The 115,343-nt window shown below is 47.7% G+C and carries 109 protein-coding genes, 1 tRNA gene, 1 other RNA gene, 1 pseudogene and 2 other annotated features (2 of these 114 only partly in view); of the genes and pseudogenes, 85 read left to right on the forward strand and 27 right to left on the reverse strand.

What is annotated here, in order from left to right:
- The 3 genes in view from ku to ligD are tightly spaced (each overlapping or abutting the next) and all read left to right on the forward strand, a layout consistent with a single transcriptional unit that may run on beyond the window.
- Positions 1-395, forward strand: partial view of a non-homologous end joining protein Ku gene (ku, locus tag EWH91_RS01285; RefSeq protein WP_129928197.1) — the 3' portion only. 424 nt of this gene lie to the left of the window's left edge; 395 of the gene's 819 nt are visible here — the last part of the coding sequence; its start codon lies beyond the left edge, outside the window; its stop codon occupies positions 393-395.
- The gene (locus tag EWH91_RS01290; RefSeq protein WP_129928198.1) at positions 392-1,348 is read left to right on the forward strand and encodes an ATP-dependent DNA ligase; all 957 of its coding nucleotides are present in this window, start codon (positions 392-394) and stop codon (positions 1,346-1,348) included. Before ku ends, EWH91_RS01290 begins: the two co-directional genes overlap by 4 nt.
- Entirely contained in the window at positions 1,341-2,261 is a 921-nt protein-coding gene (gene ligD / locus EWH91_RS01295) for a non-homologous end-joining DNA ligase (RefSeq protein ID WP_240697217.1), read from the forward strand. Before EWH91_RS01290 ends, ligD begins: the two co-directional genes overlap by 8 nt.
- A gap of 131 nt (positions 2,262-2,392) precedes the next feature.
- On the opposite strand, the gene EWH91_RS01300 is transcribed toward ligD, so the two are convergent.
- From EWH91_RS01300 to EWH91_RS01335, 8 genes are all read right to left on the reverse strand, one after another.
- On the reverse strand, positions 2,393-3,289 hold the full coding sequence (locus EWH91_RS01300) for a cation diffusion facilitator family transporter (RefSeq protein ID WP_129928199.1): 897 nt from the start codon (positions 3,287-3,289) through the stop codon (positions 2,393-2,395).
- A gap of 214 nt (positions 3,290-3,503) precedes the next feature.
- Entirely contained in the window at positions 3,504-5,072 is a 1,569-nt protein-coding gene (locus EWH91_RS01305; RefSeq protein ID WP_240697218.1) for a DUF4153 domain-containing protein, read from the reverse strand.
- A 240-nt stretch (positions 5,073-5,312) separates the two neighbouring features.
- Positions 5,313-7,319 carry a fructose-1,6-bisphosphatase gene (locus EWH91_RS01310; RefSeq protein ID WP_129928200.1) on the reverse strand — a complete coding sequence of 669 codons (2,007 nt, stop codon included), beginning with the start codon at positions 7,317-7,319 and terminating at the stop codon, positions 5,313-5,315.
- A gap of 223 nt (positions 7,320-7,542) precedes the next feature.
- A complete protein-coding gene (gene scfB, locus EWH91_RS01315; RefSeq protein ID WP_129928201.1) occupies positions 7,543-8,952 on the reverse strand; it encodes a thioether cross-link-forming SCIFF peptide maturase in 1,410 nt (469 codons plus the stop codon).
- 164 nt (positions 8,953-9,116) lie between these two features.
- Positions 9,117-9,266: a six-cysteine ranthipeptide SCIFF gene (gene scfA, locus EWH91_RS01320; protein ID WP_129928202.1), complete on the reverse strand. Its 150-nt coding sequence runs from the start codon at positions 9,264-9,266 to the stop codon at positions 9,117-9,119.
- A 186-nt stretch (positions 9,267-9,452) separates the two neighbouring features.
- Positions 9,453-11,876 carry a Xaa-Pro dipeptidyl-peptidase gene (locus EWH91_RS01325; protein WP_129928203.1) on the reverse strand — a complete coding sequence of 808 codons (2,424 nt, stop codon included), beginning with the start codon at positions 11,874-11,876 and terminating at the stop codon, positions 9,453-9,455.
- Between the two features lie 893 nt (positions 11,877-12,769).
- A tRNA-Arg gene (locus EWH91_RS01330) sits at positions 12,770-12,843 on the reverse strand.
- A 96-nt stretch (positions 12,844-12,939) separates the two neighbouring features.
- The gene (locus EWH91_RS01335; protein ID WP_240697228.1) at positions 12,940-13,587 is read right to left on the reverse strand and encodes a TIGR01906 family membrane protein; all 648 of its coding nucleotides are present in this window, start codon (positions 13,585-13,587) and stop codon (positions 12,940-12,942) included.
- Between the two features lie 280 nt (positions 13,588-13,867).
- Here EWH91_RS01335 and EWH91_RS01340 point away from each other — a divergent pair, with 280 nt between their 5' ends.
- Positions 13,868-15,031 carry an iron-containing alcohol dehydrogenase gene (locus EWH91_RS01340; protein ID WP_129928205.1) on the forward strand — a complete coding sequence of 388 codons (1,164 nt, stop codon included), beginning with the start codon at positions 13,868-13,870 and terminating at the stop codon, positions 15,029-15,031.
- Between the two features lie 258 nt (positions 15,032-15,289).
- On the opposite strand, the gene EWH91_RS01345 is transcribed toward EWH91_RS01340, so the two are convergent.
- Both EWH91_RS01345 and EWH91_RS01350 read right to left on the reverse strand, forming a co-directional pair.
- Positions 15,290-15,640, reverse strand: a complete 351-nt coding sequence (locus EWH91_RS01345) for a YolD-like family protein (RefSeq protein WP_129928206.1) — start codon at positions 15,638-15,640, stop codon at positions 15,290-15,292.
- Entirely contained in the window at positions 15,637-16,863 is a 1,227-nt protein-coding gene (locus EWH91_RS01350; RefSeq protein ID WP_129928207.1) for a DNA polymerase IV, read from the reverse strand. The genes EWH91_RS01345 and EWH91_RS01350 overlap by 4 nt, the downstream gene beginning before the upstream one ends.
- 170 nt (positions 16,864-17,033) lie before the next feature.
- Between EWH91_RS01350 and EWH91_RS01355 the strand changes: the two genes are divergently transcribed.
- The 16 genes from EWH91_RS01355 to EWH91_RS01430 all read left to right on the forward strand — a co-directional run bounded on the left by EWH91_RS01355 (position 17,034) and on the right by EWH91_RS01430 (position 37,135).
- Complete coding sequence (locus EWH91_RS01355) at positions 17,034-18,278, forward strand: aminopeptidase (RefSeq protein WP_129928208.1); 1,245 nt, start codon at positions 17,034-17,036, stop codon at positions 18,276-18,278.
- A gap of 85 nt (positions 18,279-18,363) precedes the next feature.
- Positions 18,364-19,401: a tetratricopeptide repeat protein gene (locus tag EWH91_RS01360; protein WP_129928209.1), complete on the forward strand. Its 1,038-nt coding sequence runs from the start codon at positions 18,364-18,366 to the stop codon at positions 19,399-19,401.
- A 178-nt stretch (positions 19,402-19,579) separates the two neighbouring features.
- Positions 19,580-20,908, forward strand: a complete 1,329-nt coding sequence (tig, locus tag EWH91_RS01365) for a trigger factor (RefSeq protein WP_129928210.1) — start codon at positions 19,580-19,582, stop codon at positions 20,906-20,908.
- A 459-nt stretch (positions 20,909-21,367) separates the two neighbouring features.
- Positions 21,368-22,642 carry an ATP-dependent protease ATP-binding subunit ClpX gene (clpX, locus tag EWH91_RS01370; protein ID WP_129928211.1) on the forward strand — a complete coding sequence of 425 codons (1,275 nt, stop codon included), beginning with the start codon at positions 21,368-21,370 and terminating at the stop codon, positions 22,640-22,642.
- 166 nt (positions 22,643-22,808) lie between these two features.
- Positions 22,809-24,521 carry an ATP-dependent protease LonB gene (gene lonB / locus EWH91_RS01375; RefSeq protein WP_129928212.1) on the forward strand — a complete coding sequence of 571 codons (1,713 nt, stop codon included), beginning with the start codon at positions 22,809-22,811 and terminating at the stop codon, positions 24,519-24,521.
- 172 nt (positions 24,522-24,693) lie between these two features.
- Positions 24,694-25,287, forward strand: a complete 594-nt coding sequence (gene yihA / locus EWH91_RS01380) for a ribosome biogenesis GTP-binding protein YihA/YsxC (RefSeq protein WP_129928213.1) — start codon at positions 24,694-24,696, stop codon at positions 25,285-25,287.
- A 168-nt stretch (positions 25,288-25,455) separates the two neighbouring features.
- Positions 25,456-26,835, forward strand: coding sequence for a glutamyl-tRNA reductase (gene hemA / locus EWH91_RS01385; RefSeq protein ID WP_129928214.1), 1,380 nt, complete (start codon positions 25,456-25,458; stop codon positions 26,833-26,835).
- A gap of 45 nt (positions 26,836-26,880) precedes the next feature.
- Positions 26,881-27,813, forward strand: coding sequence for a hydroxymethylbilane synthase (gene hemC / locus EWH91_RS01390; RefSeq protein ID WP_129928215.1), 933 nt, complete (start codon positions 26,881-26,883; stop codon positions 27,811-27,813).
- 5 nt (positions 27,814-27,818) lie between these two features.
- Positions 27,819-28,607, forward strand: coding sequence for a uroporphyrinogen-III synthase (locus EWH91_RS01395; protein WP_165364205.1), 789 nt, complete (start codon positions 27,819-27,821; stop codon positions 28,605-28,607).
- On the forward strand, positions 28,604-29,590 hold the full coding sequence (gene hemB, locus EWH91_RS01400) for a porphobilinogen synthase (RefSeq protein WP_129928217.1): 987 nt from the start codon (positions 28,604-28,606) through the stop codon (positions 29,588-29,590). Before EWH91_RS01395 ends, hemB begins: the two co-directional genes overlap by 4 nt.
- Positions 29,591-29,594: 4 nt before the next feature.
- Entirely contained in the window at positions 29,595-30,887 is a 1,293-nt protein-coding gene (gene hemL / locus EWH91_RS01405) for a glutamate-1-semialdehyde 2,1-aminomutase (RefSeq protein ID WP_129928218.1), read from the forward strand.
- 174 nt (positions 30,888-31,061) lie between these two features.
- On the forward strand, positions 31,062-32,831 hold the full coding sequence (locus EWH91_RS01410) for a flavocytochrome c (protein ID WP_129928219.1): 1,770 nt from the start codon (positions 31,062-31,064) through the stop codon (positions 32,829-32,831).
- Between the two features lie 174 nt (positions 32,832-33,005).
- Positions 33,006-33,680 (forward strand): DUF421 domain-containing protein, encoded by a 675-nt coding sequence (locus EWH91_RS01415; protein ID WP_129928220.1) that lies wholly within the window; start codon positions 33,006-33,008, stop codon positions 33,678-33,680.
- 91 nt (positions 33,681-33,771) lie between these two features.
- Positions 33,772-35,181 (forward strand): LysM peptidoglycan-binding domain-containing protein, encoded by a 1,410-nt coding sequence (locus tag EWH91_RS01420; protein WP_129928221.1) that lies wholly within the window; start codon positions 33,772-33,774, stop codon positions 35,179-35,181.
- Positions 35,174-36,091 (forward strand): hypothetical protein, encoded by a 918-nt coding sequence (locus EWH91_RS01425; protein ID WP_129928222.1) that lies wholly within the window; start codon positions 35,174-35,176, stop codon positions 36,089-36,091. The genes EWH91_RS01420 and EWH91_RS01425 overlap by 8 nt, the downstream gene beginning before the upstream one ends.
- An 18-nt stretch (positions 36,092-36,109) precedes the next feature.
- Positions 36,110-37,135 (forward strand): protein kinase family protein, encoded by a 1,026-nt coding sequence (locus EWH91_RS01430; RefSeq protein WP_129928223.1) that lies wholly within the window; start codon positions 36,110-36,112, stop codon positions 37,133-37,135.
- Positions 37,136-37,139: 4 nt separating this feature from the next.
- On the opposite strand, the gene EWH91_RS01435 is transcribed toward EWH91_RS01430, so the two are convergent.
- Positions 37,140-37,319, reverse strand: a complete 180-nt coding sequence (locus EWH91_RS01435; RefSeq protein ID WP_129928224.1) for a hypothetical protein — start codon at positions 37,317-37,319, stop codon at positions 37,140-37,142.
- A 364-nt stretch (positions 37,320-37,683) separates the two neighbouring features.
- Positions 37,684-37,934: a binding site (T-box leader), on the forward strand.
- Between the two features lie 129 nt (positions 37,935-38,063).
- Between EWH91_RS01435 and EWH91_RS01440 the strand changes: the two genes are divergently transcribed.
- The 18 genes from EWH91_RS01440 to obgE all read left to right on the forward strand — a co-directional run bounded on the left by EWH91_RS01440 (position 38,064) and on the right by obgE (position 56,744).
- Positions 38,064-40,703: a valine--tRNA ligase gene (locus EWH91_RS01440; RefSeq protein WP_129928225.1), complete on the forward strand. Its 2,640-nt coding sequence runs from the start codon at positions 38,064-38,066 to the stop codon at positions 40,701-40,703.
- 86 nt (positions 40,704-40,789) lie between these two features.
- A complete protein-coding gene (locus tag EWH91_RS01445) occupies positions 40,790-42,118 on the forward strand; it encodes a bifunctional folylpolyglutamate synthase/dihydrofolate synthase (RefSeq protein WP_129928226.1) in 1,329 nt (442 codons plus the stop codon).
- A gap of 147 nt (positions 42,119-42,265) precedes the next feature.
- Positions 42,266-43,957, forward strand: coding sequence for a sensor domain-containing diguanylate cyclase (locus tag EWH91_RS01450; protein ID WP_129928227.1), 1,692 nt, complete (start codon positions 42,266-42,268; stop codon positions 43,955-43,957).
- Between the two features lie 120 nt (positions 43,958-44,077).
- Positions 44,078-45,073, forward strand: a complete 996-nt coding sequence (locus tag EWH91_RS01455; RefSeq protein WP_129928228.1) for a hypothetical protein — start codon at positions 44,078-44,080, stop codon at positions 45,071-45,073.
- 169 nt (positions 45,074-45,242) lie between these two features.
- Positions 45,243-45,929 carry a RadC family protein gene (gene radC, locus EWH91_RS01460; protein ID WP_129928229.1) on the forward strand — a complete coding sequence of 229 codons (687 nt, stop codon included), beginning with the start codon at positions 45,243-45,245 and terminating at the stop codon, positions 45,927-45,929.
- Between the two features lie 103 nt (positions 45,930-46,032).
- Positions 46,033-47,076 carry a rod shape-determining protein gene (locus EWH91_RS01465; protein ID WP_129928230.1) on the forward strand — a complete coding sequence of 348 codons (1,044 nt, stop codon included), beginning with the start codon at positions 46,033-46,035 and terminating at the stop codon, positions 47,074-47,076.
- 39 nt (positions 47,077-47,115) lie between these two features.
- The gene (gene mreC / locus EWH91_RS01470; protein WP_129928231.1) at positions 47,116-47,973 is read left to right on the forward strand and encodes a rod shape-determining protein MreC; all 858 of its coding nucleotides are present in this window, start codon (positions 47,116-47,118) and stop codon (positions 47,971-47,973) included.
- Positions 47,974-47,978: 5 nt separating this feature from the next.
- A complete protein-coding gene (mreD, locus tag EWH91_RS01475; RefSeq protein WP_129928232.1) occupies positions 47,979-48,488 on the forward strand; it encodes a rod shape-determining protein MreD in 510 nt (169 codons plus the stop codon).
- A 71-nt stretch (positions 48,489-48,559) separates the two neighbouring features.
- Entirely contained in the window at positions 48,560-49,249 is a 690-nt protein-coding gene (gene minC / locus EWH91_RS01480; protein ID WP_129928233.1) for a septum site-determining protein MinC, read from the forward strand.
- 25 nt (positions 49,250-49,274) lie between these two features.
- Positions 49,275-50,072 carry a septum site-determining protein MinD gene (gene minD / locus EWH91_RS01485; protein WP_129928234.1) on the forward strand — a complete coding sequence of 266 codons (798 nt, stop codon included), beginning with the start codon at positions 49,275-49,277 and terminating at the stop codon, positions 50,070-50,072.
- A gap of 136 nt (positions 50,073-50,208) precedes the next feature.
- Positions 50,209-50,961 carry a M23 family metallopeptidase gene (locus EWH91_RS01490; RefSeq protein ID WP_129928235.1) on the forward strand — a complete coding sequence of 251 codons (753 nt, stop codon included), beginning with the start codon at positions 50,209-50,211 and terminating at the stop codon, positions 50,959-50,961.
- Positions 50,954-51,811 (forward strand): site-2 protease family protein, encoded by an 858-nt coding sequence (locus EWH91_RS01495; RefSeq protein ID WP_129928236.1) that lies wholly within the window; start codon positions 50,954-50,956, stop codon positions 51,809-51,811. The genes EWH91_RS01490 and EWH91_RS01495 overlap by 8 nt, the downstream gene beginning before the upstream one ends.
- Positions 51,812-51,890: 79 nt before the next feature.
- Complete coding sequence (locus EWH91_RS01500) at positions 51,891-53,021, forward strand: ribonuclease E/G (protein WP_129928237.1); 1,131 nt, start codon at positions 51,891-51,893, stop codon at positions 53,019-53,021.
- A gap of 672 nt (positions 53,022-53,693) precedes the next feature.
- Positions 53,694-53,785: a sequence feature (ribosomal protein L21 leader region), on the forward strand.
- Between the two features lie 17 nt (positions 53,786-53,802).
- Positions 53,803-54,111 (forward strand): 50S ribosomal protein L21, encoded by a 309-nt coding sequence (rplU, locus tag EWH91_RS01505; RefSeq protein WP_129928238.1) that lies wholly within the window; start codon positions 53,803-53,805, stop codon positions 54,109-54,111.
- 11 nt (positions 54,112-54,122) lie between these two features.
- On the forward strand, positions 54,123-54,479 hold the full coding sequence (locus tag EWH91_RS01510) for a ribosomal-processing cysteine protease Prp (RefSeq protein ID WP_129928239.1): 357 nt from the start codon (positions 54,123-54,125) through the stop codon (positions 54,477-54,479).
- Positions 54,466-54,762: a 50S ribosomal protein L27 gene (rpmA, locus tag EWH91_RS01515; protein WP_129928240.1), complete on the forward strand. Its 297-nt coding sequence runs from the start codon at positions 54,466-54,468 to the stop codon at positions 54,760-54,762. Before EWH91_RS01510 ends, rpmA begins: the two co-directional genes overlap by 14 nt.
- A 162-nt stretch (positions 54,763-54,924) precedes the next feature.
- Entirely contained in the window at positions 54,925-55,479 is a 555-nt protein-coding gene (locus EWH91_RS01520; RefSeq protein ID WP_129928241.1) for a Spo0B C-terminal domain-containing protein, read from the forward strand.
- Entirely contained in the window at positions 55,461-56,744 is a 1,284-nt protein-coding gene (obgE, locus tag EWH91_RS01525) for a GTPase ObgE (RefSeq protein ID WP_129928242.1), read from the forward strand. The genes EWH91_RS01520 and obgE overlap by 19 nt, the downstream gene beginning before the upstream one ends.
- A gap of 104 nt (positions 56,745-56,848) precedes the next feature.
- On the opposite strand, the gene EWH91_RS01530 is transcribed toward obgE, so the two are convergent.
- Positions 56,849-57,385, reverse strand: a complete 537-nt coding sequence (locus EWH91_RS01530) for a transcription repressor NadR (RefSeq protein WP_129928243.1) — start codon at positions 57,383-57,385, stop codon at positions 56,849-56,851.
- A gap of 266 nt (positions 57,386-57,651) precedes the next feature.
- Here EWH91_RS01530 and EWH91_RS01535 point away from each other — a divergent pair, with 266 nt between their 5' ends.
- From EWH91_RS01535 to yajC, 9 genes are all read left to right on the forward strand, one after another.
- Positions 57,652-59,346 carry a LysM peptidoglycan-binding domain-containing protein gene (locus EWH91_RS01535; RefSeq protein ID WP_165364206.1) on the forward strand — a complete coding sequence of 565 codons (1,695 nt, stop codon included), beginning with the start codon at positions 57,652-57,654 and terminating at the stop codon, positions 59,344-59,346.
- Between the two features lie 90 nt (positions 59,347-59,436).
- Positions 59,437-60,018, forward strand: coding sequence for a YhcN/YlaJ family sporulation lipoprotein (locus EWH91_RS01540; protein ID WP_129928245.1), 582 nt, complete (start codon positions 59,437-59,439; stop codon positions 60,016-60,018).
- Positions 60,019-60,230: 212 nt separating this feature from the next.
- Complete coding sequence (locus EWH91_RS01545; protein WP_129928246.1) at positions 60,231-60,956, forward strand: YebC/PmpR family DNA-binding transcriptional regulator; 726 nt, start codon at positions 60,231-60,233, stop codon at positions 60,954-60,956.
- 145 nt (positions 60,957-61,101) lie between these two features.
- Positions 61,102-61,692: a Holliday junction branch migration protein RuvA gene (gene ruvA / locus EWH91_RS01550; protein WP_129928247.1), complete on the forward strand. Its 591-nt coding sequence runs from the start codon at positions 61,102-61,104 to the stop codon at positions 61,690-61,692.
- Positions 61,693-61,707: 15 nt separating this feature from the next.
- Complete coding sequence (gene ruvB, locus EWH91_RS01555) at positions 61,708-62,712, forward strand: Holliday junction branch migration DNA helicase RuvB (RefSeq protein WP_129928248.1); 1,005 nt, start codon at positions 61,708-61,710, stop codon at positions 62,710-62,712.
- Between the two features lie 27 nt (positions 62,713-62,739).
- Positions 62,740-62,916, forward strand: coding sequence for a DUF2905 domain-containing protein (locus EWH91_RS01560; protein WP_483315813.1), 177 nt, complete (start codon positions 62,740-62,742; stop codon positions 62,914-62,916).
- Between the two features lie 22 nt (positions 62,917-62,938).
- Complete coding sequence (gene queA / locus EWH91_RS01565) at positions 62,939-63,985, forward strand: tRNA preQ1(34) S-adenosylmethionine ribosyltransferase-isomerase QueA (protein ID WP_129928250.1); 1,047 nt, start codon at positions 62,939-62,941, stop codon at positions 63,983-63,985.
- Entirely contained in the window at positions 63,982-65,124 is a 1,143-nt protein-coding gene (gene tgt, locus EWH91_RS01570; RefSeq protein WP_129928251.1) for a tRNA guanosine(34) transglycosylase Tgt, read from the forward strand. The genes queA and tgt overlap by 4 nt, the downstream gene beginning before the upstream one ends.
- Before the next feature lie 22 nt (positions 65,125-65,146).
- Entirely contained in the window at positions 65,147-65,485 is a 339-nt protein-coding gene (yajC, locus tag EWH91_RS01575; RefSeq protein ID WP_206184242.1) for a preprotein translocase subunit YajC, read from the forward strand.
- A gap of 161 nt (positions 65,486-65,646) precedes the next feature.
- Here the strand turns inward: yajC and EWH91_RS01580 are convergent, their stop codons facing one another.
- The gene (locus EWH91_RS01580; protein ID WP_129928253.1) at positions 65,647-66,030 is read right to left on the reverse strand and encodes a TIGR04086 family membrane protein; all 384 of its coding nucleotides are present in this window, start codon (positions 66,028-66,030) and stop codon (positions 65,647-65,649) included.
- Positions 66,031-66,192: 162 nt separating this feature from the next.
- Between EWH91_RS01580 and EWH91_RS01585 the strand changes: the two genes are divergently transcribed.
- A complete protein-coding gene (locus EWH91_RS01585; protein WP_129928254.1) occupies positions 66,193-66,723 on the forward strand; it encodes a YetF domain-containing protein in 531 nt (176 codons plus the stop codon).
- Here the strand turns inward: EWH91_RS01585 and spoVB are convergent.
- Positions 66,720-68,273 carry a stage V sporulation protein B gene (gene spoVB / locus EWH91_RS01590; protein WP_129928255.1) on the reverse strand — a complete coding sequence of 518 codons (1,554 nt, stop codon included), beginning with the start codon at positions 68,271-68,273 and terminating at the stop codon, positions 66,720-66,722. The genes EWH91_RS01585 and spoVB overlap by 4 nt on opposite strands.
- Positions 68,274-68,479: 206 nt before the next feature.
- On the opposite strand from spoVB, the gene EWH91_RS01595 reads away from it, so the two are divergent.
- The 10 genes and pseudogenes from EWH91_RS01595 (at position 68,480) to ssrS (ending at position 80,865) form a co-directional block, all read left to right on the forward strand.
- Entirely contained in the window at positions 68,480-68,773 is a 294-nt protein-coding gene (locus tag EWH91_RS01595; RefSeq protein WP_129928256.1) for a post-transcriptional regulator, read from the forward strand.
- 75 nt (positions 68,774-68,848) lie between these two features.
- Positions 68,849-71,090: pseudogene (gene secD, locus EWH91_RS14395) on the forward strand (protein translocase subunit SecD).
- A 34-nt stretch (positions 71,091-71,124) separates the two neighbouring features.
- Positions 71,125-71,478 (forward strand): LapA family protein, encoded by a 354-nt coding sequence (locus tag EWH91_RS01610; protein ID WP_129928259.1) that lies wholly within the window; start codon positions 71,125-71,127, stop codon positions 71,476-71,478.
- 51 nt (positions 71,479-71,529) lie between these two features.
- On the forward strand, positions 71,530-73,881 hold the full coding sequence (recJ, locus tag EWH91_RS01615; RefSeq protein ID WP_240697219.1) for a single-stranded-DNA-specific exonuclease RecJ: 2,352 nt from the start codon (positions 71,530-71,532) through the stop codon (positions 73,879-73,881).
- Positions 73,871-74,383 carry an adenine phosphoribosyltransferase gene (locus tag EWH91_RS01620; protein WP_129928261.1) on the forward strand — a complete coding sequence of 171 codons (513 nt, stop codon included), beginning with the start codon at positions 73,871-73,873 and terminating at the stop codon, positions 74,381-74,383. The genes recJ and EWH91_RS01620 overlap by 11 nt, the downstream gene beginning before the upstream one ends.
- Positions 74,384-74,532: 149 nt before the next feature.
- Positions 74,533-76,698, forward strand: a complete 2,166-nt coding sequence (locus EWH91_RS01625) for a RelA/SpoT family protein (protein ID WP_129928262.1) — start codon at positions 74,533-74,535, stop codon at positions 76,696-76,698.
- A 23-nt stretch (positions 76,699-76,721) separates the two neighbouring features.
- Positions 76,722-77,171 (forward strand): D-aminoacyl-tRNA deacylase, encoded by a 450-nt coding sequence (gene dtd, locus EWH91_RS01630; protein ID WP_129928263.1) that lies wholly within the window; start codon positions 76,722-76,724, stop codon positions 77,169-77,171.
- A gap of 372 nt (positions 77,172-77,543) precedes the next feature.
- The gene (gene hisS / locus EWH91_RS01635) at positions 77,544-78,812 is read left to right on the forward strand and encodes a histidine--tRNA ligase (RefSeq protein ID WP_129928264.1); all 1,269 of its coding nucleotides are present in this window, start codon (positions 77,544-77,546) and stop codon (positions 78,810-78,812) included.
- A 10-nt stretch (positions 78,813-78,822) separates the two neighbouring features.
- Positions 78,823-80,595 (forward strand): aspartate--tRNA ligase, encoded by a 1,773-nt coding sequence (gene aspS, locus EWH91_RS01640; RefSeq protein ID WP_129928265.1) that lies wholly within the window; start codon positions 78,823-78,825, stop codon positions 80,593-80,595.
- An 86-nt stretch (positions 80,596-80,681) separates the two neighbouring features.
- Positions 80,682-80,865: non-coding RNA, 6S RNA (gene ssrS / locus EWH91_RS01645), on the forward strand.
- Positions 80,866-80,958: 93 nt separating this feature from the next.
- On the opposite strand, the gene EWH91_RS01650 is transcribed toward ssrS, so the two are convergent.
- Genes EWH91_RS01650 through EWH91_RS01685 form a run of 8 tightly spaced genes read right to left on the reverse strand, consistent with a single transcriptional unit; the run spans position 80,959 to position 88,127 of the window.
- Positions 80,959-81,486 (reverse strand): hypothetical protein, encoded by a 528-nt coding sequence (locus EWH91_RS01650; RefSeq protein ID WP_129928266.1) that lies wholly within the window; start codon positions 81,484-81,486, stop codon positions 80,959-80,961.
- The gene (locus tag EWH91_RS01655; protein WP_129928267.1) at positions 81,483-81,998 is read right to left on the reverse strand and encodes a PilN domain-containing protein; all 516 of its coding nucleotides are present in this window, start codon (positions 81,996-81,998) and stop codon (positions 81,483-81,485) included. Before EWH91_RS01655 ends, EWH91_RS01650 begins: the two co-directional genes overlap by 4 nt.
- Positions 81,995-82,957, reverse strand: a complete 963-nt coding sequence (pilM, locus tag EWH91_RS01660) for a type IV pilus biogenesis protein PilM (RefSeq protein ID WP_129928268.1) — start codon at positions 82,955-82,957, stop codon at positions 81,995-81,997. The genes EWH91_RS01655 and pilM overlap by 4 nt, the downstream gene beginning before the upstream one ends.
- Positions 82,958-82,975: 18 nt before the next feature.
- Entirely contained in the window at positions 82,976-83,737 is a 762-nt protein-coding gene (locus tag EWH91_RS01665) for a prepilin peptidase (RefSeq protein ID WP_129928269.1), read from the reverse strand.
- Positions 83,738-83,756: 19 nt separating this feature from the next.
- On the reverse strand, positions 83,757-84,155 hold the full coding sequence (locus tag EWH91_RS01670) for a prepilin-type N-terminal cleavage/methylation domain-containing protein (RefSeq protein ID WP_129928270.1): 399 nt from the start codon (positions 84,153-84,155) through the stop codon (positions 83,757-83,759).
- Between the two features lie 16 nt (positions 84,156-84,171).
- Complete coding sequence (locus tag EWH91_RS01675; protein ID WP_129928271.1) at positions 84,172-85,380, reverse strand: type II secretion system F family protein; 1,209 nt, start codon at positions 85,378-85,380, stop codon at positions 84,172-84,174.
- Between the two features lie 6 nt (positions 85,381-85,386).
- Positions 85,387-86,421, reverse strand: coding sequence for a type IV pilus twitching motility protein PilT (locus EWH91_RS01680; protein WP_129928272.1), 1,035 nt, complete (start codon positions 86,419-86,421; stop codon positions 85,387-85,389).
- A 41-nt stretch (positions 86,422-86,462) separates the two neighbouring features.
- Positions 86,463-88,127 carry a GspE/PulE family protein gene (locus EWH91_RS01685; RefSeq protein ID WP_129928273.1) on the reverse strand — a complete coding sequence of 555 codons (1,665 nt, stop codon included), beginning with the start codon at positions 88,125-88,127 and terminating at the stop codon, positions 86,463-86,465.
- 116 nt (positions 88,128-88,243) lie between these two features.
- Here EWH91_RS01685 and EWH91_RS01690 point away from each other — a divergent pair, with 116 nt between their 5' ends.
- From EWH91_RS01690 to EWH91_RS01700, 3 genes are read left to right on the forward strand one after another with little or no spacing between them, the layout of a single operon-like run.
- Positions 88,244-88,660 (forward strand): type IV pilus modification PilV family protein, encoded by a 417-nt coding sequence (locus tag EWH91_RS01690; RefSeq protein WP_240697220.1) that lies wholly within the window; start codon positions 88,244-88,246, stop codon positions 88,658-88,660.
- 20 nt (positions 88,661-88,680) lie between these two features.
- Positions 88,681-89,148, forward strand: coding sequence for a type II secretion system protein (locus tag EWH91_RS01695; RefSeq protein ID WP_129928274.1), 468 nt, complete (start codon positions 88,681-88,683; stop codon positions 89,146-89,148).
- Entirely contained in the window at positions 89,141-90,364 is a 1,224-nt protein-coding gene (locus EWH91_RS01700; protein ID WP_165364207.1) for a polymer-forming cytoskeletal protein, read from the forward strand. Before EWH91_RS01695 ends, EWH91_RS01700 begins: the two co-directional genes overlap by 8 nt.
- A 67-nt stretch (positions 90,365-90,431) precedes the next feature.
- On the opposite strand, the gene EWH91_RS01705 is transcribed toward EWH91_RS01700, so the two are convergent.
- Positions 90,432-91,127 carry an RsfA family transcriptional regulator gene (locus EWH91_RS01705; protein WP_129928276.1) on the reverse strand — a complete coding sequence of 232 codons (696 nt, stop codon included), beginning with the start codon at positions 91,125-91,127 and terminating at the stop codon, positions 90,432-90,434.
- 90 nt (positions 91,128-91,217) lie between these two features.
- Positions 91,218-92,555: an AAA family ATPase gene (locus EWH91_RS01710; RefSeq protein WP_129928277.1), complete on the reverse strand. Its 1,338-nt coding sequence runs from the start codon at positions 92,553-92,555 to the stop codon at positions 91,218-91,220.
- A gap of 207 nt (positions 92,556-92,762) precedes the next feature.
- Between EWH91_RS01710 and cymR the strand changes: the two genes are divergently transcribed.
- The 21 genes from cymR (at position 92,763) to EWH91_RS01815 (ending at position 112,202) form a co-directional block, all read left to right on the forward strand.
- Positions 92,763-93,185 (forward strand): cysteine metabolism transcriptional regulator CymR, encoded by a 423-nt coding sequence (gene cymR, locus EWH91_RS01715; protein WP_129928278.1) that lies wholly within the window; start codon positions 92,763-92,765, stop codon positions 93,183-93,185.
- A 22-nt stretch (positions 93,186-93,207) separates the two neighbouring features.
- On the forward strand, positions 93,208-94,374 hold the full coding sequence (locus EWH91_RS01720) for a cysteine desulfurase family protein (RefSeq protein WP_129928279.1): 1,167 nt from the start codon (positions 93,208-93,210) through the stop codon (positions 94,372-94,374).
- Positions 94,371-95,504: a tRNA 2-thiouridine(34) synthase MnmA gene (gene mnmA / locus EWH91_RS01725; protein WP_129928280.1), complete on the forward strand. Its 1,134-nt coding sequence runs from the start codon at positions 94,371-94,373 to the stop codon at positions 95,502-95,504. The genes EWH91_RS01720 and mnmA overlap by 4 nt, the downstream gene beginning before the upstream one ends.
- Before the next feature lie 173 nt (positions 95,505-95,677).
- Positions 95,678-96,352, forward strand: a complete 675-nt coding sequence (locus EWH91_RS01730) for a tetratricopeptide repeat protein (protein WP_129928281.1) — start codon at positions 95,678-95,680, stop codon at positions 96,350-96,352.
- 23 nt (positions 96,353-96,375) lie between these two features.
- Entirely contained in the window at positions 96,376-98,679 is a 2,304-nt protein-coding gene (gene recD2, locus EWH91_RS01735; RefSeq protein ID WP_129928282.1) for an SF1B family DNA helicase RecD2, read from the forward strand.
- Positions 98,680-98,791: 112 nt separating this feature from the next.
- Positions 98,792-98,989, forward strand: a complete 198-nt coding sequence (locus EWH91_RS01740) for a hypothetical protein (protein WP_129928283.1) — start codon at positions 98,792-98,794, stop codon at positions 98,987-98,989.
- Positions 98,990-99,058: 69 nt separating this feature from the next.
- Positions 99,059-100,120 (forward strand): AI-2E family transporter, encoded by a 1,062-nt coding sequence (locus tag EWH91_RS01745; protein ID WP_129928284.1) that lies wholly within the window; start codon positions 99,059-99,061, stop codon positions 100,118-100,120.
- A 412-nt stretch (positions 100,121-100,532) separates the two neighbouring features.
- Positions 100,533-103,175, forward strand: coding sequence for an alanine--tRNA ligase (gene alaS / locus EWH91_RS01750; RefSeq protein ID WP_129928285.1), 2,643 nt, complete (start codon positions 100,533-100,535; stop codon positions 103,173-103,175).
- Between the two features lie 35 nt (positions 103,176-103,210).
- Positions 103,211-103,477, forward strand: coding sequence for an IreB family regulatory phosphoprotein (locus tag EWH91_RS01755; RefSeq protein ID WP_129928286.1), 267 nt, complete (start codon positions 103,211-103,213; stop codon positions 103,475-103,477).
- The gene (gene ruvX / locus EWH91_RS01760) at positions 103,474-103,911 is read left to right on the forward strand and encodes a Holliday junction resolvase RuvX (RefSeq protein ID WP_129928287.1); all 438 of its coding nucleotides are present in this window, start codon (positions 103,474-103,476) and stop codon (positions 103,909-103,911) included. The genes EWH91_RS01755 and ruvX overlap by 4 nt, the downstream gene beginning before the upstream one ends.
- Complete coding sequence (locus EWH91_RS01765; RefSeq protein WP_129928288.1) at positions 103,904-104,218, forward strand: DUF1292 domain-containing protein; 315 nt, start codon at positions 103,904-103,906, stop codon at positions 104,216-104,218. The genes ruvX and EWH91_RS01765 overlap by 8 nt, the downstream gene beginning before the upstream one ends.
- A 134-nt stretch (positions 104,219-104,352) precedes the next feature.
- Entirely contained in the window at positions 104,353-105,444 is a 1,092-nt protein-coding gene (gene mltG, locus EWH91_RS01770; RefSeq protein WP_129928289.1) for an endolytic transglycosylase MltG, read from the forward strand.
- Positions 105,445-105,463: 19 nt separating this feature from the next.
- On the forward strand, positions 105,464-106,120 hold the full coding sequence (locus tag EWH91_RS01775; protein ID WP_240697221.1) for an O-methyltransferase: 657 nt from the start codon (positions 105,464-105,466) through the stop codon (positions 106,118-106,120).
- Positions 106,121-106,139: 19 nt separating this feature from the next.
- Positions 106,140-106,787 (forward strand): uridine kinase, encoded by a 648-nt coding sequence (gene udk / locus EWH91_RS01780; RefSeq protein WP_129928290.1) that lies wholly within the window; start codon positions 106,140-106,142, stop codon positions 106,785-106,787.
- A gap of 82 nt (positions 106,788-106,869) precedes the next feature.
- Positions 106,870-107,340 (forward strand): transcription elongation factor GreA, encoded by a 471-nt coding sequence (greA, locus tag EWH91_RS01785; RefSeq protein WP_129928291.1) that lies wholly within the window; start codon positions 106,870-106,872, stop codon positions 107,338-107,340.
- 140 nt (positions 107,341-107,480) lie between these two features.
- Positions 107,481-108,101, forward strand: coding sequence for a YrrS family protein (locus EWH91_RS01790; RefSeq protein WP_240697222.1), 621 nt, complete (start codon positions 107,481-107,483; stop codon positions 108,099-108,101).
- A gap of 172 nt (positions 108,102-108,273) precedes the next feature.
- Positions 108,274-108,915 (forward strand): class I SAM-dependent DNA methyltransferase, encoded by a 642-nt coding sequence (locus tag EWH91_RS01795; RefSeq protein WP_129928292.1) that lies wholly within the window; start codon positions 108,274-108,276, stop codon positions 108,913-108,915.
- Between the two features lie 15 nt (positions 108,916-108,930).
- The gene (gene mtnN, locus EWH91_RS01800) at positions 108,931-109,638 is read left to right on the forward strand and encodes a 5'-methylthioadenosine/S-adenosylhomocysteine nucleosidase (RefSeq protein ID WP_129928293.1); all 708 of its coding nucleotides are present in this window, start codon (positions 108,931-108,933) and stop codon (positions 109,636-109,638) included.
- A 137-nt stretch (positions 109,639-109,775) separates the two neighbouring features.
- Positions 109,776-110,693: a PLP-dependent cysteine synthase family protein gene (locus EWH91_RS01805; RefSeq protein ID WP_129928294.1), complete on the forward strand. Its 918-nt coding sequence runs from the start codon at positions 109,776-109,778 to the stop codon at positions 110,691-110,693.
- A gap of 32 nt (positions 110,694-110,725) precedes the next feature.
- Entirely contained in the window at positions 110,726-111,859 is a 1,134-nt protein-coding gene (locus tag EWH91_RS01810) for a bifunctional cystathionine gamma-lyase/homocysteine desulfhydrase (protein ID WP_129928295.1), read from the forward strand.
- A gap of 109 nt (positions 111,860-111,968) precedes the next feature.
- Positions 111,969-112,202 carry a YrhC family protein gene (locus EWH91_RS01815; RefSeq protein ID WP_165364208.1) on the forward strand — a complete coding sequence of 78 codons (234 nt, stop codon included), beginning with the start codon at positions 111,969-111,971 and terminating at the stop codon, positions 112,200-112,202.
- 182 nt (positions 112,203-112,384) lie between these two features.
- Here the strand turns inward: EWH91_RS01815 and EWH91_RS01820 are convergent, their stop codons facing one another.
- Together EWH91_RS01820 and sigK are read right to left on the reverse strand one after the other, a co-directional pair.
- On the reverse strand, positions 112,385-112,681 hold the full coding sequence (locus EWH91_RS01820; protein ID WP_129928297.1) for an acylphosphatase: 297 nt from the start codon (positions 112,679-112,681) through the stop codon (positions 112,385-112,387).
- Between the two features lie 104 nt (positions 112,682-112,785).
- Positions 112,786-113,487, reverse strand: a complete 702-nt coding sequence (sigK, locus tag EWH91_RS01825; protein ID WP_129928298.1) for an RNA polymerase sporulation sigma factor SigK — start codon at positions 113,485-113,487, stop codon at positions 112,786-112,788.
- Positions 113,488-113,670: 183 nt separating this feature from the next.
- Here sigK and EWH91_RS01830 point away from each other — a divergent pair, with 183 nt between their 5' ends.
- Positions 113,671-113,763 carry a YjcZ family sporulation protein gene (locus EWH91_RS01830; protein WP_129928299.1) on the forward strand — a complete coding sequence of 31 codons (93 nt, stop codon included), beginning with the start codon at positions 113,671-113,673 and terminating at the stop codon, positions 113,761-113,763.
- Between the two features lie 125 nt (positions 113,764-113,888).
- On the opposite strand, the gene sda is transcribed toward EWH91_RS01830, so the two are convergent.
- A complete protein-coding gene (gene sda / locus EWH91_RS01835) occupies positions 113,889-114,035 on the reverse strand; it encodes a sporulation histidine kinase inhibitor Sda (protein WP_129928300.1) in 147 nt (48 codons plus the stop codon).
- 369 nt (positions 114,036-114,404) lie between these two features.
- Here sda and EWH91_RS01840 point away from each other — a divergent pair, with 369 nt between their 5' ends.
- Both EWH91_RS01840 and yqeH read left to right on the forward strand, forming a co-directional pair.
- On the forward strand, positions 114,405-114,905 hold the full coding sequence (locus EWH91_RS01840) for a YqeG family HAD IIIA-type phosphatase (RefSeq protein ID WP_326407513.1): 501 nt from the start codon (positions 114,405-114,407) through the stop codon (positions 114,903-114,905).
- 6 nt (positions 114,906-114,911) lie between these two features.
- Positions 114,912-115,343: the start of a ribosome biogenesis GTPase YqeH gene (gene yqeH, locus EWH91_RS01845; RefSeq protein ID WP_129928302.1), read on the forward strand. It continues 669 nt past the right edge of the window; the window shows 432 of its 1,101 coding nt (coding positions 1-432); the start codon lies at positions 114,912-114,914; its stop codon lies beyond the right edge, outside the window.

Consider the following 115,343-nt stretch of genomic DNA (forward strand, 5'->3'; position numbering starts at 1 on the left):
TCATTCGTTCCAAGCAGCATCTGGCTGCTATACGCAGTTATGGAAACGGCATGTTGCTCGAAACCCTGTATTATCCGGATGAAGTACGTCATATGAATGAGGTTCCCGGACTCGGGGATGTGACAATCCAGAATGACGAAAAAGAGCTCTCGATTGCCGGGCAGTTGATCAGCCAGCTGACGGCCGCATTCGAACCGAAAAAATATAAAGACGATTATCGGATGAAACTTGAGAAACTGATACAGGACAAAGTTGCCGGTATTCCGCCAGAAAAGAAAAAGGCTCCCGCAGCGCAGACCAGTGTTGTCGATCTCCTGTCGGCGCTGGAGGCCAGCGTCAGAGAATCAAAGCCGAAGAAAAGGGCAGGCGGACGCAGGAAGAAGACAGTCGGATGAAATGGGACCCGATCATCCCTTTTGAACCGGTTATGTCCGATGAAATACCTGATGGAAAGGAATGGATTCATCAGGTCAAGTGGGACGGCGTCAGAGTACTGGCTTATTTTTGGGGAACAGAAACACGTCTGTTTAATCGACACGGGAACGAACGGACGGCAGTCTTTCCTGAAATTGCACGAGCACAGGATTACCTGTCCGCATCATCGGCCATTGTTGATGGAGAAGTGATCGCTCTGGATACATCTGGAAAACCTTCTTTCCATGAAGTAATGAGGCGTGACGGGATCAGTCGTATGGAAAAAATACCTGTTCTTCGCCAGAAAGTTCCGATTACCTATATGATTTTTGATTTAATCTATCGCGATGGCGAGTGGATTGATCAGGTTCCACTCGAAAGAAGATGCGACATGCTGTCAGATGTGCTGATCGAGACCGGCCAGGTCCGCAGGGTCACTTCTGAAGAGGACGGATTTGCTCTATATCAGGCTGTGAAACAGCAGGGCATGGAGGGCATCGTATCGAAAAATCTGAACAGCAAATACTTGATCAAGGGGAAAAATGGGTCATGGAAGAAAATCAAAACGGAGCGGGATCTCATTGCCGTAATCGGTGGTGTGACGCGGCGGTCATCCCGGTTCAATGCGCTGATGCTTGGTCTCTATAACAGACAGGGCCAGCTTGTTTATATTGGTCGTGCGGGGCCGGGCAGACTTTCGGAACAGCAGTGGCAGATCTTTACCAATCATGTCGGGCTGATCAAAACCTCTGTCTGCCCGTTTAGCAACCCGCCGGAAGCCATCAAAGATGTGCAGTGGCTGAAACCGGATCTGACCGTTAAGGTGGTCTACAGGGAGTGGACGCGGGGAGGCAATCTTCGGCAGCCGGTGATTCAGGCGATTACCGGACATCAGGCCGCGGCCGGCCTGTTTGAGGATGAGTCGCATGAATAAAGAGGCACAGATGTTACTTGAAGAGGAAATCAACATCACACATCCGGATAAGATCATCTGGGCTGATCCTGAGATTAACAAGGTTCAGTTTCTTTCCTACCTTGTCGCGGTCGCACCGGTCATGCTGCCTTTTTTAAGGCAGCGGGCGCTGACGGTGATTCGCTTCCCTCATGGAGCGGAGGGCCCGTCTTTTTTTCAAAAAAACTGTCCGGATTATGCGCCGGATTACGTGATGACGGCAGTTTACAGAGAAACACGGGCCATACTCTGTAACAATTTACGAACGCTGATCTGGCTGGGAAATCAGCTGGCTCTCGAATATCATCTTCCCTTCAGTCGTGTGGATTCATCCGGACCGGTGGAAATTGTCTTTGATCTGGATCCACCGGATGATTCGAAGTTTGCCCTTGCGATTAAGGCGGCGCAGGAAATGAAATCCATCTTTGACCGCCTGAATATTCGAAGCTTCCCTAAACTTACCGGAAGCAGAGGGCTGCAGATTCATATCCCTCTCCGGCCGGCATCATTGACGTATCAGGAGACGCGTCTGTTTACATCATTTGTCGCGAGCCTTCTCGTTGACGCTTATCCGGACCTGTTTACGACAGAAAGGCTGAAGAGGCGACGTGGCGGGAAGCTGTATATTGATTATGTGCAGCATGCGCCTGGTAAAACCATGATCTGCCCGTATTCATCACGTGGAAAGGCGGGCGGGAAAGTCGCAGCACCCCTGTTCTGGGAGGAGGTCAACGAACAGCTGCAGAGGAATCGATATACCATTCCAGAAATGTTGAAAAGGATCAAACACAAGGGCAACCCGATGGCGGGTTATTTTGAAACTGACAATCAAGTCCTGATTCATATTGTATGGAAACTGAAAGAAAAAACTTTTCAAAATAATTTTACACACTAATATGGTAAAGTGATAAAATATATGCTATAGTATATGAGCAATAAATAAAGCAATACCCCCCATATGAGGACCCGCCGGTTCTCTTTTTTCTTTTCAAAATTCGGCGAGGGCAGGGAGGCAGAGGGAAGGCGTCACTGCTGAACCGGACGACTTTTCGGAAGATTTGGCTCCACGTGAACCGTGGCTGAAAAAATGCCATGTTTCTTCTCCAGGACCTTCTCAACTTCTGTTGAAATATCATGTGCATGGGTCAGTCCGGATTCGGGATTGACCAGAATGACCACATCAACAATGGTATTATTTCCATAGTTCCTTGCCTTGATCGTCCGGACGTCATCCACTTCAGAGATAGAACGGATCGTTTCTGTATATTCATTGATCTTTTTTTCATCAAATCCATCGGATAAATTAAAGGATGATTCTCTGAAAATATCCCAGCCGGTTTTACAGATCAGGATGCCAACAAGTATCGCGGCAACGGTATCCAGCCAGGGAAGATGTAACTGAGATCCGAAAACACCGACAGCAGTCCCGATGCTTACCCAGGCATCAGACAGATTGTCTTTCGCAGCTGCCATGACCGAAGAGCTGTTGATTTTTCTGGCAAGTTTTTTATTATAACGGTAAACCAAATACATAATGACTGCGCAAAAAATACCTGTCCATGCAGCTGTGACGTCAGGAATGGTCTGATCACCTGCAAAAATGGACCGAATGCTGTCGTATAGTACATTCAGTCCAACAGCGACCATGATGAATGAAGCAACCAGTGAAGCGATGGTTTCACTGCGCCAGTGTCCATAAGGATGATCACTGTCCGCGGGACGGCGGGACATTTTTAAACCAATCAGCACAGCAAGCGATGCAGCAATATCAGTCGCATTGTTCAGACCGTCTGCGCTTAAAGCCCTCGAATTCATGAAGAACCCGATAATCAGTTTGAGGCACGACAGAACAAGGTAAGCCATGATGCTGATCACTGCTCCCCGTTCCCCACGCTTCAAATTCATATATTTATCCTGAATCATACGAACACGTCCTCAGCTTCGCTAATCTCTCCACATATTACCAGTATGGCTGTGGGTGTGTCTACGGGAACTTTTTTTCTGATGCTTATCAAATTCACCATGCTGAAAAATATTTGCCTGCAGGTAACAAAAACTCCCTGCAGCAGGTGCAGGGAATCTCTATTATATCATGACTGACGTGAGTTTTTAACTTCAATCCAAACCGTTCATGATTTCAGGGCTCCTGGTATTCCACATGGGATTCATAACCGGGATGGAAGGTGAAATGGTATCCGGACAGGATTTTTCGTGCTCTTTCCTTTGAGAGGTTGAATGACTGCCAGGGCAGATCAGCGTCAAGGCGCTTTTTACGCTCCAGCAATTCATTTTCCATTCTTGCCGAGACACGTTCATCTTTTGCACCAAGCAGTCGGACAAGCTCCGGTACAGCATCATCTGACAGGGTCCCAAGATAGACGGTATCTATTTTACCGGTCATCTGGTATCGGTCAATGTTGTAGTTGGCAATCAGAGCATCTATGTTCAGATAATTAATAAGAACAAAAGCCGTAACAGAACTCAGGATCAGCCCCTTCCACAAATTGATGTTTTTCCTCCAGATACGGACCAGAGTGAGGATGAGCAGGACAAAGAGAAAGATCATAAAGGCATGCGTCAGAATGCGTAAATACGTAAAACCATACATCATTTCATACAGGTACATTCTGATGAATGCGGAAAGCAGCATGATGCCTGTGCACAGAACAAGAAGGGACTGAAAACTTTTTAAAACCAAGTTCATGCCTGTGCTGCTTTTTCTGGTAAAGTAAATCAGGATAATCAGAATGGTAAAATTAATCAGTGTGACCAGTATCAGTTCAAAGAACCCGCGTCGGGCGTATTCGGCATAAGTGAAATGATCCGGGAGCGAGAAGGAAAAGCCGCTGAACAGATAGGAGAACTGGATCCAGGTAAACAGCAGGTAGATCATATTGATCATACTCAGCATGGTCACAGAGATGACAGGATCCAGACCGCTATCCGTGACCGTCTGTCTTTTCTTCGGAGACCGATCTGCACCGGAAGGAATAATCAGGCTCCACAAATAACTGAAGGTCAGGATCGCTACCCCCGCAGCAAATAGAAACTGTGGTAACCAATCATTAAAATTTAAATGAAAGAAAAACCCGGGAAGCCGGTTAACCAGACGTTCAAACTCAATGTCTGCCGATGCGAGAAGCGAGACAATAATGACCAGCAGAGGAACAGTAGCTATCACGCCCAGTATGACCTTCAGAAATGTGCTGTTTTTCTTCAGGCCCGATCGCGAACGAATGAATCCGGCAATGATCCGAAAGGGAAGCGCAATATAGGCGAACGGCCGATAGAAAAAGCCATAGAGTACATCTCTGATGAAAAAGAAGGAAGACCATTGCTCACTGGCTCTGCCGCTGATCAGTGTCGTCTGAATGACAATAAGTATGGGTATGGCAATAAAATTCAGTGCATGGAACAGCGGATTTGAGAAGATGAGCCAGGTCAGTGACAGCAGGCTCACCGGAATCAGCAGCAGCCAGCCGAAATCCGGCCTGATCCTCATGCCCTTACCGGCGTTCAGGAAAAATGCGCCATAAAAGGCGATCACAAAAATCGGATAAGACAATCCCGGATTTTTATCAAAAAAGAGGACATTCGCCAGAATACCGATAAGAGCCGCACTGACAATCAGTATCCAGCATCGTTTTTGATGAAGGGCAGCAGGTTGCATGTCTCCGTCTGTCTTTTGTGTTTTAAGAGGGTTCAATGTGTGACACTCCTTTACATGTCATTTTCAGGTTTAAGCTATGAGCAGAATTATTTTTCAGAACTGAGTATAACATATTTTATGTTGAAAAACAGTATAAATTTATTGATAAACGATAATTATATATTGAATATAAGCAAACAATGGGACAAAAAAACTCCGGGGATGGCTGAGCATCCCCGGAGTCAGATGAATATACGTTTATTTTATCCCGCATGAAACGGCAGTGCTGCTTCAGGGTCAACGAACATGGCCGGGTGCAGGATCACTGCCCGTAAAACCCTCACTGATTGATGTTTTACTTATTTTGGAATATTTATATTTTAAAAGATCTTTAAGGATTAAGATCTGTTCTTTCAGCGCTTTGCCGGTATTTGTTTCTGCAACTTTTTTTCGACGCAGTTCACGGTCGACCAGCCTGCGGACGGACAGGACATCGGAACCGGTTCGCAGGACATCGGCTTTCGATGAAAAGTGCTGATGGGCGACAAGCTGCATACCGTAAGAGTTATAAAGAAGCGTGTATCCGGCGATCCCCGTCTTTGGCTGATAAGCTTTAGAAAATCCACCATCAATGACAATCATTTTACCGTTTGCCTTAATTGGATTTTCTCCGTTTTTTTCTTCAACCGGTGTATGGCCGTTGATGATGTGCCCCTCATCTGGATCCAGATGGAATTCTGCCAATATCTTGCGGCAGACTCCTTCTTCAGCGCGCAGACGGTAATAGGGATTTTTCTTTTCCACATGCGTTTCTTTTTCACTGATAAAATACCGTTCGAAGGTGGTCATTTCCCTTTTCCCGAAAAGTGATGAATTCTCACCTGTCCATAAATACCAGACCATGTCGGTTGCCAGATCATCCGTCTTCTCAGGGTGCGCGAAGCACTCACGCAGGTTATGTTCAAAAAGATCAAGCAGCTCTTTTCCTGCGTATGTTTTTCCTTCAATGGTCATCTTTTTCATACTGCCATCTTCGTTGAGCGGGATGCACCCGTGGATCAGCAGATTGCCGTTATATTTCAGATAAAGGCTGCCTTTTCTGACAAGAAACTGCATATGTCTGGCGAGTTTTTCAGAATGCTGCACAGAGAACAGCAGTTTATCAATAACTTTTTCTTCTTCATCGAGCAACCGTTCAGGATGTTCAGGGTCAATAGTGGAAAAACAGGTGTTCTTCAGCTTCCATGTTTTACCGCCCAGTTCAATGGTATCACGATTGTAATCTACTTTCTCCAGAACCAGACGGCGCTGCATTTGAAAATCTGGCCGGCGCTTAATAATTGGCATTTCCAGTTTAAACTGGATGATAGAGATAGCCTGATGCATCTTAGTAATCTGCAGGATCTCATTTTGGGTCAGCTGACCGTCATCCGGTCCCAGTTTTGGCCGAAATGCCGGATTGTCATCATAGTATTTTTCTGCCAGATTGAGCAGCGGGATCAGATTGATTCCGTACACATCCTCAATAATATCCAGATTATTATATCTGGCACATATGCGGAGAATATTGGCCAGGCAAACCTTTGATCCGGAAAAAGCGCCGATCCACAGGACGTCGTGGTTTCCCCACTGGATGTCTACTGAGTGGTAATGCATCAGGGTATCCATAATCTTATCCGGATCCGGCCCCCGGTCATAAATATCGCCTACGACATGGAGATGATCGACCACCAGTCGCTGAATGGTGTACGCAAGGCCAGTAATCAGTTTACCAGCTTCACCGAGTGACAGAATGCTCTGGATGATTTTCGCATAGTAGCTTTTTTTGTTGGAAAATTCATCGGTTTTATATAAGAGTTCCTCTGTAATATAGACGAATTGTTCAGGAAGGGCTTTGCGAACTTTGGAGCGGGTATACTTCGATGAGGCGAAAGCGACCAGACGAATCATTCGGGCAATCGTCTGACTGTACCACTGATTCAGTTCGTCTTCAGTTCTGATACTGCTTCTGATCAGTTTGAGTTTTTCCTCCGGATAATAGACGAGGACAGCAAACTCATTCATCTCTTCTTCAGACAGTTCATTCTGGAATAAATCCCTGATTTTCTGTTTCACATTTCCTGATCCGTTTCGGAGCACATGCTGGAACGCATGAAATTCGCCGTGCAGATCACTGACAAAATGTTCCGTTCCCTTTGGCAGGTTTAATATCGCCTCCAGGTTGATAATCTCAGTAACGACTTTCTCTTCACAGTCATATTTCTCAGCAAGTAAATCAAGATACTTTTTATACTTTTTATCCAATGGCCAGCCTCCTCATTTTTGCCGAAAACAAGCTGTAAACGATTACACTGTCTTTCATCATCTATTATACAAGGAAAACAGGGTCAGAGGGTAAAATATGATATAACAATGATCAAAATGTGTTACCAGACTTTAACCGGAAAAATGAAAATAAAAAAACACCGGGCAGATTGCCGGTGTCAGGTATGATTCTATTTCAAGGTGTCCGTATCTCGCCGGGCAGTCAGGCTTCAGTTGCCCTTTGCTTCTGATCCTTCATAGCCTTCAGCGATTCAGCTGCTTTAATCATCATGGCACATTCGATCCGTTTACGGAAAACGTCACAGCTGAAAGAAAAATTTCCGTTCAGCGAACCGGTGGCATGGAGTGCATTAGCCGGACATCCGCCGCTGCAATACAATTTCGCCCAGCAGTCCCGGCATTCCGGTTTGCTGTAGCAGGTGACCTGTTTGAACCGGTTCTGAATCTCCGGCTTTATGATCCCGTCCCAGATGTTGCCCATGCTGTAGGCCGGGTCGCCGACAAACTGATGACACGGGAATAATTCACCCCATGGTGTGACCGCGAGATACTCTGTTCCGGATCCGCACCCGGAAATCCTCTTATGGATGCAGGGACCTTCCGTCAAATCCAGCATGTAGTGATAGAAGATGAAGCCGTGGCCCTGTTCTTCGCGTCTGAGCATCTCTTCAGCAAGCAATTCGTACTGGTGGTAAATCTCCGGAAGGTCTTCCTGCTTCAGGGCATAAGGTTCCTTCGGGTCGCAAATGACCGGTTCCATGGAGAGCCGTTTGAATCCCAGGTCAGCCATATGGAAAATGTCATTAGTAAAATCCACATTATTATGAGTAAATGTACCGCGTACGTAATATTCTTTATCTCCGCGCTTTTTGACGAAGTTTTGGAATTTCGGAACAATATAGTCGTAGCTGCCTTTTCCATTAACCGTTTTACGCAGCCGGTCGTGGACTTCCTTCCTGCCGTCAAGGCTCAGAACCACATTGTGCATTTCCTTATTCAGAAAATCAACGATCTCGTCTTTCAGCAGCATGCCATTCGTCGTCAGGGTGAAACGGAAAGTTTTGCCACATGCCTTTTCCTTGCTTCGGGCGTAGGCAACCAGCTGTTTGACTACTTTCCAGTCCATCAGCGGTTCACCGCCGAAGAAATCGACATCGAGATTTCGATGGAAACCACAGTTTTCAAGGAGAAAATCAATCGCCCGTTTACCGACTTCAAAGCTCATGATTGCCCGTGCGCCATGATATTTTCCCTGACTGGCAAAGCAGTAATCACAGGACAGGTTGCAGGTATGGGCCACATTCAGACAGAGCGCTTTAATATACGTTTTTCGTTTACTCAGATCGAAGGACAGATCTTTGTATGCATCTTCGCTAAACAGCTGTCCGTTTTCTTTCAGTTTGCCGACTTCATTCCATGTGTTCCTTATCTCCTCCTTCGTGACGTCTTCATGTCCCGTATATTTCTCCATCAGCTGCGAAATAATTTCTTCAGCGGTGTGATGTGAGTACAGGGCAATGACATCATAGGCCAGGTCGTCGACAACATGTACGGCTCCGCTGTAGGTATCAAGAACAATATTGTACCCGTTCAGTTTATATTGGTGAATCATAAGTGGTGTTGGACTCCTTTATGAAGAAAAATCTGCCGGCCGGCAAGTCGCGGGCGTTGCCGGGGGCTTTGTTTTTCGAATACTTTTTTGACAATGTGATTCTTCTTATGGGATGAAAAACAGCCGTCTGCCGCAGATCAGGCAGACGGTTTCGCAAAGACCACTTATTTACCTGCCGGTTCAGCACATTTCTGATTAGCAACGCCACAGGAGGTTTTGCATGCAGACTGGCAGGAAGTCTGGCATTCACCATGGCCGCCATGTTTCATCGATTCTTTCAGATCCATCGTGTTCAGTGAGATGATTCTTTTCATCGGTTCGTCCCCTTTGATTAAAAACATTTTTATATCTTCACCCGAACAGTTTCCAAAGCAGCATGATCGTTGCTGATGGAAACCATTAACATTCATTATACAAAAGGGGACCGCTTCGTTCTGTGATTTTTCACATAGAAAAAGCAGCCGGTGAGGAATTTTATCGGCTGCTCAGTTCATTTTTGATTATTTGAAAGGAATCGTAAGAAAACTGTGGTCCAGTGCCAGTGAATAACGCAGAGGCTGGTTACCGCGCACAGTCATGCCGAAATCAGTGGCATAGACGATCAAGCCCAGACGGTGACCGGTAACCAGTTTATGGAAGGTCGGCTGTAATTCAGTGGCTATATCATAGAACTGATCCGGCTTCAGCTCATCCACCTTCCAGGTGTTTTCTCTGTTTTGCAGATTGATATGACCTTTTGTGATCATTTTGAAGGGAGTGGGAAACCTGGCTAATGTGAATTCACGAAGCCTGTCCTCACGCCAGTGATAGCCCAGATCCAGGCGCTGAATCGGGGAAGGTGAAGCATTCAGCCGGCGCGCTTCACCGTAGTCGACCAGCTGAAAACTGAGCAGGCCGAACGGGCGGTTCGAAGCGACCCGGACATGAACGCCGACCTTTCCATCAATGATTCTGTCCCTGGTCATTTTTTCGGACTTAAGCAGCAACCGGTTTTCACTCAGCGGGTTTTTCTGATCATCGAGAATATCATGGGACCATTGATCAACATGCGCACAATAGCGATTAAAGACCTCCTCGGGCAGCTGATCTTTAAATGACAGAATCTGATGTGAATCGGGCTCTGAGGCCAGCTTTCCCGGGGAAAAATAAAGGGTGGATTTTTGCAGATCCGGTTCAGACCAATCCGGATAAGCATGCCAGGTTTCCGGAACGACATTATCCTGTACGATAACCGGCGGCAGAAGCTCTTTTACCCCGTTTGAGATGCCATACAGTTCGTGGCTGATCCAGAGATTAACGATATCTGTGTAATCAATAGAACGAAAGGCATTGATATAAATATGCTGTCCCTGATGCAGAATGATTTTTTTGCATACCGGGACATGACGCAGTTTCTGCCATAATTGTTCCGCCTGGCGGGGTTTGACGTTCCAGTCGTTCAGACCATGGACCATCAGAACATCGCATTTGATCTTTTGAACATTGTTTAAGTAATTACGGGCATCCCAGAAGGTATTGTAGTTGCCCGATTCACGGTCCATATCCCTGGCCATTTGCTTCATTTGTTTTTCAAAGAAGTTTTTTATGTTTAACTGGTAATCGGCGGCGGATTTCATCCTGCTTAATGTTTCAATAGCCAGCACATCCGCGTCTTCTCCGGGAAAACCGCCGGGAGCCAGGGTCAGGCCGCCGGCGCGGTAATAATCGTACCAGGAAGAGATAGCTGCTTCGGGAATGATTGTTTTCAGGCCTTCAACACCGGTTGCAGCGGCTGCCGTAGCCAGCGTTCCCAGATACGAACGGCCGGTCATGGCGACAGAACCCGAGCACCACCAGGCATCGATTGCCATGTTATCGGTGCGATTGGTAAACGCCCGTCGCCTGCCGCTTAGCCATTCGATCACATCAATCGTCGCCTCTGTCTGCTGTGGGTCCCCGCAGGTCTGTATCCCGTCTGAATCCCGTGTACCGATTCCCGCAGAATAAACGACGGCGAACCCGCGTGCCAGAAAATAATCATTTAATGTATATGACCATTCATGACTGAATGTTTCACATGTGTCTTTTGTTGTTCCGGCAACCGGGCGCGGGTCGGGCAGTGAACATTTTCTGCCCTTCCAGGCAATATCCTCATAGTGAACGTCATCCGGCTTTTTTTCTGTAAGAGGGACATTCACATTATGGGTCGCTTTCTTCCCGGCTTCATCATTGATTCCCTGATTGTAAGGACTGGCAGTATAGAGGACGGGGACTTTGAGCCCTTTGTTTGTATCCTCCGGGCGGATGATTTCGACTTTGAGTAAATCACGCATACCGTCCTGATCGGCGTCAACAGAGGATTCGACATAGACGACCTCGCGAATCAGTCGGGAGGTATCGAAGACGGCCTGGGCTTTTCCATTAAAGAACAGGGGCTTTCTGTCAGCCGGTAAATCATAAAATGGGACGAAATATCCCTGATTCGTCAACTGATCCAGAAAGGTCTGTCCTCCCTTAGTATGGGTGGTCAGAAGCAGGTACCAGGCATCCAGTAACCGATCTGTATCCCATTCTCCCCTGGCATGAAGATAGGGCAATTGTATTTTCTCCATAGCCGCCAGCGGATCCTCTATATCATAGTCGATATCTGCGAGGAATCCGCACAGCTGAAGAGCGACAAGATAGAAGACTTTCCGGGTGACAGGCTGACCTGAGCTCAGGTAATCTGCCAGATTGATATCAGGGGCTGCGAGAATATTTTTCAGTTTGGCGTCAAAGGCACTTTCTCCTTTGACATTTAAAAAAGCTTTGCGCAGTAATAAACGATATGCAGCTGACGGCGTTGAAGCAGCCTGAACTGAGTCATCAATAAAATGAATGCGCTGCAATTCTTCAATCACCATCTGATGATCGGCGTTAAGCCTTGCAAATTGATTATTTTTCATTGAAAAGAACTCCTTATGTATTAGTCCTGATGGAGTTATTATAGCATGCAGCAGGACCTTCCGGCTTTCATGCCAGGTGAACCGGATTTCAAATGCAGTTAAATGATGAGATAACTCCATTCATATTGAGGATTTGTACAGTAGGGGAGGCCTGCTGAAGCGTTCGGGACTATAGAAATTGACGGACTAAGTTGCCTTTTGTTCCTGCCACCTGGGCGGCAGGAACAAACCCAGTGATACCGCTGAATGTCCAGATGGCTAATTTATTATTGCAATCTATCTATTAAATATATTTCTCTTATCGCGTGAAAAAAACAAAAAAGGGAGTGATCGTAATGAAAGTACACAACGTCCTGGCCAGAATGTGCAAGTGGCTGCGCGATAGAGTGAATAAAAATGGCTTGCATGGAAACAGACACGAATCTTCATGGAGGGATGGTGAAGAATGGTTCGCGGTACCGCGAACGTCCTGGCTCTTTTTTGATTTCCAAATAAAAAACGTACGCTATTTCTTGCTATCATATCGATGCGGAACAAAAGTCCCATGGTTTCTCGGGAGACGACCATGGACTTTTTCAAAAAGAAATAGGGTCAAAGACCAACGCTTATAAAATCCGAATCAGAAGAGACTTTCCTGATGGTGAAGACGATGCATTTATCCCGTTGCACGCGTACTTAAGCAGTTAACAGAGACGGTGAATCAAGGGATAGAGTGAGAAAAATGGTAATGGAAAATAAAATACTCTCCGGGGAAATGGGCTATATCTATCTGGTCACTTGAAAAGGTGCATGATGTCACTAAAAATAAAATTCTGCACCAATTCGCTCCCAACACCTCTTTCAACCAAATAATGGAAAAATAAAAAAGCCTTATGTATCAAGGCTTTCCACGATGCCCAAGCAGGGATTCGAACCCTGGACCCACGGCTTAGAAGGCCGTTGCTCTATCCAGCTGAGCTACTTGGACAAATTATCTTTATGTTAACGACCTTTATTATTTTAGTGTTTCGTTGAACGTCTGTCAATGTATTCTCAAATTTTTTGTCATCCGGCCTGATCCGGTTTATTTTTTGCTCAGCTTTTTTCCTGCGATAAGCAGGATGATCATCCCGATGGCAATAAGGCCAAGGATGAGCAGTGCGGCATGCAGAAAGAAGGTCTCCGGGAGAATGGTGATGACCGGGTCTGAAGCCGCATCGAAAATCCAGTAATCATTTGTAAAAAATATTTCGTGAAAAACGACAAAGGCTGTGTTGAAATCCAGTACAAATGCAATCAGCGGGATCACCGTAAACAGAGCTAAAGCAGTTGCCGTGATTTTCAGAAAGAGAAAATCCTTCTTCTTAATATTAACATACAGACCGATTGCACTGATGATCCCGGTTATGGCGATAAGCAGATAGATGGCGGTAAAGATCCGCTTCACATCCTGAAAGTGGATCGCTCCATGGGTTGAATAGTCCAGGGACGGAAGATGAAACTCCTGAGGAACCGGATTCAATAGAAAATTAATCATGTAATTGTAATTTTCAGTTATCGTATCCCGGTCGAGGCCGGATTGCTCTTCAATATTCAGATAACCGATATCAAAATAATAAAGCGGCTTAAAAAGAAGTGTAATCTGAACAGCTGTACAAATGATAAAAAGGGCGAGGCTGAAAGAGAGCAGCAGCTGATAGATTCGGTAAGCGGAAAAAGGCAAAGTGGACACATCCTTAGCCATGAATGGTGATGCAATTTTGATAGAAAGCTATTCTGTTCTATATGATACCAGAAACAGCACGTGAAGAGAAATAGCCTGGTATGATCGTAAATGTGAACGAACCTTTATGTGTAAAATATTTCCCGGTGGGGGATTTAGCAGAAAGTCATAACGTATATGTACTAATGGATGGGCCGGGTTGCAGAGGACCTCCTGACAGATGACCGGGTCGCATCACAGCGGTATAATAAAAGTATGACTGTTACTATGCAAAACGGGGGAATGTGTTTTGGATCCATTTATTTTTCATAATCCGACAAAGCTGATTTTCGGAAAGGGCCAGCTTGAGAAACTGAAAACAGAAATACCGAAATACGGCAGAAGAGTGCTGCTTGTATATGGCGGCGGCAGTATTAAACGGACCGGACTTTACGATCAGGTAAGGGCGATCCTGGACGGCCTGCACGCTGAAGTATCTGAGCTGCCCGGAGTAGAACCGAATCCGAGACTGACAACGGTTAAACGAGGCATTGATATCTGTGCGACAGAGGACATCCAGTTTCTTCTGGCAGTCGGCGGCGGCAGCGTTATCGACTGCACGAAAGCCATTGCGGTTGGCGCACGCTTTGACGGCGACCCGTGGGAATTTGTCACCCGGAAAAAGCCGGTTTACGATGCGCTTCCTTTTGGAACGGTGCTGACGCTTGCCGCAACCGGATCGGAAATGAATCCTAATTCAGTCATTACGAACTGGGACACGCATGAAAAATATGGATGGAGCTGCGCTTATTCCTATCCGGCATTTTCCATTCTCGACCCGACGTTTACCATTTCTGTACCAAAGAATCAGACCATTTACGGTATGGTCGATATGATGGCCCATGTTTTTGAACACTACTTTCACCAGGCGAAACATACCCCTCTTCAGGACAGAATGTGTGAGTCTATTCTGCAAACGGTCATGGAAGAAGCACCTGAACTGGTTAATGACCTGCATAATTATGAACTCCGTGAAACGATCCTGTACTGCGGCACGATGGCACTGAACGGCATGGTGTCGATGGGTTTCAATGGCGACTGGGCATCGCATAATATTGAGCATGCTGTATCCGCGGTATATGATATTCCGCATGGCGGCGGACTCGCAATCCTCTTCCCGAACTGGATGAAACATAATGTGGATGTAAACGTCAATCGTTTCAGGCAACTGGCCGTACGTGTTTTTCATGTCGATCCGCAGGGAAAATCAGACCGTGATACAGCCCTCGAAGGGATTGAAGCACTGCGCCGTTTCTGGTCGTCCATAGGTGCACCGAGCCGCCTCGCCGATTATGATATTGATGACAGCAAGATTGATCTGATTGCCGACCGGGCCATGGCCAGAGGTAACTTTGGCCAGTTTAAGCAGCTGGACCGTGAAGATACGCTGGCCATCCTTCGCGCGTCGCTCTGATCTTTTTTCCCGCCTGAACGGGCAGGTCTGCCTCAGGGTCATGAGGGGAAACGAACATGCTCGGGTGGGGGGGATCACTGCCTGAAGCAGCCCAATGAATCCAACGAACAATCAGGAGGGGATGCGTGCAGACTAAAAACGGGGACGTCCTGTTGCAACGCCCGCCCAAGCACGTCCTGCGCGCTCGAAGCCTCCCTGCTGATTGAAGCTTCATTTTATCAGGCCGTTCTGATCATAAGGACGGTTTTTGACACTGACTTATTCTTTGAGGCAGATCCCTGTGATGTCCCGGAATGCGACTTTCCATGAGACGCCAAAGTGGTCGCTGATCTCAATTTCACGGAAAGGACCGTCCGGAAGCCGGAGTTGTCCGGACATCTTTCTGATAAATCCATCTTTATAGTATGAGACGGTGGCAGGTATCTTCCCGGCAGCTGCCCGGGCGATCTTCTGCCCGATTTCTTCCCTTTCCTGTTCATCAAGAAGCGGGCGCTCTATTTTTTCATTATCCCGGAGATGGTTTCGGAGTGCCTGAACATGTTCCGGAAGCATCATCCGACTGGACTCCCAGCGCAGATTTTGTCCCGGAGTCAGTTTATTTTTTTTCATTTATAATGCCCCCCTATTTTTGATGCACGTGCCCGTAACTGACTGGAAGGCAGCAGTGAAGGCCCGCGGAAAATCGCTGTTCTCCCGTATTTTCGGTATATCGTATCAACGGCGGCACTCAGACGTTCTTTTTCGTCCAGCCGTCCGAAAAGATCCAGCTGGCAATTGTCGGCAGGCTGAAGTTCAGACAGGGTGACGGAGGCGGCACGTACCGGCAACCGGTCCCAGTTCTCTGTGAACAGCCGGTTTGCCGCCCGGTAAATATCCATACCGAAACGGGTGGCAAAAGGCAGCCTGGTCTGCCGGTGAAAACCGGTATGGCGGTCAAAACTGCCGGAGATGCCGACGGATACCACGCATCCCATGTAATTTTTCGAACGTGCCCGGTAGGCCACTTCTTCACTGAGTTCAAGCAGAATCACACGAATATCTTTAATGTCCGGATAGTCGTAAGGCAGCGTCATATGATGTCCGACAGCCTTCTGTCCGCTGAAGGTGCCGCAAGAGACAGGGGAAGAATCGATGCCATGGGCGGTCATCCACAGCAGTTCACCGTTCACCCCCCATCTTTTGCGCAACAGGCCGAGCGGATAACGGGCCAGATGGCCGATTTTCCTCAGGCCCATGCCGATCAGATGACGCTCCATCCGATGGCCGACGCCAAACAGTTCACCGACCGGAAGTGGCCACAGGCAATGTTCCAGATTATCGTGATTCAGCTCGAAAATACCCGTTTTATTCTTTTTACCAAAATGGTCGCAGGCCATCTTGGCCAGAACCTTATTGGGCCCGATACCGACTCTGGCGTAGATGCCGGCCTGGTTCAGTATCGTCTGCTGGATTTCCCGGGCGGCTGCATGCGGTGATGTATAGAAATGCATGCTTCCGGTCATGTCGATAAATTGTTCGTCAATGGAGTAGGGCTCAACAAGATCGGTAAATTGTTCGAGAATCCGGGTAATCTGTATGGAAACATCAATATAATGCTGCATCCTCGGTCTGCAGATCACAGCCTGCGGACATTTGGCAAGCGCCTGCCCGAGCGGCTCGGCAGTGGAGACACCATACGATTTGGCAAGAGGGCAGGCCGCAAGCACAATGCCGCTCCGCTGCTCCGGATCACCGGCGACAATCAGTGGTTTGTTTCTGAACTCCGGGTGATCCGCTTTCTCACAGGAAGCATAAAATGTCTGCATATCTACAAGAAAGATCACACGATCCATTTTCAGTCCCCCGAATAAATAATAATTTTATTATACACGAATATATGTTCCTTATGACAGGAAAATAAAAACATATGTTCCTGATGCACGAGCGATCATCGATTGCTTCTCAGTTTTCTGTTCAAATCAAGTCGGTTATAATAAAAGGAACATACATAGAGGTGGATCATATGGAAAAATATAGGGAAGAACTCAGGAAATTTGCACGGCTCGCGGTAAAAACCGGTGTCAATCTTCAGAAAGGGCAGGGTCTTGTCATCGCTGCACCAATCGAAGCTGCCCGTTTTGCAAATAAGGTCACGGAGGAGGCCTACAAGGCAGGAGCCAGAGATGTTCACCTTGAGTGGCTTGATGATACGACCCGGCTGCTTCGTTTTCAGCATGCGCCGCTTGAAGCACTCAAAAATCCCGCGCCCTGGAAATTCTATGCGGAAAATGAAGCGGTGAAAGATAATTATGCCTTTTTGAGCATTTATGGACCGAATCCGGATCTTCTGGAAGAAGTGGACGGCGCACGTGTGGCTGCCTATATGCGTTCAGCCGGCAAAAACAGTGCGACGTTCCGGGAGTATATGATGAACAACAGGGTCCAGTGGTCGATTATCGCCTATCCGACTGTTGCATGGACGAAGAAGGTCTTTCCGGATCAGCCGATCGCCAGGGGACAGGAACTGCTGATGAAGGAAATTCTGCGGATCAGCCGTGTGGCAGGTCATGAAGATCCGGTTGCCGCGTGGAAGGAACATGACAGAAAACTGCACACAGTCAAGGATTTTTTAAACGCACGAAAATTCAAAAAGCTGATCTACAGCGCGCCGGGAACCCATCTGACGATCGGTTTGCCTGAAGGACATATCTGGTGCGGCGGCGATGAATCGAGCGAAGCCGGCGTGCCGTTTAACGCGAATATTCCAACTGAGGAAGTGTTTACCCTGCCGGATAAACGGGGGGTAAACGGAACCGTATCCAGTACGATGCCGCTGAACTACGATGGCAAGGTGATTGATCACTTCTCTGTGACGTTTAAAGACGGAGCTGTTGTTGCTTTTAAGGCGGAGAAGGGTGAAGAGGCACTGAGACATTTGATCGAGGTGGACGAGGGATCCTGCCGGCTTGGTGAAGTGGCTCTGGTCCCGCATCATTCTCCGGTATCGGAATCCGGACTGATTTTTTACAATACGCTGTTCGATGAGAACGCATCCTGTCATCTGGCACTGGGCAAAGCCTACCCGACCTGTGCAGAAGGCGGGAGCACGATGGATCAGGCGCAGCTTGATCAGGCCGGTATCAATAACAGTATTGTCCATGAGGATTTCATGGTCGGGTCCGAAGCACTTGATATTGACGGGGTACAGACGGATGGAACACAGATACCTGTGTTCCGCAAAGGTGAATGGGCTCTGCCCATGAACTAAAGAATGGGTACGTACGCCACATTGCGAAGCACCAGCGAAACTGATATTCTAAAAACAACCATAAAATGGAACGGGACGGGACAGGATGAAAAGAAACAGAAAAAAAAGACCGGTACGGCATGACGGCAATCTGGTCCTTTTTCCCGATCTTGAAAGCCGGCTTCTAAACAAAGCGATGACCCTGGTCGAAGAAAAAAAATACAGGGAAGCGCGCCCCCTGTTCGGCAAACTTCTGAGGCTGAATGTTCATGATATCAAGGGCCTGTACGGATGGGCGATCTGTTCGGTGGAACTCGGGGAATACAGCCAGGCTGAAGGTGCCGTCCGACAGCTTCTGACCGACGGTGCCCCTTATTATTATGATGTGTTCAGACTCTATCTGACCATTTTAATCGAGAAAAAGGATTATCATATGGCCCTTCATGAAATCCGGAAAGTGAACAAAGAAAAGGACATGTCCGCCGATCTTCAGGAATTTCTCAGACAGATGGAAAAGCTTTGTGAGATTCGTCTGAATGAAAAACAAAACAGGGGTGGAGCGCCCGGACGGACCGCGAAAAGTCCTGATGATGCTTCACTGGATTTATCCGGATTTAAGCAGGCAGATCAGAAAACCCAACTGCTGCTTGCCAGGAATCTGGCGAATCAGCTGAACCGTAAGAGCCTGCCGAAAGTTGAGCAGTTTCTGCTTGACAAAAATCAGAATTCCGAAATCAAAACGATGCTGATGTGTGCTGTTAAGGAGAGTGGTTTGGTTGACGGGATTAATGTGTGGAAGTTCGGGAAAGTGTATCATGCAACGTTCAACGAAAATTTTTTGAACAAAACCTTTGCCGGACGGGTTGAAAAACATATTCGGGACGTGCTGGATTCCGAAAATCCGACACTGGCTGATCTGGCGGCGGACGTGTGCCGTTTCTTCACCATGCAGATCTATCCCAGACCTTTTGACCCCCCGTCAATCAATGTATGGGCCGCTGTATTTACTGTTCAGGCTGCAGAGGCAGGAAACATGCAAAAGGATATTGCCGGTATGCTTAGACTGTTTGACGTTCAGGAAAGTGACTTTCAAAAAGCCTGTTCCATGATTAGCGACGTTGAGCGTTTCGGAATAAATGAATAAGGACGGGTGCGATTTCGTTCATTTCGGTTTTTCAGAGAAGGGACTTATGTTATAATAGCGTAGTTGCATTGTTTTACTGTTATTGTGGGTATTTATTGCGCGGCGGATGTCCGCCTGAAAAGGGGAAGATACAGCTCTGCTGCAAAGAATGAAGATAGATGTTGGAGGTAAGAATGAAATGACTGTAGAAGCAAAATGGGAAAAAACAAAGGGCAATGTGGGTACGCTGACATTTGGAGTCGATGCCGACAGTTTTGATCAGGCACTTGACAAAGCCTTTAAAAAAGTAGTGAAAAAAGTCACTGTCCCGGGTTTCCGTAAAGGACGCGTCCCGCGCGGTCTGTTCGAACGCCGTTTCGGGGTTGAAGCGCTGTATGAAGATGCCATTGATTTTGTTCTGCCGTCTGCTTATTCCGAAGCTATTGACCAGACGGGAATTGAACCGGTGGACAAGCCGCAGGTTGATGTGAAAGAAATCGGCAAGGGCAAAAAGCTCGTCCTGAAGGCTGATGTTACGGTAAAACCTGAAGTAAAACTCGGCGACTACAAAGGCCTTGAAGTAGAAGACAAGAATACTGAAGTCACTGATGCAGATGTGGACCACGAAATCAGTCATCTCCAGGAACGCTATGCGGAACTGGTTGTTAAGGATGACGGTAAAATTGAAAAAGGGGATACCGCGGTCATCGATTTTGACGGATACGTTGACGGTAAACCTTTTGAAGGCGGCAAAGCGGAAAATTATTCTCTTGAAATTGGTTCCGGTTCCTTCATCCCCGGCTTTGAAGATCAACTGATCGGTCTCGGGGTCGATGATGAAAAAGATGTCAACGTGACATTCCCGAAAGATTATCATGCAGAGGAGCTGAAAGGGAAAGAAGCGACCTTTAAGGTAAAGGTTCACGAAATCAAGCAGAAACAGCTTCCGAAGCTGGATGACGAATTTGCCAAGGACGTGGACGATGATGTGGATACCTTCGATGCTCTGAAGGAGAAAATTAAAAATCATCTGAAAGAACACAGAGAACAGGACGCAGTAAACAGCAAACGTGACAGCGTTGTTGAGCAGGCCTCTGAAAACGCTGAGATCGACATTCCTGAAGTTATGATTACCAATGAACAGGATAACATGCTGAAGGAATTTGAACAGCGTCTGAAAGCACAGGGTCTGTCACTCGATATGTACACAAAATTGTCAGGTACAAATAAAGATGCACTTCGTGACCAGATGAAAGCAGACGCCGAAAAGAGAGTACGCGCCAATCTGACACTTGAAGCGATCGCCAAAGCTGAAAATATTGAGCCGGCTGAAGAAGAAGTAGAAGAAGAACTGAAGAAACTGTCTGAATCCTACAAAATCAGTGTTGATCAGCTGAAAAAAGCACTCGGAAGCAATAATTTTATTAAGGAAGAACTCCGGCTGCGCAAAGCGGTTGATCTGCTCGTAGAATCCAGCAAACCCAAGCCCGCTGATAAAGCTGAAAAGAAAGCCGAAGAAGAAAAATAAATATGCACAGCGAACCTGTGCCGGATACATTGAGATAAATGGACAGACGCGTCTGTATGCGCCTGTCCATCTTCTTAAATGACCATCCCTTCAGAACCAGGTTCTGTGGGTCAGTTATCTTTCTGTTCCATGCTTTCAGATCACAGACCTGTGGGTAAAGGGGTACATATTGTTTGAAACAGGGCATATGGCTTATCGGGATAGTTTTTTTATGTTACAATGCCTACATACAGAAAACAGGCTGACATTGAGGCCGCGTTTTCCGGCTGTACAAAGCAGGGTAAAACAGGCAGCAGGTAATCCATACCTGCAAAATGTTTTATCGCTGACAGGGAAAGAATAATGAACAATGAATCAGCGTACGCTTATGCTGATGGAAGTGTGCCGGCGATAGAAAGAAAGAATGCTTCGCTCTTGTCTGGAGTTTGAAATGGCACAGAAATGATGAGGGGTGAAAACATGTTTAAATTTAATGAAGAAAAAGGACAGCTGAAATGCTCATTCTGCGGCAAAACACAGGATCAGGTCCGCAAGCTTGTCGCCGGACCGGGCGTTTATATTTGTGATGAATGCATTGAATTATGTACAGAAATTGTTGAAGAAGAACTGGGGACGGACGATGAAGTTGAATTCAAGGATATTCCGAAGCCGCAGGAAATCTGCTCGATTCTTGGGGACTATGTCATCGGTCAGAAAGAAGCCAAGAAGAACCTGTCTGTAGCCGTTTATAATCACTACAAAAGAATTAATTCAAAACAGAAACCGGATGATGTTGAGCTTTCTAAGAGTAATATCATGATGATCGGTCCTACCGGAAGCGGGAAAACCCTTCTTGCCCAGACACTGGCCCGCATTCTTAATGTACCGTTTGCGATTGCCGATGCCACATCGCTTACTGAAGCAGGGTATGTCGGTGAGGATGTTGAGAATATTCTGCTGAAGCTGATACAGGCGGCGGATTATGATGTTGAGAAGGCCGAAAAGGGCATTATTTATATCGATGAAATCGATAAGATCGCCCGCAAATCGGAAAACCCGTCCATTACAAGAGATGTTTCCGGTGAAGGGGTACAGCAGGCCCTTCTGAAGATTCTCGAGGGCACAGTGGCCAGTGTACCGCCGCAGGGCGGGCGTAAACATCCGCATCAGGAGTTCATCCAGATTGATACCACGAATATCCTGTTTATCTGTGGTGGTGCTTTTGACGGGATTGAACAGATCATCAAACGTCGTCTTGGCAAAAAGGTGATCGGCTTCGGAGCTTCCTCGAAGGCTCAGGATCTGGAACGTGATGACGCTCTGAAACATGTTCTTCCTGAAGATCTGCTTAAATTCGGTTTGATTCCTGAATTTATCGGCCGTCTGCCCGTCATTACCACATTGAGACAGTTGGACGAGGGTGCGCTCGTCGACATTCTGACGAAACCGAAGAACGCGCTTGCCAAACAATACAAAAAGCTGTTTGATCTGGACAATGTCGAACTCGAATTTTCTGAAGATGCACTGCGTGCTATTGCCAAACAGGCGATTGAACGGAAAACGGGTGCCCGCGGGCTGCGTTCAATTATTGAAGGTATGATGCTTGATGTGATGTATGAACTGCCTTCACGGGACGACATCGAAAAATGCGTCATCACCAAGGAAACGGTGGAAGGAAAGGAACGTCCGACACTGCTCCTGAATGATGGAACCACTGTCATTAAAAATCTGGAGTCACCGAAAGAGAGTGCCTGATAAGGGCAGGTATATTTTCACAGAAGGGCCGGGGAAAAGGATTTACAGATCCGATATCCCGGTCCTTTTTTGTTTAGCTCCTCTCACGTCTGGCAATACTGGCCGGTAGAACATTCAAATGAACCGACTGTGAACAATTGTCATAAATGGGAGGCAGATGCAGAGCATGAACTGGATGGTTTTACTTATTTTTACTCAGATTTTTTTTGGAGCTATTATCGGACTTTATTTTTGGAATCTGCTGCGCAACCAGCGCGTACAGCGGATTTCGGTAGACAGGGAATCGAAAAAGGAAATGGAACATCTGAACAGGATGCGCAGCCGATCCTTGTCGGAACCTCTGTCGGAACGGATTCGGCCGAAGACGCTTGAAGACGTCATTGGTCAGCAGGAGGGAATAAAGGCGCTGCGTGCCGCACTTTGCGGAGCCAATCCGCAGCATGTCATTATTTATGGACCTCCGGGTATTGGAAAGACTGCTGCTGCACGGCTTGTCCTTGAAGAAGCAAAAAAGAACATAAAATCCCCCTTTACCCCTTCTTCACCATTTGTTGAACTGGACGGAGCAACGGCGCGGTTTGATGAACGGGGTATCGCTGATCCGCTGATCGGTTCGGTACACGACCCTATTTATCAGGGGGCAGGCGCCATGGGACAGGCGGGTATTCCTCAGCCTAAAGAAGGAGCCGTGACCCGGGCACATGGAGGCCTCCTCTTTATTGATGAAATTGGGGAACTTCACCCCATTCAGCTCAATAAGCTGCTGAAAGTGCTCGAAGATCGAAAAGTTTTTCTTGAAAGTGCCTACTACAGCGAAGAAAATCGTCAGATTCCCGTTTACATTCACGATATCTTTCAGAAAGGACTTCCCGCCGACTTCAGACTGGTCGGGGCGACCACAAGGCGCCCTGAAGAAATCCCGCCGGCCATCCGTTCACGCTGCCTGGAAATTTTCTTCAGCGAACTGAGCCGGTCGGATATTCAGCGGATTGCCGGACGCGCCGGGAAGAAACTGCATCTTGATGTACCTCAGGCGTGCCTCGAAAAAATTGCGGATTATGCAAAGAACGGCCGTGAAGCCGTCAATATGATTCAAATTGCGGCGGGCATGGCTATGTTTCAGGGAAACGCGGCGATGAAGATCGGCCTGGATGAAATTGAGTGGGTGATCCGTTCCAGCCGGCTTGTTCCCAAACCGAATCGAAAAGTCCCTGTAAAGCCGGAAATCGGACTGGTCAGCGGACTCGCCGTTTACGGATCAGGTCAGGGAGCCCTTCTGGAAGTTGAGGCGTCTGCTGTGAAAAGTCGCCATGGCGGTAGCCTGACCGTGACCGGGATCGCTGAGGAAGAAACCATGGGCTCCTCAGGCCGGTCGGTTACACGAAAAAGCATGGCCAGGGGATCGATTGAGAATGTCCTGACCGTGTTAAACAGAATGGGTTTTGCAACCTATAAGTATCACCTGCATGTGAATTTTCCCGGCGGATCTCTGGTGGATGGTCCATCCGCGGGTATAGCCATGGCTGTTGCTGTCTGTTCGGCAATCATGGGACGCGCTGTGTGTCCGGATCTGGCCATGACCGGTGAACTTGGTCTTCATGGACAGGTCAAACCGGTTGGAGGGATTATGGCGAAAGTTGGAGCAGCCTGTGAAGCGGGGGCAGTCCGCGTGATGATTCCCCGTGAGAATATGCAGGAAGCGTTAAAAAGGGTCCAGGGTGTTGAAGTGATCCCCGTCGATTCATTTCGCGAGGTTCTGGATCTGGCATTACTTACTGCTGAGGAGCGACGGTTTGTGCAGGAAGCACCCTACTCGGATCAGATGAATGAGGAAATGTCGGCCAGAGGGACGGAACAGCAGATCAGAAAACCCGGTTAATAGAGAAGAATGATGCCGGACTTCATGCAGAGGTCCGGCTTTTCAAATTGATTTATAACGCACACTCGTTACTTCAGTCATGAGTAAGTGAGAATATGTTATTATTGTATAAAGTATGAAACATACATTAGAATGGTTTGTACAAAAAGAGTATCCCATAGAGGAGTTAACCATGAAAATTACTCAGGCGGAATATATCATCAGTGCAGTAGGTCCGGCACAGTACCCCGCAGACGGACTCCCGGAAATAGCGCTTGCCGGCCGTTCAAATGTCGGTAAATCTTCATTTATTAATAAGATGCTCGGACGCAGGAACCTGGTCAGGATTTCTGAAAAGCCGGGCAAGACTCAGAAACTGAACTATTTTAAAATAAATGGTTGTTTTTATTTTGTAGATGTACCGGGTTATGGTTATGCCAAAGTCTCTAAAAAAGAGCGGGAAGCCTGGGGGAAAATGCTGGATAAATATTTTTCAGAACGGGGCACATTACGTGCTGTTGTTCATCTCGTCGATATGCGCCACCCGCCCACACATCAGGATATTCAGATGCACGAATACCTGAAATTTTACGGTCACCCGGTCATTACCGTGGCTACGAAAGCGGACAAACTGTCCCGGGGAAGCTATCAAAAACAGAAAAAGATGATTACGCATACACTTTCACTTAAGAAAGATGAACCCCTTCTCCTTTTTTCTTCGATGACAGGTATGGGTACAGACGAAGCCTGGCAGGCAATTGACCGTCTGATCGTAAATGACATGTGAATACTTTGTGAACACCGGGTGATAATTATCACTACATAACGCACCTAACTTTTGATTTTAATAAACTGATTTGTTATTTTGAAATAAGAGGCATAAATAAAGGAAATCTCTTTATCATACGATCATACATGGTCTTGTGAAGTGTTTATTTATATGTGGGGGAGTTTCATGCACATTCTGGCAGTGGGAGTCAACTATCACAGTGCTCCGGTCCATATAAGGGAACATTTGGCGTTTAATAAATCAGGTATTGAGAAAGCGCTAACAATTTTGCGGAATACGAAAAGTATTTTTGAAGATGTCATTATTTCTACATGTAATCGCACAGAAATCTATGTTGTCAGTGATCAACTGCACACGGGACGCTATTATACAAAAAGATTCTTTGCTGAATGGTTCCATCTTTCCATAGCAGATCTTGAACCCTTCCTTTTTATAAAGCATGGCAGGGAAGCAATGGATCATCTTTTTCGTGTGACTTGCGGACTTGATTCCATGATTCTGGGGGAGACACAGATTCTCGGACAGGTCAGAAACAGTTTTTTGACTGCACAGTCGGCGGGGACAACAGGGACGTTTTTTAATGAACTGTTCAAGGAAGCACTGACCGTAGCCAGAAAAGCTCAGCATGTCACACAGATTAATGATCATCCGGTTTCCGTGAGTTATGCGGCTGTAGAAATGCTGCGCCACCGGTTTGGCACTCTTGAAGATAAAACGGTACTGATGATTGGTGCCGGTAAAATGAGCAGACTGGCTCTGAAGCATCTTGCCGGTAATGGTGCCGGAGATCTTTTGATTGCGAACAGAACCACAGAGAAAGCGGTTCACCTTGCAGCGCAGTGTGGCGGAAGGCCGGTGCGCTTTGACAGTCGAAATCATTTAATCAGAGAGTCGGATATTGTGATTACGGCGACTTCGGCACATGAGTATCTGCTTACGGGAAAAGAAATTCATTCCGCAATGTCCGGGCGTGAGAGGCGTCCTCTTATTCTTGTAGATATTGGTGTTCCGCGCAATATTGATCCTGAGGCGGGAAAAATCGAAGGCGTGTTTCTTTCTGATATCGACGATCTTAAAGATGTCATCGAAAATAACAGAGAGGCACGTCTGCAGGCTGCTAAGCGCATCGTTCCGATGATTGAGCAGCAGATGGTAAAGTATGAGGAATGGCTGCAGACCCTCGGGGTTGTTCCGGTGATCACCGCGCTCAGGAAAAAGGCACTGGAGATTCATGCGGAAACGATGACGAGTCTTGATCACAAACTTCCGGAGATGACCGAACACGAAAGAAAGGTAATCAGCAAACATACCAAAAGCATGATTAATCAGCTACTGAGGGATCCGATCAGTAAAATCAAGGAACTTGCCGTTCAAAACAGTGGCAGGGAAGCCATTCGTCTCTTTGCCGATATCTTTCATATTTCGGATAGCGTCACATCGGGGACGTCTCACGATGATACCTCAAAAGACGGAGGGGCCGCTGAACAGGATGAAATGGATGGAAAAACAGGGAAAAAAACGGAACAGGCGGTTCAAATCCATTAATTTTTCAGCTATGATTTTACTCAGGGAGAGAGATGACCAGGCAGAATGAGGACCCTTGTCATAGGTTCAAGAAGAAGCAAACTGGCTCTTGTACAAAGCCGGAAAGTGATGGAAATACTGAAGGCGGCTTCAGGCGGCCTTAACGTTCAGATCAGGCATATTGTGACCCGCGGTGACCGGATTCAGCATGTCGCCCTGTCGAAAGCAGGTGGAAAGGGTCTTTTTGTCAAAGAAATTGAACGGGCACTGCTTGACGGGTCAATTGATCTGGCGGTTCACAGCATGAAGGATATGCCTGCAGACCTCCCTGAAGGGCTGGAAATTGGCGGAATTCCGGCTCGTGAGGACCCGGGTGATGTTCTGATTTCGCGAAACGGGGGTGATCTTGACACACTCGCGCCCGGCGCAATCATTGGGACAAGCAGCCTGCGCCGGGCAGCCCAGATTTTGTATAAAAGGCCGGATCTTAAGATTAAAACGTTGCGGGGCAACGTCGATACCCGTCTCTCAAAGCTGAAGTCCGGAGCGTTTGATGCCATCGTCCTTGCCAGAGCCGGTTTGAATCGATTAGAAAGGAAAGAACAGGCAATCTCGATTCCGTTTGCCGTCATGCTCCCGGCTGTTGGCCAGGGGGCACTGGCGATTGAGTGCCGGTCCGGAGATGCAGAACTGAAAGCCTTGCTGAAGAAAATCAGTGATGAGAAGACGTGGCGTACGGTTCTGGCTGAACGGGCGTTCCTGAAAAAACTGGAGGGTGGCTGCCAGGTGCCGATCGCGGCCCATTGTGTATTGCGGGATGACGGCTGCTTTTCTCTCGACGGGCTCGTTGCTTCACCGGACGGGCAGACCCTGCTGCGAACAGAAAGGGATGGCCGGAATCCTGAGAAACTGGGTTACCTGGTCGCAGAATCCCTGCTTAACCGGGGTGCGGATAAAATACTGGCTGCCTTCCGTCCGTCTGAACCGGGAAGGGAATGAGTCAAATGATACAGGTACTGAAAGGGAAACGTGTACTGATTACCCGATCTGCCGGTCAGGCTTCAGAAATGATTGCCCGGGTACAGGATTATGGCGGAGAGGCGGTAACGGTTCCACTGATGAGCTACCGATTCGTACCGGTTCCCCGTGACGAACGAACACGCTGGCTGGATCACGTTAGCCGGGCTGATCTGATCATTCTGACCAGCGGGAACAGTGTCGATTTTTTTATGCGTACGCTCGATACCCCGGCCAGAATCAGAGGAAAACGACTGGCGGCCGTCGGACGCAAGACAGCCCGGAAACTTGCAGATGCCGGTCTGAAAAACGTCTATGTTCCGGAAAAGTACACAGGCAAAGCGCTGGGGAAAGCACTCCTGACCGGAACATTACATGCAGAGCGGATTGTTTTTCCTCATGGCTCGCTGACTGACCCGTCCTGGATTCATGATCTGAAGTCACATGGCTTTAACGTGACAGAGCGGACGCTTTATGAAACCGTACCGGATCTGTCTCAAAAAGAGAGACTGGCTGAAATCATGCGTTCCGGGGAAATGGATGCACTGACTTTTGCCAGTCCCTCTGCCGTCCGCTTTTTTACGGAAATGCTTAATGAAGAGACGTGGAAAAAAGCCCTGACTGCGAGTGTCGTCGGAGCAATTGGACCGTCAACGGCCCAAAGCCTTGATGCACTCGGCTTCGCTGCTGATGTGATTCCAAAATACTTCACATCCGTTGATCTTATTGACGCTCTGGCAAATTTTTATAATAAAAGAAAGAAGTCCTCAACATGACAGAACTACATTTTGATCGTCACAGACGGCTCAGAAGAACAGCCGTACTCAGAGAAATGGTTCGGGAAACCTTTCTCAGACCCTCTGACTTTATCTATCCGATTTTTGTTACCGAAGAAGGCAGCCATATCAGGTCGGAGATCCCATCGATGCCCGGTGTCTTTCAGTATTCTGTGGACAGACTGGATGAAGAACTGAAAGAAGTTACGGATCTCGGCATTCCATCCGTCATCTTTTTCGGCATTCCGAAGAAAAAAGACGCCGTCGGCTCCGGGGCCTATGACGCGCATGGCGTCGTGCAGGAAGCCATACGGCTGACGAAAAAGAACTACCCGGATCTGGTTGTGATCGCAGATACGTGCATGTGTGAATATACAGATCACGGACACTGCGGGATCGTTCACAATGGAGATGTGGATAATGATGAAAGTCTGGATTACCTGGCCAGGACGGCTGTTTCTCAGGCGGAGGCAGGTGCTGATATTATCGCACCATCAAACATGATGGACGGCTTTGTGACGGCGATCCGTCATGCACTGGACGAGGCAGGCTACCAGCAGATCCCGATTATGTCCTATGCGGTAAAATATGCCTCCGCATTCTTCGGACCTTTTCGTGATGCAGCCGAAAGTGCACCGAAGTTTGGCAATCGTAAAACCTATCAGATGGATCCGGCAAACCGCCGGGAGGCACTCAGAGAAGCGGATTCCGATGTCCGGGAAGGTGCTGATTTTATCATTGTTAAACCGGCTCTGCCCTATCTGGACGTTCTGAGAGATGTCCGGAATTCGATCAACCTTCCACTTGTTGCTTATAACGTCAGCGGCGAATATGCTATGGTGAAAGCAGCCGCGCAGAACGGCTGGATCAATGAGAAGGCTGTCGTTCTCGAAGCGCTGACTTCGATGAAGAGGGCCGGTGCCGATCTGATCATTACATATCATGCAAAGGATGCCGTCCGCTGGCTCCGGGAAGAGGGTTAAGAATATGGATTTCAGTAAATCAATTGCAGCTTTTAAGGAAGCGAAGCCTTTGATGCCGGGAGGCGTAAACAGTCCGGTACGGGCCTTTCCTGCCGTTGATCTGAATCCGATTTATATGGATCACGGGAAGGGGTCAAAAATTTATGATCTTGACGGAAACGAGTACATCGATTACGTCCTCAGCTGGGGACCGCTGATTCTCGGACACGCTGATGAGAAAGTCGTCGAATTCGTCAAGAAAACTGTGGAAAAAGGGACCAGTTTCGGTGCCCCGCATATTCTTGAGACCAAACTTGCGGAACTGGTCATTGATCGTGTGCCCTCAGTTGAAAAGGTGCGCATGGTGAACTCCGGGACAGAAGCGACCATGAGCGCGATCCGACTTGCCCGCGGCTACACGGGAAGAGATAAGATTCTCAAGTTCGAAGGCAGTTATCACGGGAGTTCGGACTCACTTCTGATCAAAGCCGGTTCCGGGGTCGCAACGCTCGGCCTTCCGGACAGCCCCGGTGTTCCGGCACAGCTTGCCAAGGATACACTTACCGTTCCCTACAATGATGCAGAAAAGGTTGATGACGTGTTCAAACAATTTGGACACGACATTGCCTGCATCATAGTTGAGCCTGTCGCCGGGAATATGGGGGTCGTTCCTCCTGTTCCCGGATTTCTGGAAGAACTGCGGCGGATTACCAGACAGTACGGCTCGCTTCTGATTTTTGATGAAGTCATGACCGGATTCCGGGTCGCCTATCATTGTGCGCAGGGTTATTATGGGGTTACTCCGGACCTGACCACGCTCGGAAAAGTAATCGGCGGCGGTCTGCCAGTAGGCGCATACGGCGGCAGAAACGATATCATGAGCCAGGTGGCGCCGGAAGGACCGGTTTATCAGGCCGGCACACTTTCCGGTAATCCGCTGGCGATGGCAGCAGGTTATATGACGCTGAAGCAGTTGAAACCTCAGGACTATGATGATTTCAGATTAAAGGCGGACCGTCTTGCAAAGGGCTACAGGAAAGCAGCAGAAAAATATCACATTCCGCTGTCAGTTAACCAGGCCGGCGCAATGATGGGCTTTTTCTTCACTGATCAGAAAGTCATTAATTATAAACGTTCGAAAGGATCCAATCTGGAACATTTTAAAAAGTATTTTGCCGCGATGATCAAACAGGGCATTTCCCTGCCTCCTTCTCAGTTTGAAGGGGTCTTCCTGTCGACAAAGCACTCCATGGAGGATATCAGGAAAACGATTGATGCAGCCGAACAGGCATTTAAGGAGATTGCGGAATCTGAATAAGAAAATTGAATGATCTGTAAATCCCTTCAAAAGTGGCGCAGTTTCCGGTGCCATTTTTGAAGGGATTTTTTTGTGACTGATGTCATCAACAGTAATTACGGGATATGGTAGCATAGGCAGGTAAGCGATTACATTATTTTGTGAAAAAAAATCACTAATTGGAGGCGTTACGACATGACTTTCAGGTGTCATAAGACCGTATGTCTGATATTGATGCTCTTTCTCGTTGCCGGCACGATCCTGTCGGGGTGCAGCAGCAACGCTTCATCAGACACAGGGAAGTTTGATCCCGGAACCTATGAAGGCGTGTCTAAGGGGCACGGGGGAGACGTAAAAGCAAAAGTAACAGTCACAAAGGATAAAATCAAGAGTATTACGGTGGATGCAAAAGGTGAAACCGGACAGATTGGATCCGGAGCCGCCCGTCAGCTGACCGATGAAATTATTGCCACGCAAAGTCTGGCTGTGGATGCGGTATCCGGGGCGAGCGAGTCCAGTGCTGCTATTCTGGAAGCCGTCACTCGGGCACTTGAGAAGGCGGGCGGTGACATTGAGGCATTAAAAGATCCGAAAAATAAAATAACGGTCAAAGAACAAAAACAGAAGGATCTGAATGTAGATGTTGCAGTTATCGGATCCGGCGGCGCAGGACTGTCCGCAGCGATTGAAGCAGACGCGGCAGGAAAATCCGTCGTGATTCTGGAAAAGATGCCGATCATCGGTGGAAATACCAACCGGGCGACGGGGGGTATGAATGCGGCAGAAACAAGTATTCAGAAAAAAGCGGGCATTAAGGATTCCAGGGAGACATTTTTTAATGATACGATGAAGGGCGGAAAGAATCTGAACGACCCAAAATTGGTCCGGACTCTGGTCGATCACGCGCCTGGAACAGTTGAATGGGTCAATCAGCTCGGTGCGGGTCTGACCGACGTGACGCTGGGCGGCGGAGCGACAAACAAACGTTTGCACCGGCCGGCTGACGGCTCACCTGTTGGTCCTGTACTGGTTAATGTGCTGACAAAGAAAATCAAGGCAGAAGGCATCCATATATTATTGAATACCCGCGCAGAGAAATTAATGGTAAAGAATGGAACAGTTGCAGGGGTGGAAGCAAAAGACGCCAAAGGAAATCTGTTTCAGGTCCATGCCCCTGCTGTCATCATGGCTACAGGCGGATTCAGTGCAAACAGTGATATGGTTGAGAAATATCGTCCTGATTTGAAAGGCTATTTTACCACCAATCATAAAGGTGCAACAGGAGAGGGCATCAGGATGGCCGTAGATGCCGGTGCTGCTGTCACCCAGATGGATCAGATTCAGACCCATCCGACGACGGATCCCGAAACCGGTTTTATGTTCACCGAAGCGGTCCGTGGTGATGGAGGCCTGCTGATCAACCGCGAAGGGAAACGCTTCGTTGATGAAATGGAAACGAGAGATGTCGTATCTGATGCCATCATTGCCCAGAAGGACCATCAGGCGTTTCTTGTGACGAACGATGCAATTAAGGAAAAAAATGCGTCACTCGCCCAATATATTAAAGATGGTTATGCGGTTGAAGGAAGTAATGTAGAGGAACTTGCCCGGGCAATGAAGGTTGATCCGGGAACGCTGGAGAAAACCATGGCGGACTACGCTTCATATGTTCAGAAGGGAAAGGATAAAGAATTTGGTCGGGCACATCTTGAAGAACCGCTTGCGGAAGGAAAATATTATGCGATTCCGGTGGTCCCGTCAGTCCACCATACAATGGGTGGTCTGAAAATCGACACAAAGGCACATGTGCTCCATTCATCGGGTCGCCCGGTTAAGGGGCTGTATGCAGCGGGTGAAGTCACCGGCGGGGTACACGGAGGCAACCGTCTGGGCGGAAATGCTGTTGCAGATATTATCACTTTCGGCAGGATTGCCGGTCAGACAGCTGCAGCTGAAATAAATTAATCAAAAAATCAAACAGGATGCACCTTCCAAAGCAAACGGTGTCCTGTTTTTTTGTGTGCTGAGAAAGGGCAGGATGGGTTATGTTGCGGGCAACCCACTAATTTCTGATATTTCAACGAGACTGAGCCACAATAAGGATATTCTATATTCCTGTTGCGGGAGGGTGGGCTGACCATGCATTTTCTCCAGATTGCAACCGAATTGATCATCGGTTTTATTGCTCTGTTTTTATTGACCAAGATATTAGGTAAAGCGACACTTTCACAGGTTACTGCTTTTGATTTTATCTCTGCGATTGTGCTTGGTGAATTCGTCGGGAATGCGCTCTATGACAAAGAAGTAGGTATCGGTTCCGTGCTCTTTGCCATCGTTTTATGGGGTGTTATGATCTACATCGTGGAGTGGTGTACGCAAAAATTTCGTGCCACAAGAGGATTCCTTGAAGGGAAACCGTCAATTGTCATTCGTAACGGGCATCTGGACAGAGAGCAGATGAAGAAAGAGAAACTTGACCTGAATATGCTGCAAAATCTTCTGAGACAAAAGGATATCTTCTCCATCCGTGAAGTCGCTTATGCGATTCTGGAGACAGACGGATCCATCAGTGCGCTGAAAAAAACCCGGTATGACCAGCCGACCAGCGACATGCTGAAACTGCCGGATAAACCGGTCTGTCTGCCGGTGACACTGATCATGGACGGTGAGGTCGACTGGGAGAATCTGGAACGATCAGGTTTGAATGAAGCATGGCTTGCAAAAGAACTGAAAAAAAATCATATTGATCAGTTTCAGGATGTTTTTTATTGTGAATGGAAAAAGGGTGAAGGGATTTACCTCGAAAAGAAATAGACACAGTAAAGAACGACTCAGCCTCTTGCGGGCATATTTCTCTCTTCCATGCATATTCCTTTTATTAAGAATGGATGAGAGGGTGGAATGCATGTCTCAAGCATCTGATGATCGTCTGCAGTTTTCAATAAATGAGTCAGTATGGCTGAGAAATGACGCGCCGGCAAAAGAAATACTGTCCATGGCGCTGGAGCCGGACATCACAGTCGAGGAAAATGTGAATGACGTGACGATTAAAGGCTTTCTCCGACTTACGGGTGAATATATTCCGGATAATAGTTCCGTATCGGATAATCAGGAGATTCCGGCACCCTTCCGAACGATCGAGGAAATCATGGAAACCGATACTGGAACGGCTGTACTGGAGCACCGTTTTCCACTTGATATTACCATTCCCGTGGAACGCGTTCCGAACCTGGAGGAACTCTTCCTCGTTATCGATTCCTTCGATTATGAGTTAACGGGACAGCGTCATATGCAACTTCAGGCGGATATCGCCATCACCGGTCTTGCCGACCCTGTGAGGAAGGAAAAAGCGTTAAAGAAAGCTCAGCCACCTGTGGCTCCACCTCAGCCTGCGCCGCCCGCTGCTCCGTCCGAAAAGAAAAAGGAGGTAAAGAAACCGGCAGAGAAACCGGCTGCGGTTCCGAAGGCGGAAAAAGCAGCGCCCAAAAAAGAGGCTGCGGCTCCGAAAGCAGAAAAAGCAGCGCCTAAAAAAGAGGCTGCGGCTCCGAAAGCAGAAAAAGCAGCGCCCAAGAAAGCAGCGTCGGCTCCGAAAGCGGAAAAAGCAGCGCCCAAGAAAGAAGCAGCAGCTCCGAAGGCGGAAAAAGCAGCAGCCAAAAAAGAAGCAGCTCTGAAAGCCGACAAGACGCAGCTAAAGTCGGAAAAGGAGAATCCGGCCCCTGCGATGAAAGTAGATCATCTTTCCGTTCAACCGGCAGAAAACCCTCTGAAAGCGGCAAAAAAGGCGATGCCGCAGCCGGTTGAAAAGGCTTCAAAAGCGGGGAAGGGAAAAAGGACAGAAGACGACTACCAGGATGTCTTGCTTTCCGGCGAGTATGAAGAAATGCCGACAGACAGCCAGTATGAGGACGGAGACGGCACACTTGCGGCATTCAGTTATCAGACCATGCGCAGGCCGGAGCTGATTGAAGAAGAGGAGGTCCCCCATGTTGCGTTTTCCGAGAGAACAGAAGCTGTCCTGCCCCAGGCTGCTCCTGGCGAACAGACAGAACCGGAAGCCATTTTACCTGAAGAGAAGGAAACATCCGGTGAGAGCAGCAATTATCTGACCAAAGTTCTAGCGGGGGATGAAGCCGAACAGAGGACTCAGGTCAGATTATGCATCGTCCAGACCGGCGACTCCCTCGAGAGCATATCCGAACGTTATCATGTCCCGGTAACCAGTCTCCTCAGAAAGAATGAACTGACGACAGCTCATATTGAACCCGGTGAAATTCTTTATATCCCAAAGGCTGCGCGGTCGGGAAAGAATGAATGACAGACAGAGCATGATTCTTGCTCTCATCCGCAATCATTTTCGTTTCCAGGAACTGAATCTGATCCGGGAAAACCCGATGATCATCAGCACGGAGAAAGGACTTAAGCGGATTCGTTTCTGGGAAAATGAAGGGCTTTTAAAAAGACATCTGGAATGGCGGCTGAAACTTTTGACCCCTTCTTTTTTTATAGATCGCATGTATGTAACCGTTCAGGGCTTCCCTTATATCCGCTATGACCGTTTTCGTCTGACCTGCCATGATGCGCCTGAGGAAGAAGCCGTTATGAGCGGTTATGAAGCGTTATGGGCAGAAGTGATGCACACGCTTCTGACCCGAAGCCGTATGCCGCTTCCTGTTTCTGAGAGCAGTCTTTTGGGTACAGTACAAACGTATTATGAACAGGCTGAACGGGCGGACCTGTTCAGCAGCCATGCGGGGAAGATCGCGCAGTCCTGTTATCCATCGGTCTGCGAGCGGGCAAAAATTGCTGATCAGTTGCGGGCAAAGCATCAGGGACGCCGCCGGTCATTTGTTTTGCCTGATGATTTTTCATTTGATCAGATTAAAAAGCTTTTTGATGTATTATTTATTAATCTCGGACAATCCGGGCCGGTACAGGGCTATGACCGGATTGCAGGATTTATGCAGCAGGTTCTCAATAATCAGGGAGAATCTGTCATGCAGGCCCTTCTCCAGCTCATGATTGAAAAAGGAGGAATGGATCAGGAGACCTCTGACCTGATTAAAGCCGCCTGGTATGAACCGGATGAATGGATTTATCTGGTCGATCTGTTATCTGGTCTGCCTCCGGGTATGGAACTGTCGAACCAGCATGTGAACGGATTTAAAAAGATCTGGGACAGTAAAAATCGGTTAATTGCTTTATTTCTTGCTTATTTTGAAGTCTAGAAGGAGCAGATGCTGCTGATGGTTGCTGAAACTGATGTCGTGCTCAATCGCCTTCTTTTTCAATATGACCTGTACCCGTACCGGATCACACCGTTTGAACGCGTATATAAAATTGAGACGGACAGAGGTCTTTTTGCGTTAAAAAAGAAAAAATTGACGGTTCACCAGATCGAGCATCTGAAAGTTACGTATCAGTTGTCGCAAAATCTGGTGATCGACGCTGTCACGCCACTTCCTTCAAAATACGGAGATCTGGTGATCAGCGGAGATGGGGAAACCTGTTATCTGATGCCGTGGATTGAAGAAACGGTACCGGTTACAGATCTAAAGGAGCGCTACCGAATGCTGTTTATCAAAGCCGGCCAGATGCACAGAGCGACGATGCGCAGGGATACTCAGAATTCTGATGATTTATACGCTCAGCTGACTCAGATTGCAATGGCAAGAAAGCAGGAATGGGAGGGCTTTCTAAACGTTGCGGAACATCATGTATACCCCTCTCCCTTTGAGCAGGTGGTCTTTGATTCGGCCGGTATCCGTCTGTCTCATATTCAGCAGGCCATGACCTTTTTTTCACGCGGGGAGCCAAAAGATGAGGAAGGAAAGGGCATCGGCATGCGTCGCGCGCTATGCCACGGCAGATTGAATCCGAGGCATCTTCTGATTGAACGCGAAAGGTGTCTGCTGGTTAATCTGGAGGAATGCCGGGAAGATTTTTTTATTCTGGAGACCGCCTCACTAATGGAACAGGCCTGTGTGATGTATAACGGGGCGCCACAATGGGAAAAATGGCTTCATGACTATCTGACTGCCTGTCCACTGCGCGAGGAGGAGGGTATTTTTTTATTTCATCTGATGCTCTGCCCGAAAGCACCGTCTCTCTTTTTCAACAGCTACCTGACTGAAAAGAAGAAGGATGAACCGGGTTCTATCCGGAAGTGGATGCGTTTCAGCAGAAATCATAAACTGATGCTCAGCAGTCTGTGGAGCTGGCTGGAAAAAGAAAAAAAACAGGCAGAAGCTGCCAGTCCGAAAGAGGCGTAGTGAATCAGAACCATTTTTTCAGAAAGGAAATATAGATAAAAAAAAGCAGGGCAGTCAGGAGAACATCAAAAGAGGTTGGAAGAAAAATGGTACGGATCAGCTGGAAGAACGCCAGCGGAAGGATGATAATCGCGAGCCCTTCACGACATTTTTTGAAAAATGGCGGAAATCTTTTTTTAAACATACAGAACCCTCTCCCCTGGTCGTCGATTACAAACGCATTGTCCGGGCTGTTGCTATAGTTTATGTATCGTAACAGGAAAGGGTGAGAAAAAAATCAGTGAGGGGGCTTTTCGGACGCACAGGACGTACTCGTGCAGGCGTTGCGACAGGACGCTCCCGTTTTTAGCCTGCGCCTATCCCCACTGATCGTTCGTTGAACCTGTCGGGTTTCTGCGAAAAGTACGCCCTCACCCGGTCTTGCTCGTTTACCCTCATGACGCTGAGGGATCCTGCCCGTTCAGGCGGGATAAGAAGTGTGAACGTTGACTTGACAATGATATAGTGTATATTATATTTAATATAAACACGCGTCATGCGTTACAAGGTAAAATGCCATGACGGGGAGTAGTACACGTCTTCAGGCCTGAAGAAGGATTTCTGATGGATCTTTCTGCAAGAGAGGGAAACCGATACGCTGAGAAGTTTCCCAGGCTGGCGGAGTGGAAGTTGCCCCTGAGCAGTCATTCTTAAAGGCGACGGCTGAGTAGGAATGACCGGTTAATCCGTTAACGTATTTAAGTGTACGTATCTGATACGTAAATTAAGGTGGTACCACGGAGCTTTCTTCGTCCTTGCGATGGAGAAAGCTCTTTTTATACTTTAAAAATTTTTGCGGGGAAAAAATCAGAAAAACGATGCTCCGGCGGCGCACGCAACGTGCCGGCCGGTAAGTTTTTCTTCATTTTCCAAAAAGGGGTTGTAAGTAATGGAAGAGACAAAAGAAATGGCAACGAAATACGATCCTGCAAAAACGGAAGACAAATGGTATCGGACATGGCGGGAAAAAGGCTATTTCAAGGCTGATGGTGATCCGGCGAAGAAGCCTTATTCGATCGTTATTCCGCCGCCAAACGTCACCGGTAAACTGCACCTTGGGCATGCCTGGGATACAACGATGCAGGATCTCCTGATCCGCTTCAAACGGATGCAGGGATATGACGCCCTGTACCTTCCCGGTATGGATCATGCGGGAATTGCCACGCAGGCCAAGGTCGATGCGAAATTGCGTAAGGAAGGGAAATCCCGATATGATCTGGGTCGCGAAAAGTTTCTGGAAGTGGCATGGGAATGGAAAAAGGAATATGCGGCTTTGATTCGTAAACAATGGGCGAAGCTTGGATTGTCGCTGGATTATTCCCGGGAACGCTTTACGCTTGATGAAGGTCTGTCGCGTGCGGTTCGTAAAGTATTTGTTTCCTTGTATAAAAAAGGGCTGATCTATCGCGGGGCTTATATCATCAACTGGGATCCTGCTGCCCGGACCGCCCTGTCGGATATTGAGGTCATCTACAAAGAAATCCCCGGCTATCTGTGGCATGTTAATTATCCATTAAAAGAGGGTTCCGGTTCCATTCAGATTGCCACAACGCGCCCGGAAACCATGCTTGGTGATACAGCCATTGCCGTTCATCCGGATGATGAGAGGTATAAGGATCTGATTGGAAAGACGGCAATCCTGCCCCTTGTCGGTCGTGAAATACCGATTGTTGCCGACCGCTATGTTGACCGTACATTTGGAACCGGTGCTGTGAAGATTACACCGGCGCACGATCCAAACGACTTTGAAGTAGGCAACCGGCATCATCTGCCGCGAATTCTTGTTATTAATGAAGCCGGAAAAATGAATGAGAATGCCGGCAAGTATCAGGGAATGGATCGTGATGCCTGTCGCCGTCAGATTGTCAGCGACCTGAAAGAGACCGGTGCTCTGGCATATACGGAAGAACATACCCATGCCGTCGGCCATTCAGAACGCACCGGTGTGGTGGTTGAGCCCATCTTGTCCACGCAGTGGTTCGTTAAAATGAAGCCACTCGCCGAAGCCTCTTTGAAGATGCAGGAAACAGATGATAAAGTTCATTTTATACCGGACCGCTTTGAAGGTACATACAGACACTGGATGGAAAACATTCGTGACTGGTGTATTTCCCGCCAGCTCTGGTGGGGGCACCGGATACCGGCCTGGTATCATAAGAAAACTGGAGAAGTGTATGTCGGGACGGAAGCGCCGAAGGACAGTGAGAACTGGAAACAGGACGAAGACGTTCTGGACACCTGGTTCAGTTCGGCGCTCTGGCCTTTCTCGACGATGGGCTGGCCGGATGAAGGGGCATCGGATTTTAAACGGTATTTTCCAACCAACGCGCTGGTCACCGGATATGATATTATCTTTTTCTGGGTAGCACGGATGATGTTCCAGTCTACTGAATTTACCGGGAGAAGTCCATTCAGGGATGTTCTGATTCATGGTCTGGTCCGTGATGAACAGGGAAGGAAAATGAGTAAATCGCTCGGCAACGGCATCGATCCGATGGATGTGATTGACAAATATGGAGCAGATGCGCTGCGCTATACACTTGCGACCGGAACGACACCGGGACAGGATCTTACGTTCCAGTGGAGTAAAGTTGAGGCAAACTGGAATTTTGCCAACAAAATATGGAACGCTTCGCGATTTGTGATCATGAATCTTGACGGTTTCTCGATCAGTGAAGTAGATCTGTCAGGAGAAAAATCAGTTGCCGATCGCTGGATTCTTTCCCGTCTGAATGCAACGATAAAAAAGGTGACCTCACTTTACGAAAACTATGATTTCGGCGAAGCGGGACACTATCTGTATCAGTTCATCTGGGATGACTACTGCGACTGGTATATTGAAATGGCCAAACTGCCGCTTTACGGAGACGATGAATCGGCCAGTCGGACAACAAAATCCGTTCTTACTTATGTACTGGATAAGATCCTGAAACTTCTGCATCCGATTATGCCTTTTATTACAGAGGAGATCTGGCAGCATCTGCCCCACGAAGGGGAAACCATTATGCACAGTAGCTGGCCGGAATCGAAAGCGGAGTGGAATGATAAAGCAGTGGGAAAACAGATGAGCCTGCTGCAGAATGTGATCCGTACGGTGCGCAGTGTCCGTTCTGAGATGCATGTTGCACCTAAAAAGCCCATTGATATGCTTGTGAAAACGGAATCGGATGAGGAGAGCGAACTACTGGAAGCAAACCGTGTCACGCTTGAAAAGTTCTGCAATCCTTCCTCACTGAAAATCAGCACACATATTCAGGCTCCGGATAAGGCAGTTTCAAAAGTGATTACCGGGGCGGATATTTTTCTCCCGCTGTCAGGCCTGATCAATATTGAGGATGAAGTCAGCCGGCTGGGAAAAGAACTGGAAAAGATGAATGCTGAAGTGGAACGCGTACGGAAAAAATTAAGCAATCAGAGGTTCGTGGATAAAGCGCCGGCTGCGATCGTTGATAAAGAACGGGCAAAAGAAACCGACTATCTGCAGAAACGTGACAAAATTGAAAAACGAATTGCTGAATTGAAAGCCTGAAAGTAGACAAAACACATATAGCTGCGCAAAATAAACGGTAAGGGGGTTTTCCCCTTATCGTTTATTTTTTTTGGAGGTCAGGTTATATGTTTAAATCTGCTGAAGAAGCGCTTTCATGGATTCACGGTCTGAACAATGAGCCAGGCAAACCCGGGACGGAAAGAATGAAGTGGATGCTGGATAGAATGAGGCATCCCGAACATCGGCTGCGTACCGTCCATGTCGGAGGAACAAACGGCAAGGGATCGACCGTCTGCTTTCTCTGGCATATCTATCAGGAAGAAGGGTTGAAAGTCGGTACCTTCACCTCTCCTTATATCACATCATTTAATGAACGGATGATGGTCAACGGGGAAGCGATCAGTGATGACGATCTGGTACGTGCAGCCAATATCGTTTATCCCGTGGTGAAAGAGGCTGCCCATGAAACAAATCTTGGCCGGCCGTCGGAATTCGAAGTCGTGACCCTGATCAGTTTTGTTTATTTTGGCCGGATGAATCCCTGTGATCTGGTTCTTTATGAAGTGGGGCTTGGTGGTCGCCTGGATCCAACCAATGTGATTTTCCCGCTCGTTTCGATCATTACGAATGTGGGGATGGACCACATGCAGCAGCTTGGGGACACGCTGGAGAAGATTGCAAAAGAGAAAGCAGGGATCATAAAACATGGCGTCGGTGTGATTACAACAGCCGAGAATCCACAGGTCCTCAGCGTGCTGCGCAGGACGGCGAAGGCAGAACAGGCAAACATCTATGTGATCGGGGATGAATTCCGGGTGCAATCTGCCGGACATGATGAAGCCGGCGAACATTTTGACTTTGACAGTTTATATATTCATGAAAAAGATCTGATGATCCGGATGAAGGGCCAGTATCAGCTGAAGAATGCTGCGGCGGCACTGATGGCTGTTGATTTTCTTCAGAGCTTTTTTGGCCTGACAGCTGAAAAAGAAAGCATTCGGAACGGACTGCGGAAAGCCGTATGGCCGGGCCGTTTTGAAACCGTATCCAGAGATCCGCTGATTATTCTGGACGGGGCGCATAACCTGCAGGGGACAGAAGCCCTGGTTCAGACCGTTAAGCGTTATTATCCGGGAAGAAAAATCCATGTCCTCTATGCGGTTATGAAAGACAAGGAGTACAGCCGGATGATTCCACGGATCGAATCCATTGCTGCAGATATGACTTTTACCACGATTGCCTCTTCCCGTGCGGCGGACAGCCACGATCTTTATGAAGTTTCATCTCATACACGAAAAAGGGAAAATAGAAGCTGGCAGACAGCACTTGAAAAGCTGATTTCTGAAACACAAGATCGGGATGTGCTGCTTGCCTGTGGTTCCCTGTATTTTATTGCACAGATCCGCCGCTATATTTACAGACACCATAAGGATTTGCAGCTTCATCTGAATTGAACGTTTATGCCGAATCTTAAAAAACAGGGGGAGAATGAAGAAGGTTTTGAAAAACCTTTCCAAATTATTATAAAATTTGATACAATACACTTAGTCAAATAGTATGATTTTACCTTTTCGCAACCAGACGAAAAGGAGGCAGTTCTGATGAGTAAAGCAAAACAAAGAGGCCTCTGGCTGACATGGATGATCCTTTTTGCCGTGTCACTTCCACTGGTTTATATCGCTGATCCCCCGCGCAATCATTCCATATGGTCAGTCGCAATGGTTGCTGCGGTATTTCTGATCACCGCACTCTTCAGTTTTAAAGTGCAGGGAACCGATATCATTGTACTGCAGGGGATCGGACTTGCTGCCTTTTTAATTTTCGGTTTATTTATTGAAGTCCTTCTGACACAGTTCGGGATACTTGTTTATCTGATTAACCAGCGACTGAGTAAACAGGATACCTACCGGATTCCGATGAATTCCATCATGTTCCTGGGCGTATCGGTTTCAGCAGCTGCCGTCTACTATGCCCTGGGCGGACAGGCAGAGATCAGTCATCAGGATTTTCTGCCGCTCAGTCTCATTCCTGTAGTCGGTTTCTACCTGGCCGCTTATATCGTCAATGAAGTCTTTATTTATTTTTATCACCGCTGGCTCATCGCGGACGAAACGGCCCGCCTTTTTACAAAGGATATGGCCTGGGAGATTGTGGTCACCTTTCTGATGATGCCGCTTGGTCTTGCCTTTTATTTTATGTATCTGTCACGGGGCATTACAGGTATGTTTATGATCTCTGTTCCGATGATTGCTCTTTCTGTGATTATGAGACTGGTGAATAACAGTCAGGAACTGATCCGCTTTCTGCAGCAGGTCAACCATCTGGGCCAGAAACTGACCGAGGAGCTGTCGGTGGAACATGTGATTAATTTACTTTTCGAGAAGATACCGGTCATGACGCCGCTCGATTATCTGTATATTATCAGCTACAGGCAGCCGGACAAACCGAAGCTGCTCCGTATATTCCGCCGGGATGATGAGAAAAACTTTGTGCCATTCCAGCAGGAAGCGGATCCCAGTCAGGAAGTTTACCGACTGGCAAAAGCGGTAAGCGGATATAAGAGCCATGAAATATATCCTTTTCTGAAGGCCCTGTCTTCGGGGAAAGCCCGATCTTTTCTCGCCGTACCGATGATGTACCACGGACAGGTACTGGGCGTTCTTACTGTCGCATCAAATCGACCGAAAGCCTATACGAAGACGAATCGGATTGGTATGGAAATCATCGGAGATTTTCTCGCAATCGCCCTTGAGAATGCGAAAAATTTCGAGAAAAAGCGGGAAGAGAGCGAACATTGTCCCCTCACTGATCTCTATAATTATCGTTATATGATGAGGCAGTTGGATCAGATGTTTAAGGATGAATCATTAGATACTTTTTCCATTATTATGATGGACATTGATGACTTTAAGCAGGTGAATGATACATACGGTCACCAGAACGGTAATGCGATCCTGATCGGAGTAGCCAACCGGCTGCGGAAAACGGTCGGTGATAAGGGCATTGTCGCCCGTTATGGCGGGGAGGAGTTTACTGTATTGTTGCCGAAAATGGATCGGAACATGTGTTTTGCCATTGCTGAATCCATTCGAATCGCGGTTGTTTCTGAACCGTTTATGGTTTACCTGGAAAAGGAGCAGCGCTATAAACAGGTGCATATTACGATCAGTCTGGGAACATCGACCGCACGATCGGAAGCCTCTGCCCCTGCTGCGCTGATTAATAATGCTGATTTTGCCATGTATTCAGGTGCAAAACGAAAAGGAAAAAATCGTGTGTCTCGATTTGTATAAAAACAATGTGAATTTTATCGAAAAATAAAGAGGTTCAGGACGACAAAAGTCCTGACCTTTTTTATTTTTCCTGTGCTATTCTGTGGGGAAAGATGCTGACTTTCGAAATGGGGCATGCAGGTGGACAAGAAAAAGCAGAATGAGTGCAACGTCACTGTGACCTTTAATGGGCGGAAATACTCACTTCAGGATTGGGCGGAAAAGGAAACGGCTGCCAATAAAGATCGTTCGCTTGACTGGAGCCGTTCATTCCCGGAAAAGCAGGATACAATGAATAAGCAGGATACAGATACAGGTCTTTTTCCCCGCCATAAAGATAAAAAATCGAAGAAAAAAAAGAGGGGCAGAAAAGGAGCAGCGGATCCTGTTTCGATTCTGGTCAGGTTATGGTTACCGGTTCTTGCGGCTGTCGTCATTGGTCTGGCAAGCGGAATGACCATGCTGATGTTCTTTTCCGGTGCGGACAAGCCGGCCGGGCAGTCATGGGCACAATCAGACGGGGATGCTTCTGTTCAGGAGCAGCAGCGTCTCCCGACACGAAAAGATCTCGAGTTTTCGACAGGCATGATCCAGGCGGGTGTGTTCTCAACAATGGAAAAAGCCAGTCAGGTGGCCGAAAGTCTGAGAAACGAGGGGATACCGTCTCTCGCATTTCCAGACAGGATGAACACCGTATTCATAGGTGCAGCCTCAACCGTGCAAAGCGCGAAGGTCCTGACGAATGATTATAAAGAGAAGGGTGTGTCCTTCTATACCAGAAAGTATGATTATCGTGTCACAGATCAGTCATCCGTATTAAAAAGCAAAAGCATGGCTGTTTTTGCTGCCCGGGCCAAAGTATATTTACAGGGCATGCATCAGATCGCTGATCTTAAGGCAGACGAGAGATATCCGAATCAGCAACTGATGGAGCGGCTGAATCGTCAGCTGAACACTCTGAAAGGGATGGAAAAGACGGATCTGTCGCGTACCTTTCTCGAGACCGCTGAAGCGACAATGCGTACCCTGCACATTTTCGCTGAAAAAAAAGATGAAGCAACTTACTACGCCTTCCAGCAGCATTTGCTGGAACTGTCTGCTTCCTATCAGAAAATCATCGGCTTTGAGAAAAAATAATTAGTTGGAATTTGTGTTTATTGTCATAAATATAGAATGATTGTCGAAAATATTAACATTGATCGCTCATAATAAGCCATTTATATTGATTTCTCTCTCTGAAAAAAATACGCAGGCAGAGTATGTTTAGATCACATATATCTGATACGTACAGATGAGGGGGATCAGGATGGATGAAAGGATTATGATGAAGGATGTTCCATGTGAAGACCGGCCAAGGGAGCGCCTGATCAGGGATGGGGCCCAATCGTTATCGGACAGAGATCTGCTCGCTATCATACTTCGCTCAGGATCCAGGTATGAATCTGTCCTTGAACTGTCAGGCAGACTGATCAGTGAATTTGGAGGCATAGAAAATCTGCAGGAAGCCAGTGTCGAAGAACTGGGGAAAATTCGCGGAATTGGCACAGCCAAGGCCGTACAGCTTCTTGCCAGTTTCGAAATTGCGAAAAGGCTGGTCAGACACCGGAGCGATCAGCGGTATACGATACGATCACCTGAAGACGGAGCACAATTTGTGATGGAAGAGATGCGAACGCTGAAGCAGGAACATTTTGTCGCCGTGTTTCTCAATACAAAAAATCAGGTGCTGCACAAGTCAACGATCTTTATCGGGAGCCTGAACGCGTCCATAGTTCACCCTCGTGAAGTGTTTAAAGAAGCGGTGAGACGTTCTGCAGCGTCCATGATCTGTTTTCATAATCACCCGAGCGGAGATCCTTCCCCAAGCCGCGAAGATGTTGATGTGACCAAAAGACTGGTTTCCTGTGGGAAGATGCTCGGTGTTGATGTACTCGACCATATTGTCATCGGCGACAGGAAATATATCAGTCTGAAACAAAAAGGAATGATGTAACAGGCAGTTGATAGGCAAATGAATCGGAAGTCACTATAATTTTATTCCTAATTAAGATATAATTAAACTTATGAGTTCTGCAAATTGAAGGGAGATTACATAGATGTTTGGCGGATTTTCTAGAGATATGGGGATTGACCTCGGGACGGCGAACACGCTTGTTTATGTCAGAGGGAAAGGTGTCGTTGTAAGGGAACCCTCTGTGGTTGCCCTGCATACGGACAGCGGACTGATTGAAGCGGTGGGAAGTCCGGCAAAAGATATGATTGGCAGAACGCCTGGAAACATTGTTGCCGTACGTCCGATGAAGGATGGTGTGATTGCTGATTTTGATACAACGGCGACAATGATGAAATATTTTATAAATGAAGCACAGAAGAAACGCTCCGTTTTTTCACGTAAGCCGAATGTAATGGTTTGTGTGCCCTCCGGCATTACTGCGGTTGAAAAGCGTGCCGTTGAGGATGCTACAAAACAGGCCGGGGCACGTGAAGCCTATACCATTGAAGAACCTTTTGCGGCAGCAGTTGGCGCAGATCTTCCGGTTTGGGAACCCACGGGGAGTATGGTTGTCGACATCGGTGGTGGTACGACTGAAGTGGCTATTATTTCTCTCGGTGGTATTGTGACCAGTCAGTCGATCCGCATTGCCGGTGATGACATGGATGAAGCCATTATTCAGTATATTAAGAAATCATATAATCTGATGATTGGTGAAAGAACGGCGGAGACGCTGAAACTCGAAATTGGCTCCGCAGGTCATTCAGAAGAACAGGAAAGGGCCAAAATGGATATTCGCGGCCGGGATCTTCTGACAGGTCTGCCAAAAACGATTGAAGTCACCGGTAAAGAAGTAGCAGCGGCACTAAGCGATACGGTGGGCCGGATTGTGGAAACAGTCAAAGTGACGCTTGAGAAAACGCCGCCGGAACTGGCAGCTGATATTATGGATCGGGGCATTGTGATGACAGGCGGCGGTGCCTTGCTGCATAATCTTGACCACGTGCTCAGCGATGAAACGAAAATGCCGGTGATTGTCGCAGAAAATCCTCTCGACTGTGTCGCAATCGGAACAGGACGCTCTCTTGAGAACCTGCATTTATTCCGTAAGAAAAGCCGGGCCACTTCATTAGCCAAAAGAAACTGATCGATCATTTATTTTTATTGTAGTGAAGCAGGTGTGTTTATGCCTTCGTTTTTTTCAAACAAAAAATTGATTGTTCTGCTCACCAGCCTGATTGTCCTGATTGCGCTGATCAGCTATTCTCTCAGGCAGGGCAGCAGAACAACATGGATGGAACGGTTTGTTCAGGATTCAGCCGGGTTTTTCCAGTATGTGATCAACGTACCCGCTCAATATGCAGCGGGTTTCTTTGAGAATGTCAGCGATATGAATCATACCTATCAGGAGAATAAAAGACTCAAAGCGAAACTGGAAGATTATGCGCGACTGCAGCAGGAAAATCGCGATCTGACTCAGCGGTTCAATGAATTGAAGAAGCAGCTGAATGTGGATAAGAATCCTGATCTGTCGTCATACACCAAATATACGGCCCAAGTGATCGCACGCCCGAATGACGGCTGGAATCAGATGCTGACAGTGGATAAAGGAAGGATGAACGGAATCCGAACGGGGATGCCTGTCGTAACGCCGGAAGGACTGATCGGTACCATTGAAAAAACCGGTAATTTTACCAGCAGGGTCTCCCTGATCACGAACAAGCGTAATGTCAACCAGATATCCGCCAAAATATCGAACACGGGTACATACGGGATGATTGAGGGCTTTGATGAGGAAAAAGGGGCCCTTTTATTTCAACGGATTCCCATTAAATCCAATGTGAAAAAGGGTCAGACAGTGGTCACTTCCGGGCTGAGTGGCATGTATCCTCAGGGCCTGATTATTGGTAAGATTACCTCAGTGTCAACAGATCAATACGGTCTGACCAGAGCAGCAGAGGTCAAACCGTCTGCTAACTTTGATTCCATCAATTATGTCATGATCGTAAACAGGGAAGCCCCAACCCCGGATACAGGGAAGTGAAGTCAATGAAGCGATTTGGGTTATTTCTGATTCTTTTCCTCCTTTTTGTACTGGAAGGGACCATTTTTGCCCGATTCCTTCCGGTAGGTAATGCGTACCAGGTGCAGATCGTTCCCGCTTTCGTCTTTGTTGCCATTCTGCTGATGGCCTTTTTTGGAGATTATGCGATCAGATATGCTGTTTTATTCGGATTTTTAATTGATCTGGTATATACATCAACGCTCGGTGTTTATGCTTTCTGCATGGGACTGACCGTCTATCTGATTCATGCTTTATCTAAATGGCTGAGTATGAATGTGGCAACGACGCTCCTCCTAGTTGCTGCAGGTGTTTGTCTGCTTCAGACAGGGGTTTACGTGATATACTTAATGATTGGACAGACGGATCAGACCCTGTTGTCATTTTTTAAATTTCGTCTTCCGGGTACTGTGGCTGTGAATGTAGCGTTTGCGCTGATCATTTATTATCCGTTCCGACGCTTTCTTTTATATGTGAATCGTCCGGAAGAGCATTAATTTTTTTCAAGTGATGAAGGAATTTTAACATTCAGTGTGGAATAACAAACGTATTGAGGTGAACAACCCAGATGTCTGCCAGCTTGCCGCTTGTCACGATGAAAGGAAGAAAAGACGGACTTGTCCTGATTATGGATGAGACCTGTACTTATGATGCGCTGCTACAGGATCTGAAGGAGAAATTGTCGGTCAATAAATATTTTGATCAGGATGACCCTGTCATTTCGGTGAAGGTGGAGGCGGGCAACCGGTACCTGAGTGCAGCACAGAAGTCAGAACTAGTCAGCGTTATCCGTTCTTTCGATCATTTACAGGTGGAAAAAATAGAAACGAATGTCATGACTCGTGAAGAGTTTGAAAAGGAAAAATCCCGTGAACAGGTTGTTCCTGTTGAACGAATGATCCGCTCAGGGCAAATGCTGACCATTGAAGGGAATCTGCTTCTTATCGGGGATGTGAACCCGGGAGGAAGGGTTTCTGCTACCGGGAATATATACATTCTTGGAACCTTACGCGGAATTGCGGCTGCCGGTATCCGGGAAAACAACAGGGAAGCCATTATCGCTGCGTCAATCATGGAACCGACACAGCTCCGGATCGGGGATCTGATCTGTGGAATGGACAAACCCTTGTCAACAGACGAAGATGAGACTGCTCCGAAATGTGCTTATATCGATCAGTCTCACGGTGAGATTGTCATTGATACGATTCATGACTCAGTTGTCCGGTATCATTTGGCCATGGTTCCGGAAAAATCGTGAATTTTTCAACAGAGGGGTGTTTATCATGGGGGAAGCTATCGTCGTTACATCAGGGAAGGGCGGTGTTGGCAAAACCACTACATCAGCAAATATTGGTACCGTACTGGCTCTTCAGGGAAAGAAAGTATGTCTCGTAGATACAGATATCGGCCTTCGTAACCTGGATGTTGTTATGGGACTTGAAAACCGTATCATTTATGATCTGGTCGACGTAGCCAGCGGGCGATGCAAGCTCAGGCAGGCGCTGGTTAAGGATAAACGTTTTGATTCTCTCAGCATGCTCCCCGCTGCACAGACGGTAGATAAAATGTCTGTCCTGCCTGATCAGATGAAGAAAATCATTGATGAACTGAAATCGGAATTCGATTACGTGGTGATAGATTGCCCTGCAGGTATTGAACGCGGATTCAAAAATGCTGTAGCAGGAGCTGATCACGCGATTGTGGTGACAACTCCTGAAATTTCCTCAGTCCGGGATGCCGACAGAGTAATCGGCCTGCTTGAACAGGAAAAAAACATCACACCCCCACGTCTGATTATCAATCGCATTCGTCAGCATATGGTAAAGAGCGGGGGCATGCTTGAGACGGATGAGATTATGAACATTCTGGCTATTGATCTTCTCGGTATCGTGCTGGACGATGATGATGTGATTTCAGCATCAAACAAAGGTGAACCGATCGCCATGAATCCGTCCTCACGTGCCGCACAGGCTTATCGGAATATTGGCAGACGGATCCTTGGAGAGACTGTTCCGCTCATGGCTGTTGAAGAAAAAGGCGGTTTTTTTCATAAATTTAAAAATCTCCTTGGCATGAGGTAAATAAAATCAGCAGATCCGACGGACCCATTAAGGTCCGTTTTTTTTAGTCCATGCTGGGATGATGAAGTCCAACCCATCATAAAAGAAGACCCCTGTGCATAAGGTCTAACATAGGACAGGCACAGGAGGGCACGTTATGGGTGCTTATGAAGCATACAAAAAAAGACACATGGACAGAAAGAGGAAACGTACCGGCTTAACCACTTCGAGCCATCAAGGTCCGAAATCGTTCGAGCCTTATGAACGATATGCTGCTAAAGAAATGAAGGACAGGCCATCGGGCGGACCGAATCGTTTTTTAATCAGGTGCGTCCTGGCGGCAGTTCTCGTCCTGGCGGTCTCCTGGATTAACCGGCAGGATCATGAGAGATTTCAGAGGATTCAATCGTCCATTGAAACGGCGATGTCTCATGAATTCCAGTTTGCCGCAGTGGCAGACTGGTATCAGAAAAATCTTGGCGAACCTGTAGGGTTTCTGCCTGACCTGAATAAGAAGCAGCAGAATGTAGAAGGTCAGGTCGCCGAACCTGAAAAGAAGACTGAATATGCTGTCCCGGTAAACGGAGAGATTACAGGGACATACAATAATAAAACCAAGGGCGTCACGGTATCAACAACTTCCCATTCTGAAGTCAGTGCCGTACAGGACGGGCTGGTTGTATTTGCAGGTGAGAAGAAAGATAGCGGGCGAACGGTCGTGATCCAGCACAAGGACAATACAGAATCATGGTATGGAAAACTGGATGAAACAAAAGTGAAAGTTTATGAAACGGTTAAGAAGGGGCAGAAGATCGGGACCACTTCGGGAGATAAAAAAGGGAATTTTTATTTTGCCCTGAAGAAGGAGGAAAAGTTCATCGATCCGATTCAGGTGATGTCTTTTGATTAAATTTCTGTCATCCAGAATGCGTATTCATCCTGTGTTCTGGCTGGTTATGGCAATGGGTGGGCTGACCGGCTATCTGTGGGAGACAGTCATCGCTTTTTCTATTGTTCTGATTCATGAGTGCGGGCATGCGGCGGCAGCCCGTCGTTTCGGATGGCATGTATTGGAAATTGAGCTGCTGCCCTTTGGCGGTGTCGCACGGATTGATGGGGGAAGGGATGTTGCATTCGTCCAGGAATTTATTGTCATCATCAGTGGCCCGCTTCAGCATCTCTGGCTGCCCTTTCTGTCACAGGCTATGCTGGCCTTGCCCTTCTGGGGTCCGGCTCAGCACCAGATCCTGACGAGCCAGAACATGGCGCTTCTGCTGTTTAATCTGCTGCCTGTCTGGCCACTTGACGGAGGGAGACTGCTGCATCTGTTTCTGGAGAGACTGTACCCTTACAAATCGGCTTATTACCGGGTTTTGCTCTTCTCCTGTCTGGGCCTTGTCCTATTCAGTATCATCATGCTCATATACTACAGATTTTCCGTAAATCTGTGGGTGATGATTGCCTTTATCTCTCTGTCCATCTATAAAGAACGACAGGTCATTCCTCTGCATTTTCTCCGCTTTCTTATGGCCATGTCAAACAGGAAAAAAGTATTTCGGATGAACAGATGGATCTATGCTCAGCCTGACGAGCCGATTACATCCGTTTTTTCCGGCTTTTACAGAAATTCAGAGCATAAGATTCGTATCGTGGGGGAAAAGGGAAAAGAAATAAACGGTAAAGCACTTGTGTCGGCGTTTTTTAGTGGACGCTGTTCAGGAGGAAAGTTAGAGGATTATCGTTTTCCAGCAGATGATTAGCAGATGGGTTCATCTTGCAGGACGGCATTGATTTTGCGATAATGTGTTCGAGATCCGGAAGGTGAGGGTGGGGTGCAACATGCGCGGCAAAGATGTATCTGTTGTCATGGATCAGGGACCGGGCGGCCGCATCAGGGCTGCTTATATTGAAGACGGCGTCGTCCGTTCTTTTTATTTTGTCCATTCACTGGCGGAGCCTCTGCTGGATGATCTGTTTGTCGGCAGAGTAAAAGAGGCCAGACGGCGGGCTCTGGGATGGTTTGTCGATCTCGGAGAGAAAGTCTCAGGTTTTCTCCCGTCAGATAAAATCACCGGCGAAGCTCCTTCCCCCGGTACGTACAGGCTTGTCCAGGTAGACAAAGAAGCAGGAAGAGAAAAGCCTGTGCAGCTGACAGAGAAGATCCAGCTATCCGGTGATCATCTGGTTTACCTGCCGAACAGTAACTATGTAGCCATCTCACATCAATTAGATCATGAAGAACGGGAATGTTTAAGAAAAGAGATTGCCGGATGGCTGAGGACCCCTGAAGGGATTATTGTCCGGTCAAAAGCGGGTAGAAAATCAGCCGCGGTCCTGATCCGGGAACTGAATCAGTTGCGCTCAGAATGGCGGTCTCTTTTAAAACGGTCCGCCGCCATGAAAGCGCCGGGACGGGTTTGCCGCCGTCTCTCTTTACTCAGTTCTATCCTGAATGAAAATCACCGGCCGGAGTCCTGCACGGTTTTCAGCAATATTCCGGTGGATAACGATGAGAAGATCTCGGCGGGCGTGGATATGATTTACGAGCCGGCTGACAATTTATTTGCTGTCCATGATCTTGAAAAAATATGGAAATCCGTTGAACAGCCGGGTGTTCCGCTCCCGAAAGGTGCATCAATCGCCATTGAACACACGGCTGCACTGACAGCAATCGACGTCAATACCGGTTCGAGAGTCGTCGGTGACCATTGGGAGGAGCAAGCCCTGTCCATCAATCTGGATGCGGCGCGCGAAATTGGAAGGCAGCTCAGGCTCAGAGGGATCGGAGGCATGGTGGCAGTTGATTTTCTGCGCCTTCATAAGCACGAAAACCGTGACCGGGTGATTGATGAGCTGGAACGGGTGACCGCACAGGATCCTGCGACAGTAAAAATTTTCGGTTATTCCGAAATGGGTCTTGTTGAGCTGACGAGAAAAAGAACACGAAGAGAAGCAGCAGATCGTAATTGAAGGCTCATTAGGATGTGGGGGACACCCTGTGTTAAAAGGGACGATAAGGCGTTCTGAAATTATTTTCTCCCAAAATAAATCTGAATTTGTACAATCAATAATCAGGGACGATTGGGGAAATGTATCCTCATATGAAAAATACGGGTGGGAGTGACGACCTGGCGGCTGGGGGATCAGGTTAAGCACATGATCCGATGAATAAACGGAAAAATTCCGCTTACTGAGTCATTATATTTAAGAATAGTTAGAATAGACGGAGAGGCTCCGCCTATTGACTCAGAAGACGGGAAAATGGAGCTTTTTCTCTGGCATAAGCGGAAAATCTCCGCTTATATATCCCCTGGAGAGCGTTCCGTCCTGACCCTAACCGGAAAATATCCGCTTATTTCACTTTTTGCTCTCAGGACAGAACATCTTATGACAAGTAAGTGAGATGAAGGCCCCTGCAAGATGGGAAATGACCTGCGACTTTCAAAGGATCGCAATACGTTGAAGAAGATTTGCCCGGCGAGAAGGCAAACCCCTGACCATCCGGAAAAAGCTGTGCCACTTGGATTGGTGTGGCGAAAAAAATCAACATCACAAAAAGCTCACTGAAAAAATGTCTTGACTTCTGATTCATCATTATGATAAAGTACATATGTTATTGTCTGATGGATAATGACATGGAGCATCTCGCTCCAACCGCACGGAATAGGCGGGACAGGCTCATCTGTTCCACAAATGCCGTCAGGCTGCCGTATCCGGCGAGTCTGAGAATACAGAAGGAGGTGCAGCAGGGATGTATGCAATTATCGAAACAGGCGGTAAGCAGCTGAAGGTCGAAGAAGGCCAGACAGTTTTTGTTGAAAAACTTCCGGCTGAAGCAGGCGAAACGGTAACTTTTGATAAGGTTCTCTTTGTCGGCGGGGATGAAGCAAAAGTCGGCTCCCCAACTGTTGAAGGTGCCAGTGTCACAGCTAAAGTTGAAGAACAGGGTCGCGGTAAAAAGATCATTGTCTTTAAATTTAAGAAGAGAAAAAACTATCGCCGGAAACAGGGACACAGACAGCCATTTACAAAAGTAACCATCGAAAAAATCAATGCCTGAGGTGACCGTTAATGATCACACTCAAGGTAGACAGAGATCCTGACGGCCTGATCCGGGGATTTACGATGAGCGGCCATGCAGGCAGTGGTCCTCATGGCTATGATCTGGTCTGTGCAGGCGCTTCAGCGGTCTCTTTTGGGGCACTGAATGCTGTTGAACAGCTGACCGGAATCAGGCCACAGGTGAATCTGTCAGGAGAAGGTGGTTTCCTGAGTTGCCGCCTTCCTGATCAGGCACATGCCGGGAAGATGGAGAAGGCGCGCCTGATTCTCGAAGCCATGCTTGTCTCCATGAGAACGATAGAGCACTCTTACGGAACATATATCCGAATTATTGATAAAGGAGGTACCCATTATGTTGAAACTTGATCTTCAGTACTTTTCATCCAAAAAAGGTGTCGGCAGTACGAAAAACGGCCGGGACTCGATCTCAAAGCGCCTCGGCGCCAAAAGGGCAGACGGTCAGAAGGTAACAGGTGGTTCTATCCTGTTCCGTCAGCGCGGGACGAAGATTTACCCGGGAGCAAATGTCGGACGCGGCGGTGATGATACATTGTTTGCCAAAGCAGACGGCGTTGTTAAATTTGAGAAATTTGGCCGGGACCGTAAAAGAGTCAGTGTATATCCTGTTGACGCTGTTATTGAGGCGTAAGCCTGAACGTATACCTGTATATGAAGAGCAGCCGGAGGTTTTTTGTATCTGCAAAAAACATTCCGGCTGCTTTTTTGGGCTGATAAACAGGGACTGATTAAAAATCATTCCGGCTGTTTTCTGCTATACTTGGATAAAGATCAGAAACGGCAGGCGATATGGATGATCAGTGAAGAGACAGGCATCAAATTGATTGGAGCTGCGAGGCACATGCTGTTAAATGATCTGCAGCTGATCAAAGGGTATATCTATATGAATCAGATGGAACATGCGAATGAGGTGATCAGCCGGCTGACAGACCGGCTGATCCATCAGGCACATCTTTCCCATCTGCAAATGCCAAAAAGCTCCTTTTTTCTGGTCACTTCCAGCTGGTTTCCACACCCGTATCGACTGAGTTACAGTGTTTCCGGACCTGAAAGAAATCTGTCAGAATGTGATGAATCCCTGCATGCCTTTTTGAATCTGCTGATTCAGAAGCTGGATCAGCATGCCTTTGAATTTACGGATAATACGGTTCATATCGAACTGGAAGCCGTACCCGCACACGTGTATCTTCATGTTACTTTTGAAGGCCAGCTCTGTGATGCGGAGACCATGATGGATGAAATGAAAAAAACAGATCTGAATCAATCCCTGCGATGGGTTGAACACTATCTGACAAAAGGAAAGTCTGATAATGAAATGAGGTGGATCCTGTGTTTGTTGATCAGGTGAATGTGTATGTTAAAGGCGGCGATGGCGGAAACGGAATGGTCGCTTTCAGACGGGAAAAATACGTCCCCGATGGCGGGCCGGCAGGTGGCGACGGCGGAAAGGGCGCCGATGTCATTTTTCAGGTGAATGAGGGTTTGCGGACATTAATGGACTTTCGATATAAGCGCCATTTCAAAGGCAGCAAAGGAGAAAATGGTCGGCCGAAAAATCAGCACGGGAAGAACGCCGCTCCTCTGGTCGTACAGGTTCCGCCGGGAACGGTTGTCCGGGACAGAGATACCGGACAATTGATCGCGGATTTAACGGAAAACGGGCAACGTGCTGTGATTGCATCAGGAGGAAGAGGTGGCAGAGGAAATACGCGCTTTTCCACACCGGCCAACCCTGCACCTTATATTTCGGAAAACGGTGCGCCAGGTGAGGAACATGAAATCAGTCTTGAACTGAAACTGCTTGCTGATGCCGGGATGGTCGGTTTTCCAAGTGTAGGGAAATCGACGCTGCTTGCTGCCATTACTTCGGCCAGGCCTAAAATCGCAGCGTATCATTTTACCACACTGGTTCCGAATCTTGGCGTTGTGAATGTGGATGAGGGAAGCAGTTTTGTGATCGCTGATTTACCCGGCTTAATTGAGGGAGCAAGTCAGGGCGCAGGTCTCGGGTATCAGTTTTTACGTCATATCGAACGTACCCGCGTGATTGTTCATGTGGTCGACATGTCCGGAATGGAGGGTCGTGACCCTTTTGATGATTATAAAAAGATTAATGAAGAGTTAAAGAGCTATCAGTGGCATTTGATTGACCGGCCGCAGATTGTCGCGGCAAGCAAAATGGATCTTCCCGGCGCAGAGAAGAACCTGGAGGCGTTCAGAAAAAAAGTCGGACCGCTAGTACCTGTTTTTCCAGTATCGTCTGTTACGCATTCAGGCTTGAAATCTTTGATACATGCTGTGTTTGAACAGATCGGCAAGACACCGTCATTTCCTGTGCATGAGAAGCAGGAAGAAGCCAGGTCTACTGTATACACGATGAAAAAGGAAGAAGCCCCCTTTACGATTACACGTGAAAGTGACGGCGTCTTTAATGTCTCTGGTCCGAAAGTCGAGCTGCTGTTTAAAATGACCAATTTTCATCATGATGAAGCAATCAGGAGATTTGCCAGGCAACTGCGTGGTATGGGGGTTGACGATGCTTTGAGAAAAAAAGGCGTGACCGATGGCGACACCGTGCGCATTATGGATTATGAGTTTGAATATACGGATTAAAGGAACGCGGCCAGTTCGGCCGTGTTTTTGATTATGGCGGGAAAAGGTTCAGAAAACCCGGCAATCGCGATACCGCCAGTGGCTCGCCGGTTGCCAGATTTTCTTTACAACAAATATCCCGCTTTTTTCAGGGCGCTGACAGCACGATCCAGTTGCCCCTGTTCAGCAGCTTCAAGCTGATGAAGATGGACTCCTTTAGTCAGTGATGAAAGAAGAGAGGCATTAGTCTGATGCAGCTTGCTGATGAACAGTCTGACATCTGTACGGTTTCGGATCATCAGCGAACCGGTGATCTCGCCATAGAGCGGATGTTCAACTGTAACATTGACTACCGTAACGCCGCAGTCAACGATCAGATTAAGCTCATCTTCAGTTTCTTCAAGGGTGTGTCGGCAGGCAACAACGCGTGTTCTGGTACCTGGCTTTTCTCCGGAAAGAAACAAGTATCCCTGAGACGTCGCGATGATTGGGTGATTTCTGGCTCTGAGAAGCGATATATCCTGAACGATCACCTGACGGCTGACGGCCATTTTGTCGGCGAGTTCCCCGCCTGTTATTGGCCTGGAAGATGCGGACAGACAGCCAAGCACTTTCCGTCGCCTTGCTGAAGCAGATAATTTTCTTTCTCGGGTTCGGGTCATAAGCATGTCCTTTCGAAAATGAATCATTTAGTTATCATTATAAGCAAAATCTCATTTTCTGCACAGGGGGACGCTCAATGGATCATGATGCAGCTCCACATTTTTTACGCGATGAGAAAGGACAAAAATTTTACATATTTCGTGTAAGGGCATGGGGCTCAGCCGGTGCCAGGGGCCTCGCTTCGCCAGGTTTTCTATAAAAAAGTGGCAAAAAGCCCAGGTCTGCCATATACATAAAATGACTTTCACAGGAAAGGATGAAAACCGTGAAATTATATGTGGTACAGCAAGGCGATTCAGCTGCCGGAATTGCAGAAAAACATAGCATGACGCTTGAAGAATTAAAAAAATTGAATCCTGACCTTGAAGAACGTCCGCTTTATCGAGGCATGAAGATTAAAGTCAGCGGAGAGAAACAGGCAATTAAAGTATCCAGCGCGGTCCGGACGGAAAAGCCTGAGGTTTTACCGGCGGAAGACATGCCCAATACATCCGTGCCCCAGTCTGCCTCTCAGCAGACCGAAACCAATCCGGGAGCGTTAGCCGGGTTGAATCAGCCTTCCGCAAATCCGGAGAAAGAAAAGGAGGAATTTAAAGATATCTTTTATCCGAAGGAAGGGGATTATTCGGCTGCAGGCAACGCGCTTTCGTATAGCGCCCATGATATGAATCAGGTACCGGTTTTTCCTTTTCTGCAGACTGACCCTTCAGCGACAAATCCTGTCAGTCCGTATCAAATGGGGAATCACTGGTCTGATGTGAGCCCGTCGACTCAGGCTAATCCGTGGCCGGCGGCAAGTCCTGCTTATCAGCCGAATCCAACGGCGACGAGTCCGGCGTCACAGGCTAATCCGTGGCCGGCGGCAAGTCCTGCTTATCAGCCGAATCCAACGGCGACGAGTCCGTCGACTCAGGCTAATCCGTGGCCGGCGGCAAGTCCTGCTTATCAGCCGAATCCAACGGCGACGAGTCCGGCGTCACAGGCTAATCCATGGCCGGCGGTAAGTCCTGCTTATCAGCCGAATCCAACGGCGACGAGTCCGGCGTCACAGGCTAATCCGTGGCCAATGGCAAGTCCTGCTTATCAGCCGAATCCAACGGCGACGAGTCCGTCGACTCAGGCTAATCCGTGGCCGGCGGCAAGTCCTGCTTATCAGCCGAATCCAACGGCGACGAGTCCGGCGTCACAGGCTAATCCATGGCCGGCGGTAAGTCCTGCTTATCAGCCGAATCCAACGGCGACGAGTCCGGCGTCACAGGCTAATCCGTGGCCAATGGCAAGTCCTGCTTATCAGCCGAATCCAACGGCGACGAGTCCGTCGACTCAGGCTAATCCGTGGCCGGCGGCAAGTCCTGCTTATCAGCCGAATCCAACGGCGACGAGTCCGGCGTCACAGGCTAATCCATGGCCGGCGGTAAGTCCTGCCACGCAGATGTACCCGACCAGCCCGTCAGCACAGATGAAAAAAAAACCGGCAGAGAGCCAGCCGGCATCCGGGAAAAAGCCAGTAAACAAATCGGGTTTGCCCGCCAATCCGTCAGAGAACATTTATAAACCGGCACAGAAACCAAAGAATAACTACCCGTTTCTTGCGCAGGGAGCCGTTTCTCCTGAAAAACCCATTGGCGGAATGAAAGCGACGAACGTATCACCCGCCTCTTTTCCCTACCCGACGGCTGGAAAATCGTCAGGAAAGATGAATCCTGTCGGTGCTCAGGGAACAATCGGAGGCTATCCTTATCCCTATATGATGCCGAATCAGTCGAAAAAACCCTGTAATTGTGGCGGCACGGGAAGCTATCCAGTTCAGCATGCGCCGTACACCCCGTTCGGCAATATGCCGGTGGCGGGATATTATGGTGGAAACCAGCCTCCGCAGTCGCCTTATACGCAGTCACCTGTGTCACATAAACCGGCTTATAAGTCCGTAAAAGACAATGATGCCAATAAGAAAAAATAAATGCCATTTTTATCTAAATATCCGGTAAAAATTCATCAGCGTAAATTCCCCTTTTCCCACACAAGATAAAGGCGAAAGGGGGATTTTATTTTGAAAAGGACACTATTGACTATGGGTTCGGTTCTCACTCTGAGTGGTGTTTTATTTGGATGTCAGCCGGACAATGCAGCGTATGATAACAATCGGGACGGGATGCGAAATGTCACTTTCCGGACGGCAGACCAAAATGACCGGAATTTCACGAATGATCCGGGTACGCCGGACAATGTAAACAACAATATGGCTCAGGATCGGAGTCAGGGTCGTCCTGGTTATGGTCAGGAACGCCGTCTTGCGCAACGGATTGCTCAACGCGCTGATGCGGTTCCAGGTGTAGACAGGGCTCATGCCATTGTCAGCAGAAACAATGTGGCGGTAGGTGTCGTTCCTGAAAATGCCGGGACGAATAACGAGGATGTTGAGAAAAAGGTCCGTGCCGCAATCAAACCGATCACAGGTGACAGGCGGGTCTATGTGACATCTGATACACGTTATGTAAACCGAATTACGACAGCAGAAACAAATTTTAATGCAGGACGACGGGGCATGCGTGAAGCAGGTGCTGATATAACAGGGATTATCGATGATCTGGCGAACGCACTGAAACGCCCGTTTGAAAACAACGACAGATAATTCTGTGGAGAAAAGAGTAGGGGGTTGCCCTTGCTCTTTTTTTCATAAGCAAAAATATGTATAATAATTACGGAAACGTGTTTGGATCAGGGTTCAGAGAATTGGAACAGAGATCAGACGTTATCAGCTGCGTGGCCGGTCAAGGGCTGTGCGGCTTGATTTGCGCCTTCTTTTCTGACCAGACATAAAGAATCAATGAGAGGGGAAAAAATATGTCCGGACATTCAAAATGGAATAATATACAGCATAAGAAAAACGCTATGGATGCCATTCGCGGAAAAATCTTTATGAAGCTTTCCAAAGATATTTATCTCGAGGCAAAACATGGGGGCGGCGATCCGGATATGAATGCCGGCCTGCGCCATGCAATTGAAAAAGCTAAAGCAGAGAACATGCCTAATGACAACATTTCCCGGGCAATCAAAAAAGCGACAGGAAATCTTGACGGTGTCAGCTACAGTGAGATCACGTACGAAGGGTATGGACCAGGCGGTGTTGCCGTGATGGTTGACGTGCTTACGGATAACAGGAATCGCTCGGCCTCCGAGATCAGACACGCCTTTACAAAAAGCGGGGGCAATCTGGGTGAATCCGGAAGTGTAGCCTTTATGTTTGATCAGCAGGGCCTGATAGAAATCGAGAAAAAAGAGGGCCTTGATGAAGATCAGTTGATGATGGATGCACTCGATGCGGGGGCGGACGATCTGAAATCCAGGGAGGATCGTTTCATTATCATAACGGCGCCGTCAGCTTTTGAAAATGTGAAAAAAGCACTTGAAGAAAAGCAATATGAGATAGACAGGGCAGAAGTGGCTATGGTTCCCAAAACGAAAACAGCGCTGAATGGTAAAGACCTTGAAAAAATGCAGAACCTGATGGATGCTCTGGAAAACAATGACGATGTCCAGGATATTTACAGTAACCTGGAAGAAGCCTGATTGAATTACCGGCTGTTAAAAAAATCAGACTCGAGCATTCAGCCTGAATGCTCTTTTTCTTTTGCGTTTTTTGTGAGACCACGGTTCTGTGTGCTATGATATTGAGTGAATGTACGGGCCGCGTGAGGCTGGAGGAGTTTCGTGAGTGTTTGACTATATAAAAGGAATCCTGACCTGGCTGTCGGGAAACGGGATTGTCATCGAACAGAACGGGATCGGATTCAAAGTTGTCTGTGCCAATCCTTTTACCTGGCAGACGTCCCTTAACCATGAAATAAAGGTTTATATTTACCAATATGTCCGGGAAGATGCGATGCTGCTCTTCGGTTTTAAGTCCCGTGATGAACGTGAGTTATTTATCCGGCTGTTAACGGTTTCCGGAATTGGGCCGAAGAGTGCGCTTGCTGTTCTTGCTTCGGGAAGTCCGGAAAGCATTATTCAGGCCATTGAGGCAAAAGACGATAAATATCTGACCCGTTTTCCCGGCATAGGTAAAAAAACAGCTGCACAGATTATATTGGATTTAAAGGGAAAGATAGCGAATTCTGCTGCCCTCCAGCGCAGTGAATCAGCGGGAGAGACGCAGAGCTCCGCTTTGAACGAAGCCATTGATGCTTTGAAAATGCTGGGGTATTCTGAGCGGGAAATCAACAAAGTGATGCCTGAATTGAAAAAGAAGGAATTATCCGCTGAAAATTATGTGAAAGAAGCGCTTCGTCTGATGGTCAGGCGATGAAAGCAGGTGAATACTATGGAAGGTGCCGATCGACTGCTGTCAAGTGAATCCACAAATGAAGACAATGGAATGGAACAGTCTATCCGGCCGACCGACCTCGATCATTATGTAGGTCAGGATGAGTTAAAAAGGAATCTTAAAGTCTTTATCCGGGCCGCGAAGGAGAGAAATGAACCCCTCGATCACGTACTGCTCTATGGACCGCCGGGGCTTGGCAAAACAACACTTGCAATGATTATTGCCACAGAGATGGGGACGAATATACGGACCACATCCGGACCGGCACTTGAACGTCCCGGGGATCTGGCTGCCATTCTTTCGTCTCTTGAGCCGGGTGATGTCCTGTTTATTGACGAAATTCACCGGCTCAGCCGCCACATCGAGGAAGTCCTCTATCCTGCAATGGAAGATTTCTGCATGGACATTGTGATTGGAAAGGACGATACCGCTCATTCGGTTCGACTGACTCTTCCGCCGTTTACGCTTGTAGGCGCTACGACACGTGCCGGGTATCTTTCTCCGCCACTCCGTGACCGCTTCGGTGTCATCAGCCGTCTACAGTTCTATAATCCTGAGGAACTTTCCAGAATTGTCCGGAGAACGGCTGCTGTGCTTCATGCCGCGATTGATGATGATGCCTGTAACGAAATTGCCCGACGGTCTCGTGGCACGCCGCGTATTGCCAACCGGCTGTTGAAAAGAATCCGTGATTTTGCCCAGGTTGAGGCAGATGGACGGATAAACAGGGAGACAGCCAGAACCAGTCTCAGCCGTCTTCACGTTGATGATTCAGGCCTTGACCGGGTCGATCATCAGCTGATTGAAGGGATCATTCGAAAATTCAATGGCGGTCCTGTAGGGCTGGATACGTTATCTGCTGCAATTGGCGAAGAACGGCATACGATTGAAGATGTACATGAACCTTATCTGCTTCAGATCGGATTCATCCAGCGAACACCGCGCGGACGTATTGCGACAGATCTTGCTTATCGGCATCTCAACATAGAGAGGGGTGTCTGACCGGTGGGGGATATTGGAAAACTTCTGATGACGGCCGGGGTGATTTTGTTTTTGGTTGGTCTCTTCTGGCCGCTGATCGGCCGGTTGCCCGGTGATATTTTTATAAAAAAAGGCAACGTTACATTCATATTTCCCATTGTCACCTGTCTTGTGATCAGTGTCGTGGTTTCATTAATTTTTTATCTGATTAATCATCTACGTTAAGTGAAAGAGAGTGCTGAAATTCATGGACGTTTCAGATTTTGACTATGAACTGCCGAAAGAATTGATCGCCCAGACCCCATTGAAGGATCGTGCGGCGTCCCGTTTAATGGTAATTAATCCGAATACCGGGCGCATCGCTCATCATCATTTTTCGGATATCATCAATTACCTGAATCCCGGGGACTGTCTGGTGCTGAACGATACGAAAGTGCTTCCTGCCCGTCTGATCGGACATAAAGAGGAAACAGGGGCAAAAATTGAACTGCTTCTTCTGAAGCAGACAGAAGGTGATACATGGGAATGCCTTGCCAAACCGGCCAAAAGGTTACACCAGGGCGCTCATGTTCAATTTGGAGACGGAAGGCTTGAAGCGGTTTGCGCTCAGGAACTGGATGAAGGGCGGAGGCTCGTCACGTTTCATTACGAAGGTATTTTTTATGAAGTTCTGGAAGCACTGGGGAAAATGCCGCTGCCGCCATATATTAAAAAACAGCTGGACGATCCCAATATGTATCAGACTGTCTATGCGAAACATCGGGGTTCAGCAGCGGCACCTACAGCCGGCCTCCATTTTACAGAAGAGCTGCTGAAAGCGATTGAGAAAAAAGGAGTACATATCGTCTTCATCACCCTGCATGTCGGTCTCGGTACATTTCGTCCGGTAAAAGTGGAGAAAATTGAGGATCATAACATGCATTCCGAGTTTTATCAGATGTCAGCTCAGTCTGCTGAAATATTGACGAAAGCCAGAGCAGAAGGTCACCGGATTATTGCCTGCGGGACCACAGTGATCCGAACGCTTGAAACGATTACTGCAAAATATGACGGAAAGTATCAGGAAGCATCAGGATGGACGGACATCTTTATCTATCCCGGTTTCCGCTACAGAGCCATTGATGCGATGATTACAAATTTTCATCTGCCCAAATCTACATTAATTATGCTGGTTGCTGCTTTCGCCGGAAGGGATTTTATTTTGAAGGCTTATCAGGAGGCAGTGAAAGAAAAGTATCGCTTCTTTAGTTTTGGCGATGCGATGTTTATTGAGGAAGGAATTCACAACGAATGAGCGATCCGGTTACCTATGAATTGATAAAAACGGACCGGCGGACCGGTGCGAGACTGGGACGCCTCCATACGCCGCACGGAACCTTTGATACACCCATGTTTATGCCGGTTGGTACCCAGGCGACGGTTAAAACGATGAGCCCGCGTGAATTAAAAGAGATCGGTGCGGGGGTTATCCTGAGCAATACATATCATCTCTGGCTGCGGCCGGGGGAGGACATTGTCAGAGAAGCAGGGGGTCTGCATCGTTTCATGAACTGGGACCGGGGCATTCTGACTGACTCAGGGGGATTTCAGGTCTTCAGTTTAAGTAAGATTCGCGATATTACTGAAGAAGGTGTACATTTCCGTAATCATCTGAACGGTGCGAAGATGTTCCTGTCACCCGAGAAAGCCATTGCGATTCAGAATGCACTTGGTTCAGATATCATGATGTCCCTTGATGAATGTCCGCCTTATCCGTCCACCTGGGATTACATGAAAAAGTCTGTTGAGCGGACAAGCAGGTGGGCAGAACGCGGCCTGAATGCGAACAGAAATCCGGAAACTCAGGCTTTATTCGGGATTGTACAGGGCGGCGTCTTCAAAGATTTGAGAAAACAATCTGCTGAGGAATTGACTTCACTCGATTTTCCGGGGTATTCCATCGGCGGATTATCTGTCGGCGAACCCAAAGCCGATATGAATCAGATGCTGGAGTTTACCGTTCCACTGCTCCCATCAGGCAAGCCACGTTATCTGATGGGCGTTGGATCCCCTGATTCACTGATTGACGGAGTCATTCGCGGGATCGATATGTTTGACTGTGTCCTGCCCACACGTATTGCCAGAAACGGCACCTGTATGACCGAACATGGGCGTCTGGTCATCAAGAATGCCCAATATGCACATGATTTCGGACCGATTGACGCCGATTGTGATTGCGCGGTCTGCCGGAATTATTCCCGGGCGTATATCCGCCATCTGATCAAAGCCAATGAAACATTTGGATTTCGACTTACTACTTACCATAATCTCTATTTTTTGTTAAAATTAATGAGGCGTGTCCGTTCTGCGATAAAAGCAGATCGACTGCTGGATTTCAGAGAAGATTTTTTTGAATCCTATGGTTTTAATAAACCGGATGCGAAAAATTTTTAAATGAGTTAAAGGGAGGCTTATCATGGAAGGGATTACTGGTATACTGATACCCCTTCTGATTTTCGTTGCGATTTTCTATTTTCTGCTTATCCGTCCGCAGCAGAAGCGGAATAAGGAGACGCGTGAAATGCAGGCATCACTTCAGAAGGGTGACAAAATTGTAACCATCGGAGGGCTTCAGGGAACGGTTGAATCGTTCGATGAACGGACCGTGGTACTACGAAGCAGCAGCAGCAAGCTGACTTATGAACGGAATGCAATTCGTGCTATTGTAAAGAAATCTGCAAATGCACATGCTCAATCCGAAAGTAAGGATAAGGATAAGGAAGAAAAGCCGGCAAAAGAAGAAAAAGGGAAGTAAGGGAAGTAATTAAAAAAAACGGGCTCAGTAAGGCTCATGGCGCTGGCTGAGCCAGTGTTGCCCTTACACGCCATGATTTTTTACTTTCCAGTGTAAAAAAACGGCCCCGATAAGTGGGGCCGTTTTTCATTATCTTCCCGGGCAGCGGATGTTGACCGGAATCAGTAGTGGTGCCGGCCTGAAAATAAATTGACACCAACAATCCCGCCAATCGCTGCAGATGCAATATTAGCCAGAAAATAAACATATTGCATCAGCCCCGGCCAGTGGTCAAGACCCAGGTATTGAAAAAACAGACTGAAGAGACAGTAAAACAGACCGGTTACTGCACCAATCAGCAGGCCTCTCTCCTTTAATTTCGATCCGCTGATCACGCCGCCGATAAACAGAGCTGTTATAGAAATGACGACAGGAAGGACGGTTCCGCTTGTTTCCGCGAAGCTGGTGAACCTCAGAAGAGAGGCAAGCAGAAAGGCGGATGCCAGGACGATAATGATCGATGTGGCGATACCATAAGTCACAGCAGAAAGCCAGTTTCGAGCCATAGGAACACCTCCGGAAAAGAGAACTGCAGCTGTTCATGCGCCGCTATGCTACATGTCTATTCGGACATGCTCATTTTCATGACAACCGGCATTCATGATCCATCGGATTTCGTTCATACTAAACCTGCAGGATGTGAAGAAGAAATCACGGAGGAAAAAAGCATGGGAACGGCTGTAGCCAGAATCATTTTTTTATTGATCATTTTGTGGATCGGTTTCAGGGACCTGATGCCGGAAAAACCTTCCGACCGAAAAATATCGGAACTGATGTGGCTGATTATGGCAGTCGGAATGTCACTGGCAGCGGTGATCCATCCGGATATTCCGCTGTTTCTGTTTCTTATACCGATTGCTGTTCTGGTTCTGTGTTTCAGGTGTTCTCTGCTTATTAGTAAGTGGCGTAGACCATCAGAGAAAAGGATATCTCAGCCAGTGTCCGTCAGTTTATCTGATGCAGGCGCGAAACTTGTTCATGAACCCTTCCGGCAGCCCTGGCCGCAGATGGGACTGCCCTTAATTGAGGATGGAAAGTGTCGCCTGGATAATCTGTTTAAGATCGGCAGGACTCAGCTTTGGCTGAAGCAGGAACTGAGAAAATACGGCTATCGGGATGTTCGTCTGGTAAAGTACCTGACGATTGACCGGACAGGCAATTTCTTCATGGATTTGACCAGAGATCCACATGAGGTTTAATCAATCCATTTACCTATCACTGGCAACTGAGCCAGCTGATCTCTGCGGATGATACCGAGAAACGATCCAAGCAGCAGATAAAACAGACTGATGGTTGTCATTAAAGCCAGGGTTCTTGGAACAAGGGACCAGGTGATTAAGGCCCTTCCGATAAGATAGTGAGCAAGAATCCCTGAACAGGCAATCAGAATCCCTGAATGAATATAATCTTTAAAAATCAGGGAGAAGCCGATGGTCTTAAAAATGACAGCGGCGTGAAGGAAAGTGACCAGGACAACATTGATGCAGATGGCCAGGGCAGTCCCCGCAATGCCAAATTCCGGATTACTGGTCAGGAGAAACAGGGTGACGATCTTAACCACTGCACCGATCAGCGTATTGATCATCGCTGCTTTTGCGAGATCAAGTGCCTGAAGAACAGCATGCAATGGCGCCTGAAAATACAGAATCATGAAAAAAGGAGCCATGATGTGAATAAAGTATGCAGCTTCAGGTGCTTCGTAAATCATTTGCATTAAGGGCGCTGCAAATGAAAAGGTCACAACCAGTGAGAGTCCCCCGGTCAGCATCGCAATTCGAAGTGACTGATTAAGACGGTAATGGATCATGCCGTAATCTTTTCGGACAATCGCTTCACTGATCGCCGGAACCAGTGAGATGTGCAGCGCATGGGTGATAAAACCAGGCAATAGAAGCAGGGTGAGTGCATAACCGGTCAGCTGTCCGTAAAGTTCAGCAGAGGTTTTGATTGAATAGCCGGCAATCAGCAGACTGTGCGAGACGATCATCGGTTCAAGAAAACTGCTGAGTGAACCGATCAGGCGGCTGCCCATAGTAGGCAATCCGATATTCAGCAGGCGGCGCAGTGTAGTACGACTTCCCTTCAGCAGGCTCAGGCTCTGCATGTTCAGCCGGATGCCGCCGCTCTTTCTGAACATGCGAAGCATGTACAGAAGTGAAGCGCACTCGCCCGCGGCTCCGGCGATCATCGCCCCCGCAGCCGCGTAAGCAACACCGTAAGGCATTAACAGGTTCGCCAGAGTAACGACGAGGGAAATCCGCACGACCTGTTCAACGATACCGGAGAATGCGTAAGGTTTCATATTGCGAATGCCCTGAAAATAACCGCGCAGGACGGAGCTGATGGCAACGATCGGAATCACCGGTGTAATCGCCAGAAGGGGATAAACCACCCGGGTATCGGCGAAAAGATATTTTGCCGTCACCGGTATGGCAAGCAGCATGGCTGACGTCAGGATAATACTGATCAAACAGACAATGGTAAGCGAGAGGATGAGGATTAACCTGATTTTTTTCCTGTCCCCGAAGGTTTCTGCTTCTGCTACCAGTTTGGATATGGCAACAGGAAGTCCGAGTTCTGTCAGGGTGACAATCAGCAGCATGGCCGGGAAGGCCATCATAAAGAGGCCAACCCCTTCGTCTCCGATCACTCTTGACAGGATCATTCCGTTAATCATACCAAGGATCCGTGTAATGAGCCCGGCAGCCATCAGAATAAATGAGCCTTTCAGAAAAGATTGACGTGTCATTGCCTGTCCGCCTTTTTTGCGTCGGGTTGCGGTAAATGCCGCGCGCATACAGGGATTATATGCATCAGACTGCCACCGGCATGACAGGGATGTGTGGATGATTCCGTGAGCAGCGAAGAGGGGAAATGGTTTTTCAGACATGCCGGATTTTGTGTTTCGTATTGCTCTCTGATTATGCTATGATAGACATTATGGGAGGAATCAGCATGGCAGAAAAGCCCTTGGATATGGAAAAATGGCATAAATCGATTGAACCGTTTCTCCAGAGCAAGCTGGAAGAATTTCATCTGCTCGGGCTAAATCACCTGAGCCGGGAAGAATTCTGGCAGTTTGTAAAAGAAAAACTGGAAAAAGCGAAGGGAGAGAAGCCTGAACGAATCCATGAGGTCGTTGCGGCTGTCATGGCGCTGACCGTTAATGATTATATGAACAAGCTGCGTATGGACATGTTCCGGGACTCCCCACTCGATAAAGAGATGGACAGCGGGCTGTTCAAATAATAATGTTCAGAGGATAAGACCGGATCGCCGCACGGAAGGATCCGGCCGAAAGATAGAAGGGAGCAAGTTAAGGTTATGGTGAAAAAAGGACCGTTATTTTCCTTTTTGGCAATTCTGGTTGTATCAGCAGTCATCCTCGGTTTTGCCACAATGCCAATCATACATAATATTAATCTGGGCCTTGACCTGAAAGGCGGGTTTGAAGTTCTTTATCAGGTGGAACCGCTGAAAGCGGGACAGAAAATTGACAAAGAAGATATGAGCAATGCGGTTGCGGCCATCAACAAACGGATCAATGTCCTCGGTGTCAGTGAACCGAATATTGCCATCGAAAGCGGAGACAGGATTCGTGTCCAGTTGCCGGGTGTGACGAATGAAAAGCGGGCAAGAGAGCTTCTGTCGACGACGGCCAATCTTTCATTCAGGGATTATCAGGACAAGCTGATGCTCGACGGATCGGATCTGCAGCCGGGCAAGGCAAAAGTTGCGTTTGATGAGCTGAATCATCCGATGGTTACCCTGCAGCTGAAAGATCCGAAAAAATTTGCGAAGGTGACCTCCGATATTCTGTCGAAAGCACCGAATAACGTGCTTGTCATCTGGATGGATTATCAGAAAGGTGACTCCTATGCAAAAGAAGTTCAGAAAAGCAATCATAAGTTTATTTCTAACCCTGCAGTGAATCAGGTGCTGAATACGAGTGATGTTCAGATAACCGGAAACTTCACCGTACAGGAAGCCAATAATCTGAAGGATCTTCTTAATTCAGGGTCACTGCCAGTTAAGATGGATGAAACCTATTCGACATCTGTCGGTGCGCAGTTCGGTCAGAATTCAATGAGGGATACCCTGTTTGCCGGAGCACTCGGGGTCGCAGCCATTCTCCTGTTCATGCTGGTCTTCTACAGACTGGGCGGGCTGATTGCCAACATCACTCTTGTTTTTTACATTTATATGGTTATGGCTGTTTTCGTCGGGTTGCAGGCGGTTCTGACACTTCCGGGGATCGCGGCCATGATCCTTGGTATCGGCATGGCGGTCGATGCGAATATCATTACACTTGAACGTATCAAGGATGAAATTCGAGGTGGAAAATCAATTGCGTCGGCATTCAGATCAGGGAGCCATCGGGCGCTTCCAACGGTTGTTGATGCCAATCTGACCACGATTATTGCCGCGGGTGTACTCTTCTTCTTTGGTAACAGCGCGGTTAAGGGCTTTGCCGTTATGCTGCTGATCAGTAACGTTGTGACATTTATCTCATCGGTATATGGTCAGCGACTGTTTCTGGGTTTACTGGTTAAAAGCAGAATCCTGAATGATAAGCCATGGCTGTTCGGTGTCAGAAGGAGTGATATCCGTGAAAACGAAGCATGATATGAATTATAAGCACTATAACAGATTGTATAATCATCTTGATTTTATGAAATACAGGAATGTGTTTTTCACCTTCTCGGCGGCATTGATCCTGCTTGGAATTGTCTCTCTGTTTGTTTTCAAACTCAATTTGGGTATTGACTTTTCAAGTGGTACCCGTGTAGATATTCAGACGAACCATCCGATGTCGGTGACAAAGGTGGAACAATCGTTCCGGGATATGGGTTATACCCCGGAACAGCCCGTCCTTTCCGGAAATAATCGAAATATCGCAACGATACGAATCAACGATGACCTGAGCCGGACTGAGGTTGCGGATGTCAAAAATTCGATTCAGAAACAGTATGGCGTAGAGCCTAATGTCAGCACGGTTTCGCCGCAGGTCGGAAGAGATCTCGCGAAAAACGGCCTGTATTCGCTGATTATTGCTTCATTTTTTATCATTATTTATGTCTGGATTCGATTTGAATTTTTGCAGGGACTGACTGCCGTACTGGCTTTGATCCATGATGCGTTCTTTATCGTGACCGTGTTCAGTCTGCTGCATATTGAAGTAAATATTCTCATCATATCCGCCATTCTGACGATCGTCGGCTATTCGGTCAATGATACGATTGTCACCTTTGACCGTGTGCGTGAAAACATGAAAATGAGCAGAAAACGTCTGACGACGCTGGAGGAACTTGGGAAGATCGTTAATCTGAGTATCCGTGAAACCCTGACCCGATCGATAAATACAGTTCTGACCGTCCTGTTCCCGGTTATTTTCCTGCTGATCTTCGGCAGTGAATCCATTAAGACCTTTACCATTGCTCTGCTTGCCGGTCTGCTCTGTGGTGTTTATTCCTCAATCTGTATTGCCTGTCCGCTCTGGGCTGTACTGAAAGCACGGTATCTTGCACGGCGCAAAGCTAAAAGAACCGTTCAGGCGCAGAATTAATACTCTTTAAAAATCGAACGGGGAGACTTTGATTGTGAAAAAACAATGGAATATCCTTTTGATTTTGATATTCACTCTGATTGTGGTGCTGTTTTCTATAGACAATGTAGACAGTGTGACATTCAGTTATCTGTTCGGAAAAGCCGACATTCCGCTGATTCTGGTCATTATTGGATCGGTGCTCATCGGCGTCCTGCTGATCGGACTTTCAACATACATTAAAATTTATAAACAACGGCGTCGGATCGTTCAGCTGGAAAGGCAGATCCAGAGGCTGGCCAGTCTGCATCCCGAAGATGCTGAAAAACTTGCGATCAAGGTATCAGGTGGAGAAGAAGAGGAAGAGGGAAAGCGTGTATCACGAAAACACCTTTTGTCGCGAAAATAATCCCCGAACCCCAACATGATACATGTGAACCGAAAAAGGAGGCGGCAACCATTGCTTCAACCGGAAAACCGGTGGATTACAAAGCAGGCAGATACGAAAAAGGTTCGAGAACTGGCTGAAGACCTGCACATTTCATCGCTCACAGCACGATTACTTGTTCTGCGTGGGATCGATAATCCGGAACACGCGGAACTTTTTCTGCATCCTGAAAAAATGACATTTCACGATCCGATGCGGATGCTCGGGATGCGTGAGGCCGTTGACCGGATCAGCCGGTCTGCTGCCCGCAGACGGAAAATACGCATTTTCGGCGATTATGATGCCGACGGCGTGACTTCTACGGCACTTCTTGTCCGCGCGCTGAGCATGACGGGTGCCGAAGTTTCCTGGCATGTCCCTAACCGGTTTACAGAAGGCTATGGACCCCATGCTGCGGCGGTCGAACAGGCAAAAAAGGATGGCATCGATCTCATCGTTACCGTGGATTCGGGTATTGCAGCATATGAGGCGGCAGATCGTGCCCGTCAGCTGGGGATTGATTATGTCATCACAGACCATCACGAACCCCCTGCTGTACTCCCGGATGCTTCTACGATTCTGAATCCGAAACAGCCGGGATGTGACTATCCATTTAAAGGACTGTCAGGAGCAGGAGTTGCCCTGAAGCTTACTCAGGCACTATTTGGGAAGAAAGCTGATCCGCAATGGCTGGCCCTTGCCGCCATTGGTACCATTGCTGATCTGGTTCCCCTCAGGGATGAGAACAGGCTCATTGCCTATCAGGGGCTTAAGAGAATAAATGAAGGAACGTATCCGGGAATCAATGCATTAAAGTTCAGATCCGGTGGAAAAGGAGACGCAGACAGTGATACAATTGGTTTCCAGCTGGGACCACGGCTCAATGCCGCCGGGCGGCTCGAAGATGCGGAACCGGCTGTCCGTCTTCTCCTCACCGGGGATGAGACGGAGGCATCTGCCCTGGCCGACCGGCTGGATAAGCTGAATCAAGAGCGAAAAGCCCTTGCGGATCGTATTTTTCGCGAAGCAGACCAGATGGCTGCAAGCTTTATTCAGCGGGGTGACCAGGCACTGGTTCTGCCCGGTGTCAACTGGAATCAGGGAGTTATCGGCCTTGCCGCTTCCAAAATTGTAGAAAAATATTACCGGCCAACTATTATTCTGGCTGTAAACGAAGAGAAGGGTGTGGCCAAAGGATCGGGACGCAGTATCGATGGCGTTAATCTGTACAAAGCACTGACCGATAGTTCAGATCATCTGGCCCAGTTCGGCGGCCACCAGATGGCTGCCGGCCTTTCCCTTCCGGCCACAGAGATCGATGATTTCCGCTCCGATTTTCTTAAGGCTGTCCGTCATCAGATCACACCGGACATGCTGATAAAAAAAGCAATCATTGAGGACACCTGCCAACCGGATCAGATTACGGTTGAGCTGATCGAACAGCTTGGGCAGCTGGCTCCGTTTGGCACGGATAACGCAAAACCGCTCTGCCTAATGGACCATATCCCGCTTACGAAAATCAGTGCAGTCGGCCGGGATGCGTCGCATTTGAAACTGACAGTTAGGGGTGATTCAGCTGAACTTGACGGAATCGGTTTCGGTATGGGACATAAACGGGCTGATATTTCTCCGGCGGATCGAATCAGTATGATTGGTGAGTGGCAGATTAATGAATGGAATGGATTTAAAAAGCCGCAAATGCTGATTCGTGATATAAAAGTTGATGGACTGCAGGTCTTTGACTGGCGTGATGAACGCCGGTTGAAGGAAAAACTGGAGAAGATTTCCCCGGATGAGGCAGAAATGATTGCGTTTCAGGAGCACACAGCTGAACGGCTGCAGCTATCCCGAGCGGTGAAGCGCTGCTCGGGAGAACAGCCTGTCCGGAAACCGGCACTTGTTCTGCTGGACCTTCCAGATGAACTTGAGCAGTTGACGGGACTGATCGACAGATGTACAGAAGTCAATCGCATATATACTGTTTTCCATCATGCTCATGATCATTACTTTTCAACATTCCCGACAAGAAATCACTTTGTATGGTATTATGCCCTGATCCGGCAGGAACATTCGTTTAAGCTGGATGAAACGGCAAAGCAGATTGCCAGATTCAAAGGATGGCCTGAACGCATGGTTTATTTCATGACAAAGGTGTTTTTTGAGCTTGATTTTGTTACAATAGATAATGGTGTTTTGACAGTGAATCCTGCGTCGGGCAAGACGCCGCTCTCGGATTCAGTTACTTATCGCAGAGAAAAGAGCCAGCTGGAAATGGAAGATCTGTTTTGTTATTCACCAATTTCCAGATTGAAATCGTGGTTTGAAGAGAAAATGAAACATCGGAAACAGGCGGATGAGCCGGAGGGGACTATACATGGATTATAAAAAGTATATCGCGTCAGTGATGGATTTCCCGACTAAGGGGATTAACTTTAGAGATATTACATCATTGCTTCAGAATGGGCCGGTTTATCAATCAGCCATCAATGAGATGGCTGATTTCGCACGCCGTAAGAAGGCGGAAGTAATCGTCGGTCCGGAAGCACGTGGTTTTGTTATTGGCGGACCCATTGCCTACGCTTTGGGGGTGGGCTTTGTTCCCGTCAGAAAGCCTGGAAAACTTCCACGTGACGTTGAAACTTTTTCCTATAAAAAGGAGTATGGCATTGACACGCTGTGTATTCATCAAGATTCCATTAAACCGGGACAGCGCGTCCTCGTCACCGATGATCTGCTCGCGACCGGAGGCACCATCAATGCGACGATTAATCTGGTGAAGAAGCTTGGTGGTGATGTGGTCGGTGTCGCTTTTCTGATTCAACTGAGCGAACTTCACGGAACAAGGTTTCTTAAAGATTATGATGTCCTGTCTTTAATTGATTACTGAGAACAAGGTGTTGCCGGAGAGTGCCTGAGACGGGCACTCTTTTTATACCCATTGAAACAGACGACTGACGACACATTTTTGCAAGAACTATTTTTATTAAGGAACAGACTATTGCTTAAATCAAAGCATGATAATAAGGTGATCGGAAAATGACTATGGATGAACTGATCCAAAAGGCATCAACCTATCTGGATAAAGATGAGATTAAACAACTGAATGAAACTTATGAATTTGCGAAAGCCGCCCATAAAGGACAAGTACGTAAATCGGGAGAGCCTTATATCACGCATCCGGTTGAGGTTGCCGGAATTCTTGTGGAACTGAAAATGGATGTCACAACCATTATCAGCGGATTTCTTCATGATGTCGTAGAGGATACTCCGATCACCCTCGAGGATATTCGGAATAAATTTGGCGATAACGTGGCGACCCTCGTTGATGGTGTAACGAAACTGAGGCATTTTGAATATACGTCCAAGGAAGATCAGCAGGCTGAGAATCATCGGAAGATGTTCGTTGCGATGGCCCGTGATCTTCGCTGTGTCATCGTTAAACTTGCTGACCGTCTGCACAATATGCGGACATTAAAGTATATGACTCATGAGAAACAGCTCCAGAAGGCCAATGAAACGCTGGAGATTTTTGCCCCGCTGGCCAACCGTCTGGGTATTTCTACGATTAAATGGGAGCTTGAAGATATCTCACTGCGTTATCTGAAACCGCAGCAATATTATAAAATTGTCAATCTGATGAAGCAGAAAAGGGAAGAGCGGGAGGCCTATATTGCTCAGGTTGTTGAGGATCTGAAAAAATATGTGAAATCTGTTCATATCGAAGCAGAGATTTCCGGACGCCCGAAACATATTTACAGTATCTACCGGAAAATGGTCAATCAGCATAAGCAGTTTAATGAAATTTACGACCTGTTTGCCGTCCGGATCATTGTGGAAAGTATTAAGGATTGTTATGCGATTCTGGGGATTATTCATACGCACTGGAAGCCGATGCCCGGGCGTTTCAAGGACTACATTGCCATGCCGAAAGCAAACATGTATCAGTCTCTTCATACAACGGTCATCGGACCGAAAGGCGACCCGCTTGAGGTTCAGATCCGGACGCAGGAGATGCATGACGTTGCAGAATACGGTATTGCTGCACACTGGGCCTATAAAGAGGGCAAAACGCGCAACATCAATAATAAATTTGAGGATAAACTGACCTGGTTCCGGGAAATTCTGGAGTATCAGAACGAGACGGATGATGCTAAGGAATTTATGGAGTCCCTGAAGATGGACCTTTTTTCTGACACCGTGTTTGTTTTTACCCCAAAAGGCGATGTCATTGAACTTCCGGTCGGTTCGGTACCCATTGACTTTGCCTACCGGATACACACGGAAATAGGCAATAAAACGGTTGGTGCACGTGTCAATGGGAAAATGGTCCCACTGGACTATAAATTGAAAACAGGCGACATTGTCGAAGTACTGACGTCGAAGCATTCATATGGTCCAAGCCGTGACTGGCTGAAGATCGCCAAAAGTTCAGCAGTTAAAAATAAAATTAAACAGTGGTTCAAAAGGCAGCAGCGCCAGGAGAACGTAGCCAATGGCCGCGACATGATTGAAAAAGAACTGCGCAATCAGGGGCTCAGTATTAAAGATACGCTAACTGAAGAGAAATTAGCCGAGGTTGTAAAGAAATTCAATTTTTCCCATGAAAATGAGCTGTATGCGGCGGTGGGATATAACGGTATTCCGGCAAGACAGGTGGTTGACCGTCTGACGGAGGACGAACGGAAGGCGAAGGAAGAGCCGGTCAGTCCGGCAAGGCAGCTGCCTGAATCAAAACCTGCACCCAGACGAAAAACATCACTCGGTGTAAAAGTGAAGGGTGTGGACAACCTTCTGGTGCGCCTTGCCCGCTGCTGTAATCCAGTTCCCGGCGATGCGATTGTCGGTTACATCACGCGAGGAAGGGGCGTGACGGTTCACCGGAAGGACTGTCCGAATATTAAAAGCGAAGAGGAACAGCGTCTGATCAGCGTCGAATGGGAAAATACGGAATCGAAAGCGAAGGAATATAACGTTGATATTGAAATCAACGCCTACGACCGAAACGGACTGCTGAATGAAGTGCTTCAGTGTGTGACTGATGCGCATACAGCGATTAACGGCGTCTCGGGACGCGCGGATAAAAATAAAGTAGCGACCATACATATGACCATCGCCATCACGAATATTGATCACCTGTATCGCGTCGTAGAAAAAATCAAACGAATTCCGGATATCTATTCCGTGCGGCGTGTGATGCAGTAGGATTTCAAAAAGGGGATGGGGTCGTGAAAGTGGTTCTGCAGCGCGTAAAGAAGGCTTCGGTTGAAGTCGAAGAGAAGACGGTCGGTCGCATTGACGGCGGATTCCTGCTGCTTGTCGGCATCAGACAGGGAGATGCACTGGAAGATGTGTATTATGTCGCCGACAAGATTGCCGGCCTGCGTATTTTTGAAGATGCAGAAGGGAAAATGAACCGGTCGCTGGTTGATGTATCCGGCGCCATTCTCTCTGTTTCACAGTTTACCTTATACGGAGACGTCTCACATGGGCGACGTCCCAGCTTTATTCAGGCGGCGCGTCCTGAGAAGGCCAGGCCCTTATATGAGGCGTTTAACGATCGGCTGAGGTCCCATGGCCTGACCGTTGAAACGGGTGTTTTCGGTGCCAGGATGGACGTTTCCCTGCTTAATGACGGACCGGTGACGCTTATTGTAGCAAGTAAGCCGCATGAGTGAACGGCAAAGCAGGTTTTTCTGCCATCCCTTGACATTTTATGAGAGAATACGTACTATAAAAGGACAAAACCAGTGACGAAGAGATCCTGCAGATCCTGCTGTCAAAGAGAAGGTGGGCCAAAGGCTGAGAGCGCGCCTGGCATGAGCAGATGCAGGAGGACACTTCTGAGGCGTTTTTCTGAAAAGCGAAAACCCGTGTTCAGCTGATTAGGAAAAATCGTTTATCGGGCGTTAACCGGATCAAGAGGAAGCATCAGGCGATGCTTTAAATCAAGGGTGGCACCACGAACGCATATTCGTCCCTTGTCCGCTGCAGAACGGACAAGGGACTTTTATTATTTATGAACACAGAAAGCAGAAGGAGGAAGTCATTTGCTTATTCAGATTCCGAGAGGGACCTACGATGTCCTGCCGGAAGAATCAGGTATCTGGCAGAAGATTGAAGAAACCGCTAGAAAGATCTGTACATTATTTCATTATAAAGAAATACGTACCCCGCTTTTTGAATCGACAGATCTGTTTCAGAGAGGCGTCGGGGATACGACGGACATCGTACAGAAGGAAATGTATAATTTCAAAGATCGGGGAGGGCGCAGCCTGACTCTGCGTCCTGAAGGGACAGCATCGGTTGTCCGCGCATTTGTCGAGCATAAAATGTACGGCCTTCCCGACCGGCCGGCTAAATTGTATTATATCGGTCCCATGTTCCGCTATGAGCGGCCACAGTCCGGGCGGACACGGCAGTTTACCCAGTTCGGCGTCGAAGCTCTGGGTTCGAAGGATCCGTCTATAGATGCTGAAGTCATTGCACTTGCCCTGTCTTTCTATCACGCGCTGGGTCTGAAAAATCTGAAGCTCGTTCTGAACAGTCTTGGTGATCCGGAAAGCCGCGCAGCGCACCGTAAAGCCCTGATTAACCATTTTAAACCATCTATCGGCGAGTTCTGCGAAGATTGTCAGACGCGGCTTGAGAAGAACCCGCTGAGAATTCTTGATTGTAAAAAAGACCATGATCATCCGCTGATGGCTACTGCCCCTTCGATCATAGATTATCTGACCGATGACGCCAGAGATTATTTCAATCGCGTTAAATCCATTCTTGATGAAATGGGTATTGTCTATGAACTGGATCCGACGCTGGTACGCGGGCTGGATTATTATAATCACACAACGTTTGAAATCATGGGTGCCAGTAAAGGGGCAATCAGTACCCTGACCGGAGGCGGCCGGTACAATGGCCTGGTCAGTGAACTTGGTGGTCCGGAAACGGCCGGTGTCGGTTTCGCTCTGAGTATCGAACGTCTCCTGCTTGCGCTGGAAGTGGAAGGGATCACGCCTCGCGCCGAAGACGGACTGGATGCGTTCATTGTTGCCATAGGTGAAAAAGCGGAAGAAAAAGCCCCTGTTTTGCTGCACAGGCTCCGTGAAGCCGGTCTTCGCGCCGATAAAGACTATATGGAACGGAAAGTTAAAGCACAGTTCAAACAGGCAGACAGGGATGATGCCCGCTTTGTTGTGGTACTCGGTGATGAGGAACTGGAGGCTCATTCGGCTACTGTGAAGCATATGAGCGACGGGACTCAGGAGAAAGTTGCCTTTGACAGACTTGCAGACTACATGAAATCGAAAATGAAAAAATGAGGTGTCGAGATTGTATCGGAATGCATATTGCGGTAAGTTGACCGCAAAACAGGCAGGGCAGACAGTGACCCTTGCCGGATGGGTTCAGAAACGAAGAGATCTGGGCGGTGTGATCTTTATCGATTTACGTGACAGATCCGGCTTTGTCCAGATTGTATTCAACCCGAAAATTTCTCAGAAAGCATGGAATACGGCAGATAAAGTTCGCAGCGAATATTGCCTTTCAGTGACCGGAACCGTTTCTGCCCGCGCCCCGGAAGCTGTGAATCCTAAAATAAAGACTGGCGACATTGAAATCATGATTCATGAAATCCATGTTCTGAATAAATCAAAAACGCCGCCCTTTCCGATTGAAGACCATATCGAGGCTTCTGAAGATGTCCGGCTGAGGTATCGCTATCTGGATCTGCGCCGGCCGGAAATGCTTGAGACCTTCAAGCTGCGCAATAAAGTCACCCGGTCCCTGCGCCATTTCCTTGATGACAGAGATTTTCTTGATATTGAAACCCCGATACTGACCAAAAGCACGCCGGAAGGGGCACGCGACTATCTGGTACCCAGCCGTGTTCATCCGGGTGAATTTTATGCCTTGCCGCAGTCGCCGCAGTTGTTTAAACAGCTGCTGATGGCTTCCGGAATGGAAAAGTATTACCAGATTGCCCGCTGCTTTCGGGATGAGGATCTGCGCGCCGACCGCCAGCCGGAGTTTACCCAGGTTGATATTGAGATGTCTTTCTTTGAACTCAGGCCGTTCCAGGATATGATTGAAGAGATGCTGGTCAATCTGGTAAAAGAAGTGAAAGGTATTGATATTCCGCGTCCGTTTAAACGGTTGACTTATGCCCAGGCAATGGATCTGTACGGCAGCGATAAACCCGATACACGTTTTGGCTTAACGCTGATTGATCTGACCGATATTGCGGCGGACAGCACGTTGAAGGTGTTTAAAGAGGTCCAGGAAAAGGGTGGCGTCGTAAAAGCGATCAACGCCAAAGGACAGGCTTCGCATTTCTCGCGCAAGCAGGTGGATGAAGATCTGCGTCATGTCGTTTCCCCTCATGGGGCAAAAGGGCTGGCCTGGCTTAAGGTTGAAGAGAACGGCATGAAGGGACCCATTGCCAAGTTCTTTGATGAAGCGCTGACTCAGCGGATTGTTAAGCGGACGAACGCTGAGCCCGGTGACCTGCTGCTCTTTGTCGCAGACAAGAAAAAAATTGTGGCCGAAAGTCTTGGCGCCCTCCGGCTTCACCTGGGCAAGACACTCGGCTTGATTGACGAATCGGCTTTCAACTTCCTCTGGGTGACGGAATTTCCGCTCCTTTCCTACAGTGAGGAAGAGCACCGATATGTGGCTGAGCACCACCCGTTCACGATGCCGGTTCTTGAGGATCTGGACAAGATCGAAAGCGATCCGGGCAGCGTACGTGCCCAGTCCTACGATATGGTACTGAACGGTTTCGAGCTGGGCAGCGGATCGGAAAGAATCTGTAATCACGAGATGCAGGAGAAAATGTTCAAGGTACTCGGATTTACAAAAGAGCGCGCCGAGAAACAGTTTGGCTTCCTGATGGAAGCATTCGAATATGGCGCTCCGCCTCATGGTGGTATGGCGCTCGGTATTGACCGGATCGTGATGCTGCTTGCCGGATGTGCGAGCCTGCGCGATACCATTGCTTTCCCGAAAACAGCCAGTGCATCGGATCTGTTGACCAAGGCACCAAGTGCAGTCAGCGATGCGCAGCTGGCCGAACTCCATCTGGACGTTGCCACACTGCTGAAATAACCCGTGGCAGGATCTGGCAGGAATGGCAGGAAGCAGATGCTTGATAAACAGCTACATTTATGCTAACCTAAGAATAGAAATCGAACAGCGTCCTGAGGTGTTAGTCGAACGTCGATATGTTTTGACCGAACATCTAACTATAGGGAGTCCGTTGTTTTCACTCGTCACGCATGCCCGCACAAGGGACCCGTAAACTGTGAAACAGGACACCCACCTGCTCACGAGCGGGTTTCAAAGCTGCGGCTTCACAACGGCACATTCGGGATTCTCATGTTCTATATCCAAAAGAAAGAGCAGAACCGGGATATTTTCCTGGTTCTGCTTTTTCAATGCAAAAAAATAAACCGGGAGAAAACCCGGATGCTATTTTGCTAATGAATACAAAGTCAGATTGAATGTAGCCTGCCAATGGTTATCCTGACTGCTTTGGAGTGAGAGATGACTCAGCGTGTGCAGGTGTTCCATTTTTTCCAGATCGCCCAGAAAGGCAACAATATCAGATTGTTTCCCCGCCGTAATCGTGACCATGTACCTGTTCTGTTTCAGGACGGACTGCCCCGTCACATTCGATGAAGGGTCATTATTCTGCCTGTCATCAGAGTCCGTCATGGCGATTGTTGCGACAGCGACCTGATGCCGAGAGGCCAGTTGCTGAAAATCAGAGAAGAAGGATTCTACTTCCGGCTGCTTCGGCAGTCGGTCTGCATGGACAACTGTATCCTTATTCTCTTTCTTTGCCCTCGCCAGGGCTTCATCCTGATACATTTTAACGTTCTGCTGTGTGAACGCGATCTCCTGTTTCATCGGTATGATTTTTGTAAAGTAAAACCATCCGAAGCCTATGCAGACCAGAAGCAGCGCAGCACACGTGACAATAGCTGATTGTCTCATGGTTTTTGATCCTTTTCTTTACTGATGTTCATCGTCAGCGTAACCTGCAGTGTATCACTCTGATCACCGGTCTGGCTGATCTGTGTCGTTTCAACCTTCTCAAATGGTTGCCGGCGCAGTCGATCCGTAAATTGGACAACAGCCTGGAAATCAGGCAGCAGACTTTGGACCGTAATCCTATGTGATGCAATAGTGACATTCTGGATCGCTCCGCCATCAGGAAGACGCTGGTTCAGGGAAGTCAGCGCATGGTAAACGTCCGGCTGACTTTGCCGGACCTGTCTGACCGCCTGTTCAGCATTTGGTGTCCCGGAAGTGTCCTGCTCCTTGAGGGTGCGTGCTTTCCATATCGACTCCTGCTGATGGACATCCTGAAGTGTACCGTTCAGCTGCCAGGCATACCAGAATAAAGCAGCCAGTGCAATCACACAGACCGCAGCGAAGACCATGATGAAGCGAATGAATGCCCTGGACGTCCGTTTTTCGTAGGGAAGAAGGTTAATATCAATCATGAGACAAGCTCCTTCATCGCCGAGCCAATGGCAGGAATGAAGGACAGCTGGATGGAATGCCCCGTTTTTTCATCATCGACGGGCACAGGTTCAACAGGAATATGAACCGTATCAGAAAGGACTTTTCCAAATGTACGCTGCTCACGCTTTTCATTAAGCAGGTAGATGGCTGCCACCTGTCCGCTGCCCTTCTGAATGGAAAATTGATAAAAATTCATCATGCGATCAATTTCCGTGACCGCGTTCAGAACGTACAGATCTGCCGCTTCATCTGCTGAATCTGCTGAATCTGCTCCGCGGGTACCGAGATGAACCTGTCTGGCAAAAAGAGGGACGTCGTTGTGCAGAATCGAGACACTGAGTGTCGCTTTCTCCAGCCGGGCATACATCCGGTGTTCCGGAAGCACTGCTTTATGTATATAGTGAATCCAGCGGTCAACACCAATAGCATTAAATTCCGCCGCAACTGGTTCGAGACCCGCAGAACGCAGGACGTGCACATACTGGCGGACAACGGTTTCCGGAGCGGCGTAGAGGACGACGTTCGTTCCATCCGCTGCTCTGTTCAGTACATGGAAGTCGAATATCGGGTCTTTAAATGGAAGCTGAATCTTTTTGCCCATTTCGATAAAGAAATAGTTTCGCAGATCCTGATCGGTCATCACGCCGGGCAGCTCGAACTGCCGGACAATCAGCTGTGAATCCGGGATTGTAAAGCACACCTGTTTTCTATTCGCCTTAAGCTTGCGGACCAGCCCCTTCAGTTTTGCCTGACAGGCTTCCTGATTTTTAAGGATTCCATTAACGATGATTCCGGGTTCCAGAGCAGTCTCCTGCGTCCGGATAGCCGACACATGGCCTGTGCCGCCTTTAAGGAGAGCAAGCCGCAGACTGTCGTCGGCAAAAGTAAGACCAACACGGACATGGGACTGAAACCATTGTGACAGATTTCCAAACATCAGACATCATTCCCCATGTTAAAAGATTAAGTCAAGATAGGCTGCGATCAGCTGGTCACCGAAAAAGAAGGCGGTCAGCATCCCAAGTGTGATAAAAGGGACGAAAGGCACCGGCTGGCGCCGTTTCACCAGACCGGTCAAAAGACCGAGGCCGCCGAGCAGCGCACCGAAAAAGGTCGACAGGAAAAAGCCGAGTACAATCAGTTTTATTCCGATGATAAGCCCCATTACAGCAAACAGTTTTACATCACCGCCGCCCATTCCGCCGCCGCTGATGAGCGCAATCAGTGCCAATAGAACAAATCCGGCTGCGATACCGGCCAGGGGATCCCACCACGGGGTGGCATGAAAGACACTCCGAAACACGCTAAAGAGAATGAAAAAGAACAGCAGAATTTTATTCGGGATGATCATGTGCGACAGGTCTGTCACTAGAACGATCATCAGCAGGGAAGAGAGCAGCCAGCCTGCAAGCATTTCTTCAATCGTTGCTGCCTGTATGAAGCTGAACAGGAACAGCAGACCTGTCGCAGCCTCAATGGCCGGATAGATCGGTGAGATCTTCGTATGGCATGTCCGGCACCGTCCGTGCAGAAAAATATAGGAAAAGACCGGTACCAGATCGCGGATAGTTAAACGCCGCCCGCACGACGGACAGTGTGAAGGCGGCGATATAATCGACTGACCTTCGGCAACCCGAAGACCAACGACATTGTAAAAAGAACCGAGGACAAGACCAAGTATTGTGATATAAATTTCAAAAATAAAACTTATCCACATAGCTTTATAAACATCCTAATCATTCAGTAGTTGATTCCGGCTCTTCTTCACCAGATTTAGCAACAATTTCTTGTTCTGTTGATCCATCAGTCACACCGGCATGGCCGGTAATTGAATATACGCCCTCATCGTTAACGGAAACTGTAAAAGAAGTATCTCTTGCATGGCCCAGATACTTTTTTAAATCATCGTAAGTAAGGGAATTGTCATCTGGATTTTCAGCATTATAAAGTTTTGCGGCATGAATGATATTTAATGCATCCTGATAATTCGCTTTCTCGCGCTGCCCACTGATAACATTCGTAATGATTGGCACTGCAATTGCAGCAATGATAGCAAGAATCACAATGACAGCCAGCAGCTCGACAAGGGTAAACCCTTTCTGATCTTTAGACTTTGCTCTAAGTTTTTTTAACATTTTTTCCTCTCCCTCATCAAAAATTTTGATAAATCTGAAACATCGGTATCACAATAGCCATAACAATAAAACCAACGATGACGGCCAGAAATACCATGACAGCCGGTTCCATCAATGCCTTCAATCGCTCAGTCATCTGCTGCACGTCGTTCTCATAATAATGGGCCACGTGGTTCAGCATCTGATCCAGCATCCCGGTCTGTTCGCCGATCGCAGTCATATGGTAGACGATTGAAGGAAAAACCCTTTCGTTTCTGAAAGCCTCGGACAGCGGCTGGCCGAAGTCAAGTGCCTGTGCAACATTATGTATGGCCCTCCGGATCGCCAGGTTCGACGTGATGTTTTCAATCGAACGCAGCGCGTCAATAACCGGAACGGAACTGGACAGCAGCAGGGCAAGCATCCACAGCAGGCGGGACAGCTCATTTTTATAAATCAAAGATCCGACTAATGGCACACTAAGTATAGCACGGTCCAGTCGTATTTTACTAGATTTATTTCGTTTTAACAGGAAAAAAAGTAAAAAAATGCCTGCAGATACTAAGATAAGCACGGGCCAAAAGACTCTTATCCCGTTACTCATGGAAAGAATGATTCGGGTAATCGCCGGTACCTGAGCGCCGAGTCCGGCAAACATCGACTGGAACATCGGTATGATCGTGGTCAGAAGAAAAATCACGACGCCGACGGACATCAGCATGACGAAAACCGGATAAACCATCGCTGTTGAGAGTTTCTGACGCGACTGATGCTGGCGTTCGTAGTAGACGGCCAGATGATCCAGGCTTTCCTCCAGCCGGCCGCTGCCTTCGCCGGCACGAATCATATGAATGATCATCGGACTGAAAACTTTTTTTTGATTTTCAAAGGCCTGAGACAGGGTCCGGCCTTCCCGGAGGTCAGAGGCCATTTGCTGAATGACGGATTTGAAATACTTGTTTTTCTCTTCCTGATCCTGGAGAATCTCCAGCGCATCGGCAACGGTCACACCGGCCTTTATGATGGTTGCAAACTGGCGGAGAAAAATCACCTTTTCCTGCAGTCTGACCCGGGAACCGAGTGACAGATCCCTGTACCAGATGGAATCAGCGTGTTCTCTGACCGAGCGAATGGTCAGTCCCTGATGGACAATCTGTACGAGTGCTTCCTGCCTGCTTCCTGCAGTCAGGCGGCCCCGCTTCGTCTTTCCATTTTCCTTCGTCGCGATGAAGTCAAATACTGGCATGTTCCATTACTCCTTCAGTAAGAACTTCTCCACAGATTCGGCGGCAATAGCCCGGTTTGCGAGCATGTCTTTGATGCAGGAAGCCATGGTCTGCATACCTGCCGACCGGTTCATCTGGATCACGCTTGGAATCTGATAGATTTTTTTTTCCCGGATCAGGTGGCTGATGGCCTTATTATTGATCATCACTTCCGTTGCAACGCGTCTTCCTGAATAATCAGGTGTCGGAAAGAGGTGCTGAGAGACAACAGCGACAAGTTCAGTTGCCAGCTGAATCCGTATCTGTCCCTGCTGATCCGGCGGAAAGACATCGATAATGCGGTCAACCGTTGAAATCGCATCATTTGTATGGAGCGTCGCAAGGACCAAGTGTCCGGTTTCCGCTGCTGTCAGTGCCGTACGGATGGTTTCAAGGTCGCGCATTTCACCCACCAGAATCACATCCGGATCCTCGCGCAGGGCTGACCGAAGGCCCTTGGAGAATGATTGCGTGTCGTTTCCAATTTCCCGTTGCTGGATGATGCACTTGTTATGCCGGTGCAAATATTCGATGGGATCCTCCAGGGTAATAATATGCCGTCGCATGTTTTTGTTCATATCGTCAACCAGAGCGGCCAGTGTTGTGGATTTCCCGCTTCCTGTCGGGCCTGTCACAAGGAAGAGTCCGTGCGGCCTGTGGCACAGTGACGCGAGGACTTCCGGGAGCTGAAGAGATGTAAGATCCGGTACATGCTGCGGAATCACCCGAAATGCCAGACTGTAACAGTTACGCTGGCGGAACGCATTGACACGAAAACGTGAGAGACCGGGAATACTGCAGGAAAAGTCAAGTTCGCCATATTTACTGAGCTTGTGATACTGATCGTCTGCAAGAAGACTCTGAACAGCAGATTCGGTGTCCGACGGTGTGACCGGCGGCAGATCGAGTGAAACCAGTTCTCCATTGAGACGGATAGTCGGCGGAATACCGACGGAAACATGCAGATCTGAGGCCCGACGTGAGCAGGCTTCAATTAACCATTCTTTTAATGATTGTTTCATGATAACAAATGCTCCGATCTTTTCTCAATAGACAAATAATGTCAGCTGATGATTTTTAACAGTTCATCAACGGTTGTAATCCCTCTCTTGACTTTCAGAAGTCCATTCTCAAGCATCGATTGACCTCCTGAATTCTTGACCAGATTTTGGATGTCGCCAAAAGTATGGTGATTAATCAGGGTTTCGGAAATCTGACTGGTTATGTCCAGCATTTCATGCACAGCCGTCCGTCCGAGGTAACCGGTATGATGACATGATTTGCAGCCGGTCCCTTTCATCATGACGGGCGGACAGGTCATACCGGCCTTTTTAAAAAGCCCTTGTTCAATCGGTGTAGGTTGCGTTTCCCTGGCACAGTCATGGCAGATCCGCCGCACCAGGCGCTGAGCCACAACTCCGGTCAGTGATGCTGCGACAAGAAAGGGATCTACACCCATGTCAATCAGACGGTAAATCGTGGTCGGCACGTCATTTGTATGCAGGGTTGACAGGACCAGATGCCCGGTCAGACTGGCGCGGATGGCGATTTCCGCCGTTTCAGAATCACGGATTTCTCCGACCATGATGATATTCGGATCCTGACGGAGGATTGCACGCAGTCCCTTCGCAAATGTCAGACCAACCGGTGCGTTGGTCTGAATCTGATTAATGCCTTCAATCTGGTATTCAACGGGATCTTCAATGGTAATGATGTTTTCCCTTTCACTGTTCAGGTGATTTAAAGCCGCATACAACGTCGATGTTTTTCCGGAACCCGTCGGTCCGGTGATCAGAATCAGTCCGGTCGGCCGGGTAATCATTTTCGTGAACAGCGTTTCCTGCTCTTCAGTGAACCCGACGTTGGGAATTTTCAGCAGGAGATCCTGCGTGTTCAGCAGCCGCATGACGATGCGTTCACCAAACAGTGTAGGCAGAGTAGACACGCGGAGGTCCAGCCGCTGTTTACCGATGCTGACTTTTACCCGTCCGTCCTGCGGCAGCCTTTTTTCTGTGATATCCAGCTGGCTCATCACTTTGATTCGGGTCACAAGGACGCTGAGCATTTCTTTAGGAAAAGTGCGGTACGTATGGAGCTCGCCGTCGATCCGGAAACGAACGACTACGCTGAATTCGCGCGGCTCAATGTGCACATCGCTGGCCCGATTTTCAACTGCACTCAGCAGGCATTTATTGATCACTTTGATGATCGGCGTATCGTCTTCTTCAACCTTCACAGCGGTCTCTTCCACCTGTCTTGACTTCATTGAGGTCAGCAGCTCATTGACCGAGTCTTCTTCGTTGTAGACGCGGTTAATCGTACTTATAATCTCACTTGGCAGAGCGAGAGAGACATGAATCTGGAAACCGGTCATCATCTGCAGATCTTCAATCGCGTAGTAATCCAGCGGATTTGCCATGGCGACATAAAGATCCTGATCACTTTTTTTATAGGGAATCAGTTCGCTTCTTCTGGCAAAGTCCTGATCGACCAGATTGGCGGTCCCAGGATCAATAACCAGATTGCTCAGGTGAACCTGCGGCATATTCAGTTGCATGGACAGCACGTCAATGAGCTGCTGCTCCGATATGTACCCGCGTTCGATCAGCGCACTGCCCAGCTTCTGCGACGCATTTTTCTGCTCCAGTGTGCTATTTAACTGATCTCTGCTGATCAGGCCCGATTCTACGAGGATTTCTCCCAGCCTGCGATGTAGGCGCTGCTTCATAATGGATCCTCCCGAAAGAACATCATTAATTTTCCAAGTTAATCAACTCTTTTAATCTATCAGAAACCTGTTTAAAATAAAACGTGTATATAGGTAAACAGAAAGGAATGGGTCAAATGGCTCATCACCAGGATGGAATGACGCTTATTGAAGTTATCGCTTCGATTGCTCTTCTCAGTGTTGTCATTCTCACATTTGCTTACGTTTTTATCCAGAGTCAGCAGTTCACGACAATGAACGGTGACCGTCAGACGGCATTGCAGCTGGCTCAGAAGAAGCTGTCGGAGACGCTGGCAGGACCGCTTCCTGAGCAAAATACGTCAGAAGTTCCATTTAATCCGGATGTCCCTGACAGCTGGATCCGTATTGATTACAGACAGGAGCCAAATCCGGCTTACCGGACATTTACATTCAAAAAATTATCGGACAGTCCGGAGGCTGATCCAGGAAGGCCGCTGATGATCATGGTCCGTACGTATTATGATCGTGAGCATCATTACATAGAACTTTATAACTATTATACGACAAATTAGAAACGGAGAGGTACCGGAAAATGCCCCACAATTCCAGAGGTGTCACCTTAATTGAACTGCTGGCCGTGCTGACACTGGCATCCATTTGTTTTACGCTGATTTTTGGTATCTGGCTTTCGGGAGAGAAAGCCACTACACGAGCAATAACCGAGAATGAGCTTCAGGCTGATGCCAATCTGGTTCGGACACGGTTGACGGAGGCTTTTTATGATAAAGATAAAAAGCCGTTTAAACTTAAACTTGCCGGAGGTGTAATCACCACCCGATATCTGGACACGAATGGAAATGAGTCAGGTCCTCCGATTCCGATCTCAAATAAAAATCTGACATATACCGGAACACCATTGGAAATAGAAATAAATAAAGAGACTTCTGAGTTGAGACTTGAGTATACCGTCTCTAAAAATGAAATGAGTTATGGTATTCATACGACAATCTATTTCCCGTGGGCAGGAAAAAGTGAGGGGGAGAACTCTGAAAATGACTGATAAATGGTTCAGACAGCAAAAAGGATCTGTTTTACTTGTCGTCCTTCTTGTCACCACGCTTTTTACGATTATGGGTCTCCTGTTGATCACTGTCTCATTCAGCCACACCAAACAGATAAATAAAGAAATCAACCGCACACAGGCAACCAACGCTGCGGAGATGGGATTGAAGGAATTTAATTGGAAAGTTAAGCGCATCATCAGTGAGAATATTCAATTTGATGATAAAATGAATTTAATTGAAAATCTGTCAGTTTCTTCTGATGACTCGTTTCCTTACTCTTATAGTGTTGATGCAGAAATGAATAAACAAACGAAGCGTATTGCAATTACCAGTACAGGAAGAGTAAATGGGGAACAGCGGGTAATCACTCAGAATAAAATACTGTTTGCTGAAGACAGCAACAGTGATAATCAAATCAATGGGAAAAGTTTGATCTATGGAGGTTCGATAAAACGCGGTAAGAACGTCGAAATTGGGCCTCCGGATGCAACGAATGAATCCGTTGATTTCGATTCAATAAAACAATATTTTAAACGTATTCGCCTGCCATCGGCTGAACCGTTACCTGATGCCATTAGAAAAAATGAGGCCTCACAAAGTATTAGCCACTATACAGACAACATAAATTTTGTAAACACGGTCAATATTTCTCACAATGTGGTTTTTGACAAGAATGTCATGGTACATGGTGATTTCAATGGTTCGGGAAATATTACGATTAAAGGTGATCTTTATATAGATGGAACTGTAAATTTATCCGGAAATATTACGGTATGCGGGGACGTTTATATTAAGAATGACGCGAATTTATCCGGTAATATTAATTTTAATCGTAATGTCTTTATTAATCAGACTGCAAATATTAGTGGAAACGTTCATGTAAAAGGGGATACTGTAATAAAACAGGATTTCAATTATGAAGGTGGATCGACGTGGGACGGATATGTTTATGTTGGCAACAATTTAATAAGAAAAAATGACAGTAGTGGCTGGGGTAAGATCTTACAGTTTAATAACACAGTTTTTGTTAACCATGACGTTGATCTGCACAGTAGTAAAGTAGAAGTTCAATTTAATAATGGACTGGTTGTAAGTCACGATATAGCATTAAAAACCAGTGCTAATGGTAAAATTATTATTCATAAAATTTCTGACTGGAACAGTGGACTGAATCAAATTGATGAATCGTCAGAAGAAACAGAATATAATTAAACCCCTCAATAATTGTAAAAAAAGCTGAAAGAGGGTTATTTACCTTCTTTCAGCTTAATATACATGATTACTTCGCGATCTTTTCCAGATTGCCATTCTGATCCATTTTAAAGGTTGCACCCTGATGATCTTCCTGATCCTGAAAAGCAACCATTTTCCTGGCACGGTCCATGATGCCGATCAGTGCCTGGTAGTCGTCTTCAACGGTCTGCTGACGGCTTTGCAGGGTTTCAACCTCTTTTTCCAGTTCTTCGATACGTTGCTGCAGTCTGGCGTTTTCCTGCTTCAATGCGCTGTTCTCCCGTTCCAGACGGCCGTCTGAAGTTTTGCCCTGCTGCAGCGTTTGCAGGTAGGCAATGACTTCAGACAGACCTAATCCGGTTTTTAAAGTCGCTGTATTTTCATAAGTCGAGTTTTCCTCAACATGTTCTGCAGGTGGCAGCTGCTGAATCTCGGTCGGATCCGGCAGATAAGCCGTTTCCATGACCGGAAAGGCAGGGGCAGGGCGGAGTGACCGTGCACCCTGCTCTGCACGTTTTTTCTGTTTGCGTTGTTTTTTCGCTATTTCTATTGCCTGTTCGTATTTTCTCCGGACAATCGCATTCCAGCGAAAGCCGCAGGCGGCGCCCGTGCGGTTCAGTTTATCACCGACTTCTTCAAAGGCGTCAAGCTGTGTGCTTCCCTCCCGGATATGGCGCAGGACGGTTTCTGCCAGAAGCAGATCATCTTCATGTGACCAGGCATCCTGTCTCACTTTTGTCATGGCATTCTCTCCTTCTTGCATTCTTGCTGTTTTATTAAAAAGGATTGACAAGGTGAGAGATTTTTATACACAGCGGGAATCCGGTTATTTTTATTTTTGATCGTGATCACGCCGTGCGAAATAGTTCAGCCGTTTATTAATCGTGCGCTCATATCCCCGCGGGCTGGGGTGATAGAAATGTTTGTTCCGCAGGTGCTCCGGCAGATAATCCTGCGGGACGTAGCCGCCTTCAAAGTCATGAGGATACAAATAGCCTTTTCCATGGCCAAGCTTTGCCGCCCCTTTATAATGGGCATCACGCAGGTGTATGGGCACCTCACCGGTTTTCTCATTTTTCACCGTGTCCAGTGCCTGGTCAATGCCGACCACTGCTGCATTGCTTTTCGGAGCAGTGGCAATATAGAGCGCCGCTTCGGCGAGCGGAATCCGCGCTTCCGGCAGTCCGATAAAGGTCACCGCCTTTACAGCAGCATGGGCAATGAGCAGGGCATTTGGATCGGCCAGGCCGACGTCCTCCGCAGCATGGATAAAGATCCGGCGGGCGATAAACTTCGGGTCTTCACCTGCCGCGATCATTTTGGCGAGCCAGTAGAGCGTTGCATCAGGATCCGACCCGCGCATGCTTTTAATAAACGCCGAGACGGTGTCGTAATGATTGTCTCCTTTTTTGTCATATTGCAGCACTTTTTCCTGAATCGATTCTTCGGCAACGTGCAGGTCAATATGGATGAAGCCGTCCTGGTCCCGGTCAGTAGTCAGGACAGCCAGTTCCAGCGCATGCAGGGCCGTGCGGCTGTCGCCATTTGCAACGCGTACCAGATGGTCCATGGCGGCCGGCTCCATTTTTACCTTTTCGTTGCCGTACCCCCGTTCTTTATCGGTCAGTGCGTGTTGCAGAATGTTGCGGATATCATCCTGAGTCAGGGGGACAAAGCGGAAGAGGCGGGACCTTGAAAGCAGCGCCGGGTTGATCTCAAACATCGGGCTTTCTGTCGTCGCTCCGATCAGAATAACCGTCCCTTTTTCTACCGATGGCAGGAGGGCATCCTGCTGACTTTTACTGAAACGGTGAATTTCATCTATAAAAAGAATCGTTCGCTGCTGATCGAATTTCAGACGCTCCTCTGCGCCGGCGATAATCTTTCGCAGATCGCTGACGCCGGCGGTGACCGCGTTCAGCTGTTCAAAATATGCAGACGTGGTTTGGGCGATAATATGAGCCAGAGTGGTTTTCCCGGTTCCCGGGGGACCGAAGAAAATCATGGGGGTCAGTTTGTCAGCCTGTATCGCGCGGCGCAGCAACCGGCCCTTACCGACAATCTGTTCCTGTCCGACAAATTCATCAAGAGTCTGCGGGCGCATTCTGTCGGCGAGGGGGCGTCCGCGGCCTGTTGTTATGTCATCGGATGGAAGATCAAACAAATCCATCCCTGTCATCCTTTCATGTTTCAATTTTTTTGGTATTCTCTGTCTGATTGCGTGCAAGGAATATGTTTTTCGTCTATAATAACTTAGAGTCTGTATTTATTCTACCATAGTTCCGATGAATCTCAGCATAAGAGATCACGGCTGATTAATAAACAGAAGATGTACATTTATTTATATACGTTTGAAGAGCGAAAGGGGGGTCTTGCGATGAAGATCTCAACGAAAGGACGTTATGGATTAACGATTATGATGGCCCTGGCAAAGAACAAAGGTCGGGGACCGCTCTCTCTGAAAGCCATAGCGACCGAGCACAATTTATCAGAGCACTATCTGGAACAGCTGGTTGCACCGCTTCGTAATGCCGGACTGGTGAGCAGTATCCGCGGCGCTTACGGCGGATATGTGCTGGCTAAAACCCCGGGCGAGATCACAGCTGCCGATGTCATCCGTGTGCTTGAAGGTCCGATCCAGCCGGTTGAAGTCATGGAAGATGATGATCCGGCCAAACGGGAATTGTGGGTCAAAATAAGGGACGCTGTAAAGGATGTCCTCCAGGGGACAACCCTTGACGATCTGATCCATTATGATACGGAGCCTCAGGTTCAGGATCCGGATATGTTCTACATTTGAAAGTTAAAGGGAGTGAACAGGCATGAATCCCATCTATCTCGATCATGCCGCAACGACGCTGATTGATCCCGAAGTGCTTGAGATCATGGCGGAAACATATAAAAAGGTGATTGGCAATCCGTCAAGCATCCATTCATTCGGCAGACAGGCCCGGAAAGTGGTCGACGACGCCAGAGACACTATCGCCAAATATATCGGTGCCAGAAGCCGTGAAATTGTTTTTACAGGCGGTGGTACAGAAGGCGATAACATGGCGATTATCGGCTCTGCTTTTGCGAACCGTGATAAGGGAAAGCACATTATTACAACGAAGATTGAACATCATGGGGTATTCAGAACCTGTGAATATCTCGAAAAGCAGGGCTTTGACGTGGATTATCTGGATGTCGACCGAACTGGCCGGATATCTGTTGATGAACTGAAACAGAAACTACGGGATGATACCATTCTCGTTTCAATTATGTACGGAAATAATGAGGTTGGAACCATTCAGCCGATCCGCGAAATAGCACATTTGCTCGCGGACAGGCCGACGCTGCTGCACACGGACGCGGTTCAGTCTTTCGGCTCCATCGATATAGATGTAAAGGATACGCCGATCGATCTCTTATCTATGGCCGGACATAAAATTGGCGGACCAAAGGGGATCGGTTTTTTGTTTGTCCGTGACGGCGTCCGTCTGGAGGCGATCGCGCATGGCGGAGATCAGGAGCACAAGCGTCGTGCCGGAACGCAGAATGTACCGGCAATCGCCGGCCTGGGTCTGGCCGTTGATCTCGTTCGTGATCATATCAGAGAGCGGATTGATAAGTATCTGAGCCTGCGCAGGGCAATGCTGGATACCTTGCGCGAAGCCCGTGTTGATTTTCATATTAACGGAAATTCTGAACATTTTCTGCCTCAGATTCTGAATCTGTATTTTCCCGGGATCAATGTTGAGACGCTTTTGACCAAACTTGATTTGGAAGGCGTGGCTGTTTCGAGTGGTTCAGCCTGTACAGCAGGATCCATTGAACCCTCACATGTCCTGACAGCAATGTTTGGAGACGGCGCACCTGAAACCCGCAGCTCGATCAGGATCAGTTTCGGAAACGGAACGACTCAGGAGGAAGTGGTCCGGGCAGGAAAAATCATTGCCCGGTCGGTGCGTGAACTGGTAAATATCCGAAAGGCAGGTGAACCAGGTTGAAGAAATCTCCTGGCAAAACAAGGGTCGTTGTTGGCATGTCCGGAGGTGTGGATTCCTCTGTTGCCGCCCTGCTGCTGAAACAGCAGGGGTATGATGTGGTCGGTATTTTTATGAAAAACTGGGATGACACGGATGAAAATGGTGTCTGCACGGCAACTGAGGATTATGAAGATGTCGTGCGCGTCGCCGATCAGATCGGGATGCCCTATTATGCTGTAAACTTTGAAAAGCAGTACTGGGACCGCGTGTTTACTTATTTTCTGGAAGAGTATCAGGCGGGGCGTACACCGAATCCGGATGTGATGTGCAATAAAGAAATAAAATTTAAAGCCTTTCTCGATCATGCACTGGCTGTCGGGGCGGATTTTGTTGCCACCGGTCATTATGCACAGGTTGAGCGGCATGACGGGATCACTTATATGCTGCGCGCGCTGGATCAGAATAAAGATCAGACCTATTTTCTGAACCAGCTGTCACAAAAGCAGATCGAAAGAGTGATGTTTCCTCTGGGTGATCTTCAAAAGCCGGAAGTTCGGGAAATTGCCCGTGAGCATCATCTTGCGACTGCTGATAAAAAGGACAGTACCGGTATCTGTTTTATCGGTGAGCGGAATTTTAAACAATTTCTGAGCCACTATCTTCCGGCCAACCGTGGTGAAATCCGAACAGTAGACGGCGAACTTAAAGGCTATCATGATGGCCTGATGTATTACACGAATGGTCAGCGTCAGGGACTGGGCATCGGCGGTCCCGGCGGTCCGTGGTTCGTCTGCGGAAAAGATGTGGCGAAAAATATTCTGTATATCGCGCCTGGTGCAGATCATCCCGCGTTGTTTTCTCAGGGGCTGATTGCTGAAAAGGTCAACTGGATCAGCGGTAGTCCTGAAAAAAAGGTGTTCCACTGCACTGCGAAATTTCGCTATCGCCAGAAAGATCGTCCGGTGACGGTACATCTGCTTGAGAATAACCGGATAGAAGTCGTCTTTGATCAGCTGGAGTGGGCGATTACGCCCGGTCAGTCCGTTGTGCTCTATAAACACGATCGATGCCTCGGCGGCGGGACGATCAGCACGGTTCTGAATCAGGGTACAGACGCGGCTATAGACTTTGTTGACTCGGCAACTCTGTAAAGCCGGGCCCTTTTTTTGCATTTTAAGAGGGTATACAATTCTAGTATAGGATAAGCACAACCCGGGTCAGCCGCTGCCTGACGCCCTGCTATGAGAAAGTATCCGAAAAATGAACCTCTTATGGGCATAGTGCCTTGCCGGCCGGCAGACTTTTCTTCACAGGGGGGGATTATGTGAAGCAATCAACTGAAAAAGCGTTGAAACTGATAAGAGCGGAAAAATTTGCTGAAGCTGCCGGTGTGCTGGATCGGGCCATATCGGCGGAACCGGATGATCCGGAAGGGTATATCCTTTTTGGGAATATGCTGATTACGGCCGGACAGCCGGCGCGATCAGAGGCTTTTTTCAAAAAAGCGCTGATGCTGGACGCTGCCAGCGCGGAGGCACAGTTCGGGTATGGCAACGCGCTTTCAGAATCTGGAGCGTATGAAAAAGCGCTCGATCATTTTGAGAAGGCGCAGGTAAATGGCATGAACAGCGGCAACCTGTTTTATATGATCGGGCTTTGTGCCATGCATCTTGATCGTGCCGGGCAGGCACTGGCCTCCTTCCAGCGTGCGGTCGAGCTTGATGACCGGGACACCAGTGCACGTTTTCAATATGGCCTGATGCTGGCCAAATTTGGTCAGCTCGCTCCGGCTGAAGAACAGTTCAAAAAGGTGCTGACTCTGGTGCCCCGGCATGCCGACGCTCACTATAATCTGGGCGTGATTGCAATGTATCATCATGATCCGGCAGGTGCACGCTTGCATTTTAAGCGGGCACTCCGGCAGAATCCCAAACATTTGCTTGCCGCCCATGGGATCGAGCAGCTGAAAAAGAAATTTCCGGAAAGAAGCGAAAAATAAGCAGAGAAAGGATGGCGGGGGAAATGGAACAGACTTCTCTTCATTTATTTTCTGACGGGATTTCCATTAAAGGTGAGCCTGTACGGATTGTTTTTCAGAACAGTGATAATGGCTATACGGTTATGATTGTTCGAATAATAGAATCAGATGAGCCGATTCAGGGAAAAGAGATTACAGTGGTTGGCTATTTTCCCTCTGTCCATCTGCAGGAAACCTATCAGTTTTCCGGACGGCTGAAAACGCATCCCAGATACGGGCAGCAGTATGAGGCAGTCAGCTATCATAAAGTACTCCCGCAATCCCGTACGGGGATCATTCAGTATTTGTCAGGGGATCTTTTTCCGGGGATCGGTAAGAAAACGGCTGAAGCCATTGTCAGGACGGTTGGTGACCATGCGATAACGAAGATTCTTAATGATCCCGCCTGTCTGCAGGAAGTGCCGAAACTCGACCCTGACAAGGCAAAATTTATTGCTGACACGCTCATTAAAAATGAAGGTCTGGAAAAGATCATGATCGGGCTGTCGGATTTCGGGTTTGGTTCGCAGCTGGCGGCTAAAATTTATCAGACATACGGGGATCTGGCACTCGAGACGATTCGTGATAATCCGTACCAGCTGATCCAGGATATAGAAGGGATTGGTTTTCAGCGGGCGGATGAACTGGCTTCTGCTCTCGGGATCACCGGCAACAGCCCGGAAAGAATACAGGCAGCGATTCTTTACTGGCTGAACGAGTGTGCCATGAATGACGGTCATGTTTTTATGCTTCATGATGAAGTGATTGAAGCCGCCAAAAAACTGCTTTCAACTCCGGACTTGGACATAACCGATGACGACATAACCCGGGAAATGGATCAGCTGGAAGATGATGGGGAAATTGTCCGTGAGGGTAACGATGTTTATCTGCCGGAACTGTACTATGCAGAGAAGGGCATTGTGACCAGTATTCAAAGACTGACGGAGGGCTCCGAGGAAGAGGAGTACTCCGAAGCTGAATTTATGGAAGCGCTCGGAAAAGTGGAGGACAGGTTGTCGATGCAGTATGCCGACAGTCAGCAGAAGGCGATCCGCCAGGCGATCCGGTCGCCTCTGATGGTTCTGACAGGGGGCCCGGGGACGGGGAAAACCACCGTCATTCACGGTATTGTGGAGGTCTATGCGGAGCTGAACAGTCTTTCACTTGAAGTGAAAGATTACGACAGTGAACACCCTTACCCCATTCTGCTCGTTGCCCCTACCGGACGGGCAGCCAAACGAATGAAAGAGTCTACGGGACTTCCGGCCGTGACCATACACCGATTGCTCGGATGGACGGGAGGAGCAAATTATGCACATGATCAGGATGATCCGGTTGAGGGCAAACTGATCATTGTTGATGAAATGTCGATGGTAGACATCTGGCTTGCCAATCAGCTGCTCAAATCGCTTCCTGATGACATGAAAATGGTGATTGTAGGCGATGAAGATCAGCTGCCATCAGTCGGCCCGGGTCAGGTACTGGCGGATCTGATCCAGTCCGGCGTCATACCGGTTGTCCGGCTGACGGATATTTTCCGGCAGGCTAAAGGCTCCTCAATTATCGAACTGGCTCACCAAATAAAAGAGGGACAGTTAAAGGATCTTACAGCTAAACGTGATGACCGGCGATTTTTCCATTGCCATCAGGCACAGGTCACCGAAGCCGTCTGCCAGATTGCAAAAGGCGCAGAGAAGAAGGGTTATCAGCCGAAGGACATCCAGGTTCTTGCACCCATATACCGCGGCAATGCCGGAATAGAGAAACTGAACGAAAGACTGCAGGAACTTTTTAATCCGCCTTCTGATCAGAAACGCGGTCTGACGTTCGGTGATCACATATTCCGGGTTCATGATAAAGTGCTGCAGCTGATGAATAATCCGGATGACCAGGTTTTTAACGGCGATATTGGTGAGATTATATCGATACTCCGGGCAAAAGAGACGACAGATAACGAAGACACCGTCATCGTTTCTTTTGACGGTATTGAAGTCAAATATCTCCGGCATGATTTAAATCAACTGACACTTGCTTATTGCTGTTCCATACATAAAGCCCAGGGCAGCGAATTTCCGATTGTCATTCTTCCGGTGGTTAAGGGCTATCACCGGATGCTGAAACGCAATCTGATTTATACGGCTGTCACACGCAGCAAAGAGTATCTGATGATCTGCGGTAATGAGGAAGCGATCAGGACTGCTGTCCAGCGTAACGATGTCGACCGGCGCCACTCCAATCTGGCTGCTAAACTTCGTGAGCGGATGAGCCTGCCCGATGCCGGGCCACTCTCTCTTTCTGATGACAGCTGAGAAAAGTGAGATGTCAGAGGTATAAAATTCATAAAATCTGGACATGGATGCGAGTAACTGCAGCGGATAAATGTCCTGTGTCATTTATCCGTATCTGATGAGGTGAAAGTAGATGAAATGTCCGAATTGTGCAAGCAAAAATATAGGTAAACTGAGTGCAAAGGATTATTACTGCTGGAATTGTTTTATTGAATTATCATTGGAGGACGGGAGACTGTTACTCAGTCAGGTGGAAGAGGATGGAAGTCTGACAACACTCGACGATCTTTTTGACGTGTCTGAACGGGAAGCTAAAGCGAACGGTTTCTGATTGTCCGGAGTATCCCGTGATCACATGATTTGAACAGGTGTGGGCAAGACTAGGCATGGAGGGATGATCATGCTTAAATGGCCTGCACTTAAGTGGATGAAAGCTTTAACTATTCTTCTGCTGCTTTTTCTCAATGGCTATCTCTTTTACAGGCTGCTGCCGCTTCTCGGTACGGTGCTTCACTTCTTCCTGAGGGTCGCTTTTCCATTTGCTGTTGCCGGAATTATTGCCTATCTGCTGCATCCCTTAATCAAAAGACTCAGTGTGATGGGTGTCCCGCGCACGATTGCCATTCTCGGTGTCTATGTGCTTTTTTTCAGTATGGCCGGTCTCCTGCTGTTCAAAGGTGGTCCGGCGTTTATCCACGAGTTGCGCGGCTTGAATGACGAGTTCGTCCGCTATCAGAAAATGTATCAGTCTCAGGTTGATCACGTTTACGGGTCAACACCCGAAGCGGTGCATGACCAGGTGAATAAAGCCCTTGCACGTATACAGCATGCCACCGGAAGATTTGCAGACAGGCTGATGGACTGGTGTACCGGTTTTATCCAGTCGCTGTTCACTTTGATTATCATTCCGTTTCTTGCCTTTTATTTTCTCAAGGATTCAGAGAAAATTAAGCGGGGAGCACTTCATCTGATTCCACGAAAGTGGCGGAATCAGTGGACCGGGCTATTCACGGAAATGGACCAGTCAATCGGCTTGTACATACGCGGACAGCTGACCGTCTGTGCGATTCTTGCTGTTTTGGCTTCAATCGGGTTGTGGATTCTGAAAGTCCGTTATCCAATCGTGTTTGGCGTGTTTATCGGGCTGACAGATCTGATTCCTTATTTTGGGCCGCTGATCGGTGCAGCTCCGGCTGTTCTGATGGCGGCCACGCAGTCCTTCTATGCAGTGATCGGCGTTGTCCTGATGATATTTCTGATTCAGTTTCTCGAGGGAAATGTGATTGAGCCGCTCGTTGTCGGTAAAAGTGTGGATATCCATCCGCTGTATATCATGCTGTCGCTCGGTGTCGGCGGGGAGATTGCAGGGATCGTCGGGATGTTGCTTGCTATCCCCTGTTTTATCGTGATTCGTATAGGTTTCATTCATATGAAAAAGAGATTACGTGTGATTGACAAATAAGAGAAAGTTCATCTATAATAGCGAAAGAAAAATGAAAATGAGACGAAAAGAATAGCGACAGGGCATGGAGCTGCCTGAACAGTAAGGTGAATGGGCTTAATGATTTGTAAGTAAACAATCGATACCCTTCATTGATTTTCTCTCACATGAGCTGCTTGAGCTGTGAGGCTGCAACCGAAAGATGCGAAGTCAGCTTTTCTTATGCGGTACGGATGCTGCGTGTATGTGGGGAGCTTTCGTCCTTTCAGGCATGATAGGATGGAAGCTTTTTTTGTTCCACTATAAGAAAAAAAGTATAAAATTGGATTATAGTGTGGCCGGCCGGCGTCAGTTTTTCTTTAAACGCCCCGGTATAAGTCACCATTTAAATGAACAGGTCTTATTTTGATCATTGTGAGTGGAGGTTCTTATCATGAAACAACTCAGTTCATCTGAGGTCAGGCAAATGTTTTTAGATTTTTTTCGTGGAAAGGGTCATTCGGTTGAGCCGAGTGCTTCACTGATTCCGGTTGATGATCCTTCCCTGCTTTGGATAAACAGCGGGGTTGCTACGCTGAAAAAATATTTTGATGGACGGATTGTGCCGAAAAATCCGCGCATCTGCAACGCTCAGAAAGCGATTCGTACGAATGATATTGAAAATGTCGGTTATACGGCACGCCATCATACGTTTTTTGAAATGCTGGGCAACTTTTCGGTAGGCGATTACTTTAAAAAAGAAGCCATAACCTGGGCATGGGAATTTCTGACCAGTCCGGACTGGATCGGTTTTGATCCGGACAGGCTGTCTGTCACTATTTATCCAAAAGATGATGAGGCGTACCAGCTGTGGCATGAAAAAATTGGCCTCCCGGAGGAACGGATTATTAAGCTGGAACACAATTTCTGGGATATCGGAGAAGGACCCAGCGGACCGAATACAGAAATATTCTATGACCGCGGTGAGGCGTTCGGTAACGATCCGAATGATCCGGAACTGTTCCCCGGCGGAGAAAATGAGCGTTATCTCGAAGTCTGGAATCTCGTCTTTTCTCAATTTAACCATAATCCTGACGGAACACATACGCCGCTGCCGAAAAAGAACATTGATACCGGTTTGGGGCTGGAGCGTATGGTCAGCGTCATTCAGGGCGGTGAGACCAATTTCGATACGGATCTTTTTCTTCCGATTATCCATAAAATTGAGGAGATCTCAGGCAAAACATATAAAAAGGGCAGGAAAAACACACCGTTCAAAGTTATCGCTGATCACGTACGTGCGGTGTCCTTTGCCATTGCCGACGGGGCTCTTCCCTCGAATGAAGGACGCGGTTATGTTCTGCGCCGGCTGATCCGGCGCGCGGTCCGCTATGCCATGGATCTCGGGATCAATAAACCGTTCATGTATGAACTCGTACCGGTTGTTGCCGACATTATGAAAGACTATTACAAAGAGGTTCTGGAGAAGGCCCCGTATGTCCAGAAAATCATTTACGGTGAAGAGAAACGCTTCCAGGAGACCATCCATGACGGAATAGCCATTCTTCGCCGGCAGATCAGTGAGGTAAAAGCAAAAGGCGGGTCAGAACTGTCCGGAGAAGACGTGTTCAAACTGTATGACACGTTCGGTTTCCCTGTCGAACTGACCGGGGAATATGCGAAAAAAGACGGCCTTTCCATTGATCAGAAAGGTTTTGAAGCAGAACTGGAAAAACAGAGAGAACGGGCAAGAACTGCACGAAAAGACCAGAAGTCGATGCACGTGCAAAGTGCAACACTGCGCAATGTGACCGTAAAAAGTACGTTCGTCGGATATGACCGGTTTACTGTAGAGGACGCAAAGGTTCTGGCTCTGGTCAACGATCATGAAGCAGTGGAAAATGCATCTGAGGGACAAAAAATCCGGCTGATCCTTGATCGCACCCCTTTCTATGCCGAGATGGGCGGACAGGTTGCCGATCAGGGGACACTGAAGGGTGATACCGCTCTTCTTCGTGTCACCGATGTGCAACAAGCTCCGAACGGTCAGAATCTGCATTCATGTATTGTGGTAAACGGAGAAATTCATATCGGGGACCGTGTGAAAGCACAGATCGACGGTCACGCCAGGCTTGCCATTCAAAAAAATCATACGGCCACTCATCTGCTCGATCAGGCCCTGAAAGATGTACTGGGACCGCATGTCAATCAGGCCGGATCTTATGTATCGGCGGACCGGCTTCGTTTTGACTTTTCTCACTACGGACAGGTGACAGAAGCTGAACTTCATAAGGTAGAACGGACAATTAATGAGAAAATCTGGGCGCAGCTTCCTGTGACGACGAAGGAAATGCCGATTGACGAAGCAAAGAAATCAGGTGCAGTCGCTTTATTCGGTGAAAAATACGGTAAAATCGTTCGTGTTGTCAATGTTGGTGACTACAGCCTTGAACTCTGCGGCGGCTGCCATGTTCGGAACACGGCTGAGCTTGGCCTCTTTACAATTGTTTCCGAAGCCGGTATTGGTGCAGGGACACGTCGCATTGAAGCCTTAACAGGGGAAAAAGCCTATGAAAAAATGAATCAGGAAAAACAGGAACTGGTAAACCTTGCACGCAGCCTGAAAGTAACAGCTGATCAGCTTCCTGAAAAAATAGGTGCCCTGCAGCTGCAAATTAAGGCGCTTGAAAAAGATAACACGGCTTTGATGGCAAAACTCGGGAATGCGAAGGCCGCAGAATTAGAGAAATCCATCCGGAAAGTCGGTAATATTTCTTACCTTGCGGCAAAAGTGGACGCAATGGATATGAATCAGTTAAGGACAATGGCTGATGATTTGAAAAATCATTTCAGGTCGCTTATTGTTGTCCTGGCCTCTGTTGAGGACGGAAAGGTTCATCTTGTTTCCGGTGTCACGAAAGACCTGATCTCGAAAGGGTTCCACGCCGGCAAAATTATTAAGGAAGTGGCTTCTGTCTGCGGTGGTGGCGGAGGCGGCCGCCCGGATATGGCACAGGCCGGTGGACGCCAGCCGGAAAAAGTAGGAAAAGCGCTCGACAGTGTAGCGGACTTCATTAAAGAAACAGCTGTCGGCTGATTTACTGGCCAGACTACAGCGCGTATGGAATGGGGATGATGAAAATGGATGAAACGATGAAATTCAATTTTGGTGATAAGGACAGGCATAACGTACGCCAGGTGCTTTTTCAGGTATATGATGCTCTGGAGGAGAAGGGATATAACCCGATCAACCAGATTGTCGGCTATCTGATATCCGGCGATCCAGCATACATTCCCCGCCATAAAGATGCAAGAAAGCTAATCAGGCGGATCGAGCGTGATGAGATCATTGAGGAACTGGTAACGGATTACCTCAGGAAAAAGTGGGACAAAGAATGAGAGTGATGGGACTTGATTTCGGATCGGTAACGGTTGGCGTCTCGGTCAGTGACCCGACAGGTCTGACAGCTCAGGGTATTGAAACCATCCGTTATGTGGAACATAGAAAAGATCTGATGTTTCAGCGTATCGGTGAATTGATCAATACATTCGGTGTGGAATCGATTGTCGTCGGACTGCCAAAGGATCTGATTGGGACGGAAACCTGTCGGGCGGAGGCTTCAAGAGCTTTTGCCAGAAGCCTGCGCCGGAAGTTCCGTCTTCCGGTGGTCATGTGGGATGAGCGACTGACAACGATGGCTGCTGAGCGCATTCTGATTCAGGCCGATCTCAGCCGGAAAAAGCGGAAGAAGGTCATTGATAAAGAAGCAGCCGTGCTGATTCTGCAAAGTTATTTAGATAAAAAAAGAATGGAGACAGAAAAAGATGAGTGATCCCGGTCATTACCCGATCATACAGCCAAGCGGGGACGAAGGGGAACGGATTGTGATTCCGGAGCCAGACGGAAGTGAGAATCTGTTCGATGTATTATTTTATTTTGACGTTCCTGAGACAGATAAATCTTATGTTGTTGTCACACCGTCGGAAGAGGCAGATGAGGACGCAGATGAAGAAGACGTTTTTGCTTTCCGTTATGAGGGAGAGGACGATGACTTCAAACTTTTCCCGATCGAGACAGATGAGGAATGGGATGTTGTTGAAGAAATGATCAATACGTTCAGCGATGAAGAAGATGTATGAACGGGCAGCCCCTGTGGAATGCGGGGGTTTTTATATTGAACCCGTGAAGCGGCTTAATCCGTTAATGAAGCACAAAATTTGACGAAACATAGTGTATAATGGTTGGGGTACTCTAGAAAGGAGCGTCTCGAACAGTGAATAAAAAAACAGGCTGGAAATGGTGGACAGGCGTTGCCGTCTGTCTGCTTATCCTGCTGGCATTTGCCGTCTGGGGAGCTTTCGGTTATTATCAGCATCTGCTGAGCCCGGCAGACCCGCAAAATAAAAATCCGGTAGCGGTAACCATACCGTCAGGCAGCTCAGTAAGTGACATCGGCCGGATTCTCGAAAAAAAAGGACTGGTTCAGAAAGCCTGGGCGTTTGAATTCTATGCCAAATGGAACCATCTGAATACCTATAAGTCAGGTACTTATACCTTTAATCGCGCCATGTCGGTCAACAATCTGATGGACAGCCTTGAAAAGGGGAGACATCATGATCTTGTTTATCTTATTGATGTCCGTCAGGGCATGTGGATCAGTGAAATCGCTGACCGGATGGCGAAAGTATCAGGTCTGAAAAAATCAGAGATTCTCAATGATCTTAGAAATCCTGATTACGTGAAGTCACATTACATGGAACGATTCCCTTTTCTCACAGAGGAAATTCTGAAACGCGGAAACATCTATCCGCTGGAAGGATATCTTGCACCCGGGGTCTATCGGTTCAAGAAAACAAAGAAACCACTGACTCTTGATCAGATGATTGATCCGATGCTTGAGGAGACAGGGAAAACAGCTGAAAGATACGAAAGTCAGATAAAAAAGGGGCAGCTCGGATCCTTACACAAAGTTCTGACACTGGCATCACTTGTTGAGCAGGAAGCACCGGGTGAACAGGACAGAAGGAAAATTGCAGGTGTTTTCTATAACCGTCTGAATAAGAATATGAGGCTGGAATCTGATACAACGGTGATCTACGGCAGGCAGAAAAGAAGTCGCGATTATTCGTTAAAAGATATTCGTCAGGATAACGCTTTTAATACGTACACAAGAACCGGATTACCGGTGGGTCCAATCGGCAGCCCGGCAACGAATGCGATAGAGGCCGTGCTGAATCCGGTTAAATCCGATAATCTGTTTTTCTATGCGCGGCCCAATGGTAAGATTTATTATTCAAAGTCGTTTGCCGGACATCAGAAAATAGTCGATAAATATCGTCAGGAATGGGCAAAAGAGCAGCCCTGATAAAGAGGAGCGCAGGTCATTGATCGATTTCAGTAAATTATCTGATTATGCTGCTTCATTCACCCAATCTGAGAATGATCTGCTAAGGCGGATGGAGAAGAAGGCACATGAGATCTATATTCCCATTATGCATCCGGCTGCCATGGCTTTTCTTCAGCAGGTGATACGCTGGAAAAACCCGAAGCATATACTGGAACTGGGTACGGCGATCGGTTATTCGTCGATCAGGATGCGCCTTGCAGCAGGCGCTGATGTCGATATTTCTTCCGTTGAACGCGACAGAGATATGATAAGGGAGGCAAAAGAAAACATCAGATCAATGGGGTTTGAGTCCTCCATCCATGTTATTGAAGGGGATGCCACCCGTGAACTTCCTGAAGTGCGGCAGGCAGCCCCATTCGATCTGATTCTTTTCGACGCGGCTAAGGCACAGTATGAACATCTGTTTCCCGTATACGCCGATTTATTGTCTGATGATGGGATTATTATCACGGACAATGTCCTGTTTCATGGCCTGGTCTGTGATATAGAAGGCATTAAGAAAAAACAGCTGCGCAGGCTCGTTGAAAAAGTAGACAGTTATAATCACTTTCTGGTCAGGCAGCAGGGTTTTGATACGATTTTCCTTACTGTTGGAGACGGGCTTGCCGTAAGCACGAAAAAGAGTAGTAAGTGAAAGTGGAGGAGCGTTCAACGTGACCAGAGAAAAACCAATTGTGATCGGAGTTGCAGGAGGCTCCGGATCAGGAAAAACAACTGTTACCCGAGAAATTTCACGTTATTTTCCTGATAAGTCTATTGCGGTGATTCAACAGGATTCATATTATAAAGCGCAGGATGATAAACCTCTGGAAGAACGCCTGCTGACAAATTATGATCATCCGCTGGCCTTTGATACGGATCTTTTGATTGATCAAGTGAAGGAGCTGCTGCGGTTTCATCCGATAAAAAAACCAGTATATGACTATACAGTACATACAAGATCTGATAAAATTGTACCCGTCGAACCAAAGGATGTAATCATCCTGGAAGGAATCCTGATCCTCCAGGAAAAACGGCTTCGGGATTTGATGGATATCAAAGTATTTGTGGATACGGATTCAGATCTTCGTATTATTCGCCGGCTGCTTCGTGATACACAGGAAAGAGGCAGAAGTGTCGAGTCGGTGATTAATCAATATCTTACCGCTGTCCGGCCGATGCATCGTCAGTTCTGTGAACCTACGAAGGTCTTTGCGGATATTATTATTCCCGAGGGTGGCAGTAATACAGTCGCCATTGATTTAATGGCGACAAAGATCAAGGCTGTTCTGGAAGACAGGGGCAGATGCCTGAATGATTAGGTATCTGTAATCTTCCGGAATGGCCGCTTTCAATACAGTATATAGATAAATGGATAAATTTTTTTAGGAGTGTGGGTAATCCATGGCAGAGAAACTTCATTATATGACAGCTGAAGGAAAGGCTAAGCTGGAGTCGGAATTACAATATCTGAAGACGGAAAAACGTAAAGAGGTTGTTGAAAGAATAAAGATCGCACGCGGTTTCGGAGATCTCTCTGAAAATTCCGAGTACGATGCTGCAAAAGATGAACAGGCTTTTGTTGAGGCGCGTATTCTGCAGCTTGAACAGATGATACGTAATTCCGTAATTATTGAAGATGATGAAACGACAGATGTTGTTAAAATCGGCAAGTCCGTGACGTTCAAAGAACTTCCGGATGGCGATGAAGAAACCTATCAGATTGTCGGCAGTGCTGAATCTGATCCGTTTGCAGGAAAGATTTCGAATGATTCGCCAATGGCTAAAGGACTGATTGGTCTTTCTGTCGGGGAAGAAGTGAATGTCAATACACCTGGCGGCGATATCCGTGTGAAAATCTTAAAGGTTGAATAACGGATAAAATGGGGCTGCTGTCCTGACGTAAATCGCGGCTTATTCGTGGTGGATTTATACTATGTACCGACAGGACACGTTATCTCTTCCGAAGGTTATATCATGTGATTTTGTCATGTGTTGAAAGGGAGGATACCTGAATGATGAGAAACCATCGGGGAAAAGGATACTCATCCCGCTATGAGCGGCGTAAAAGCAAAACCGATCGGATCCTGAACTGGAGCATCGGAATTGTGTCCCTGCTTATCCTGGCTGTTGGATGTATTATTCTTATTTCAGTATTCAATACATCGGCAGACCGGCCGGCGGCAAAACCAGCCGGTCAGTCGGAAAATCAGGGAGTCTCCTTATCAGAAAACCAGGCGGGCAGTTCTTCCGAATCTTCTTCAACGGACGGCTCATCAGCGGCTGATTCATCAGCGGAATCTGATGAATCAGGGCAGGTGCCAAATGATGAATCAGCCAGTTCCGCTTCGGGTGAAAGCAGTTCTTCGTCATCATCCGCGGGATCCGGTGAAAGCCATCAGGCGTCCTATGAAATTGGCTCTGCAGACTGGAATGCCCAGGTGGCGGCGATCTCTGCAGCAACAGGGATAGAATCAGGTAATATGACGATTCACTGGCTGGGCAATGGAGGTTCACCAAACAGTTCTCTGGCACGTGTGTCTCCCAAAAATGAACAGGGGTCGATCTATGTCGTTCATCTCGTGTATCAGGATGGAAAATGGCAGGCGGACGATTTGAAAAAGCCCGGTGAATAAAGCGGTTAAGTATTTGTATAGGTACCTGTCCCGGTCCGGTATTCTGGATCGGGTTTCTTTTCTCTGGTGATTGATTGGCACGATGAATTGTGTTACCTTTAAACCAATTAATCATACCTTTAATATATGAATAGTGTAACTCAGCAAGATGAATATAATGGAGTGAATATAAATGGGACGCGAATTTATTCAGGCGTTTAATAAATGGGCGGTTGATTATGACCGCTCGGTTGCCGGCGGTCTTCCGGAGTATCACGAAGTCTTCCAGAACTACCCTGAAATTCTTGAAGCAGTCGCAGGACAGGCCAGAGGCACTGTTTTGGAATTTGGTGTCGGAACAGGCAATCTGACCGGCAAACTGCTTGAGAAGGGTCTGGAAGTTTATGGCATAGAGCCTTCACAAAAAATGAGGGAGAAAGCAAAAGAAAAACTGCCGAATATCAATTTATCAGATGGAGATTTCATTGATTTTACGCCACCGGATGTACCCATTAACAGTATTGTCAGTTCGTATGCTTTTCATCACCTGAACCATCAGGAAAAATCGGTTGCTCTTGAAAAATATCGAACGCTGTTAACCCCGCAGGGCAGAATCGTTTTTGCAGATACGCTGTTCGGAAGTGAAATGGAGCGTAAAAGAATCGAGCTGGAGGCAAAGCGGAAGGGCTATTATAATCTGCTTAAGGATCTCCGCACTGAATATTATCCGCTGCGAAAAGAATTGTATGAGATGTTTCGGATGAATCATTTTGTTCCCTATTTTAAACAAATGAATGAATTTGTCTGGATGATTCTTGCGATAAAAGAAGATTAAATCGGAGGTATATTGATGAGACTGGGATTGATCGGAGCAATGGAAGAGGAAATCCATATCCTTAAAAGCAAAATGGACCAGCCAAAGGAGACGGAGATCGCACATTCCCGGTTTTTCTCCGGGAAACTGGCAGGGATCGAGACGGTATTACTGCAGTCCGGGATTGGCAAAGTTAATGCATCAATCGGAACAACACTTTTGATTGATCATTTTCACCCGGATGCAGTGATCAATACAGGATCTGCAGGTGGTACGGATGCGGCCCTGGATATTGGCGATGTTGTGATTTCCTCCAGGGTTATTCACCATGATGCGGATGCAACGGCATTTGGCTATCAGTATGGTCAGATCCCCGGTATGCCCCCTGCTTTTATACCAGACGGGCACTTGTCGGAAATGGCAACAGATGCAGCCCAAAAAGTGATCACCGGACACAGAACGGTCCATGGCGTAATTGGAAGCGGAGATTCATTTATGTCCGATTCAGATCGAATCGATGCATTGAAGCACCTGCTGCCGGAGCTGAAGGCGGTTGAGATGGAAGCTGCTGCTATTGCTCAGGTCTGTTACCAGTTTGGCGTTCCTTTTCTCATTGTCAGAGCACTGTCTGATATTGCCGGAAAGCAATCGGAAATTTCATTTGATCAATTTCTTGAAAAAGCGGCAAAAAACTCGGCTGAGTTTGTACTTGCACTGCTTAAGGAGATGGAAACACATGGATAAACAGGATATAGTGCCTGACATGTCAGGTGGACGTGCTGGCGCCGTCAGCTTTAAACGCTTTGTATATTTTTCCGAGGCAGATGTCTGTTGCAGCACCGACTGATGTCTTCTGAAAAAAATATATGGGGGGAATCTTGATGGCATTATATCAAAATGTTCATGAACTGGTGGGAAAGACGCCGCTGATTGAACTGCACGGCTTTCCTGTTCCTGAGGGTGTTCATCTTTATGCGAAATGCGAATATTTCAATCCAGGCGGCAGTGTGAAAGACAGGCTCGGTGAACACTTTGTCAATCAAGCGCTGTCTGCCGGAAAACTGAAGCCCGGCGGCACATTGATCGAACCGACTGCAGGAAATACGGGTATCGGCCTTGCCGTTGCAGCGGTCGGGAAAGGGATTCACGTCATTTTCTGTGTACCCGAAAAGTTCAGCATGGAGAAGCAGACGCTGATGAAAGCTCTCGGAGCCAAAGTGATACACACGCCCACCGGTCAGGGGATGACCGGAGCTGTGGCAAAGGCAAAGCAGCTCGTCTCCGAAATTCCCGGCAGTTATTGCCCAAATCAGTTTGAAAATGAAGAGAATCCGAATGCCTATATTCATACACTCGGACCGGAGATATGGGAAGACACTAAGGGTAAGGTTAACATTTTTGTTGCAGGGGCCGGAACCGGCGGGACTTTCACCGGGACTGCATCGTATTTGAAAAAAAGAAATGCTCAGATCAAAACCGTAGTGGTCGAACCCGTTGGCTCCATTTTAAACGGCGGGAAGCCAGCTGAGCATCGGATTGAGGGCATCGGCATGGAATTTATACCTTCATTCGTCAATACGGGCTTATTTGATGCGATTCATACGGTCAGTGATGATGATGCGTTTCGCAGACTGAAAGAAGTGGCCTCACGCGAAGGGCTTCTTGTCGGCAGCTCATCAGGCGCCGCCCTGCATGCTGCGCTGATTGAAGCTTCTTCTGCAAAGCCGGGTACCCATATCGTCGTTGTTTTCCCGGATTCAAGTGAACGTTATTTAAGTGAAGGTATTTACGGATCATAAGACACAAAACGGACGAAAAGGAGAGACATCCATTGAAACCAAAGACGAAAGTGATTCATGCTGGTGCTTTCGGAGATCCCTTTACAGGTGCGGTCTCTGTTCCAATATATCAGACGAGTACGTATAAACAGGAAGCTGTCGGAAAAACAAAAGGTTATGATTATTCACGGACGGTCAACCCGACCCGCAGCGCCCTGGAGGAACTGATCAAGTCTCTTGAATTCGGAAAAGCCGGCTTTGCCTTCGGATCAGGAATGGCTGCCATTTCATCGGTACTGATGCTGCTTAACAGCGGTGACCATGTGGTGATCACCGATGATGTGTATGGTGGGACATTTCGGGTGATTGACAAGGTGTTCAAGCGTCTGGGTATAACTGCTTCCTTTGTGGATACCAGCAATCCGGAGAAGGTGGAAGCTGCCATCACAGAAAAGACAAAAGCGATTTATCTGGAAACTCCGACTAATCCACTGCTGAAGATCACAGACATTGCAGCAACAGCAAAACAGGCACATGAACACGGGCTGCTGCTGATTGTTGATAATACGTTTGCTACACCGTACTGGCAGCATCCTCTTCTGCTTGGCGCTGATATTGTATTGCACAGTGCGACGAAATATATTGGCGGTCATAGTGATGTTGTAGCCGGACTGGTTGCGGTAAATTCTGATGAGCTGGCTGAAAAAGTTGGGTTTATTCAGAATTCTGTTGGCGCCATTCCCGGACCTCAGGATGCCTGGCTGCTGATCAGAGGCGTAAAGACACTTGCTCTGCGCATGGAACAGATTGAAAATAATGCCCGTCGCATCGCAGCATTTCTTGAAGGTCATAGAAAAGTGCGCAAAGTGTATTATCCGGGTCTTCCCGGTCATCCGGGCCATGAGCTGGCAGAGAAGCAGGCTGATGGATGTGGCGGTATGATTTCTTTTGACGTTGGAAGTGAGGAAAACGCAAATAAGCTGCTCTCACGTGTGCGTTACTTTACATTGGCAGAAAGCCTTGGGGCTGTGGAGAGCCTGATTTCTGTTCCAGCGAAAATGACTCACGCCTCAATTCCGAAGGCGCGTCGTGAAGAGCTGGGCATAACCGATGGACTGATTCGCCTTTCCGTAGGGATAGAAGACGGTGACGACCTGATTGACGATCTGAAGCAGGCCCTGGAATAAATAAATAGGCTATGGGAACTGTCCGGAAATCCGGGCAGTTTTTTTGTCATAAAATACCGTACAAAATCTTTATCTGTCATGATAGAGTAATAGGTACGGAGGGATGGTTATGGAAGATCAGGGGAAACATCTGGATGAGAGAATAGCAGATTGTCGCAGAACAGGGATGCTTTGCCTGTTTATCAGCTTATTTATGTATATCGGTACAGTGATTCCGGACATGTTAGCCGAACCATGGAAAATAGAAGTTCTGATGATAACCAGCTTTTCATTCCTGCTGGCGTCTGTTTTCTTCTACTGGAGGACAACGAAATTAAAGGAAGAGCAGATGGATGATCAGTGAGCGCCCGAAAGAAACTGCCTGCGTGAGGCTTCCTGCGATCTCTAGTTTGTACGTGTAAGGTGATCCATAAGTGAAAAACAGGGCAGCGATGAAAACCGTGCGGACGTGATCATCGCTGCCCTGTTAAAGCTTAAATGTATGTTCGGTTGTGTTTTCTGACCAGCCGGAAACGGCCATCGGGATCAGTACATATCCCGGATCTCAAATGTTGAAAAGTGCCCGCTGTGTTTATAAACCTGCACATCCACATGCCTGACTTTAGAAAACGGGCTTCCTTTTTTTATTTGATTAACAAATGTGTTTACAGCATCCGTTTTTCCTTCTGCTTCAATTTCCACGCTGCCATCATCCCGGTTTCTTACCCATCCGGTAATTTTTAGTTCACGCGCTGTCTGCCAGGTAAAGTATCGAAATCCCACAGCCTGTACCCTACCTTCAACGATGACATGTACATGTTTGGTTTCAGAGTCAGATTCCATCCGTTTCGCTTCCCATCATTCATTTTCTCTGCCCTTAGTGTATCATGGTACCGGGAAAAGAAAAAAGAGAAATGATGTTTCATCAACCTGTGAGAGGTGAAAAATTAACGACCCGGCCTGCGGTATATTTCATAAAAAAGTTTCATCAGCGCTCTTTTTTCAATTCGGGAGACATAACTGCGGGAAATGGACAGTTTTTCTGCGATTTCGCGCTGCGTGAGTTCATCCTGATTATTCAGTCCGAATCTGTCGATGATGACCTCTCTTTCCCGCGTATCCAGTACATCCAGGGCCCCGTAAATTTTTTTTGTTTCCAGAATCAGTGAAATTTCATCGACAATATCTTTGTTTCTCGACTTCAGAATATCGATCAGAGAGATCGCATTTCCTTCCTTATCCTGACCAATCGGGTCATTCAGAGAAACGTCCTTCCGCGTCTTTTTCAGCCCCCGTAAATGCATCAGTATTTCATTTTCTATACATCTGGCGGCAAATGTCGCCAGTTTCGTCCCTTTTCCACTTGAATAACTTTCAATAGCTTTAATCAGCCCGATCGTGCCGATGGATATCAGATCGTCCGTATCTTCTTTGGTATTGTTGAACTTTTTGACAATATGGGCGACAAGGCGGAGATTGTGTTCAATTAATTTGTTGCGTGCGTCCTGATCTCCTTCTGCCATCAGACGCAGATATTCCTGTTCTTCAGAAGGTGACAGGGGTTGCGGGAAAGCATTGTTCTTTACATAAGAAACAAGCAGCAGAATCTGTTTAAACATGCAGGCCATTCCGGTAGCGACTGAAAGCATATTGATCCACTCCCCAGACACATAATGAATGCGTAAGCTGTTATCTTTTAGTTTATGGGCATTCATCATGTCCCGTGCCTGTACCTGGAGACTGACCTGGCTGACAGATTTCTCAGATGCCCAGTCAAAGAAAGTGGCGGAGAATAAAGTATATTGTACTTTCTTTTAAGGAGCTGATAGTAGATGAGTTACTCAGGCGGTTATGGATCAGGATTTGCATTGCTTGTTGTTCTGTTTATTCTGCTAATCATTGTCGGAGCAGCATACGTGTATTAATGTCCGGTCTGGACAGGGGAGTCCCGGGCAGAGCGGACTTCCTTATTAGACCTGGAAAAAACGTCCCTTTTTTAAATAGCCGGATAGCAGGCAGCATCCGGCTGCTTTTTCTGCCATAGAGGGTATCAGATCAGCTGCTGCTGATGCAGGGAGCGATTAAGCTTTCTTCTGGAGATTTCACCTTCGATAAGTTTAATGAACTCATCACTCAAATCATATTTCTTTGCCTTTACATAAGCTTCAACCAACATTTCATCAGAAAGATTTTCCATTTTATCCCTTTATGGGGCACTTCCTTTCCACAAGTTCAAGTCCTCTAGAATTACTCTAGCATGATCTGGTATGATCGACAAACACGCATTTATCCACAGCCAACGGTGGATAAAATGAATGTTTTTTATTACATAGTCCGGAAATCGTACACTTTTTCATGTTACAAATGTGGACAAGGTTATCCACAAAAACAGGTTTGTCGACCAATGTCGAAATATTTATGTTCTTTTGGTCGATGTTCCTGCATAATGAGAGCAGACGTCAGAAGCTGTATTTTTAAAAAATTTGCGGTTGGACTTGGTATAATAGACAACATGTGGGAAAATGTAATCAGAAGCTGAGGTGCTAAGTCATTGCTTAAAAATTTTTTGCCAGACGAACACGTAAATAAAATTTTAGATATAAGTCCGGAGTTATTGATCGCAAAGGGGATCAGAGGTTTGATTACAGATCTGGACAATACGCTCGTTGCCTGGAATGAACCACGAATCACACCGGCATTGATTGAGTGGTTTCATTCGCTTGAGAAAGCCGGTATCATGTCCATGATTGTGTCAAATAACAGTGAACAGCGGGTTCGGACTTTTTCTGATCCGGCAGGTGTGCCCTATATTTATCGCGCTCAGAAACCATTGCCTTATGGATTCCGACGGGCCATCCGTAAAATGAATCTCAATGAAGATCAGGTGGTCGTGGTCGGTGATCAGATTATGACTGATGTATGGGGCGGTAATAAAGTAGGGGCGCATACTATTCTTGTTTCCCCGATTGCGCAGAGTGATGCATGGACAACCCGGTTCAATCGGATACTGGAGCGTTTTATTATGGCCAGAATGCGCCGGCGTGGCTGGCTGAAGTGGGAGGATTGAAGCGAAATGACCGACATCTTTTGTGAAGGCTGTGGCGTGAAAATTCAGACAGAAAACGAGCATGAACCCGGTTATGCCCCTCCTGCGGCACTCGACCGCCAGCCGGTCTATTGCAGACGCTGTTTTCGACTGAGACATTATAACGAAATTGAGGATGTACCCATGAAAGGAGAGAATTTTCTTTCACTTCTCTCGCAAATTGCTTCTGTGGACGCCCTGATTGTGTATCTGATCGATATTTTTGATGTCTCCGGCAGCTGGGTTGATGATCTGACCCGCTTCATCGGGAACAATCCGGTGCTCCTGGTCGGTAATAAAGAAGATCTGCTTCCCAGATCGACGAATCCGAATAAATTGAAAAGCTGGCTGAAACGCTCAGCTAAAGCGAAGGGTATTCATCCGGTGGATGTTCTGCTGATCAGCGCAGTGAAAAACCAT

This window comes from Sporolactobacillus sp. THM19-2, from assembly GCF_004153195.1.
Taxonomy (GTDB): Bacteria; Bacillota; Bacilli; order Bacillales; family Sporolactobacillaceae; genus Sporolactobacillus.

What these genes read in the sequence shown, in the direction of transcription:
- EWH91_RS01290 (WP_129928198.1), top strand. Translation starts at nt 392, where the DNA reads ATGAAATGGGACCCGATCATCCCTTTTGAACCGGTTATGTCCGATGAA.
- ligD (WP_240697217.1), top strand. Translation starts at nt 1,341, where the DNA reads ATGAATAAAGAGGCACAGATGTTACTTGAAGAGGAAATCAACATCACA.
- EWH91_RS01300 (WP_129928199.1), bottom strand. Translation starts at nt 3,289, where the DNA reads ATGATTCAGGATAAATATATGAATTTGAAGCGTGGGGAACGGGGAGCA.
- scfB (WP_129928201.1), bottom strand. Translation starts at nt 8,952, where the DNA reads ATGATTCACCAATATAAACTGAACGGGTACAATATTGTTCTTGATACC.
- scfA (WP_129928202.1), bottom strand. Translation starts at nt 9,266, where the DNA reads ATGAAAAGAATCATCTCACTGAACACGATGGATCTGAAAGAATCGATG.
- EWH91_RS01325 (WP_129928203.1), bottom strand. Translation starts at nt 11,876, where the DNA reads ATGAAAAATAATCAATTTGCAAGGCTTAACGCCGATCATCAGATGGTG.
- EWH91_RS01345 (WP_129928206.1), bottom strand. Translation starts at nt 15,640, where the DNA reads ATGAAAAAAAATAAACTGACTCCGGGACAAAATCTGCGCTGGGAGTCC.
- EWH91_RS01350 (WP_129928207.1), bottom strand. Translation starts at nt 16,863, where the DNA reads ATGGATCGTGTGATCTTTCTTGTAGATATGCAGACATTTTATGCTTCC.
- EWH91_RS01355 (WP_129928208.1), top strand. Translation starts at nt 17,034, where the DNA reads ATGGAAAAATATAGGGAAGAACTCAGGAAATTTGCACGGCTCGCGGTA.
- EWH91_RS01360 (WP_129928209.1), top strand. Translation starts at nt 18,364, where the DNA reads ATGAAAAGAAACAGAAAAAAAAGACCGGTACGGCATGACGGCAATCTG.
- tig (WP_129928210.1), top strand. Translation starts at nt 19,580, where the DNA reads ATGACTGTAGAAGCAAAATGGGAAAAAACAAAGGGCAATGTGGGTACG.
- clpX (WP_129928211.1), top strand. Translation starts at nt 21,368, where the DNA reads ATGTTTAAATTTAATGAAGAAAAAGGACAGCTGAAATGCTCATTCTGC.
- lonB (WP_129928212.1), top strand. Translation starts at nt 22,809, where the DNA reads ATGAACTGGATGGTTTTACTTATTTTTACTCAGATTTTTTTTGGAGCT.
- yihA (WP_129928213.1), top strand. Translation starts at nt 24,694, where the DNA reads ATGAAAATTACTCAGGCGGAATATATCATCAGTGCAGTAGGTCCGGCA.
- hemA (WP_129928214.1), top strand. Translation starts at nt 25,456, where the DNA reads ATGCACATTCTGGCAGTGGGAGTCAACTATCACAGTGCTCCGGTCCAT.
- hemC (WP_129928215.1), top strand. Translation starts at nt 26,881, where the DNA reads ATGAGGACCCTTGTCATAGGTTCAAGAAGAAGCAAACTGGCTCTTGTA.
- EWH91_RS01395 (WP_165364205.1), top strand. Translation starts at nt 27,819, where the DNA reads ATGATACAGGTACTGAAAGGGAAACGTGTACTGATTACCCGATCTGCC.
- hemB (WP_129928217.1), top strand. Translation starts at nt 28,604, where the DNA reads ATGACAGAACTACATTTTGATCGTCACAGACGGCTCAGAAGAACAGCC.
- hemL (WP_129928218.1), top strand. Translation starts at nt 29,595, where the DNA reads ATGGATTTCAGTAAATCAATTGCAGCTTTTAAGGAAGCGAAGCCTTTG.
- EWH91_RS01410 (WP_129928219.1), top strand. Translation starts at nt 31,062, where the DNA reads ATGACTTTCAGGTGTCATAAGACCGTATGTCTGATATTGATGCTCTTT.
- EWH91_RS01415 (WP_129928220.1), top strand. Translation starts at nt 33,006, where the DNA reads ATGCATTTTCTCCAGATTGCAACCGAATTGATCATCGGTTTTATTGCT.
- EWH91_RS01420 (WP_129928221.1), top strand. Translation starts at nt 33,772, where the DNA reads ATGTCTCAAGCATCTGATGATCGTCTGCAGTTTTCAATAAATGAGTCA.
- EWH91_RS01425 (WP_129928222.1), top strand. Translation starts at nt 35,174, where the DNA reads ATGAATGACAGACAGAGCATGATTCTTGCTCTCATCCGCAATCATTTT.
- EWH91_RS01430 (WP_129928223.1), top strand. Translation starts at nt 36,110, where the DNA reads ATGGTTGCTGAAACTGATGTCGTGCTCAATCGCCTTCTTTTTCAATAT.
- EWH91_RS01435 (WP_129928224.1), bottom strand. Translation starts at nt 37,319, where the DNA reads ATGTTTAAAAAAAGATTTCCGCCATTTTTCAAAAAATGTCGTGAAGGG.
- EWH91_RS01440 (WP_129928225.1), top strand. Translation starts at nt 38,064, where the DNA reads ATGGAAGAGACAAAAGAAATGGCAACGAAATACGATCCTGCAAAAACG.
- EWH91_RS01445 (WP_129928226.1), top strand. Translation starts at nt 40,790, where the DNA reads ATGTTTAAATCTGCTGAAGAAGCGCTTTCATGGATTCACGGTCTGAAC.
- EWH91_RS01450 (WP_129928227.1), top strand. Translation starts at nt 42,266, where the DNA reads ATGAGTAAAGCAAAACAAAGAGGCCTCTGGCTGACATGGATGATCCTT.
- radC (WP_129928229.1), top strand. Translation starts at nt 45,243, where the DNA reads ATGGATGAAAGGATTATGATGAAGGATGTTCCATGTGAAGACCGGCCA.
- EWH91_RS01465 (WP_129928230.1), top strand. Translation starts at nt 46,033, where the DNA reads ATGTTTGGCGGATTTTCTAGAGATATGGGGATTGACCTCGGGACGGCG.
- mreC (WP_129928231.1), top strand. Translation starts at nt 47,116, where the DNA reads ATGCCTTCGTTTTTTTCAAACAAAAAATTGATTGTTCTGCTCACCAGC.
- mreD (WP_129928232.1), top strand. Translation starts at nt 47,979, where the DNA reads ATGAAGCGATTTGGGTTATTTCTGATTCTTTTCCTCCTTTTTGTACTG.
- minC (WP_129928233.1), top strand. Translation starts at nt 48,560, where the DNA reads ATGTCTGCCAGCTTGCCGCTTGTCACGATGAAAGGAAGAAAAGACGGA.
- minD (WP_129928234.1), top strand. Translation starts at nt 49,275, where the DNA reads ATGGGGGAAGCTATCGTCGTTACATCAGGGAAGGGCGGTGTTGGCAAA.
- EWH91_RS01490 (WP_129928235.1), top strand. Translation starts at nt 50,209, where the DNA reads ATGGGTGCTTATGAAGCATACAAAAAAAGACACATGGACAGAAAGAGG.
- EWH91_RS01500 (WP_129928237.1), top strand. Translation starts at nt 51,891, where the DNA reads ATGCGCGGCAAAGATGTATCTGTTGTCATGGATCAGGGACCGGGCGGC.
- rplU (WP_129928238.1), top strand. Translation starts at nt 53,803, where the DNA reads ATGTATGCAATTATCGAAACAGGCGGTAAGCAGCTGAAGGTCGAAGAA.
- EWH91_RS01510 (WP_129928239.1), top strand. Translation starts at nt 54,123, where the DNA reads ATGATCACACTCAAGGTAGACAGAGATCCTGACGGCCTGATCCGGGGA.
- rpmA (WP_129928240.1), top strand. Translation starts at nt 54,466, where the DNA reads ATGTTGAAACTTGATCTTCAGTACTTTTCATCCAAAAAAGGTGTCGGC.
- EWH91_RS01520 (WP_129928241.1), top strand. Translation starts at nt 54,925, where the DNA reads ATGATCAGTGAAGAGACAGGCATCAAATTGATTGGAGCTGCGAGGCAC.
- EWH91_RS01530 (WP_129928243.1), bottom strand. Translation starts at nt 57,385, where the DNA reads ATGACCCGAACCCGAGAAAGAAAATTATCTGCTTCAGCAAGGCGACGG.
- EWH91_RS01545 (WP_129928246.1), top strand. Translation starts at nt 60,231, where the DNA reads ATGTCCGGACATTCAAAATGGAATAATATACAGCATAAGAAAAACGCT.
- ruvB (WP_129928248.1), top strand. Translation starts at nt 61,708, where the DNA reads ATGGAAGGTGCCGATCGACTGCTGTCAAGTGAATCCACAAATGAAGAC.
- EWH91_RS01560 (WP_483315813.1), top strand. Translation starts at nt 62,740, where the DNA reads ATGACGGCCGGGGTGATTTTGTTTTTGGTTGGTCTCTTCTGGCCGCTG.
- queA (WP_129928250.1), top strand. Translation starts at nt 62,939, where the DNA reads ATGGACGTTTCAGATTTTGACTATGAACTGCCGAAAGAATTGATCGCC.
- tgt (WP_129928251.1), top strand. Translation starts at nt 63,982, where the DNA reads ATGAGCGATCCGGTTACCTATGAATTGATAAAAACGGACCGGCGGACC.
- yajC (WP_206184242.1), top strand. Translation starts at nt 65,147, where the DNA reads ATGGAAGGGATTACTGGTATACTGATACCCCTTCTGATTTTCGTTGCG.
- EWH91_RS01580 (WP_129928253.1), bottom strand. Translation starts at nt 66,030, where the DNA reads ATGGCTCGAAACTGGCTTTCTGCTGTGACTTATGGTATCGCCACATCG.
- EWH91_RS01585 (WP_129928254.1), top strand. Translation starts at nt 66,193, where the DNA reads ATGGGAACGGCTGTAGCCAGAATCATTTTTTTATTGATCATTTTGTGG.
- spoVB (WP_129928255.1), bottom strand. Translation starts at nt 68,273, where the DNA reads ATGACACGTCAATCTTTTCTGAAAGGCTCATTTATTCTGATGGCTGCC.
- EWH91_RS01595 (WP_129928256.1), top strand. Translation starts at nt 68,480, where the DNA reads ATGGCAGAAAAGCCCTTGGATATGGAAAAATGGCATAAATCGATTGAA.
- EWH91_RS01620 (WP_129928261.1), top strand. Translation starts at nt 73,871, where the DNA reads ATGGATTATAAAAAGTATATCGCGTCAGTGATGGATTTCCCGACTAAG.
- EWH91_RS01625 (WP_129928262.1), top strand. Translation starts at nt 74,533, where the DNA reads ATGACTATGGATGAACTGATCCAAAAGGCATCAACCTATCTGGATAAA.
- EWH91_RS01650 (WP_129928266.1), bottom strand. Translation starts at nt 81,486, where the DNA reads ATGAGACAATCAGCTATTGTCACGTGTGCTGCGCTGCTTCTGGTCTGC.
- EWH91_RS01655 (WP_129928267.1), bottom strand. Translation starts at nt 81,998, where the DNA reads ATGATTGATATTAACCTTCTTCCCTACGAAAAACGGACGTCCAGGGCA.
- pilM (WP_129928268.1), bottom strand. Translation starts at nt 82,957, where the DNA reads ATGTTTGGAAATCTGTCACAATGGTTTCAGTCCCATGTCCGTGTTGGT.
- EWH91_RS01665 (WP_129928269.1), bottom strand. Translation starts at nt 83,737, where the DNA reads ATGTGGATAAGTTTTATTTTTGAAATTTATATCACAATACTTGGTCTT.
- EWH91_RS01670 (WP_129928270.1), bottom strand. Translation starts at nt 84,155, where the DNA reads ATGTTAAAAAAACTTAGAGCAAAGTCTAAAGATCAGAAAGGGTTTACC.
- EWH91_RS01675 (WP_129928271.1), bottom strand. Translation starts at nt 85,380, where the DNA reads ATGCCAGTATTTGACTTCATCGCGACGAAGGAAAATGGAAAGACGAAG.
- EWH91_RS01680 (WP_129928272.1), bottom strand. Translation starts at nt 86,421, where the DNA reads ATGAAACAATCATTAAAAGAATGGTTAATTGAAGCCTGCTCACGTCGG.
- EWH91_RS01685 (WP_129928273.1), bottom strand. Translation starts at nt 88,127, where the DNA reads ATGAAGCAGCGCCTACATCGCAGGCTGGGAGAAATCCTCGTAGAATCG.
- EWH91_RS01690 (WP_240697220.1), top strand. Translation starts at nt 88,244, where the DNA reads ATGGCTCATCACCAGGATGGAATGACGCTTATTGAAGTTATCGCTTCG.
- EWH91_RS01695 (WP_129928274.1), top strand. Translation starts at nt 88,681, where the DNA reads ATGCCCCACAATTCCAGAGGTGTCACCTTAATTGAACTGCTGGCCGTG.
- EWH91_RS01700 (WP_165364207.1), top strand. Translation starts at nt 89,141, where the DNA reads ATGACTGATAAATGGTTCAGACAGCAAAAAGGATCTGTTTTACTTGTC.
- EWH91_RS01705 (WP_129928276.1), bottom strand. Translation starts at nt 91,127, where the DNA reads ATGACAAAAGTGAGACAGGATGCCTGGTCACATGAAGATGATCTGCTT.
- EWH91_RS01710 (WP_129928277.1), bottom strand. Translation starts at nt 92,555, where the DNA reads ATGGATTTGTTTGATCTTCCATCCGATGACATAACAACAGGCCGCGGA.
- cymR (WP_129928278.1), top strand. Translation starts at nt 92,763, where the DNA reads ATGAAGATCTCAACGAAAGGACGTTATGGATTAACGATTATGATGGCC.
- EWH91_RS01720 (WP_129928279.1), top strand. Translation starts at nt 93,208, where the DNA reads ATGAATCCCATCTATCTCGATCATGCCGCAACGACGCTGATTGATCCC.
- recD2 (WP_129928282.1), top strand. Translation starts at nt 96,376, where the DNA reads ATGGAACAGACTTCTCTTCATTTATTTTCTGACGGGATTTCCATTAAA.
- EWH91_RS01740 (WP_129928283.1), top strand. Translation starts at nt 98,792, where the DNA reads ATGAAATGTCCGAATTGTGCAAGCAAAAATATAGGTAAACTGAGTGCA.
- EWH91_RS01745 (WP_129928284.1), top strand. Translation starts at nt 99,059, where the DNA reads ATGCTTAAATGGCCTGCACTTAAGTGGATGAAAGCTTTAACTATTCTT.
- alaS (WP_129928285.1), top strand. Translation starts at nt 100,533, where the DNA reads ATGAAACAACTCAGTTCATCTGAGGTCAGGCAAATGTTTTTAGATTTT.
- EWH91_RS01755 (WP_129928286.1), top strand. Translation starts at nt 103,211, where the DNA reads ATGATGAAAATGGATGAAACGATGAAATTCAATTTTGGTGATAAGGAC.
- ruvX (WP_129928287.1), top strand. Translation starts at nt 103,474, where the DNA reads ATGAGAGTGATGGGACTTGATTTCGGATCGGTAACGGTTGGCGTCTCG.
- EWH91_RS01765 (WP_129928288.1), top strand. Translation starts at nt 103,904, where the DNA reads ATGAGTGATCCCGGTCATTACCCGATCATACAGCCAAGCGGGGACGAA.
- greA (WP_129928291.1), top strand. Translation starts at nt 106,870, where the DNA reads ATGGCAGAGAAACTTCATTATATGACAGCTGAAGGAAAGGCTAAGCTG.
- EWH91_RS01790 (WP_240697222.1), top strand. Translation starts at nt 107,481, where the DNA reads ATGATGAGAAACCATCGGGGAAAAGGATACTCATCCCGCTATGAGCGG.
- EWH91_RS01795 (WP_129928292.1), top strand. Translation starts at nt 108,274, where the DNA reads ATGGGACGCGAATTTATTCAGGCGTTTAATAAATGGGCGGTTGATTAT.
- mtnN (WP_129928293.1), top strand. Translation starts at nt 108,931, where the DNA reads ATGAGACTGGGATTGATCGGAGCAATGGAAGAGGAAATCCATATCCTT.
- EWH91_RS01805 (WP_129928294.1), top strand. Translation starts at nt 109,776, where the DNA reads ATGGCATTATATCAAAATGTTCATGAACTGGTGGGAAAGACGCCGCTG.
- EWH91_RS01815 (WP_165364208.1), top strand. Translation starts at nt 111,969, where the DNA reads ATGGAAGATCAGGGGAAACATCTGGATGAGAGAATAGCAGATTGTCGC.
- EWH91_RS01820 (WP_129928297.1), bottom strand. Translation starts at nt 112,681, where the DNA reads ATGGAATCTGACTCTGAAACCAAACATGTACATGTCATCGTTGAAGGT.
- sigK (WP_129928298.1), bottom strand. Translation starts at nt 113,487, where the DNA reads ATGCTTTCAGTCGCTACCGGAATGGCCTGCATGTTTAAACAGATTCTG.
- EWH91_RS01830 (WP_129928299.1), top strand. Translation starts at nt 113,671, where the DNA reads ATGAGTTACTCAGGCGGTTATGGATCAGGATTTGCATTGCTTGTTGTT.
- sda (WP_129928300.1), bottom strand. Translation starts at nt 114,035, where the DNA reads ATGGAAAATCTTTCTGATGAAATGTTGGTTGAAGCTTATGTAAAGGCA.